The sequence below is a fragment of the Kitasatospora sp. NPDC001547 genome (genome assembly GCF_042894165.1).
Lineage (GTDB): Bacteria > Actinomycetota > Actinomycetes > Streptomycetales > Streptomycetaceae > Kitasatospora.
The window spans coordinates 409,402-524,424 of record NZ_JBIAVL010000001.1 but is presented as its reverse complement, the minus strand read 5'-3'; the positions used below and the strand labels follow the sequence as shown (position 1 = coordinate 524,424).

89 protein-coding genes and 3 pseudogenes (2 of these 92 cut by a window edge) are annotated in these 115,023 nt (G+C 72.7%); 38 read left to right on the top strand and 54 right to left on the bottom strand.

The annotated features are described in order from the left end of the window. Positions 1-285 carry the start of an MFS transporter gene (locus ACFY0X_RS02065; protein ID WP_387747779.1) on the bottom strand. 1,014 nt of this gene lie to the left of the window's left edge, so only the first 285 of its 1,299 coding nucleotides appear in the window; its start codon is at positions 283-285; its stop codon lies beyond the left edge, outside the window. A gap of 250 nt (positions 286-535) precedes the next feature. Between ACFY0X_RS02065 and ACFY0X_RS02060 the strand changes: the two genes are divergently transcribed. From ACFY0X_RS02060 to ACFY0X_RS02035, 6 genes are all read left to right on the top strand, one after another. Further along, positions 536-1,072: a CGNR zinc finger domain-containing protein gene (locus ACFY0X_RS02060; protein ID WP_387747777.1), complete on the top strand. Its 537-nt coding sequence runs from the start codon at positions 536-538 to the stop codon at positions 1,070-1,072. A gap of 139 nt (positions 1,073-1,211) precedes the next feature. Next, positions 1,212-1,952: a TVP38/TMEM64 family protein gene (locus ACFY0X_RS02055; RefSeq protein ID WP_387747775.1), complete on the top strand. Its 741-nt coding sequence runs from the start codon at positions 1,212-1,214 to the stop codon at positions 1,950-1,952. Positions 1,953-2,112: 160 nt separating this feature from the next. Continuing rightward, the gene (locus tag ACFY0X_RS02050) at positions 2,113-2,628 is read left to right on the top strand and encodes a DinB family protein (RefSeq protein WP_387747773.1); all 516 of its coding nucleotides are present in this window, start codon (positions 2,113-2,115) and stop codon (positions 2,626-2,628) included. Between the two features lie 282 nt (positions 2,629-2,910). Beyond that, on the top strand, positions 2,911-3,303 hold the full coding sequence (locus tag ACFY0X_RS02045) for a cell division protein SepF (RefSeq protein ID WP_387747771.1): 393 nt from the start codon (positions 2,911-2,913) through the stop codon (positions 3,301-3,303). Positions 3,304-3,452: 149 nt separating this feature from the next. Next, positions 3,453-4,157, top strand: coding sequence for a TetR/AcrR family transcriptional regulator (locus tag ACFY0X_RS02040; protein WP_387747769.1), 705 nt, complete (start codon positions 3,453-3,455; stop codon positions 4,155-4,157). Next, entirely contained in the window at positions 4,154-5,737 is a 1,584-nt protein-coding gene (locus ACFY0X_RS02035) for an MFS transporter (protein ID WP_387747767.1), read from the top strand. Before ACFY0X_RS02040 ends, ACFY0X_RS02035 begins: the two co-directional genes overlap by 4 nt. Positions 5,738-5,884: 147 nt before the next feature. Here ACFY0X_RS02035 and ACFY0X_RS02030 read toward each other — a convergent pair whose 3' ends face one another. The 8 genes from ACFY0X_RS02030 to ACFY0X_RS01995 form a co-directional block, all read right to left on the bottom strand. After that, the gene (locus ACFY0X_RS02030) at positions 5,885-8,380 is read right to left on the bottom strand and encodes a SpoIIE family protein phosphatase (protein ID WP_387747765.1); all 2,496 of its coding nucleotides are present in this window, start codon (positions 8,378-8,380) and stop codon (positions 5,885-5,887) included. Between the two features lie 148 nt (positions 8,381-8,528). Then, a complete protein-coding gene (locus tag ACFY0X_RS02025; protein WP_387747763.1) occupies positions 8,529-9,149 on the bottom strand; it encodes a TetR/AcrR family transcriptional regulator in 621 nt (206 codons plus the stop codon). 113 nt (positions 9,150-9,262) lie between these two features. Next, positions 9,263-10,861: a 4-coumarate--CoA ligase family protein gene (locus tag ACFY0X_RS02020; protein ID WP_387747761.1), complete on the bottom strand. Its 1,599-nt coding sequence runs from the start codon at positions 10,859-10,861 to the stop codon at positions 9,263-9,265. Between the two features lie 313 nt (positions 10,862-11,174). Then, on the bottom strand, positions 11,175-12,347 hold the full coding sequence (locus tag ACFY0X_RS02015) for an acyl-CoA dehydrogenase family protein (protein ID WP_387747759.1): 1,173 nt from the start codon (positions 12,345-12,347) through the stop codon (positions 11,175-11,177). 12 nt (positions 12,348-12,359) lie between these two features. Next, the gene (locus tag ACFY0X_RS02010; RefSeq protein ID WP_387747757.1) at positions 12,360-14,417 is read right to left on the bottom strand and encodes an acetyl/propionyl/methylcrotonyl-CoA carboxylase subunit alpha; all 2,058 of its coding nucleotides are present in this window, start codon (positions 14,415-14,417) and stop codon (positions 12,360-12,362) included. A gap of 14 nt (positions 14,418-14,431) precedes the next feature. Next, on the bottom strand, positions 14,432-16,030 hold the full coding sequence (locus ACFY0X_RS02005) for an acyl-CoA carboxylase subunit beta (protein ID WP_387747755.1): 1,599 nt from the start codon (positions 16,028-16,030) through the stop codon (positions 14,432-14,434). Next, entirely contained in the window at positions 16,027-17,736 is a 1,710-nt protein-coding gene (locus ACFY0X_RS02000) for an acyclic terpene utilization AtuA family protein (RefSeq protein WP_387747753.1), read from the bottom strand. The genes ACFY0X_RS02005 and ACFY0X_RS02000 overlap by 4 nt, the downstream gene beginning before the upstream one ends. 206 nt (positions 17,737-17,942) lie before the next feature. Beyond that, positions 17,943-18,677 carry a hypothetical protein gene (locus ACFY0X_RS01995; protein WP_387747751.1) on the bottom strand — a complete coding sequence of 245 codons (735 nt, stop codon included), beginning with the start codon at positions 18,675-18,677 and terminating at the stop codon, positions 17,943-17,945. A 417-nt stretch (positions 18,678-19,094) separates the two neighbouring features. On the opposite strand from ACFY0X_RS01995, the gene ACFY0X_RS01990 reads away from it, so the two are divergent. Beyond that, a complete protein-coding gene (locus tag ACFY0X_RS01990; RefSeq protein WP_387747749.1) occupies positions 19,095-19,454 on the top strand; it encodes a DoxX family protein in 360 nt (119 codons plus the stop codon). Between the two features lie 95 nt (positions 19,455-19,549). Here ACFY0X_RS01990 and ACFY0X_RS01985 read toward each other — a convergent pair whose 3' ends face one another. Both ACFY0X_RS01985 and ACFY0X_RS01980 read right to left on the bottom strand, forming a co-directional pair. After that, positions 19,550-20,224, bottom strand: coding sequence for a response regulator (locus tag ACFY0X_RS01985; protein ID WP_387747747.1), 675 nt, complete (start codon positions 20,222-20,224; stop codon positions 19,550-19,552). Beyond that, complete coding sequence (locus ACFY0X_RS01980; protein WP_387747745.1) at positions 20,221-21,558, bottom strand: sensor histidine kinase; 1,338 nt, start codon at positions 21,556-21,558, stop codon at positions 20,221-20,223. The genes ACFY0X_RS01985 and ACFY0X_RS01980 overlap by 4 nt, the downstream gene beginning before the upstream one ends. Before the next feature lie 302 nt (positions 21,559-21,860). On the opposite strand from ACFY0X_RS01980, the gene ACFY0X_RS01975 reads away from it, so the two are divergent. From ACFY0X_RS01975 to ACFY0X_RS01965, 3 genes are all read left to right on the top strand, one after another. Then, positions 21,861-23,351: an alpha/beta hydrolase family protein gene (locus tag ACFY0X_RS01975; RefSeq protein ID WP_387747743.1), complete on the top strand. Its 1,491-nt coding sequence runs from the start codon at positions 21,861-21,863 to the stop codon at positions 23,349-23,351. Positions 23,352-23,578: 227 nt separating this feature from the next. Beyond that, a complete protein-coding gene (locus ACFY0X_RS01970) occupies positions 23,579-24,121 on the top strand; it encodes a hypothetical protein (RefSeq protein WP_387747741.1) in 543 nt (180 codons plus the stop codon). Between the two features lie 164 nt (positions 24,122-24,285). Further along, positions 24,286-25,506: a C40 family peptidase gene (locus ACFY0X_RS01965; RefSeq protein ID WP_387747739.1), complete on the top strand. Its 1,221-nt coding sequence runs from the start codon at positions 24,286-24,288 to the stop codon at positions 25,504-25,506. A gap of 109 nt (positions 25,507-25,615) precedes the next feature. Here the strand turns inward: ACFY0X_RS01965 and ACFY0X_RS01960 are convergent, their stop codons facing one another. Next, a complete protein-coding gene (locus ACFY0X_RS01960; RefSeq protein WP_387747737.1) occupies positions 25,616-26,461 on the bottom strand; it encodes an alpha/beta fold hydrolase in 846 nt (281 codons plus the stop codon). Positions 26,462-26,679: 218 nt separating this feature from the next. On the opposite strand from ACFY0X_RS01960, the gene ACFY0X_RS01955 reads away from it, so the two are divergent. Together ACFY0X_RS01955 and ACFY0X_RS01950 are read left to right on the top strand one after the other, a co-directional pair. Beyond that, positions 26,680-27,093 (top strand): VOC family protein, encoded by a 414-nt coding sequence (locus tag ACFY0X_RS01955; protein WP_387747735.1) that lies wholly within the window; start codon positions 26,680-26,682, stop codon positions 27,091-27,093. Between the two features lie 235 nt (positions 27,094-27,328). Then, positions 27,329-29,704, top strand: a complete 2,376-nt coding sequence (locus tag ACFY0X_RS01950; RefSeq protein ID WP_387747733.1) for an ATP-binding cassette domain-containing protein — start codon at positions 27,329-27,331, stop codon at positions 29,702-29,704. A gap of 86 nt (positions 29,705-29,790) precedes the next feature. Here ACFY0X_RS01950 and ACFY0X_RS01945 read toward each other — a convergent pair whose 3' ends face one another. The 5 genes from ACFY0X_RS01945 to ACFY0X_RS01925 all read right to left on the bottom strand — a co-directional run bounded on the left by ACFY0X_RS01945 (position 29,791) and on the right by ACFY0X_RS01925 (position 35,407). Further along, complete coding sequence (locus ACFY0X_RS01945) at positions 29,791-30,312, bottom strand: GNAT family N-acetyltransferase (RefSeq protein ID WP_387747731.1); 522 nt, start codon at positions 30,310-30,312, stop codon at positions 29,791-29,793. Between the two features lie 80 nt (positions 30,313-30,392). Then, positions 30,393-32,261: an endonuclease/exonuclease/phosphatase family protein gene (locus ACFY0X_RS01940; protein ID WP_387747729.1), complete on the bottom strand. Its 1,869-nt coding sequence runs from the start codon at positions 32,259-32,261 to the stop codon at positions 30,393-30,395. A 224-nt stretch (positions 32,262-32,485) separates the two neighbouring features. Next, positions 32,486-33,439, bottom strand: a complete 954-nt coding sequence (locus ACFY0X_RS01935) for a Gfo/Idh/MocA family protein (protein ID WP_387747727.1) — start codon at positions 33,437-33,439, stop codon at positions 32,486-32,488. A 39-nt stretch (positions 33,440-33,478) separates the two neighbouring features. Further along, a complete protein-coding gene (locus ACFY0X_RS01930; RefSeq protein WP_387747725.1) occupies positions 33,479-34,054 on the bottom strand; it encodes a TetR/AcrR family transcriptional regulator in 576 nt (191 codons plus the stop codon). Between the two features lie 444 nt (positions 34,055-34,498). After that, positions 34,499-35,407, bottom strand: coding sequence for a LysR family transcriptional regulator (locus ACFY0X_RS01925; RefSeq protein ID WP_387747723.1), 909 nt, complete (start codon positions 35,405-35,407; stop codon positions 34,499-34,501). A 217-nt stretch (positions 35,408-35,624) separates the two neighbouring features. Here ACFY0X_RS01925 and ACFY0X_RS01920 point away from each other — a divergent pair, with 217 nt between their 5' ends. From ACFY0X_RS01920 to ACFY0X_RS01910, 3 genes are all read left to right on the top strand, one after another. Beyond that, positions 35,625-37,016, top strand: coding sequence for a hypothetical protein (locus ACFY0X_RS01920; RefSeq protein ID WP_387747721.1), 1,392 nt, complete (start codon positions 35,625-35,627; stop codon positions 37,014-37,016). 153 nt (positions 37,017-37,169) lie between these two features. Next, a complete protein-coding gene (locus ACFY0X_RS01915; protein WP_387747719.1) occupies positions 37,170-38,573 on the top strand; it encodes a TolB family protein in 1,404 nt (467 codons plus the stop codon). Between the two features lie 184 nt (positions 38,574-38,757). Next, positions 38,758-40,320 (top strand): TolB family protein, encoded by a 1,563-nt coding sequence (locus tag ACFY0X_RS01910; protein ID WP_387747717.1) that lies wholly within the window; start codon positions 38,758-38,760, stop codon positions 40,318-40,320. A gap of 201 nt (positions 40,321-40,521) precedes the next feature. Here ACFY0X_RS01910 and ACFY0X_RS01905 read toward each other — a convergent pair whose 3' ends face one another. Then, entirely contained in the window at positions 40,522-41,715 is a 1,194-nt protein-coding gene (locus ACFY0X_RS01905) for a glycine C-acetyltransferase (protein WP_387747715.1), read from the bottom strand. Between the two features lie 54 nt (positions 41,716-41,769). Beyond that, entirely contained in the window at positions 41,770-42,798 is a 1,029-nt protein-coding gene (gene tdh, locus ACFY0X_RS01900; RefSeq protein WP_387747713.1) for an L-threonine 3-dehydrogenase, read from the bottom strand. A 492-nt stretch (positions 42,799-43,290) separates the two neighbouring features. Here tdh and ACFY0X_RS01895 point away from each other — a divergent pair, with 492 nt between their 5' ends. Continuing rightward, positions 43,291-44,718 carry a serine hydrolase gene (locus tag ACFY0X_RS01895; protein ID WP_387747711.1) on the top strand — a complete coding sequence of 476 codons (1,428 nt, stop codon included), beginning with the start codon at positions 43,291-43,293 and terminating at the stop codon, positions 44,716-44,718. A 64-nt stretch (positions 44,719-44,782) separates the two neighbouring features. Here ACFY0X_RS01895 and ACFY0X_RS01890 read toward each other — a convergent pair whose 3' ends face one another. Then, positions 44,783-45,844 carry an ATP-dependent DNA ligase gene (locus tag ACFY0X_RS01890; protein WP_387747709.1) on the bottom strand — a complete coding sequence of 354 codons (1,062 nt, stop codon included), beginning with the start codon at positions 45,842-45,844 and terminating at the stop codon, positions 44,783-44,785. Positions 45,845-45,910: 66 nt separating this feature from the next. Between ACFY0X_RS01890 and ligD the strand changes: the two genes are divergently transcribed. Then, on the top strand, positions 45,911-46,918 hold the full coding sequence (ligD, locus tag ACFY0X_RS01885) for a non-homologous end-joining DNA ligase (protein WP_387747707.1): 1,008 nt from the start codon (positions 45,911-45,913) through the stop codon (positions 46,916-46,918). Positions 46,919-46,972: 54 nt separating this feature from the next. On the opposite strand, the gene ACFY0X_RS01880 is transcribed toward ligD, so the two are convergent. Beyond that, entirely contained in the window at positions 46,973-48,169 is a 1,197-nt protein-coding gene (locus tag ACFY0X_RS01880) for an 8-amino-7-oxononanoate synthase (protein ID WP_387747705.1), read from the bottom strand. 171 nt (positions 48,170-48,340) lie between these two features. On the opposite strand from ACFY0X_RS01880, the gene ACFY0X_RS01875 reads away from it, so the two are divergent. Next, the gene (locus tag ACFY0X_RS01875) at positions 48,341-50,833 is read left to right on the top strand and encodes a DEAD/DEAH box helicase (protein WP_387748061.1); all 2,493 of its coding nucleotides are present in this window, start codon (positions 48,341-48,343) and stop codon (positions 50,831-50,833) included. Positions 50,834-50,905: 72 nt separating this feature from the next. Here the strand turns inward: ACFY0X_RS01875 and ACFY0X_RS01870 are convergent, their stop codons facing one another. Beyond that, positions 50,906-51,763: a hypothetical protein gene (locus tag ACFY0X_RS01870; RefSeq protein WP_387747703.1), complete on the bottom strand. Its 858-nt coding sequence runs from the start codon at positions 51,761-51,763 to the stop codon at positions 50,906-50,908. A 248-nt stretch (positions 51,764-52,011) separates the two neighbouring features. Here ACFY0X_RS01870 and bioB point away from each other — a divergent pair, with 248 nt between their 5' ends. The 4 genes from bioB to ACFY0X_RS01850 are packed head-to-tail and all read left to right on the top strand — an operon-like array spanning position 52,012 to position 55,820. After that, positions 52,012-53,235 carry a biotin synthase BioB gene (gene bioB, locus ACFY0X_RS01865; protein ID WP_387747701.1) on the top strand — a complete coding sequence of 408 codons (1,224 nt, stop codon included), beginning with the start codon at positions 52,012-52,014 and terminating at the stop codon, positions 53,233-53,235. 26 nt (positions 53,236-53,261) lie between these two features. Continuing rightward, on the top strand, positions 53,262-54,566 hold the full coding sequence (locus ACFY0X_RS01860) for an adenosylmethionine--8-amino-7-oxononanoate transaminase (protein WP_387747699.1): 1,305 nt from the start codon (positions 53,262-53,264) through the stop codon (positions 54,564-54,566). Next, entirely contained in the window at positions 54,563-55,321 is a 759-nt protein-coding gene (gene bioD / locus ACFY0X_RS01855; protein WP_387747697.1) for a dethiobiotin synthase, read from the top strand. Before ACFY0X_RS01860 ends, bioD begins: the two co-directional genes overlap by 4 nt. 52 nt (positions 55,322-55,373) lie before the next feature. Then, complete coding sequence (locus tag ACFY0X_RS01850; RefSeq protein ID WP_387747695.1) at positions 55,374-55,820, top strand: hypothetical protein; 447 nt, start codon at positions 55,374-55,376, stop codon at positions 55,818-55,820. Here the strand turns inward: ACFY0X_RS01850 and ACFY0X_RS01845 are convergent. The 5 genes from ACFY0X_RS01845 to ACFY0X_RS01825 form a co-directional block, all read right to left on the bottom strand. After that, a complete protein-coding gene (locus ACFY0X_RS01845) occupies positions 55,807-56,256 on the bottom strand; it encodes a hypothetical protein (RefSeq protein WP_387747693.1) in 450 nt (149 codons plus the stop codon). The two genes, ACFY0X_RS01850 and ACFY0X_RS01845, sit on opposite strands and share 14 nt — an antisense overlap. 213 nt (positions 56,257-56,469) lie before the next feature. Beyond that, complete coding sequence (locus tag ACFY0X_RS01840; RefSeq protein WP_387747691.1) at positions 56,470-57,108, bottom strand: hypothetical protein; 639 nt, start codon at positions 57,106-57,108, stop codon at positions 56,470-56,472. 53 nt (positions 57,109-57,161) lie between these two features. Further along, positions 57,162-58,238 carry a radical SAM protein gene (locus tag ACFY0X_RS01835; protein WP_387747689.1) on the bottom strand — a complete coding sequence of 359 codons (1,077 nt, stop codon included), beginning with the start codon at positions 58,236-58,238 and terminating at the stop codon, positions 57,162-57,164. Positions 58,239-58,293: 55 nt separating this feature from the next. Next, positions 58,294-58,494: a hypothetical protein gene (locus tag ACFY0X_RS01830; protein WP_387747687.1), complete on the bottom strand. Its 201-nt coding sequence runs from the start codon at positions 58,492-58,494 to the stop codon at positions 58,294-58,296. A 185-nt stretch (positions 58,495-58,679) separates the two neighbouring features. Then, a complete protein-coding gene (locus ACFY0X_RS01825) occupies positions 58,680-59,324 on the bottom strand; it encodes a helix-turn-helix domain-containing protein (protein WP_387747685.1) in 645 nt (214 codons plus the stop codon). Between the two features lie 112 nt (positions 59,325-59,436). Between ACFY0X_RS01825 and ACFY0X_RS01820 the strand changes: the two genes are divergently transcribed. Then, positions 59,437-60,891: an aminopeptidase P family protein gene (locus tag ACFY0X_RS01820; RefSeq protein ID WP_387747683.1), complete on the top strand. Its 1,455-nt coding sequence runs from the start codon at positions 59,437-59,439 to the stop codon at positions 60,889-60,891. A 102-nt stretch (positions 60,892-60,993) separates the two neighbouring features. On the opposite strand, the gene ACFY0X_RS01815 is transcribed toward ACFY0X_RS01820, so the two are convergent. The 4 genes from ACFY0X_RS01815 to paaK all read right to left on the bottom strand — a co-directional run bounded on the left by ACFY0X_RS01815 (position 60,994) and on the right by paaK (position 64,112). Then, positions 60,994-61,278, bottom strand: a complete 285-nt coding sequence (locus ACFY0X_RS01815) for a hypothetical protein (protein WP_387747681.1) — start codon at positions 61,276-61,278, stop codon at positions 60,994-60,996. 166 nt (positions 61,279-61,444) lie between these two features. Further along, complete coding sequence (locus tag ACFY0X_RS01810; RefSeq protein WP_387747679.1) at positions 61,445-61,882, bottom strand: GNAT family N-acetyltransferase; 438 nt, start codon at positions 61,880-61,882, stop codon at positions 61,445-61,447. A gap of 83 nt (positions 61,883-61,965) precedes the next feature. Continuing rightward, the gene (locus ACFY0X_RS01805; protein WP_387747677.1) at positions 61,966-62,637 is read right to left on the bottom strand and encodes a class I SAM-dependent methyltransferase; all 672 of its coding nucleotides are present in this window, start codon (positions 62,635-62,637) and stop codon (positions 61,966-61,968) included. Positions 62,638-62,777: 140 nt separating this feature from the next. Then, positions 62,778-64,112 (bottom strand): phenylacetate--CoA ligase PaaK, encoded by a 1,335-nt coding sequence (gene paaK / locus ACFY0X_RS01800; RefSeq protein ID WP_387747675.1) that lies wholly within the window; start codon positions 64,110-64,112, stop codon positions 62,778-62,780. 276 nt (positions 64,113-64,388) lie between these two features. Here paaK and ACFY0X_RS01795 point away from each other — a divergent pair, with 276 nt between their 5' ends. The 3 genes from ACFY0X_RS01795 (at position 64,389) to ACFY0X_RS01785 (ending at position 67,972) form a co-directional block, all read left to right on the top strand. After that, positions 64,389-66,053 carry a hypothetical protein gene (locus ACFY0X_RS01795; protein WP_387747673.1) on the top strand — a complete coding sequence of 555 codons (1,665 nt, stop codon included), beginning with the start codon at positions 64,389-64,391 and terminating at the stop codon, positions 66,051-66,053. 113 nt (positions 66,054-66,166) lie between these two features. Further along, positions 66,167-66,502 carry a hypothetical protein gene (locus tag ACFY0X_RS01790; RefSeq protein ID WP_387747671.1) on the top strand — a complete coding sequence of 112 codons (336 nt, stop codon included), beginning with the start codon at positions 66,167-66,169 and terminating at the stop codon, positions 66,500-66,502. 306 nt (positions 66,503-66,808) lie between these two features. Further along, a complete protein-coding gene (locus ACFY0X_RS01785) occupies positions 66,809-67,972 on the top strand; it encodes an ROK family protein (protein ID WP_387747669.1) in 1,164 nt (387 codons plus the stop codon). Between the two features lie 131 nt (positions 67,973-68,103). On the opposite strand, the gene ACFY0X_RS01780 is transcribed toward ACFY0X_RS01785, so the two are convergent. Further along, positions 68,104-68,877, bottom strand: a complete 774-nt coding sequence (locus ACFY0X_RS01780) for a GntR family transcriptional regulator (protein WP_387748059.1) — start codon at positions 68,875-68,877, stop codon at positions 68,104-68,106. 310 nt (positions 68,878-69,187) lie between these two features. Between ACFY0X_RS01780 and ACFY0X_RS01775 the strand changes: the two genes are divergently transcribed. After that, complete coding sequence (locus ACFY0X_RS01775) at positions 69,188-69,997, top strand: exodeoxyribonuclease III (protein ID WP_387747667.1); 810 nt, start codon at positions 69,188-69,190, stop codon at positions 69,995-69,997. Between the two features lie 360 nt (positions 69,998-70,357). Beyond that, positions 70,358-71,243 (top strand): annotated as a pseudogene (locus ACFY0X_RS01770) (IS5 family transposase). Positions 71,244-71,646: 403 nt separating this feature from the next. Here the strand turns inward: ACFY0X_RS01770 and ACFY0X_RS01765 are convergent. From ACFY0X_RS01765 to ACFY0X_RS01755, 3 genes and pseudogenes are all read right to left on the bottom strand, one after another. Continuing rightward, positions 71,647-72,702: pseudogene (locus tag ACFY0X_RS01765) on the bottom strand (IS701 family transposase); the annotation flags it as partial. A gap of 396 nt (positions 72,703-73,098) precedes the next feature. Continuing rightward, positions 73,099-73,671, bottom strand: a complete 573-nt coding sequence (locus ACFY0X_RS01760) for an Imm1 family immunity protein (protein WP_387747665.1) — start codon at positions 73,669-73,671, stop codon at positions 73,099-73,101. Position 73,672: 1 nt separating this feature from the next. Beyond that, on the bottom strand, positions 73,673-77,719 hold the full coding sequence (locus ACFY0X_RS01755; RefSeq protein ID WP_387747663.1) for a polymorphic toxin-type HINT domain-containing protein: 4,047 nt from the start codon (positions 77,717-77,719) through the stop codon (positions 73,673-73,675). 371 nt (positions 77,720-78,090) lie between these two features. Between ACFY0X_RS01755 and ACFY0X_RS01750 the strand changes: the two genes are divergently transcribed. After that, the gene (locus ACFY0X_RS01750; protein WP_387747661.1) at positions 78,091-80,187 is read left to right on the top strand and encodes a trypsin-like serine protease; all 2,097 of its coding nucleotides are present in this window, start codon (positions 78,091-78,093) and stop codon (positions 80,185-80,187) included. A 96-nt stretch (positions 80,188-80,283) separates the two neighbouring features. Here ACFY0X_RS01750 and ACFY0X_RS01745 read toward each other — a convergent pair whose 3' ends face one another. After that, positions 80,284-80,727: an HNH endonuclease family protein gene (locus ACFY0X_RS01745; protein ID WP_387747659.1), complete on the bottom strand. Its 444-nt coding sequence runs from the start codon at positions 80,725-80,727 to the stop codon at positions 80,284-80,286. A 72-nt stretch (positions 80,728-80,799) separates the two neighbouring features. After that, positions 80,800-82,365 (bottom strand): recombinase family protein, encoded by a 1,566-nt coding sequence (locus tag ACFY0X_RS01740; RefSeq protein ID WP_387747657.1) that lies wholly within the window; start codon positions 82,363-82,365, stop codon positions 80,800-80,802. Positions 82,366-82,453: 88 nt separating this feature from the next. On the opposite strand from ACFY0X_RS01740, the pseudogene ACFY0X_RS01735 reads away from it, so the two are divergent. Continuing rightward, positions 82,454-82,591, top strand: a pseudogene (locus ACFY0X_RS01735) (exodeoxyribonuclease III); the annotation flags it as partial. A 361-nt stretch (positions 82,592-82,952) separates the two neighbouring features. Here ACFY0X_RS01735 and ACFY0X_RS01730 read toward each other — a convergent pair. The 11 genes from ACFY0X_RS01730 to ACFY0X_RS01680 form a co-directional block, all read right to left on the bottom strand. After that, a complete protein-coding gene (locus ACFY0X_RS01730) occupies positions 82,953-84,521 on the bottom strand; it encodes a trypsin-like serine protease (RefSeq protein WP_387747655.1) in 1,569 nt (522 codons plus the stop codon). A gap of 522 nt (positions 84,522-85,043) precedes the next feature. Then, a complete protein-coding gene (locus ACFY0X_RS01725) occupies positions 85,044-86,306 on the bottom strand; it encodes a sensor histidine kinase (protein WP_387747653.1) in 1,263 nt (420 codons plus the stop codon). Between the two features lie 4 nt (positions 86,307-86,310). Next, positions 86,311-87,078: a response regulator transcription factor gene (locus ACFY0X_RS01720; RefSeq protein ID WP_387747651.1), complete on the bottom strand. Its 768-nt coding sequence runs from the start codon at positions 87,076-87,078 to the stop codon at positions 86,311-86,313. Between the two features lie 124 nt (positions 87,079-87,202). Continuing rightward, the gene (locus ACFY0X_RS01715; RefSeq protein WP_387747649.1) at positions 87,203-88,063 is read right to left on the bottom strand and encodes an endonuclease/exonuclease/phosphatase family protein; all 861 of its coding nucleotides are present in this window, start codon (positions 88,061-88,063) and stop codon (positions 87,203-87,205) included. A gap of 179 nt (positions 88,064-88,242) precedes the next feature. After that, positions 88,243-89,142, bottom strand: coding sequence for a D-alanyl-D-alanine carboxypeptidase family protein (locus tag ACFY0X_RS01710; protein WP_387747647.1), 900 nt, complete (start codon positions 89,140-89,142; stop codon positions 88,243-88,245). Between the two features lie 551 nt (positions 89,143-89,693). Continuing rightward, positions 89,694-91,136 (bottom strand): flavin monoamine oxidase family protein, encoded by a 1,443-nt coding sequence (locus ACFY0X_RS01705; RefSeq protein WP_387747645.1) that lies wholly within the window; start codon positions 91,134-91,136, stop codon positions 89,694-89,696. Positions 91,137-91,271: 135 nt separating this feature from the next. Further along, positions 91,272-91,691, bottom strand: coding sequence for a RidA family protein (locus ACFY0X_RS01700; RefSeq protein ID WP_387747643.1), 420 nt, complete (start codon positions 91,689-91,691; stop codon positions 91,272-91,274). A gap of 13 nt (positions 91,692-91,704) precedes the next feature. After that, positions 91,705-92,538 carry a phytanoyl-CoA dioxygenase family protein gene (locus tag ACFY0X_RS01695; protein WP_387747641.1) on the bottom strand — a complete coding sequence of 278 codons (834 nt, stop codon included), beginning with the start codon at positions 92,536-92,538 and terminating at the stop codon, positions 91,705-91,707. A gap of 80 nt (positions 92,539-92,618) precedes the next feature. Beyond that, positions 92,619-94,175 carry a GMC family oxidoreductase gene (locus ACFY0X_RS01690; RefSeq protein WP_387747639.1) on the bottom strand — a complete coding sequence of 519 codons (1,557 nt, stop codon included), beginning with the start codon at positions 94,173-94,175 and terminating at the stop codon, positions 92,619-92,621. A 79-nt stretch (positions 94,176-94,254) separates the two neighbouring features. Beyond that, positions 94,255-95,214: an alpha/beta hydrolase gene (locus ACFY0X_RS01685; protein WP_387747637.1), complete on the bottom strand. Its 960-nt coding sequence runs from the start codon at positions 95,212-95,214 to the stop codon at positions 94,255-94,257. Continuing rightward, positions 95,211-96,728 carry a flavin-containing monooxygenase gene (locus ACFY0X_RS01680; protein WP_387748058.1) on the bottom strand — a complete coding sequence of 506 codons (1,518 nt, stop codon included), beginning with the start codon at positions 96,726-96,728 and terminating at the stop codon, positions 95,211-95,213. The genes ACFY0X_RS01685 and ACFY0X_RS01680 overlap by 4 nt, the downstream gene beginning before the upstream one ends. A 195-nt stretch (positions 96,729-96,923) precedes the next feature. Between ACFY0X_RS01680 and ACFY0X_RS01675 the strand changes: the two genes are divergently transcribed. Then, positions 96,924-97,496 (top strand): TetR/AcrR family transcriptional regulator, encoded by a 573-nt coding sequence (locus tag ACFY0X_RS01675; RefSeq protein ID WP_387747635.1) that lies wholly within the window; start codon positions 96,924-96,926, stop codon positions 97,494-97,496. 3 nt (positions 97,497-97,499) lie between these two features. On the opposite strand, the gene ACFY0X_RS01670 is transcribed toward ACFY0X_RS01675, so the two are convergent. The 3 genes from ACFY0X_RS01670 to ACFY0X_RS01660 all read right to left on the bottom strand — a co-directional run bounded on the left by ACFY0X_RS01670 (position 97,500) and on the right by ACFY0X_RS01660 (position 102,312). After that, on the bottom strand, positions 97,500-99,047 hold the full coding sequence (locus ACFY0X_RS01670) for a long-chain fatty acid--CoA ligase (protein WP_387747633.1): 1,548 nt from the start codon (positions 99,045-99,047) through the stop codon (positions 97,500-97,502). Positions 99,048-99,095: 48 nt separating this feature from the next. Continuing rightward, positions 99,096-100,547 carry an aldehyde dehydrogenase gene (locus ACFY0X_RS01665; RefSeq protein WP_387748056.1) on the bottom strand — a complete coding sequence of 484 codons (1,452 nt, stop codon included), beginning with the start codon at positions 100,545-100,547 and terminating at the stop codon, positions 99,096-99,098. A 433-nt stretch (positions 100,548-100,980) separates the two neighbouring features. Next, positions 100,981-102,312: an NAD(P)/FAD-dependent oxidoreductase gene (locus ACFY0X_RS01660; protein WP_387747631.1), complete on the bottom strand. Its 1,332-nt coding sequence runs from the start codon at positions 102,310-102,312 to the stop codon at positions 100,981-100,983. Positions 102,313-102,492: 180 nt separating this feature from the next. On the opposite strand from ACFY0X_RS01660, the gene ACFY0X_RS01655 reads away from it, so the two are divergent. The 3 genes from ACFY0X_RS01655 (at position 102,493) to ACFY0X_RS01645 (ending at position 108,383) form a co-directional block, all read left to right on the top strand. Next, the gene (locus ACFY0X_RS01655; protein WP_387747629.1) at positions 102,493-103,182 is read left to right on the top strand and encodes a TetR/AcrR family transcriptional regulator; all 690 of its coding nucleotides are present in this window, start codon (positions 102,493-102,495) and stop codon (positions 103,180-103,182) included. Positions 103,183-103,805: 623 nt separating this feature from the next. Beyond that, positions 103,806-107,030 carry a fibronectin type III domain-containing protein gene (locus ACFY0X_RS01650; RefSeq protein ID WP_387747627.1) on the top strand — a complete coding sequence of 1,075 codons (3,225 nt, stop codon included), beginning with the start codon at positions 103,806-103,808 and terminating at the stop codon, positions 107,028-107,030. A gap of 378 nt (positions 107,031-107,408) precedes the next feature. Next, a complete protein-coding gene (locus ACFY0X_RS01645; protein WP_387747625.1) occupies positions 107,409-108,383 on the top strand; it encodes an alpha/beta hydrolase in 975 nt (324 codons plus the stop codon). A 136-nt stretch (positions 108,384-108,519) separates the two neighbouring features. On the opposite strand, the gene ACFY0X_RS01640 is transcribed toward ACFY0X_RS01645, so the two are convergent. Both ACFY0X_RS01640 and ACFY0X_RS01635 read right to left on the bottom strand, forming a co-directional pair. Further along, positions 108,520-109,440 carry an NAD-dependent epimerase/dehydratase family protein gene (locus tag ACFY0X_RS01640; RefSeq protein WP_387747623.1) on the bottom strand — a complete coding sequence of 307 codons (921 nt, stop codon included), beginning with the start codon at positions 109,438-109,440 and terminating at the stop codon, positions 108,520-108,522. 82 nt (positions 109,441-109,522) lie between these two features. Beyond that, positions 109,523-110,731, bottom strand: coding sequence for a saccharopine dehydrogenase family protein (locus ACFY0X_RS01635; RefSeq protein WP_387747621.1), 1,209 nt, complete (start codon positions 110,729-110,731; stop codon positions 109,523-109,525). Between the two features lie 70 nt (positions 110,732-110,801). On the opposite strand from ACFY0X_RS01635, the gene ACFY0X_RS01630 reads away from it, so the two are divergent. The 4 genes from ACFY0X_RS01630 (at position 110,802) to ACFY0X_RS01615 (ending at position 114,096) form a co-directional block, all read left to right on the top strand. Then, on the top strand, positions 110,802-111,377 hold the full coding sequence (locus tag ACFY0X_RS01630) for a TetR/AcrR family transcriptional regulator (protein WP_387747619.1): 576 nt from the start codon (positions 110,802-110,804) through the stop codon (positions 111,375-111,377). 229 nt (positions 111,378-111,606) lie between these two features. Beyond that, positions 111,607-112,317, top strand: a complete 711-nt coding sequence (locus tag ACFY0X_RS01625) for a type 1 glutamine amidotransferase domain-containing protein (protein ID WP_387747617.1) — start codon at positions 111,607-111,609, stop codon at positions 112,315-112,317. Positions 112,318-112,589: 272 nt separating this feature from the next. Next, positions 112,590-113,333 carry a YqjF family protein gene (locus tag ACFY0X_RS01620; RefSeq protein ID WP_387747615.1) on the top strand — a complete coding sequence of 248 codons (744 nt, stop codon included), beginning with the start codon at positions 112,590-112,592 and terminating at the stop codon, positions 113,331-113,333. A gap of 124 nt (positions 113,334-113,457) precedes the next feature. Then, a complete protein-coding gene (locus tag ACFY0X_RS01615) occupies positions 113,458-114,096 on the top strand; it encodes a hypothetical protein (protein ID WP_387747613.1) in 639 nt (212 codons plus the stop codon). Positions 114,097-114,433: 337 nt separating this feature from the next. Here the strand turns inward: ACFY0X_RS01615 and ACFY0X_RS01610 are convergent, their stop codons facing one another. Next, a protein-coding gene (locus ACFY0X_RS01610; protein WP_387747611.1) for a response regulator crosses the window boundary here: on the bottom strand, positions 114,434-115,023 show its 3' portion. The gene runs 106 nt beyond the window's last position; only the last 590 of its 696 coding nucleotides appear in the window; its start codon lies off the right edge, out of view; it ends in the stop codon at positions 114,434-114,436.

The following is a 115,023-nucleotide window of genomic DNA, read 5'->3' as shown; positions in this document are numbered from 1 at the left end:
GATGCCGACGACCCAGCGCTCGTTGTGCCGGTCCAGCAGCTCGCCGGCCACCAACAGGCCTACCAGGGGGACGAGTTGGGAGGAGGACAGGAGCAGTCCGAGCTGGCCGGTGCCGATGTCCAGTGAGCGTTGCAGGTCGACGGCCATCGCTCCGATGCCCTGCACGAAGAAGCAGGAGGTCGCCTGGGCGAAGGTGGCGATGCCGAGGATCGTCCAGCGGTACCGCCCGGCGGGAGCGGCGCGCCCGCGGTCGTTCCGGACCCTGGTCGCGGTGCGGCCGCTCACCGGCACCGGTCCGGGGCCGGGGACGCCGGGGACGCCGGGGACGAGACCGGGACTGGGACCGGGGCCGCGCCGTCGAGGGCGGGAACCCGCGTCCCGAGTTCCGGGTGATCGTCAACTTCTTTGGCGGGCACGGCGGTCGATCGATCGGTTCGGGGATGTGCCCGGGCGGTGACCGGCCGGCAGGCCGGGCCGGACCTCCGGCGGTGACGGGGGTGGTGACTCATGCCGCCCAGCCTGGTGTCATGGTCTTATGCATCTCAACCCTTACGGCGGGGACGCCGTGAAGCTCGCCGCCGAGCTGGCCAACCGACGTCCGCAGACCGTCGAAGACCTGACGGACCGCTGCCGAGCCGCTGGGCTGGTGATCGACGGGCCGGTGCCGCAGGCCGACCTGGCGCACACCCTCGCCCTCCTGGACACCTGGGAGGGAGTCGTCGACGCGGCCACCGAAGGCGAGCGGGCCGAGCGGCTCAACCGGATGCTGGCCGCCGGCGCGTCCCACCCCCGGCTGACCGACCACTCCGGCGGCTGGCACCTCCACTACCGCGACGACCGCCTGCCGTTCGCCGCCGTGCTGTCCTCGCTGATCGCCGTGGGCACGGCGTTCCACCTGGTGGGGCGCGGCATGCACCGGCTCGGCCGGTGCGCCGTCGCCGGGTGCACCACCATCTACGCCGACACCACGCGCACCGGCCGCCAGCGCTACTGCTCCCAACGGTGCGCCAACCGGGACGCGGTCCGCCGCCACCGCGCGACGCGGTCGGCGGCGGACCCGGCTCGCGCCTGATCCCCGGGGGGCGTCACCCGGGGACCGGCCGGCGCGCCCGACCGGCACCCGGCGCGACGACCCGTGGTGGGACTCATGCCCCCGCCGGCGGTCGGGGCCGGGAAGCGGGGCGCGGCCGGGTACCGGTTAGGCTCGGGCGGTGTTCGAGCCCGATGCCGCCGTCCCCGCGCCGCCCGCCGTGCCGCCGCAGGCCCCCGCCGCGGCGCCGCAGCCCGTCGCCTCGCCGCGCTCTCCGTGGTGGCGGTTCGCGCTGCTGGTGGCGGTGCTCGCGGCGGCGGCCGGGTCGCTGTTGCTCTGGAGCCCGACGGACCTGCTCTCCGGCGGCCTGGCGGACCGGATGCCCGGGTACTGGTTCGGCCCGCTGTTCGCCCTGGTCTACGCGGTGGGCACGCTCGCCTTCGTGCCCCGCCCCGCGCTGAACGCGGCGGCCGGGCTGCTGCTCGGCATCCAGCAGGGCGTGCTGCTGTCGGTGCTCGGCACCACGGTGGGCGCCGCCCTGGCCTTCGGGCTCGGCCGGGGCCTCGGCCGCGAGGCGCTGCGCCCGTACCTGCGCGGGAAGGTGCTCGGGGCGCTGGACCGGCGGTTCACCGAGCAGGGTTTCCGCAGCGTGCTGGTGCTGCGGCTGCTGCCCGGCATGCCGTTCCAGGCGGCCAACTACGGCGCGGCCTTCTCCGGGGTCCGCTTCCTGCCGTTCGTCCTGGCCACCGCGATCGGCGTGGTGCCGACCACCGCGGTGTACGTCACGGCGGCGGCGAGTGCGGGCCGGCCGGGCTCGGCGGCCTTCCTGCTGTCGGCGGGGGTGATCGCGCTGCTGGTCCTGGGCAGCGTGGTGGGGCTCTGGCGGACGGCCCGGACCCGCCGCCGGGCGACGGCCGGCTGAGCCGCCCTAACCGGCCGAACCGCCCGCCGGGCCGAGACGGGCGGGGCGAAGCCGGACGAGGCGGAGACGGGCAGGGGGACGGAGCCGGACAGGGCGGAAACGGGCAGGTCCGGGCTAAATCATTCGCGCCCGTGCACCACCAGACGCCAGGATGGCGGGCATGACCGAACTCGACCCGCGGGTGGACCCGCCGACGACGGCCGACGAGGCCGCCACCCTGATCGCCTTCCTCGACTACCACCGCGACACCCTCGCGCGGAAGTGCGAGGGCCTGACCGACGACCAGCTGCGGCTGCGCTCCGCCCCGCCGTCCAAGCTCTCGCTGCTCGGCCTGGTCCGGCACATGGCCGACGTGGAGCAGCACTGGTTCCGGTCCATGCTGCCCGGCCGGGAGATCACCGCCTGGCACTTCTGGACCGACGAGAGCGAGGACGGCGACTTCGACGGCGTCGACACCGCCGACGTGGCGGCCGACTTCGCCACCTGGCGCGCCGAGGTCGAGGCGGCCCGCCGGGCCACCGCCGGCCTGCCGCTGGACACCGTCGCCAAGAAGCTGCGCCACGGCGAGCCGGTGACGCTCCGCTGGATCCTCACCCACATGATCGAGGAGTACGCGCGACACAACGGCCACGCGGATCTTCTGCGCGAATTGATCGACGGTTCGACCGGGGAGTGACGCGACGGGTGAAATCGTTCCCGCATTGTTGACAGAAGGTCAATTGCGCAGTGACCGCGACCGATAAGGTCAACGCGCGCAACCGTACGGCGCTGTGCCGCGTCCATGGGAGTGCCCGGGTTCGCCCGGGTTTCCGGCGCGGCACGACTCGTACGGGGGTTGCGAGCGGGCACGGGACCGGTGAACAGTGCGATACTCGGACAGTTCCGACGAGTGGATGACGTGTCAAGAACGGCACGCGACCCCGGGGGACCAGGACGGGACGAGGCAGGGAGGCGCGGCATGGGAGCACTTCGCGACGAGCACCACAACGGGTGGCTGATGCCCTCGGGGAACTACCCGGCCGCGGTGTACGACGACGAGTGGGTCGACCAGGAGACGGTTCCGACCGCCCCCGCGCCCACGAAGATCGTCTCCCTGCGGCCGACGGGCTTCGAGGCGGCCCGGACGGTCGGTGAGCACATCCGGGCGAGCATCCCGGTGGTCATGGACCTCACCGAGATGGAGGAGGCCGAGGCCAAGCGCATGGTCGACTTCGCCTCCGGGCTGATCTTCGGCACCCGGGGCGGCATCGAGCGGATCGCCCGGAGGGTCTTCCTGCTCACCCCGGCCGACGTCGAGGTCATGGTGATCGACCGCCCGATGGACGACACCGGCTTCTACAACCAGAGCTGAGCCGACAGGCCCGGAGCCCGGCCGAGACCGGGGACGGTACCCACCGTCCCCGGTTTTTTGCGTGCCCGGCGGCCGGGGCGCCGCGTCTCGCATGAGAGACGGAACAAAAGAATGAGACATCCATGTCTCACATGACCTAGACTCGACTCATGGCCACCGATCGCGACACCGTCCTGGAAGCCGCCGTCGGCGTGCTCTCCCGCCGCCCCACCGCCCACCTGGACGAGATCGCGCGCGCCGCCGGCATCAGCCGCGCCACGCTGCACCGGCTCTTCCCGGGCCGCGAGGCGCTGATCCGCGAGGTCGGCCTGCTCGGGCTGCGCCGGTTCGCCGCCGCACTGGACACCGCCGAGGTCGAGCGGGGCGACGCCGAGGCCGCGCTGCGCCGCCTGGTGGACGCCTCCGTCCCGGACGCCATGCTCTGCGCCTTCCTGGCCGGCGAGAACCAGCTCTACGAGAACGACGACATCAACGACCTCTGGGAGGTCCAGATCGCCCGGCTGCACGCGCTCTTCCTGCGCGGCCAGCAGCAGGGCGCGTTCCGGATCGAGCTGAGCGCCGCCTGGCTGAGCGAGGCCTTCTTCGACCTGGTGGCCGGCGTCGGCTGGGCCATCCAGGACGGCCGGCTCGCCCCGCGCGACGCCGCGTTCTCGCTCGCCGAGCTGTTCCTCGGCGGCGCGCTGCGCAGACCGGACGCCCGCACCGCCGCTGCCGCCTCCGCCGGGAGCACGACCGCCCCCGGCGCCGCGCCGCACGTCACCACCACCCACGGCACCACCACCCACGGCTCCACCCCGCACGGCACCACCTCCCCCAGTACCGCCGACCACAGGCCGGACACCGATAAACCATGAGCACCCTGACCGCCCGCCAGCGCTGGACCGGCCTCGCCGTCCTCGTCCTGGCCGTGACCGTGGTCGCCCTGGACGCGACCGTCCTCTCCCTCGCCATCCCGTCGATCAGCGAGACGCTGCGCCCCAGCGGCACCCAGCTGCTCTGGATCGGCGACTCCTACTCCTTCGTGCTGGCCGGCCTGCTGGTCAGCATGGGCGCCCTGAGCGACCGGATCGGCCGCAAGAAGCTGCTGCTGGTGGGGTCCGCCGCCTTCGGCGCCGCCTCGCTGCTGGCCGCCTACGCGCCCAGCGCCGGCTGGCTGATCCTGGCCCGCGCGCTGCTCGGCGTGGCGGGGGCGACCATCATGCCCTCCACGCTCTCGCTGATCCGCGGCCTCTTCCCGGACGACCGGGAGCGGGCCACGGCGATCGGCATCTGGGGTGCGGCCGCCACCGCCGGCGCCGCCCTCGGGCCGGTGGTCGGCGGGGTGCTGCTGGAGCACTTCTGGTGGGGTTCGGTGTTCCTGCTGAACATCCCGGTGCTGGTCCTGCTGCTGGTGTCCGGCGCCTGGCTGCTGCCGGAGTCCAAGGACCCGGCGCCGGGCCGCTGGGACGTACTCAGCGTGCTGCTGTCGATGGCCGGGGTGATCGGCGTGGTGTACGCCGTCAAGGAGGCCGCCGCGCACGGCGTGGACCGCTGGGACGTACCGGCCGCCTTCCTGCTGGGCGCCGCCGCGCTGTTCGTCTTCGTCCGCCGCCAGCTGCGGCTGGAGTCCCCGCTGCTCGACGTCCGGCTGTTCCGCGACCGGCGGTTCACGGCGGCCGTCTCGGCGTCGCTGATCTCCCTGGTCGGGCTCTCCGGCGTGATCTTCGTGGTCTCGCAGTACCTCCAGCTGGTCCGCGGCTACCAGCCGCTCCAGGCGGGCCTGGCCGAGCTGCCGGCCTTCGCGGGCTCCGTGGTCGGCGGTCTGCTGACCGCCCGGATCGCCCGGCGCTTCGGCGCCCGCAGGGCGCTGACGGCCTGCCTGCTGGCGATGGGGCTGGGCGTGGGCGCGCTCGGCTGGCTGGCGCAGGACACCACCTACCTGCTGCTGGCCGCCTCCTTCCTGTTGGTCGGGACGGCCGAGGGCGTGGTCTACACGCTCGGCGCCGACCTGGTGCTGGGCGCCGCGCCCGCCGACCGGGCCGGCGCCGCCTCGGCGGTCTCGGAGACGGCGTACGAGCTGGGCACCGCGCTCGGCATCGCGCTGGTGGGCTCGGTGGTCGGCTCGGTCTACGCGAACGGGCTGGCGGTCCCGGCCGGGACGGACCCGGCGGCCGCCGCCCGGGCCGGCGAATCGCTGGGATCGGCCGTCGAGACGGCGCAGGGGCTGGCGCCGGAGCTCGCCCAGCCGCTGCTGGCGAGCGCCCGCGACTCCTTCGTCCACGGCATGAACAGCGCCGGGCTGCTGGCCGCCGCGCTGCTGGTCGGTGCGGCCGTGATGGCCTGGCGGCTGCTGCGCGGGCTGTCCGACCCGAAGGCCGGGACGGGGACCGGCGCGGGAACGGACGCGGCGGACGTGGTCGCCGTGCCGGCCGCCCAGCCGAAGGTCGACGCGTAGCGGCTCGGACGCGTCGGCGAGAACAACGAGAACGGCCGTTTCCCCCAGGGGAACGGCCGTTCTCGTGCTTGCGAGGGCCGTTCTCGTGCCTGCGAGGGCCGTTCTCGTGCCTGCGAGGGCCGTTGTCGTCCGTGCGGCGAGCGTTCCCTACAGGGTCCCGAAGGGCAGTTCCAGCTCCGCCCAGACCACCTTGCCGTCCCGGGTCAGCCGGCTGCCCCAGCGCTGCGCCAGCTCGCTGACCAGGAACATCCCGCGGCCGCCCTCGTCCTGCTCGGCGAACGGGCGCAGCTGCGGGGTCTGCCCGCCCGCGTCGGAGACCTCCACGGTGAGCACCCGGTCGCGGAACAGCCGCAGCCGGCGCGGGGCGTCGGCGTGCAGCAGGGCGTTCGTGACCAGTTCGCTGACCAGCAGCTCCGCGTAGTCGGTGAGCGTCGACAGGCCCCAGGCCTCCAGGGTGGCGCGGGTGAAGCGGCGGGCCTTGCCGGGCACCCGGCCGCCGCCGGACAGCGGCAGGGTGGCTATCCGGTCGGCGGGCAGCGGCAGCACCCGGGCCATGATCATCGCGATGTCGTCCTCGGTGCCGTCGGTGACCAGCGCCCCGAGGACGGCGTCGCAGCTCTCCTCCAGGGTCCGGCCGGGGCCGGCCAGGGTACGGGCGAGCAGGTCGATCCCGGCGTCCAGGTCCTGGCCGCGCCGCTCGACCAGGCCGTCGGTGTAGAGCGCGACCATGCCGCCCTCGGGGATGCCGAACTCGATCGACTCGAAGGCCACCCCGCCGACGCCCAGCGGCACCCCGGGCGGCACCTCCACGACGGACGCGGTGCCGTCGGGGGCGACCCGGACCGGCGGCAGGTGCCCGGCCGAGGCGACCTGGACGGTGCGCTCCAGCGGGTCGTACACCGCGCAGATGCAGGTGGCGAACTGGCCCTCGCCGATCCCGGAGGCGGTCTCGTCCAGCCGGGTGAGGACCTGCTCGGGCGGCATGTCGAGGGTGGCGAGGGTCCGGGCGACGGTGCGCAGCTGGCCCATCGTGGCGGCGGCCCGGATGCCGTGGCCCATGACGTCGCCGACCACCAGGGCGACCCGCCCGCAGGACAGCGGCACCACGTCGAACCAGTCGCCGCCGACCTCGCTGACCACGCTGCTGGGCAGGTAGCGGTAGGCGATCTCCAGGCCGAGGGTGCGGTGCACCTCCTGCGGCAGCAGGCTGCGCTGGAGGGTGAGCGCGGTCTCCCGCTCGCGGCGGTAGAGCCGGGCGTTGTCGAGGGCCAGCGCGGTGCGGGCGACGAGTTCCTCGGCGAGGGCGACGTCGGCGGCGGTGAACGGCTCGGGGTTGCGCATCCGGATGAACTCGGAGCCGCCGAGCACCATGCCCCGGGCGGTGATCGGCACCATCAGGTACGAGTGGATGCCCGCCGCCATCCCGGGGGCCACCCGGTCCTCGCTGGCCACCAGTCCGCGCAGCGCCTCCTCGTCCACGTGGGCGCGCAGCAGCGGCTTCCCGCTGCGCAGGCACTGGACGTAGCTGCGGTCGGGGGCGTACTCGGAGGTCTCGCCGACCACGTCCACGGCGTGCGCGAGGCCGCTCTCGTAGGACTCCCCGACGGCGACGGCGCGCAGCTTGATGTTGCGGTCGGAGGGGATCGCGGCGGGTTCGGCGCCGCGCAGCACCGGCTCCAGCAGGTCGACGGTGGCGAAGTCGGCGAACCGGGGGACGACGGCCTCGATCAGCTCCTCGGCGGTGCGCTGGAGGTCGAGGGTGGTGCCGATCCGGGCGGTCGCCTCGGCGATGGTGGCGAGCCGCTCCTGGGCGCGGGCGGCGCGGGCCTCGGCCTGGAAGCGCTCGGTCACGTCGATGATCGAGGAGCAGACCCCGAAGATCCGGCCGGTGGAGTCCTCCAGCCGGAAGTAGGAGGCGGACCAGGCGCGGTCCCGCTTGGGGTCGCCGGGGACCCTGCCGTGCGAGCGGGCGTCCACCACCGGCTTGCCGGTCTTCAGCACCTGGCGCATGATCTGCTCGATCTCGACGCTGTTGATGCCGGGCAGTACGGCGGATATCCGGCGGCCGAGGTGGGCGGCGACGGGCACCCCGTTCATCCGGGCCAGCGCCTCGTTGATCCGGATGTAGCGCAGCTCGGTGTCGTAGACGGCCATGCCGATCGGCGAGCGGCCGAAGATGCCGTCCAGCACCGCGAGGTCGGCCTCGACGGCGTGCAGGGCGCGGGTGTCGGAGGCGGTGGCGAGCAGCAGCAGGGTGCCGGCCGGGCCGGCGATCGGGTAGGTGCGGAACTCCAGGTCGACCGTGTGGCCGTCGCGGTGGCGCACCGGGAAGACGCCGGACCACCCGGTGCCGCTCATGATCCGCTGGAAGAGGCCGAGCACCTCGGCGCGGTCGGACTCGTCGGTGAGCAGCTGGGCGGCGTAGCTGCCGACGGCCTCCTCGGCGGGGTACCCGAGCAGGGCCTCGGCGTCCTCGCTCCAGTGCAGGATCAGTCCGTCGCCCTGGAGCAGCGCCGTCGCGAGCGGGACGAGCCGGTGGCCGGTGGGCCGTTCGCCCTCGGAGCGGGCGTCCTCGGGGCGCACCTGGGTGCCGCCCGGTGCCGGGTCGGCGGCGTCGGTCGCGTCCCACTCGTGTCCGTGCATGATCAGGCAGCACCCCGGTTCGGCTCGTGCCCGGCCGGATGGGCCTCGCGGTCCGCGCCGGCCGGGGTTCTTCTCCAGACTGCACGGACATCGGCCGCCCGGCGACCCCTTGGTCAGGGGGCGTCCGGCCGCTCCGGGTGTACGGGCGTCATGGGCGTACCGGCCGCAGCGTACTCTCCAGAACGCCCGCCCACTGCCGGATCACTCCGGAACGTCGGTGGCTGTCGTCGGTGAGCAGGTTGGCGAGGCCCAGTCCGCGGGCGAGGTCCAGCGTGGCCTGCACCGATTCGCGCACTCCGGGGCGGCTCTCGTCGGCGTCCAGGAACTCCACGGCGGCCCGGTGGGCCTCCCGGCCGACGTGGCCCTCCAGGGCGATGATCCGCTCACGCAGCGCCTCCTCGGTGGCGGCGGCGGTCCACAGGTGCAGGGCGGCGCGGAACAGCGGGCCGGTGTAGAGCCGCACGATCATGTCGACCACGGCCCCGGTGCGGTCCGGCCCGGCGGCCGGCAGCTCGTCCGCGTGGGCGCGGACGGCGGCCAGCCGCTCGGCGGTGACGTGCTCGACGGCCGCGGTGAAGAGGTCCTCGCGGGTCGGGAAGTGGTGCTGGGCCGCGCCCCGGGAGACCCCGGCCCGCTCGGCGACGACGGCGACGGTGGAGCCGTGCCAGCCGAGCTCGGCCAGGCAGTCCACGGCCGCCGCGAGCAGCCGGGCCCTGGTCGCTCGGCTGCGGTCCTGCTGCGGGGTGCGGACGGCGGGGTGGCTGGTCATGGCGGCGGGCGGTTCCTGTTCCGGTCGGGGCGCGGCGGGTCCCGGTCGGGGCGCGGCAGGAAGATCCTCACAGACGGGCGCCGGTCTTCGGCCGCCGGGGCGGCCCGGGCCGGTCAGCGGGCGGCGGCGCGGCCGGCCTCGCGGGCGCGCAGTTCGCGGCGGAGGATCTTCCCGGCGGCGGACTTGGGGACGGCGTCCACGAACTCCACCACGCGGACCTTCTTGTACGGGGCGACCTGCCGGGCGACGTAGCCGGTGACCTCCTCCTCGGTGAGGGCGCTGCCCGGGGCGCGGACCACGAAGGCCTTGGGGCACTCGGTGCCCTCGGCGTCCGGGACCCCGATCACGGCGGCGTCGGTGATCTGCGGGTGGCCGAGCAGGACGGCCTCCAGCTCGGCGGGGGCGACCTGGTAGCCCTTGTACTTGATCAGCTCCTTGACCCGGTCGACGATGTGCAGGTAGCCGCGCTCGTCCACGAAGCCGACGTCGCCGGTGTGCAGCCAGCCCTCGGCGTCGACCACCGCGGCGGTCTCGGACGGGCGGCCGAAGTAGCCCTTCATCACCTGGGGGCCGCGGATCAGCAGCTCGCCGCGCTCACCGGGCCCGAGGTCGCCGTCGGAGCCGTCCAGGGCGGCGATCCGCAGCTCGGTGGAGGGGACCATCCGGCCGACCGAGCCGGGCGGGGGGTCGCCCTCGCGCGGGGAGACGACGTGGGTGACCGGGGAGAGCTCGGTCATGCCGTAGCCCTGGAGCAGGTGCGGCAGGCCGAGCCGCTTGGCGCAGGCGTCGGCGAGCTCGTGGTCCAGCGGGGCGGCGGCGCACAGCAGGTACTCGACCGAGGAGAGGTCGTACTGCTCCACGACCGGGTGGCGGGCCAGCGCGAGGGCGATCGGCGGGGCGACCACCAGGGCCTGCACCCGGTGCTCCTGGATCGTGCGGCAGAACTGCTCCAGGTCGAAGCGGGGCAGGACGACCACGGTGGCGCCGCAGCGCAGCGGCTGGTTGAGCAGCGCGGCCAGTCCGTAGATGTGGAAGAACGGCAGGACGGCGAGCACCCGTTCGCCCTCGGCGGGCCGGTAGAGGGCGTCGCACTGGGCGAGGTTGGTGGCGATCGAGCGGTGGGTGAGCATCACGCCCTTGGGCAGGCCGGTGGTGCCGCTGGAGTACGGCAGCACGGCGATGTCCTCGCCCGGGTCGATGGCGACCTCGGGGGCGGGGCCGGCGGAGGCCAGCAGGTCGGTGAGCGAGCGGTGGTCCTCGGCGCCGTCCAGGACGATGATCTCGGCCAGCGGGTGGCCCTGTTCGACGAGCAGTTCGGCGGCCGCACGGGCGGTTGGCAGGAAGCGGGAGACGGTGACCAGCCAGCGGGTGCCGCTGTCGCGCAGCTGGCCGGCCAGCTCGGGGGGCGTGGCGAAGGAGGAGACCGTGGTGACGGTGGCGCCGGCCCTGGTCGCGCCGAAGTAGGCCATCGGGTAGGCGGTCGAATTGGGGCTGAAGAGGGCGACGACGTCACCGCGGCGCACGCCTGTCTCGGCCAGCCCGGCGGCCACCCGCTCGACGGCGGCGGCGAGTTGGGCGTAGCTGGTGCTCTCGCCGGTGATGCCGTCGATCAGGGCCGGACGGTCGCCGTACCTCCGTGCGGCGCCGAGCACCGCCTCGTGGATCGGCAGGTCGACCACGGGGACGTCGGGGAACTCGCTTCGGAACACCAAGGTGAGCCTCCAGTAAGGAAGTTGACGTAGCAACAAAACCGGTGAGCGTTTCGGTGCGGTGCGCGTTCAGGAGCATACGGACAGTCAGGGGTCCGGCTCGGCCATTGTGGGGAACCGGGGACGGGGGATGCGGGGCGCGGTTGCTCCCGGGGGGCGCCCGACCGGGCGGTGCGCACCTCGTCCACCCGCCCCCTGGCGCTCCCCCGCCGGGTGACCCCCTCCCCCGCCGCCGGCCCGGGCCCCGACCGTGGACGCCGCACCGGCCGCGAGGACGGCACCGTGGTGTTCGCGCATCCGTGCGACGGCCGGTGGCTCAGTACGACTTGGGCAGCCCGAGGGTGTGCTGGGCCACGTAGTTGAGCACCATCTCCCGGCTGACCGGGGCGACCCGGCCCACCCGGGTGGCGGCCAGCAGCGCGCCCAGCCCGTACTCCTGGGTCAGGCCGTTGCCTCCGAGGGTCTGCACCGCCTGGTCGACCGTGCGGGCGGCGGCCTCCCCGGCGGCGTACTTGGCCATGTTGGCGGCCTCCCCGGCGGCGACGTCCTCGCCCGCGTCGTAGAGCAGCCCGGCCTTCTGGGTCATCAGCCGGGCCAGCTCGATCTCCACCGCGCACTGGGCGAGCGGGTGGGCCAGGCCCTGGTGGGCGCCGATCGGGGTGGACCAGACGGTGCGGGTCCTGGCGTACTCGACGGCCTTGCCGAGCGCCTGGCGGGCGAGGCCGAGCGAGAAGGCGGCGGTCAGGACGCGCTCGGGGTTGAGGCCGGCGAACAGCTGGAGCAGGCCCGCGTCCTCGTCGCCGACCAGGGCGTCGGCGGGCAGCCGGACGTCGTCCAGGAAGACCTGGAACTGCTTCTCCGGGGCGACCAGCTCCATCGGGATCGCCCGGTACTCGAAGCCGGGGGTCTCGCGCGGGACGACGAACAGGCAGGGCTTGAGCCGACCGGTGCGGGCGTCCTCCGTACGGGCGACGAACAGCACCGCGTCGCAGTGGTCGATGCCGGAGACGAAGACCTTGCGGCCGGTCAGCAGCCAGTCCTCGCCGTCCCGGCGGGCGACGGTGGATATCCGGTGGGTGTTGGAGCCGGCGTCCGGTTCGGTGATGCCGAAGGCCATTTTGCGGCTGCCGTCGGCCAGGCCGGGCAGCCAGCGGCGCTTCTGCTCCTCGGTGCCGTAGCGGGCGATCACGGTGCCGCAGATCGCCGGGGAGACGATCAGCAGCAGCAGCGGGCAGCCGGCGGTGCCGAGTTCCTCCAGGACGATGGCGAGGTCGGTGACGCCGCCGCCCCCGCCGCCGTACTCGGCGGGCAGGTTGACGCCGAGGTAGCCGGCCTTGCCGGCCTCCGCCCACAGTTCGTCGGCGGGCTCGCCGGCCCGGGCCTTGGCGAGGTAGTAGGCGGAGCCGTAGCGGCGGCCGAGGTCGCCGACGGCCCGGCGCAGGGTCCGGCGTTCGGGGGTCTCCAGGAGCTGGCTGCCGATGGTGGACATGCGGGTCCTTCCTCAGGCTTCGGTGGGCCGGACGACGGCCGGGGCGGGCTGGGCGGCGGTCGGGGCGGGCTGGGCGGCGGTCGGGGCGGGCTGCACGGCTGGCACGGGCTGCACAGCCGGGGCGGGCTGGACGACGGCCAGCAGGGTGCCGGTCTCGACCTGCCGGCCGGGGGCGGCGAGCAGTTCGACGAGGGTGCCGTCGGCCGGGGCGGCGACGCGGTGCTCCATCTTCATCGCCTCCAGGACCAGCAGCGGCTGCCCCGCGGCGACGGTCTCCCCGACGGCGGCGACGACCCGGACGACGGTGCCGGGCATCGGGGCGAGCAGCGCCCCGGGGTCGGTGCGAACGGCGGGGTCGGGGAAGCGCGGCAGGGCGGTGAGCGCGGTGCCGCCGGCCGGGGTGTCGACGTGCACCCGGTCGCCGTACCGGGCGATCCGGTAGGTGCGCCGGAGCCCGCCCTCGGACAGCACCACCCGGTCCGGCGCGGCCTCCACGAGTTCGACCTCCGGGTGGCCTTCGGCCAGCAGGCCGGCACGGGTGAGCCGGTAGCGCACGGTCACCTCGGCGCCGTCCTCGGTGTCCGCTTCGGCGCCGCTCTTCGTGCCGCCCTCGGCCCGGTAGCGCCTGAGCTGCGGCTGGGAGGGCAGGTTGCGCCAGCCGGAGGGCAGCGCGCCCCGGCGGCCGGCCGCGTCGGCCAGGGCGGCGGCCAGCGCGGCGCGTTCGGCGCCCCCGGTGTCCGGGGCGGTGAGGTCGTCCGAGTGCTCGGCCAGGAAGCCGGTGTGCAACTCGGCGGCCAGGAAGGCCGGGTGGCGCAGCGCGCGGACCAGCAGCTCCCGGTTGGTGGCCGGGCCGTGGATCCGGGCGCGGGCGAGCGCGTCGGCGAGCCGGCGGGCGGCGGCGGCGCGGGTGGGCGCCCAGGCGATCACCTTGGCGAGCATCGCGTCGTAGTGCGGGGTGATCTCGCTGCCGGCCTCCACGCCGGCGTCCAGCCGGAGCCCGGCACCGGTGAACTCCTGGTACGGGACGGTGAGTTCGAGCCGGTGCAGGGTGCCGGTGGCGGGCCGCCAGTCCTGGGCCGGGTCCTCGGCGTAGAGCCGGGCCTCGATCGCGTGGCCGCTGGGGGCGGGGGGCTCGGGCAGCAGCCGCTCGCCCTCGGCGACGGCGAGTTGCAGGGCCACCAGGTCCAGGCCGGTGACCGCCTCGGTGACCGGGTGTTCGACCTGGAGGCGGGTGTTCATCTCCAGGAAGTAGAACCGGCCGTCCTCGGCGAGCAGGAACTCGGCGGTGCCGGCGCCCGTGTAGCCGATCGCCCCGGCCGCGTCGCGGGCCGCCGCGTGCAGTGCGGTGCGGACCTCCGCCGGCAGGCCGGGGGCCGGGGCCTCCTCGATCACCTTCTGGTGCCGCCGCTGCAGCGAGCAGTCGCGGTCGCCGACCGCCCAGACGGTGCCGTGGGTGTCGGCCAGCAGTTGGACCTCGACGTGGCGGCCGGCGGGCAGGTAGCGCTCGCAGAACACCTCGTCCGAGCCGAAGGCCTTGGCCGCCTCGGCGCGGGCGGCCGCCAGTTCGCCGGGGAGGTCGGCCAGGCTCCGGACGACCCGCATGCCGCGTCCGCCGCCGCCCGCGGCGGCCTTGACCAGCAGCGGCAGGTCGGCCTCGGTGGGCTCGGTGAGGGCTCCCAGCACCGGCACCCCGACCCCGGCCATCAGCCGCTTGGCGGCGGTCTTGGAGCCCATCGCGGCGATCGCGGCCGGCGGCGGGCCGACCCAGACCAGGCCGGCGTCCAGCACGGCCCGGGCGAACCCGGCGTTCTCGGACAGGAATCCGTACCCGGGGTGGACGGCGTCGGCCCCGGCGGCCAGCGCGGCCCGGACGATCAGGTCGGCGCGCAGGTAGGTGTCGGCGGGCGCGGCGCCGGGCAGCCGGACGGCGGCGTCGGCCTCGCGCACGTGCGGGGCGCCCGCGTCCGGGTCGGAGTGGACGGCGGTGGTCGCGATGCCGAGCTCCCGGCAGGTGCGGAAGACCCGGCGGGCGATCTCACCCCGGTTGGCGACCAGCAGGTTGGTGATCATGTCTCGGGAGTCCCTTACAGTCGGAAGACGCCGTAGCCGCGCGCGCCCTCGACCGGCGCGTTGTGGATCGCGGACAGGCACAGGCCGAGCACCGTCCGGGTGTCGCGCGGGTCGATGACGCCGTCGTCGTAGAGCCGGCCGGAGAGGAACGCCGGCAGGGACTCGGCCTCGATCTGCTGCTCGACCATCGCCCGGATCGCCGCGTCCGCGTCCTCGTCGTACGGCCGCCCCTTGGCCGCGGCGGACTGCCGGGCGACGATCGACAGCACCCCGGCGAGCTGCTGGGGGCCCATCACCGCGGACTTGGCGCTCGGCCAGGCGAACAGGAAGCGCGGCTCGAAGGCGCGGCCGCACATGCCGTAGTGGCCGGCGCCGTAGGAGGCGCCCATCAGCACGGACAGGTGCGGCACGGTGGAGTTGGCGACGGCGTTGATCATCATCGCGCCGTGCTTGATGATGCCGCCCTGCTCGTAGTCCTTGCCGACCATGTAGCCGGTGGTGTTGTGCAGGAACAGCAGCGGGGTGTTCCGCTGGTTGGCCAGCTGGATGAACTGGGCGGCCTTCTGGGACTCCTGGCTGAACAGCACGCCCTGGGCGTTGGCCAGCACACCCACCGGGTAGCCGTGCAGGCGGGCCCAGCCGGTGGCCAGGCTGGTGCCGTAGAGCGGTTTGAACTCGTCGAAGTCGGAGCCGTCGACGATCCGGGCGATCACCTCGCGCGGGTCGAAGGGCACCTTGAGGTCCCCCGGGACGATGCCGAGCAGCTCCTCCTCGTCGTACCTGGGCGGCTCGGCCAGCGGGTCCGGGTCGGGGCCGGGCTTGCGGTGGTCGAGCCGGGCGACGATCCGGCGGGCGGTCCGCAGCGCGTCCGCCTCGTCCACGGCGAAGTGGTCGGCCAGGCCGGAGACCCGGGCGTGCATCTCGGCGCCGCCCAGCGACTCGTCGTCGGCCTCCTCACCGGTGGCCATCCGCACCAGCGGCGGGCCGCCGAGGAACACCTTGGCGCGCTCCTTGACCAGCACGGTGTGGTCGGACATGCCCGGCACGTAGGCGCCGCCGGCCGTCGAGTTGCCGAACACCACGGCCACGGTGGGGACTCCGGCGGCGGAGAGCCGGGTGAGGTCGCGGAAGAGGGCGCCGCCGGGGATGAAGATCTCCTTCTGGCTGGGCAGGTCGGCGCCGCCGGACTCGACCAGGTTGACCAGCGGGAGGCGGTTGACCAGCGCGATCTCGTTGGCCCGCAGGGCCTTGCGGAGGGTCCAGGGGTTGCTGGCGCCGCCGCGCACCGTCGGGTCGTTGGCGGTGATCACGCACTCCACCCCCTCGATCACGCCGATGCCGGTGACCAGGGCCGCGCCCACCGGGTGGTCGCTCCCCCAGGCGGCCAGCGGGGACAGCTCCAGGAACGGGGAGTCCGGGTCGACCAGCAGCTCGATCCGCTCGCGGGCCAGCAGCTTGCCGCGCCCGCGGTGGCGCTCCACGTACGCGGGGCCGCCGCCGGCCAGTGCCTTGGCGTGCTCGGCGTCGAGCTCGGCGAGCCTGGCGAGCATCGCGGCGCGGTGCTCGGCGTACTCGGGACCGGCCGGGTCGACGCGGGTGGTCAGGGCGGTCACAGCAGGGCCTCCGGGATGTCGAGGTGGCGGGAGCGCAGCCACTCCCCGAGGGCCTTGGCCTGCGGGTCGAAGCGGTGCCGGGCGGCGACGCCCTCGCCGAGCAGGCCGGTGAGGGTGAAGTTGACCGCGCGCAGGTTCGGCAGCAGATACCGGGTGACGGGCAGGTCGGCCGTCTCGGGGAGGAGTTCGCGGAGCCTCTCAACGGTGAGGGTGTGCGCCAGCCAGCGCCAGCCGTCCGCCGAACGGGCCCAGACGCCGAGGTTGGCGTCGCCGCCCTTGTCGCCGCTGCGTGCGCCGGCCACCAGGCCGAGCGGGGCCCGCCGGGTGGGCCCGGCCGCCGGCGGCTCCGGCAACTCGGCTTCCACCGGCTCCGGTTGGGCGGTGGTGACGGGCGCCGGCGGTACGGCGATCCGGCGGCCGTCCGGCAGGACGGCGGTGTGCTCGACGGCCTCGGCGTCGACGTACGCGGCGCTGAACACCCCGTACGGCGCACCCGGCCCGGGCGGGGCGGCGAGGTGGAAGCCGGGGTACCCGGACAGCCCCGACTCCACGGCGGCCCTGCCGAGTTCGCGCCCGACCCGGGCCGGGTCCGGGTCGCGGGCGGCCAGCCGGAGCAGGGCGGAGGCGGCCTCCTCGGTCGGCGCGTCCGGGTGGTCGGTGCGGGCCAGCGTCCAGCGCAGTTCGGCGGGGCGGGCGCCGGGCGGCAGCGCCTGGGCGAACTGCCGCCGCACCAGGGCGGCCTTCGCCTCGATGTCCAGGCCGGTCAGCAGGAACACCACTTCGTTGAGGTGGCCGCCGAGCCGGTTGAGGCCCGCCTTCAGGGTGGGCGGCGGGGCCTCGCCGCGCACGCCGTCGATCCGGACCCGGTCCGGGCCCTCCTCGGTGAGCCGCACGGTGTCCAGCCTGGCCGTGACGTCCGGGCCGAGGTAGTGCGGTCCGCCGGTCTCGTACAGGAGTTGGGCGGTGACGGTGCCGGTGGTGACGGCGCCGCCGGTGCCCGGGTGCTTGGTGATCACACTGGAGCCGTCGGCGTGGAGTTCGGCGAGCGGGAAGCCGGGGCGGGTGACGTCGTGCTCCTGGAAGAAGGCGTAGTTGCCGCCGGTCGCCTGGGCGCCGCACTCCAGGACGTGCCCGGCCACCACCGCGCCGGCCAGGGCGTCCAGGTCCTCGTGGGTCCAGCCGAAGTGGGCGATCCCGGGGCCGACGACCAGCGCCGCGTCCGTCACCCGGCCGGTCACCACCACGTCGGCGCCCGCGGCCAGGCAGGCGGCGACGCCGAACCCGCCGAGGTAGGCATTGGCGGCCAACAAGCCGTCGGGCAGTCCGAGTTCGGCCCGGCGTGGCAGCAGGTCGTCACCCTCGACATGGGCGACGGAGGCCTCCACGCCCAGCCGCCGGGCCAGCGCGCGCAGCTCCTCGGCGAGCCGGGCCGGGTTGAGGCCGCCGGCGTTGACCACGATCTTCACGTCCCGCTCGCGGGCCAGGCCGAGGCACTCCTCCATCTGCCGCAGGAAGGTCCGGGCGTAGCCGAGCGACGGGTCCTTCAAGCGGTCCCGGGCGAGGATCAGCATGGTCAGCTCGGCCAGGTAGTCCCCGGTGAGCACGTCCAGCGGCCCGCCGGTGAGCATCTCCCGCACCGCGGCGAAGCGGTCCCCGTAGAACCCCGAGGCGTTGCCGATCCGCAGTACCGTGCCGTCGCGCGCCAATGCGCCTCCCCTGCCGGTGAGTTGACGGCATCCTCGGACGGGCGCCGCCGGGCAGCAGCGTGGCACCGCCCGAAGAAAAAAGCAATCATGCTTGCTTGTTTTCGGGCATCCGTTTCCCGCCCTCCGGAACGGGAACGGGCGGGACGGCGACCGCCCGGGTGTCCGTGCCCTGACCGCCGACGGCGGCCTGTCGAGTCGCCGTCCCGCTACTCCGCGGCGGGGGTCAGCCCCTGCTCCGCCGCCCAGGTGCGCAGTGCGGCTTCGGCTTCCGCGCGGGACTGGGGGCCTCGGTCGAGGTGGAGTTGCTGGAGGTGGCGGATGGCCGCTCCGATCGTCCGGCCCGGCGGAAGGCCGAGCAGGGCGATGATCTCCCCGCCGTCCAGCGGCACCGGGACGCCGGGCAGCCGCCGGTGGACGGCGCGCTCGGCTGCGGCGCGCTCCCCGCGCTCGCGCTCGGCCCGCTTCCCGGCGTGCCACTCGTCGTAGTCGGCCACGTCGCGGGCCTTCAGCGCGGCCCGACGCCAGTCCTCCTCGTCCCGTCCCCGGCCGAGCCCCACCTCCAGGAACAGGTCGCGGTGGTCCGGCGCGCCGGGGCCAGCCGGCGCCACCCCGAGCCGGGCGAGCGCCGCGTTGATCGGCCACTCCTCCCGCGGACCACTGAACTCCGCGGTGTGCACGGGCCCCCACTCCCGCGCACCGGCCCGCCAGACGGCGGCGGTCTGGTCCCCGTCGCCGCCCCAGAAGTCCGCTTCGACCCGGGCCACCGGCCCGCTCCGCGAGAGCTCACGAAGGATCCGCGGCAGCTCACCGCGGAGCGCGGTGGACAGCGGCAGCAGCCCCAGGCGCTGCCCGAGCGGGGCGACCACCGCCCCCGGCACGCCTTGGGCCCAGCTCCGCAAGCGGTCGAAGTCGCCGATGACGGCGTCGAGTCGGTACGACATCCGCGCACAGTAGCCGCGCTCCCCCGGCGTCGGCCACCCGCCTCCGGCGCCGACGGACGACGGTGGCACCGGGTGGGTCCGCGGATTGCGCCAGGGCGCACACCGGTGCCGCGCCGGACCGGCCGACGCACGTGCTCAGCGGCGGTACGCGGCCGTGGCGGTCTCGACGAAGGAGCGGACCAACGGGTTGGTGTCCCCCGCGTTCCACACCGCCACCACTCGGCTCGGCGCCATGTCGGCCAGCGGCACCAGGGCCACTCGTGCTCGCCACCGGCCGGCCGCAGACGCCCCGGACCACCCTCGACGCGATGAGCCGCTACGCGACCGAGCCCGCCACCGGCCTAGGGTGAAGGGCCCCTCCCGGCGAACCACACCATCGACGGGCCGCCGTGGACCGGCGGCCCATGAACGGGAACCATGAACGCCGTCTACTGGATCGTCGCGGGACCGCTCGCGCTCTTCTACTGCTACGCGGGCACGCTGAAGGCGGTCCGCAGCCGCGATGAACTCCGCCCGATGATGGCCTGGGTCGACCGCCTGCCCCTGCCCGCCCTCAGAGCCCTGGGGACGGTCGAGATACTCGGCGCGACCGGCCTGCTCCTGCCACCGCTGACCGGCGTCGTCCCCTCCCTGGCACCGGCCGCGGCCATCGGCTTCGTCCTCCTGCAGATCGGCGCGATCACCGTCCACCTCACGGGCGGAGACCGCCGGATCGCACTCAACGCCGGGCTCACCGTCACGGCGGCCGCGGCCGTCTGGCCGGCCACCGGGCCGTGACCGGGCACGGCCCTCGGCCGGTTGGCGCGGCGGCGGGGTCGGCCCCTGACCTGCGGCGAGATCCGATGCCTCTCCCCACCCAGCGGGCGGCCGGGTCAGGCCGGGTGGACGAGGCGGGACTCGTAGGCGAAGACCACGGCCTGGATGCGGTCGCGGAGTTCGAGCTTCTGCAGGACGCGGCCGAGGTGGGACTTGACGGTGGCCTCCGCGAGGTGGAGGGTGGCCGCGATCTCGGTGTTGGACAGGCCGCGGCCGACCTGGACGAGCACCTCGCGTTCGCGGGGGGTGAGCCGTCGCAGGCGCTCGTCGCGGGCGGTGTCGCGGGCGGTGTCCCGGCTGCCGGGGAGGTGAGGGCGGAAGTTCTCCAGGAGGAGGCGGGTGATCCGCGGGGAGACCACCGCGTCGCCGGCGGCCACGCTGCGGATCGCGGTGAGCAGTTCCTCAGGCCTGGTGTTCTTCAGCAGGAAGCCCGAGGCTCCGGCGTCGAGTCCGGCGAAGGCGTACTCGTCGAGGTCGAAGGTGGTGAGGATCAGCACCCTGCTCTGCGGGGAGGCCCGCACCAGCCGTCGGGTCGCCTCGATCCCGTCGGTGCCGGGCATCCGAACATCCATGAGGACGACGTCGGGCCGCAGTTCCCGGGCGAGGCGGACGGCCTCGGCGCCGTCCGCGGCCTCGCCGACCGGGGCCATGTCGGGCTGGGCCTCCAGGACGGTGCCGAAGGCCATCCGGAGCAGCGCCTCGTCGTCGGCGATCAGGATGCGGATCGTCATGCGGGCGCCTCCGTACCGCCGCCGAGGTCGAGGCGGGTCCGGACGCCCCAGCCGCCGTCCGGGAGCGGTCCGGCCCGCAACGTCCCCCCGTAGGCGGCGGCGCGCTCGCGCATGCCGGGGATGCCGTGGCCGGAGGGAGTGGCGCCGGAGGGGGTGGAGCCGGAGGACGGCGGGCACGGGCCGCTGTCGGTGACGTCGACGGTGACGTCCACGGCCGAGCACCGCACCCGGACGTTCGCCCGGGTGCCGGGGGGTGTGTGCTTGAGGGCGTTGGTCAAGGCTTCCTGTACCAGGCGGTAGACGGTCAGTTGGGCGGTGGCGGGGACGTGGGTGTGGCTGCCGTGGACCTCCAGCCGGGTCGGCAGCCCGGCGGCGCACATCTGGTCGGCCAGGGCCCGCAGTTGGGCGATGCCGGGCAGCGGGTGGCGCTCCACGTCCGGTTCGGCGTCCGGTTCGTCGGTGCGCAGCAGGCCCAGGGAGCGCCGCATGTCGGTCAGGGCCTGTCGGCCGGTCTCGGAGATCTGGAGCATCGCGGCGGTCGCCTTCTCGGGCGACCGGTGCTGCGCGTAGACGGCGGCGTCGGTGAGCGCGACCATGACGGACAGGTTGTGGGTGACGATGTCGTGCATCTCGCGGGTGATGCGGGCCCGCTCCTCGGCGACGGCCAGCCGCGCCTGCTGTTCCTGCTGCTGCTCCAGGCGGGCGGCCCGTTCCTCCACGGCCGCGAGGTAGGCACGCGTGGTCCGCACGTTCACGCCGAGGACGGCGGCGGCGACGGCCATCGCGCTCGCCGCGACGAAGGGGGTGAGGAACGCGCCGTCCGCCGTCCAGCGCAGGCAGGCCAGCAGGGCGCCCGCCTCCACGACGGCACCGGCGACCAGGGTGGCGCGCCGCCCCGCGTTCGCGGCCACCGTGTAGAGCGCCACCAACAGGGCGATGTCCGCGGGCAGTTGGACGTCCATCAGCCACTGGACGAAGGCCACGGCCGCAACGGTGCCGAACACGGTGAGCGGCGCCCGGCGCCGCCACACCAGGGGCAGCGCGAGCGCGGCCGTGAAGCCGGCGGCCTCCGGCAGGTCCTGCGGCCCGCGCGTGGTCGCGATGTTGAGGACGAGCAGCGCGGGCAGCAGCGAGTCCCACACGGTGGGCGGCAGCCGGGAGCCCCGGCGCCGGGCGGCGCTCAGCGCTCGCGCCGCCCAAGCGGAGGACGCGGCGCCCGGGTCGGCGTACTCCGCCGGCCGTACGGCCGCCCACGCCCGGAGCACCCGGCCCGGCACCCTGTCCCGCCGCCGCACCGGACTGGCACCGCCGGTGCCCGCTGCCGCCTCGGTCATCGCACGTCCCTGTCGATCCGGCGTCATGGCGGCCCGGTCGGGCCCGCCTCCGCGTACCGCGGCCCTGCCACCGTAGGGCCGCGCGCAGGCGGAGCGCATGAGTCCACCGTCGGAGGGCGGCGGTCCGGAGTACGACCGCAGGAGGAGTCCCACCACCTCCCGGGGTCGCAGAAGGACCGCTGATCAGGCGTGCCGGACTGCGACTCCGGTCGCACGGGCGACGCTTCCGGGTGCGGCCGCGGTCGGCGGGGGACGTGCCGCCGGTTGCGGCTCCGGTCGCACGCGGTGGCGACCCGGGATCGATGTGGCGGCGCGCACCGCGCGCCGACGATGGCCGGGTGACCGACATCATCACGGGACCGCAGATGTCCCCCCTGGAAATCCTCGCCCTGCTGGCAGCCCTCGCACTGGTCGTGGCGCGCTGGCTTCCGCCCGCCGCCCGGCCGCCCGTCACCGTCGCGGCGGGACCGGTCTTCGCGCTGTCCGCGGCAGCACTGGGTGTGTCGGGGCTCCGCTGGCAGCTGCTGCCGGTCCTGGCGGGTGGCGCCCTGGCGCTGCCGTTCGCCGTCTCCCCGCTGCTGCGCCGGCGTGCCGGCCGACCGGTCAGGCGGGCCCGCTGGTGGGTGGCGCTGCCGGGTTCGCTCGTCTGCGCCGCCCTGACCGCCACGGGCCCGGCGGCCGCCTGGGCCTTCCCCGTCCCCGTCCTCCCCGAGCCGACCGGCCGCTTCGCGGTCGGCACCCGGGTGGTGCAGTGGACCGACCCGGAGCGCCCCGAGACCGCCACGCCCGAACCCGGTGACCGGCGCACGGTCGTGGTCCAGCTCTGGTACCCCGCGCAACGCAGCCCCGCGGGTGCGCAGCGGGCCCGGTACCTCGGCCGTACGGAGCAGGAGGCGCGGACCGTCGCCGGCGCCCTCGCCCGCTACTCCGGCCTCCCCGGCTTCCTGGTCGACGGGGTTCCGCGCGCCCACGGCCACGCGGTGGTCGACGCCCCGGTGGCCGGCGACGGCGGACGGTTCCCGGTCGTGCTGTTCTCCCCCGGACTGGGCGGCGTGCGCACCCAGAACACCGCCTGGGCGGAGGAGCTGGCCAGTCACGGCTACGTGGTCGCCGCGCTCGACCACCCGTACGACTCCGCCGCCGTCGTGCTCGCCGACGGCCGGACGGTCGGCACCGCGCTCGCCGCCACCGGCGACGACGCCGAGGACGACCGGCGGGCCGCCGAGACGACCGGGATCCGGGCCGCGGACCTCGGCTTCGTCCTCACCCAGCTGGGACGGCTGGACCGGGGCGAGATCGACGGCCCGCTGGCCGGACGGCTGGACACCGGCCGGGCCGCGGCGACCGGCCACTCGCTGGGCGGCGCCGCCGCCCTGCAGGCAGCCCGCCAGGACCGCCGGTTCGCCGCCGTCATCGACCTGGACGGCTACCCCCGCGACCCCGAGCCGCTCCCCTTCCACCAGCCGGCACTGGCGCTCACCCAGGCCCTCGGCCCGACGACCGACCCGCGGTACCTCCCCCGCCTCAACGAGGTCCTCGGGCGCAGCACCGCGACGGGCTACCGGCTCACCGTCCCCGGTGCCGCCCACCTCACCTTCACGGACGCGCCCCTGTACCTGCCGCCGGTGCCCTCGCTGGTCGGCTCCCTGGGCCGCACCCGGGGTCCGCGCGTCGTCGCCGCGACCACGCTCGCCTTCCTGGACGCCACCCTGCGGCAGGAACCCGGCGACCTGGCCGGCGCGCTGTCGGCCTACGGCGACCTCACCGTCCACCGCCCGGGCACCGGCGGCTGACCGGCCGAACCACCAGGGCCGACCCACCAAGGGCCGACCGCCCCCGACGCCGCCCGCCCGGGCACCGACGCCGCCCGCCCGGGCCCTGACGCCACCTGCCCGAACCGCGACAGCCGCCCGCCCGAACCACGTGAGCCGACGCCCGGTCAGGGCCGTCGGCTCACGCCTGCCCCAGCGGGACCCGTACGGAGTCCCACGCCATCCCCGCGACGGTCCGCGGCGACCGGGTGGTCGTCAACCCGACCCACCCCGGCGACCCCTCCTTCCTCCTCGGCCACAACGTGCCGGGCCTGTTCCAGCAGCGCGTCCTGATCGGCGCCTCGGCCGTCCGCGGCGGCCTGGTCTCCCACCTGCCCGAGGACCTCCCCGCCGCCCGCGCCACCCTGGTCGAGCCGTACGCCGTCGTCCGCTACGCCCTCTCCTGCCTGGCCGCCTCGGCCCCCGACACCCTCGTCGTGCACGGGGACGGCCTGACCGGCAACCTCGCCGCCCTGCTCGCGCCCCGCTTCCTCCTCCCGACGGTCCGGGTCGTGGTGGTCCACCGCGGCGAGGCCGGTCTGCGCTGGACCCGGGCCCACCTGCCGCACGCGGTGGGCGTCCTGGACACCGAGCCGCTCGACCGGCACGCCGGCGGCGCCGTCGCGCTCCTGGTCACCATCCATCGCGGCGGCACCGTCCCCGCCGTCGAGGCCGCCCTCGGCTCGCTCGTCGTCCGCCTGGTCATCGACCTGGGCGGCGACCCGGCCCGTCCGGGCGCCGGGCTGCGGTAGCCGGGCCCCCGCCGCCTCCGGTCGGGCCGGACGCCGGCCGGATGCCGCGCAGTTGCCGGTCGGCGTGCCCGGAACACCCGGACCGGCAACTGCGCGTAACCACGGGACGTAGGTGGGGCACGGCCATTGACCCGGAGTCAGCGGTTCGGAAAGGATGCGCGACCATGACTACGCGCGTAAACCTCCTGTCAGGACGGCTGATCGCCTCCCTGCGGTGGGCGGCCCTGCTGTCGGTCCTGGTGTCGGTCGGAGTGTTCTTCGTCGCCGCCGGAGCGGCCCAGGCCGCGCCCGCCTGCGGGGTGCTCTCCACCGGCGGGGCGGCGCAGGCGGACGCCGCCGTCCGCTCGGCCTGCGGGCTGATCGGCACCCCGTACTCGTGGGGCGGCGGCCACGGCTCGCAGCCCGGCCCGACCTACGGCCTCTGCGACCCCGCCAACGGCGCGCCGAACGACTGCCACGTCCGCGGCCTGGACTGCTCCGGCATGGTCCGCTACGCCTACGACCTGGCGGTCGGCGAGGACGTCGTCAACGGCACCACCCGGACCCAGTGGCCGACCTCCCGCGCGGTCGCCCGCTACTACCGGGCGGACGGCACCGCACCGCTGCTCCCCGGCGACCTGGTGTTCTTCGGCAACACCGCCTCCACCATCCACCACGTCGCGATGTACCTCGGGCAGGGCTGGATCGTCGAGGCCCCCTACTCCGGCGGCCACGTCCAGGTGGCGGCGCTCTCCTCGCACGGCGACTACTACGGCGCCATCCGGCTGTACGGGCCCGGCAGCACGACCCCGCCCACCACGCCCCCGTCGAACAGCGGCCAGTACTGGGTGGACACCCTCGCCGACGCGCCGGTGTACGGCTCCCCGACCTCCACCACCAGCACCGGGACGCTGTACCAGGGCACGAACTACGTCTTCTGCAAGGCCTGGGGCCGCGAGGTCTCCAACGGCGGCGCCTACAACCACTGGTGGCTGAAGACGGACCCGGACGTGGGCCCCGGCGGCCAGTGGGTGTCGGCCTTCTACCTGTCCCGCTGGGGCAACGACGTGGCCAAGGACAACAACGGCACCACCATCCCCACCTGCGCGGGCGGCGGCACCCCGCCCGCCACCGGCAAGTACTGGGTGGACACCTTCGCGAGCGCGAGCGTCTACGCCTCGCCGACCTCCACCAACGCCACCGGCACGCTGAACCAGGGCACGAACTACGTGTACTGCAAGGCCTGGGGCCGCGAGGTCTCCAACGGCGACGCCTACAACCACTGGTGGCTGAGGACGGACCCGGACGCCGGCCCGGCCGGCCAGTGGGTGTCGGCCTTCTACCTGTCCCACTGGGGCAACGACACGGCCAGGGACAACAACGGCACCACCATCCCCGACTGCTAGGTCGTGTCCGCCGGGACGAGGCCCGGCTCCCGGGCCGTGGCCTCGTCGCCGGTGGGGGTCGCCGGGCGAGTCGGGGCCGCGCGGGACCGGTGGCCGACGCGGGACCGGGTCAGCCCCAGAACTCCCGCAGGGCGGCGTTGACGGCGGCGGGCTCCTGGGTGTGCGGGTAGTACCCGGGCACCCGGAGGAGCCGGCCCGCGAGGGACTCCGTGAGGGACTCGGCCACGGCCATCAGGGGGAGCCCCACGTGCTCGCGGTACGCGGCGGGCGCGCCCTCCCAGGTCCCGCAGATCACCAGGACCGGCAGGGCGGCCCCCCGGATCGCCTCCAGCGGGATCTCCGCCTCCCAAACAGGCCGCTCGCCCATGGACGTGGCCACGGCGCGGAGCCGGCGCTCCGTGGGCTCGGGCATCTCCATCCCCAGCCCCTCGGTGGACGCACGCAGGTACTGCTCCGGCGTGACGTCGTCCGGGATGCCCGGGGCGCCGTCGCGCACCCGGTCGAGGAGGGCGGCGACGACCGGATGGTGCGCGGCGGCGGTGAAGGCGGAGGGCTGGACGAGGGCGAGCGAGCGGACGAGGTCGGGCCGGCGCGCGGCGGCGAGGAGCACGGCGACGGCGCCGTTCCCGTGCCCCACCAGGTGGGCGCCGCCGGGCCCCGCGGCCCGGGCCCCGCCTTCGAGGACCTCCACGACGTCCTCGGCGTCGACCTCGAAGTCGCTGCGCGCGGTGTCCGGGCTGTCGCCGTAGCCCCGGCGGTCCACCAGGAGGAGCCGCCGGCCGTCCGCGAGGGGCCGCTGCCCGGCGAACCCGTACGCGGGGTCGCTGCCCCAGCTGAAGATGTTGTGGACGAAGAGGGCGGGGGCGTCCGGGTCCACCGAGGTCGCCGGGCCCGCCGGGGCCCGGTCCGCTCCGGCCCGATCGCGGTCGTCCCACACGGTCACGTGCACGGCCACAGGTCATCCTCCCCGGCTCCGAGGGACGTCAACTCCCCTGAGAATAACGGATCGTCGCGGATCGACCCGGTCCAGCCGCCCGGCCGACGACCCCGGCCGACGGCCCCGACCAGCACGGTCGCGTCCATGCCGTGACGATCACCGCCCCCAGGGCGGCCGGGCGGACCGATCAGGATTCGAGAAGCGCCCCGCCGGGGTGCGCGCCTAGCGTTGCAGTCATGAACGAGATCACCATTCACTGGACCTTCCTCCCGCACACCGACCCCGAGGCCTCCCTCGCCTTCTACCGCGACCTGCTCGGCTTCGAGGTGCGCAGCGACGTCGGCGGCGGCGCGATGCGCTGGATCACCGTCGGCCCCGTCGGCCAGCCCGACGTCTCCCTGGTGCTGGAACCGGCCTCCGCCGCCCCGGGCCGCACCGAGGAGGAGCAGCGGACCGTCACCGAGATGATGGCCAAGGGCACCTACGCCCGGCTCGTCCTGGGCACCACCGACCTGGACGGCGTCTTCGACCGGCTGAAGTCCGGCGGCGCCGAGCTGGTCCAGGAGCCGACGAAGCAGCCGTACGGCGTCCGCGACTGCGCGTTCCGCGACCCGGCGGGCAACATGGTCCGCTTCAACGAGCTGGGCTGAGCCGGGCCCGGCCCGGGCCGCACCGCGCCGAGCCGCCGGGCACCGCGCCCGCCCCGCCCCGCCGTCGCCCCCACCCTCGCCCTCCCTCCCGCCGTCGGCCGTACTCGAATCCTGTTCGATCCCGGCCGGATCGATGGTTGGATCGGGGGGTCCGAGCACACCGACGGCGGCCGCGGGGCGGGCCCGCCCGGCCCCCTCCACCCAGACCGCCGAGAGCCAGGGAGCGAAGAGAACGATGCCCAAGCGGACGGACGCGCAGCCGCACGTCGCCGACAGCCACGACCTGATCCGCGTGCACGGCGCCCGCGAGAACAACCTCAAGGACGTCAGCGTCGACATCCCCAAGCGCCGGCTGACGGTGTTCACCGGGGTGTCCGGCTCGGGCAAGAGCTCGCTGGTCTTCGACACCGTCGCCGCCGAGTCCCAGCGGCTGATCAACGAGACCTACAGCGCCTTCGTCCAGGGCTTCATGCCCACCCTGGCCCGTCCCGAGGTGGACGTCCTGGAGGGCCTGACCACGGCGATCATCGTCGACCAGCAGCGGATGGGCGCCGACCCGCGCTCCACCGTCGGCACCGCCACCGACGCCAACGCGATGCTGCGCATCCTGTTCAGCCGCCTGGGCACCCCGCACATCGGCTCCCCCAAGGCCTTCTCCTTCAACGTCCCCTCGATCAGCGGCGCCGGCGCCGTCACCGTCGAGCGCGCCGGCCGGACGGTCAAGGAACGGCGCAGCTTCAGCATCACCGGCGGCATGTGCCCGCGCTGCGAGGGCCGCGGCACCGTCTCGGACATCGACCTCACCCAGCTGTTCGACGACGGCAAGTCGATCTCCGAGGGCGCGATCACCATCCCGGGCTGGAAGACGGACAGCTGGTGGACGGTCGGCGTCTACGCCAACTCGGGCTTCCTCGACCCGGACAAGCCGATCCGCGAGTACACCGAGCAGGAGCTGCGGGACTTCCTGTACCGGGAGCCGACCAAGGTCAAGGTCAACGGCGTCAACCTCACCTACGAGGGCCTCGTCCCCAAGATCCAGAAGTCCATGCTCGCCAAGGACAAGGAGGCGCTGCAGCCGCACATCCGGGCCTTCGTGGAGCGGGCCGTGACCTTCACCGCCTGCCCCGACTGCGGGGGCACCCGGCTCAGCGAGGCCGCCCGCTCCTCCAGGATCGCCGGGATCAGCATCGCCGACGCCTGCGCGATGCAGATCAGCGACCTCGCCGACTGGGTCCGCGGCCTGGACGAGCCCTCGGTGGCGCCGCTGCTCGGCACGCTCCGGCAGGCCCTCGACTCCTTCGTGGAGATCGGCCTCGGCTACCTCTCCCTCGACCGCCCCTCCGGCACCCTCTCCGGCGGCGAGGCGCAGCGGGTCAAGATGATCCGCCACCTCGGCTCCTCGCTCACCGACACCACCTACGTCTTCGACGAGCCCACCACCGGCCTGCACCCGCACGACATCGACCGGATGAACCGGCTGCTGCTGCGCCTGCGGGACAAGGGCAACACGGTGCTGGTGGTGGAGCACAAGCCGCAGACCATCGCGATCGCCGACCACGTGGTCGACCTCGGCCCCGGGGCCGGTACGGCGGGCGGCACGGTCTGCTACGAGGGCGACGTGGCGGGGCTGCGCACCAGCGGCACGGTGACCGGCCGCCACCTGTCCGACCGGACGCCGCTGCGGGCGACCGTGCGCAAGCCCACCGGCGCGCTGGAGATCCGCGGCGCGAGCACCCACAACCTGCGGGACGTGGACGTGGACGTCCCGCTCGGGGTGCTCACCGTGGTGACCGGCGTGGCGGGCTCCGGCAAGAGCTCGCTGATCCACGGCTCGATCCGCGCCGAGGAGGGCGTGGTCTCCGTCGACCAGGGCGCGATCAAGGGCTCCCGGCGCAGCAACCCGGCCACCTACACCGGGCTGCTGGAGCCGATCCGCAAGGCCTTCGCCAAGGCCAACGGCGTGAAGCCGGCCCTGTTCAGCGCGAACTCCGAGGGCGCCTGCCCGACCTGCAACGGCGCGGGGGTGGTCTACACCGACCTGGCGATGATGGCCGGGGTGGCCACCACCTGCGAGGACTGCGAGGGCAAGCGCTACCAGCCGGCGGTGCTGGATTACCACCTGGGCGGGCGGGACATCGCCGAGGTGCTGGCGATGCCGGTGACGGAGGCGGAGGAGTTCTTCGGCTCGGGCGAGGCGAAGCTCCCGGCCGCGCACCGCATCCTGGAGCGGCTCGCCGACGTCGGGCTCGGCTACGTGAGCCTCGGCCAGCCGCTCACCACGCTCTCCGGCGGCGAGCGGCAGCGGCTCAAGCTGGCCACCCACATGGCGGACAAGGGCGGGGTGTACGTGCTGGACGAGCCGACCACCGGCCTGCACCTGGCGGACGTCGAGCAGCTGCTCGGGCTGCTGGACCGGCTGGTGGAGTCCGGCAAGTCGGTGATCGTGATCGAGCACCACCCGGCGGTGATGGCGCACGCCGACTGGATCATCGACCTCGGACCGGGCGCCGGCCACGACGGCGGGCGGGTGGTCTTCGAGGGCACCCCGGCCGAGCTGGTCGCCGCCCGGTCCACGCTGACCGGCGAGGCGCTGGCCCAGTACCTGGGCTGAGCCACACCCCGGCCGATCCGCGCCCGGGCCGGGCCGCCGTGCCCGGACGCGGCGGCCCGGCCCGGGCCCGGGCCGCCGCGCGCTGGTCAGCCCAGCGGCAGGGCCATCTCCAGGATCCGCGCCGAGGCGTCCAGCACGTACGGCGTCGACTCCCCCGTGTAGGCGAACCCGCGCCGCCGGTAGAACGCGGCGGCGCGGGGGTTCGCCTCGTGCACCCCGAGCAGCATCCGCCCGGCGCCCCGGACCCGCGCCCAGGCGAGCACCGCGTCCAGCAGGCCGTCGGCGACGCCTCGCCCGCGGCCGCGGTGCGACGGGTCCACCCAGACGCCGATCAGGTCGAGCGCGCGGGCCTGCGTCCGGTTCGGGGCGGACAGCATGGTGCCGACCCACTCCCCCGCGGCGTCCACCGCGACCAGCCCGAGCCGGTCGGGCTCGTTGAGCCAGTCGCAGCGGGCCCGCCACTCGCCCTCGCCGTGCCGGCCGGCGGCCTCGTGGGTCTCGCCGAACGCCAGGGGCGTGTCGAGGAGTTGGGCCAGCCGCACGGCCCGCAGGCGCTGCCAGTCGGCCCGCCCGATCCGCTCGACCCGGTACTCCGTCGGCATCGACATCGGCTCCGCTCCCCGTCACACGGCACTGCCTCCGCCGCCGGCGGTCACCGGTGGCGGAGGCAGGATAGCCGTGGCCGGTACTACGGCTTGATGCGGACCACCTGCGGGTCGTGGTCGCTGGCCTGCTGGGCGAACTCGGCGTTGATGTGCACCACGTCGTACTTGGCGTAGCCGACCTCGGGGCTGACCAGGATGTGGTCCAGCACCTGCGAGTTGCCCTGGAAGACGTACGAGTACTGCTCGGTCTCCGGCAGCTCGTTCACCAGGTCGCGCAGCACGCCGTCCTTGGTGAGCGCGGCGAGCGCGGGCGAGAACTGGTAGTCGTTGAAGTCACCGAGGGAGACGACCTTGGCCTCCTTGTCGGCGGCCAGCAGCCCGGCGACGAAGGCCTGTTCGACGGTGGCCTGCCTGGTCCGCTGCACCTCGGAGCCGCGGGTCGGCTGCTGGAACCGGCTGTCGATGCCCTGGTCGCCGCCCTTGCTGTTGAAGTGGTTGGCGATCACGAAGACCTTCTTGCCGCGGAAGGAGAACTGGCCGACCAGCGGCTTGCGGCTGTTGGTCCAGGCCTCGTCGTTCGGCTCGATCCGGCCGGGCGAGGCGGTCAGCGCGGTGTCCGCGCCGGTGCCGGTCACGCCGACGGCGGTGGTGGCGGTGCCGCCGGGGATGTCGGTGAAGGACACCCGCTGCGGGTTGAACAGGAAGACCTGGCGGATGTTGCCGCCGGGCTCGCCGCCGTCCTTGCCGTCCTGCGGGTCGATCGAGCGCCAGTCGTAGGACGGGCCGCCGGCCGCCCTGATCGCGGCGGTGAACTTGGCGACGGTCTGGCTCGCGCCCACCGTGCCGTCGTTCTTGGCGCCGTTGTCGTCCTGGATCTCCTCCAGGGCGATGATGTCGGGCGAGCGCAGGTTGGTGACGACGCCCTGGGCCAGCTCGGCGAACTTGGCGTCCGGGTTGCCCGGGGCCAGGTTCTCCACGTTGTAGGTGGCGAGGGTGAGTTCGCGGTCGCCGGGCTGGGCGGTGACCTCGCGCTGGAGGTGGTTGTCCTTCAGCGTGCCCATGGTGCCGGCGACCAGGGTGTAGCCGCCGAAGTTGTTGTAGTCCAGCGGGCCGCTGGTGGTACCGGTCAGCTCGTCGCCGACGTTGGCCACCGGGAAGGGCTGCTGGGAGACCGCGGCCTGCTGCTGGACCATCAGGCGGCCGACGTTGGGCTCGCGGTAGGACTCGTACAGCACGCCGCCGCGCTTGCTGCGCTGGTCCTGGCGGTCGGCGGCGACCCACAGCTCGTTGTACTTGTCGGTGGCCTGGATCACCCGGACGTCCTTGACCTGGACGAGCATGCCCTCCAGGGACTCGTAGAAGTCCAGGGTGTACTTCTCCGGGCGGAGCCCGACGCCGTCGATGGAGCCGTCCGCGCCGGCCGCCGGGCTGTAGGTGCCGGGGATGTTGCGGGTGTCCACGACCACCGGGGCGGGCAGCGGGTTGCCGGCCGACAGGACGGTGACGCCCGGGGCGGAGATCTCGGTGAGGGACTGCGAGCCGCCGTTGAAGTTCGGGTAGTACTCGGTGACCTTGCCGCTCACCAGCACCGAGTCGCCGACCTTCACGGTCGGGTTGCCGCCGGTGAAGACGAAGACGCCCTCGCTGGTGGCCGGGTCGGCGTCCGGGTTCGGGTCCTGGATCCAGAAGCCCTTGGAACTGCCGTACGCGCGCACGCCGGTGACGATGCCGGGCACGCCGGTGACGGGCTTGCCGGCCTGCGGGGATATCCGGGTGCCGCCCTGGACGTCGTGGATCCGCAGCGGGCCGGCCTCGGTCGGGGCGGGGGTCGCGGGGGCGGCGGCGTTCGCCACCGGCAGTGGGACGAGCACCAGCGAGGCGGCCAGCGAGGCCGGGATCAGGGCGGCGCGCAGCAGGGCTCTGCGGGGGCGGGGAGCGGGGGCGGTGGTCACCGGGCAGGACTCCTAGCTCCGCCGTGCGGCACGGTCGTGGCACGGCGGTCCGGGCGGAGGCGCGCTTCGGGCGCGGCTACTCGCGTGGGGAAGAAGCGGGGGAACGGACACCCGCCCCCCGCGGCGCCCCTCAAGATACGCGCGTAGAAAACGCCCCGACAAGACCTCTCCGGTGAACTGTCGGTTCCACCGGGGTGACGTGACTCACGGTCAGTCCGGGCTGCTCACAGCCCGCCCCCGGCGGACTCCCAGGAGGCCTCGATCCGCTCCACGACCAGCTCGCACAGCTCGTGGGTGCGCAGCGCGTCGTGGGCGTCCAGGGTCTGCCCGGCCCGGACGGCCGCCAGGAAGGCCAGCACGCACTGCTCGATGCCGCGCTGCCGGGCCACCGGCACCCAGTCGCCGCGGCGCCGGACGGTCGGCTGGCCGCGGTGGTCGATCACCTCGGCCAGGTTGCGCACCTCGCGCTTGGAGTCGCCGCCGGAGACCTCCAGCACCTCCTCGGTGGAGCCGGACAGCCGGTTCATGATGCCCAGCGCGGTGAACCCGGCCCCGCCGAGGGTGAGCACCACGTGCTCGACCAGCCCGTCCCGGGTGCGGGCCCGGACGTCCACGTGCTCGATCTCGCCGGGGGCCAGGAAGCGCAGCAGGTCCACGACGTGGATGAAGTCGTCGTACACCAGGGTGCGGGCGGTCTCGGGCAGGCCCTCGCGGTTCTTCTGGAGCACGATCAGGTCGCGCGGGCGCTCCTTGGCCTGGGCGTAGCCGGGCGCGTGGCGGCGGTTGAAGCCGACCATCAGGGAGCGGCCGGTGCGGTCGGCGAGGTCGACCAGTCGGCGGGCGCCGTCCAGGGTGTAGTCGAGCGGCTTGTCGACGTAGACGTCCACCCCGGCGGTGAGCAGCTGCTCGACGATCGGGACGTGCTGGTCGGTGGCGGCGTGCACGAAGGCGGCGCGGATGCCGCCGGCGATCAGCGCGCCGAGGTCGGTGAAGCGGTGCTCGGGGGCGATCCGGTGGGCCTCGCCGAGCCGGTCCAGCTTGGCCGCGTCGCGGGTCATCAGCCGCAGGTCGAGCCCGGGCAGTGCGGTGAGCACCGGCAGGTAGGCCTTCTGCGCGATGTCGCCGAGGCCGATCACCCCGACCGGGAGCCGGGTGTCGGGTGCGGCTGTCGAACTCATGGGGACTCCTGTGGTGCGCGGTCGTCGGCCGCCCCTACCCTATGCGTCGCCGATCCCGCCCGATGCGTCCGGGCGGGCGGCCAGCAGGGTCTCGGCGATGCCGCGGGCCCGCAGGGCGGCGTCCGGGGTGCCCTCGCGCAGGGCGGTGACGATGGCGCCGTCCATCAGGAGGGCGAACTGCCGTGCCCGCTCGGCGGGTTCGGGGATGTCGGCGTCCCGCATGAGCTGCTCGACCAGCTCGATGACGCGCCGTTTGTGGAGCGCCGCCATCTCGCGGGCCGGGCTGGCGCGGTCGGAGATCTCGGTCATCGTGTTGATGGCCACGCAGCCGCGGTAGTCCTGGGCCGCGAAGCGTTCGGCCAGCGCGTCGAAGACGGTCAGCGGGTGGCCGCCGTGGGCCGCGACCCGCTCGGAGAGCCAGGCGCGCCACCGCTGGTCGCGGCCTTCCAGGACGGCCGTCACCAGCGCCTCCTTGCCGGCGAAGTGCCGGTAGAAGGAGGCGCGGCCCACGCCGGACTCGGAGAGGATGCGCTCCACGCCGACCGCGTGGATCCCGTGGGCGTAGAAGAGGGACTCCGCCGTGCTCAGCAGGCGCGCCCGTGCGTTGACTGCCATGCCACCGATCCTAACCGCCCTTGACGCCAAACGGCACCGATCGGTACCGTTTTCGAGTCGGAACCGATCGGTACCGCCGGACCACCCCTCGACACCGGGTGCCGGCGGCCGGGCACCGGACCGACCCCGAGGACCTGCGGCTGCCCGGCCGCCCGGGCCGGGACGCCACGCCAGCTGCACACGGCGCGGCCGCCCGACCCGGGACGCCGAGCAGCCGCACAGCCTTTTCCGAACCTCTTCCGGGCAGCGCCGCTCCCGCTCCGGGCCCGCTAGGGTCTGTCTTCAAGCTCCCGTCGTTCGCCCGGAGGGCGGGCGGGGCGGCGTTGGGGTGCGTGCATCGCAAGGCGGAGGAGGGAGCCACTGCGGAGCATTGGCGACCGACGACAACGCGGCGAGGTGCGTGCCCCGGCGTCGCCCCGCAGACGCGAGTTTGAAGACAGACCCTTAAGAGCCTGCGGCCGCCTCGGCGAGGGAGTCCAGGACCGGCCGGATCAGCGGATGCCCGTCGGCGCCCGCCCGGACGGCGGCGAAGACCCGGCGGGTGGCCAGCTCGCTGTCCACCGGGCGCACCGCAACCTCGCCGAGGTCGACGCCGCGCAGCGCCGAGCGCGGCACCAGCGCCACCCCCAGGCCCGCCGAGGCGAGCGCCACCACGGCGCGGAAGTCGTCCGAGGAGTGCAGCAGCCGGGGCTGGAACCCGGCGTGCTCGCAGGCCAGCAGCACCACGTCGTGGCAGGGGTTGCCCGGGTACGGCCCGATCCACGGCTCGTCGGCCAGCGCGGCGACGGCCAGCGGGCCGGCCTCCCCGGCCAGCCGGTGGCCGAGCGGCAGCACGGCCTCGAAGGGCTCGGCGTACAGCGGCACCCGGGTCAGCCGGGCGTCGTCGGCGCGCGGGGCGCCCCGGTACTCGACGGCCACCGCGAGGTCGGCGCGGCCGTCCAGCACCATCGGCAGGCTGGCGTCGCCCTCGGCGTCCAGCACCTTGAGCCGCACCCCGGGCGCGCGCCCGGCGAGCAGGCCGACGGCGGGGGCGAGCACGGAGGCGATGGCGGTCGCGAAGGAGGCGACGGTGACCTCCCCGGAGACGCCCGCGCTGTACGCGGCGAGGTCGGCCTCGGCGCGCTCCAGCTGGGCGAGCACCACGTCGGCGTGGCCGAGCAGGATCTCCCCGGCGGCGGTCAGCCGTACGCCCCGGCCCTCCCGGGCGAGCAGGTGGTGGCCGGTCTCCTGCTCCAGAGCGGCCAGCTGCTGGGAGACCGCGGAGGGGGTCAGGTAGAGGGCGGCCGCCGCGGCGGTCACGGTGCGGTGGTCCGCCACGGCCCGCAGGGTCCGCAGCCGTCGTGCGTCGATCACGGATCAATTCTGCCAGCGCGGCGCGGTGCGGCGGACCGGCCGCAGCGCGGGCCCGGCCCCACCGGAGCGGCGGTTTCGGCCGCGGGCACCGCCGGTGGCGCATTTCCGGACGAGATCGCCTCCGCTCGTTGACCGCCCGCCCGGCCCGGCGCTTGGCTCGTACCGACCGGGCCGCGGGGGCCGTGGGCCCGGCACCGTCACCAGGGGAGGACGATCCATGACGCACCCACCCACCCGACGCCGGCTGGCCCGCACCGCCGCCGTGCTGGCGGCCACCGCCGTGGCGACCGTCGCCGCCGTCGCCGCGCCGCCCGCCGCCGAGGCCCGGCCGCCCAAGGGCGACACCGCCCGGGTCAGCGAGGGCTCCAAGGGCGAGGCGCCGGACGGCCCGTCGACCGCGCTCGGGCTGAGCGAGGACGGCCGCGCCGCGCTGTTCACCTCGACCGCGACCAACCTGCTGCCCGGGCCCGCCACGCCCGGCGCACCGGACTCCGGCGAGGTCTACGTCCGGGACCTGCGCAACGGCCACCTCGAACGGATCAGCGTCGCCGACGACGGTTCCCGGCTCGACGCCCCCACCACCGACGCCGCGATCAGCGGCGACGGCCGGTTCGTGGCGTTCAGCACCGCCGCCACCAACGTGCTGCCCGGCCAGCCGAAGCACGCCGGCGACGTCTTCGTCCGCGACCGCCGGACCGGCCGCACCGAGCTGGTCTCCGCCGGAACCCTGCCGAGCACCGACGACCAGAGCATCCGCGACGCGACCAGCCCCAGCCTCAGCCGGGACGGCCGCTACGTCGCCTACGCCTCAACCCGCACCGACCTCGCCCCCGGCGTGAAGCGCGGCAAGTCCAACATCTACGTCACCGACCGCTGGACCGGCACCACCCGGCTGGTCACCGCCGGCACCGAGGGCGAGGGCGCCGACAACCACTCCTTCACCCCGACGATCAGCGCGGACGGCGCCACCGTCGGCTTCGCCTCCCGCGCCGGGAACCTGCTCCCGGGCACCCCGGCCGCCGACGCCGACGCGCCCGCGCTGACCGGGCCCCGCTACCGCCCGTACTACGTCTGGAAGGCCGGCACCGGCACGATCACCGGCGCCAGCCTGGACGCCGCCGGCGAGCTGGTCGGCGTCGCCCACGACGGCCGGATCAGCCCGGACGGCCGCTACGCGGTCTACGGCGTTCCGGTGGCGGTCGGCGGCCTCCCCGGCCCGAGCCACGGCGACCGGCTGGACGTGTACGTCCACGAGCTGGCCACCGGCACGCTCACCAAGGCCAACACCGACCTCCCGGGCACCACCGCGAAGTGGTCCGCCACCAGCGGGGTCATGACGGCCGACGACCGCTGGGTCTACTTCGACTCCGCCGCCGACAGCCTGGTCCCCGGCGACACCAACGACACCAGCGACGTCTTCCGCCGCGACCTGTGGACCGGGCGGGTCGAACGGGTCAGCCTCACCCGGGACGGCGGGCAGAGCACCGCGTCCTCCTACGGCCCGGTCGTGGACGCCACCGGCGACACGGTGCTCTTCACCGCCGACGACGGCAACCTGGTGCCGGGAGACGCCGACACCTTCCTCGACGTCTTCCGGCGCCGCCTGTGACGCGCTGAACTCCCCTGGGGGATACGACCGGTGGCGTATTTCCCGACGAGATCGCCGCCGGTCGTTGACCAGCCCCGCGCAGGAGGCTTGGCTCTCTCCCGACCGGGCCGCGGGGGCCGTGGGCCCGGCACCGTCACCAGGGGAGGACGATCCATGACGCACCCACCCACCCGACGCCGACTCGCCCGCACCGCCGCCGTGCTGGCGGCCACCGCCGTGGCGGCCGTCGCCGCCGTCGCCGCGCCGCCCGCCGCCGAGGCCCGGCCGCCCAAGGGCGACACCGCCCGGGTCAGCGAAGGCTTCAAGGGCGAGCAGCCGAACGGCTACTCGTCGGCGCTCGGGCTGAGCGAGGACGGCCGCGCCGCGCTGTTCACCTCGACCGCGACCAACCTGCTGCCCGGGCCCGGCACCCCGAACTCGGACGAGGTCTACGTCCGGGACCTGCGCAACGGGCACCTCGAACGGATCAGCGTCGCCGACGACGGCTCCCGACTCGACGCCCCCACCACCGACGCCGCGATCAGCGGCGACGGCCGGTTCGTGGCGTTCAGCACCGCCGCCACCAACGTGCTGCCCGGCCAGCCGAAGCACGCCGGCGACGTCTTCGTCCGCGACCGCTGGACCGGCCGCACCGAGCTGGTCTCTGCCGGAACCCTGCCGAGCACCGACGACCAGAGCATCCGCGACGCGACCAGCCCCAGCCTCAGCCGGGACGGCCGCTACGTCGCCTACGTCTCCAACCGCACCGACCTCGCGCCCGGGGTGGAGCACGGCCGGTTCAACGTCTACGTCACCGACCGCTGGACTCGCACCACCCGGCTGGTCACCGTCGGCGCGAACGGCGAGGAGGCCGGAAACAACTCCTACCGCCCGACCATCAGCGCGGACGGTTCGACCATCGGCTTCACCTCCCGCGCCGGGAACCTGCTGCCGCCCGACCCCGCCGGAGCCGCCGACCAGGGCGCCGACGACACCGACGGGCCCGCGCTCACCGGCCCCCGCTACTACCCGTACTACGTCTGGACGGCCGACACCGGCCGGATCACCGTCGGCAGCGTGGACGGCACCGGCGCCCGGCGCGGCGTCGGCCTGGCCGCCCGGATCAGCCCGGACGGCCGCCACGCGGTCTACACCCTCCCGGTCTTCGGCGCCGGGATCCCCACTTCCAACCACGGCATCCGGCTGGACGTGTATGTCCACGAGCTGGCCACCGGCAGGCTCACCAAGGTCAACACCGACCTGCCCGGCACCACCACGAAGCGGTCCTCGGGTTCCGCCGTCATGACGGCCGACAGCCGCTGGGTCTACTTCGAGTCCTACGCCGAGACCCTCGTTGCCGGCGACACCAATGACAGCAGCGACATCTTCCGCCGCGATCTGTGGACCGGCCGGATCGAACGGGTCAGCCTCACCCGGGCCGGCGGGCAGGGCACAGCCGACGCCCGCACCCCGTACGTGGACGCCACCGGCGGCACGGTGCTCTTCGACGCCGAGGACGGCGACCTGGTGCCCGGCGACACCAACGCCGCCACCGACGTCTTCCGGCGCCGCCTGTGACGGCCGGCCCCCGTTCCACGTCGCCGCCCCTGACGCCCGACCCCCGTTCCGCATACGTCCGTTGACGTATTTTCCGCCGAGATCACCCACGGACGTTGACCACCGGCCCTCCCGACGATTGGCTCTCCCGAAAAGCCCGTCGCCGGGAGGGAGCCCGGCCGGGCGATCGGAGGGGGACCACCTCATGACCCGTACCATCCGCAACCGGTGGCTGGCGGGCGGCGGCAGCGCCCTGGCCGCGGCCGCCCTGCTCGCCGTCACCGCCGCACCCGCCCAGGCCGCACCGCCGCCGCGCGGCACCACGCAGGTCAGCACCGGGCTGAACGGCGCCGTGCCCGACGACCAGTCCTTCGGCCAGGGCGTCAGCGCGGACGGCCGCTACGCCCTGTTCACCTCCTGGGCCTCGAACCTGGTGCCCGGGACCACGCCGGGCTCGCGCGACGCCTACGTGAGGGACCTGCGCACCGGCCGCACCGAGCAGGTGAACCTGTCCGACTCGGGCGAGCGGCTGAACGGCTGGACCGAACAGGCCGCGATCAGCGCCAACGGCCGCTACGTCGCCTTCGAGAGCGACGCCGACAACGCGGTGCCCGGCATGCAGGTCAAGGGGCGCACCGAGGTGTACGTCCGGGACCTCAGGACCGGCCGCACCGAGCTGGTCAGCGGCGGGCTCACCGCCACCGACACCGACCGGTTCCACGGCTCGTACGCGCCCTCGATCAGCGCCGACGGCCGCTACGTGGCGTACGTGTCCTCCCGGACGGACCTGGACCCGACCGTCGTGGACCCCGGGCCCGAGCCCGAGCCCGGGGTGTCGCTCGCCAGGCCCTACACCTGGAAGATCAACGTCTACCTCACCGACCGCCGGACCCACACCACCCGGCTGGTCTCCCACGACGTGCAGGGCAGGCCGGGCGAGCTCACCTCCTTCCGCCCCACGGTCAGCGCGGACGGCCGCACCGTCGGCTTCGGCTCCATCTCCGACCTGCTGCCGCCCGAGCAGACCCCCGCCCTGGCCGCCGCGGCGGCCGCGGCCGCCGACACCGAACTCACCCCGGGCGCCGCCGAGGCCGCGCGCCGCAGCGTCCCGCAGTCCGTGGCGAAGTCCCTGCCGCAGCCGCTGCTGGCCCGCCCGACCTCCGCCGTCTACTACGCCTACGACGTGCCCTCCAGGACGCTCACCCCGGTGAGCGTGGGCCTCGACGGCGCCGTCGGCAACTCCAGCTTCGAGGCGACGATCAGCCCCGACGGGCGGCGCGCGATCTACACCCTGCCCGAGCCCGGCGGCTCGACCGGCGGCCACCGGTACCACACCGTGCTCCACGTCCGGGACCTGCGCACGGGGGCCGTGACGAAGGTCAGCGGCGGCCTGCCCGGCACCACCTCGACCGGTTCCTCCGACCACGGCTCGATCACCGCCGACAACCGGTGGCTCTACTTCGAGTCCGCCGCCGACAACCTGGTGGCCGGGCCGCAGCACCCGGGCTGGGACGTCTACCGCCAGGACCTGCGCACCGGACGCACCGAGCGGGTCGCCACCGCGCCGGACGGCTCGTCCGGCAACGGCTCGTCCACGCAGCCGTTCGTGTCCGCCGCCGGCACCACCGTGGTGTTCGACTCGACCAGCGGCAACCTGGTCGCCGGCACCGGCACCCCGGCGGCCGAGGGCTACCAGGTCTTCGCCAAGCCCACCGGGTTCCACCGGGGCGACGGCGACGACCAGGGCGAGGACGGCGACGAGCGGTAGCCCGGAGCCACGACGGAACCACGACGGGGGCGGGACGTCGGCGGGGCCGGCGTCCCGCCCCCGCAGCGGGAGGGTGGGGCGGATGGTCTCTGGTCCGTGCGGCGGGGGCGGATCGGTTCGCCCCCGCCGCACGGGAGTCGTGGGCCCGTGGGCCGGTCCGGTTCCGAGCGGTCCGGCCCACGGGCGGCTGGTGGCCGGGGGTTACTCCCCCAGCGCGGCGCGCGCGTCCACGAAGGCCGCGACGGCGCGCTCGACGTCCTCGGTGGAGTGCGCCGCGGACAGCTGGACCCGGATCCGGGCCTGGCCGTGCGGGACGACCGGGTAGGAGAAGCCGATCACGTACACGCCGCGCTCCAGCAGCAGTTCGGCGAGCTTGCCGGCCCGGGCCGCGTCGCCGATCATCACCGGGGCGATCGGGTGGTCGCCGGGCAGGATCTCGAAGCCGGCCTCGGTCATCCTCGTGCGGAACAGCGCGGTGTTGGCCGCCAGCCGCTCGCGCAGCTCGTTGGACTGCTCGACCAGGTCGAGCACCTTGAGCGAGGCGGCCGCGATCACCGGGGCCAGCGAGTTGGAGAACAGGTACGGGCGGGAGCGCTGGCGCAGCAGGGCGACGATCTCGCGGCGGGCGGCGACGTAGCCGCCGGAGGCGCCGCCGAGGGCCTTGCCGAGGGTGCCGGTGATGATGTCCACGCGGTCCATCACGCCGTGCAGCTCGGGGGTGCCGCGGCCGCCCGCGCCGACGAAGCCGACGGCGTGCGAGTCGTCGACCATGACCATGGCGTCGTAGCGGTCGGCCAGGTCGCAGATCTCCCGCAGCGGGGCGACGTAGCCGTCCATCGAGAACACGCCGTCGGTGACGATCAGGCGGCGGCGGGCATCCTGGGTGTCCTGGAGCTGCTTCTCCAGGTCGGCCATGTCGCGGTTGGCGTAGCGGTGGCGGCGGGCCTTGCTGAGCCGGATGCCGTCGATGATGCTGGCGTGGTTCAGCGCGTCGGAGATGACGGCGTCCTCGGCGCCGAGCAGGGTCTCGAAGACACCGCCGTTGGCGTCGAAGCAGGAGGAGTAGAGGATCGTGTCCTCCTGCCCGAGGAAGGCCGAGAGGCGGTCCTCCAGCTCCTTGTGGACGTCCTGGGTGCCGCAGATGAACCGGACCGAGGCCATGCCGTAGCCCCAGCGGTCCAGGGCGTCCTTGGCCGCGGCGAGCACCGCGGGGTGGTCGGCCAGGCCGAGGTAGTTGTTGGCGCAGAAGTTCAGCACCTCGCCCGGGCGGCCGCCGCCGGTCACGGTGACCGCGGCGCTCTGCGGGGTGCCGATCACCCGCTCGGGCTTGAACAGGCCCGCCTCGCGGATCTCGTCCAGGGTGGCGGCGACGTCGGCACGCACGTTGTCGAACACTGCGGTCTCCTTCAGCAGTTCGGCGGGAGCAGTTCGGCGGGGCCCGGGCCGGGCTCAGGCCGTCCAGTCGAGGATGATCTTGCCGCAGTTGCCGCTCGCGGCGTCGTCGAAGGCGGCCTCGAAGTCGGCGGCGGCGTAGCGGCCGGTGATCACCGGGCTGAGGTCCAGGCCGCCCTCCAGCAGCACGGACATCGCGTACCAGGTCTCGAACATCTCGCGGCCGTAGATGCCCTTGACGGTGATCATCGAGGTGACGATCGAGGCCCAGTCCACCGGGAACTGCTCGGCGGGCAGGCCGAGCATGGCGATCTTCCCGCCGTGGGTCATGTTGGCGATCATCGACTGCATCGCCTCGGGGCGGCCGGACATCTCCAGGCCGACGTCGAAGCCCTCGCGCAGGCCCAGCTTCTGCTGGCCCTCCTCGATGGTGTGCTGGGAGACGTCGAGCGCCAGCGTCACGCCGACCTTGCGGGCCAGGTCGAGGCGGTACGGGGAGACGTCGGTGATCATCACGTTGCGGGCGCCGGCGTGCTTGGCGACGGCGGCGGCCATGATGCCGATCGGGCCGGCGCCGGTGACCAGCACGTCCTCGCCGACCAGCGGGAAGGACAGCGCGGTGTGCACGGCGTTGCCGAACGGGTCGAAGATCGCGGCCACGTCCAGGTCGACCGGCACCCGGTGCACCCAGACGTTGGAGGCGGGCAGGGCCACGTACTCGGCGAAGGCGCCGTCGCGGTTGACGCCCAGGCCGACGGTGTTGCGGCACAGGTGGCGGCGGCCGGCCAGGCAGTTGCGGCACTTGCCGCAGACCAGGTGGCCCTCGCCGCTGACCAGGTCGCCGACCGCGATGTCCGCGACGCCGGCGCCGGTCTCGGCGACCTCGCCGACGAACTCGTGGCCGAGCACCAGCGGGGTCCGGATGGTCTGCTGGGCCCAGCCGTCCCACTTGCGGATGTGCAGGTCGGTGCCGCAGATGCCGGTCCGCAGCACCTTGATCAGCACCTCGCCGGGGCCGATCTCGGGCTTCGGGACATCGATCATCCAGAGGCCGGGCTCGGCCTGCTGCTTGACGAGTGCCTTCACGGCGACGGCTCCTGACGTGCGCGGGGGACGGCCTTCGGGGGTCGGGCAGGCCGAGGTGGCCCGGTTCGGCCGCTCCTGGCGGGCGCGCTCCGGGCAGGCAGCAATCTGCCTGGTCGGAGGGGGTGCGGTCCATCGAGGAATTCTTAAGGGCGGCCACAGCTGGGCTGAACGATCGTGCCCGAGCAGCGGCCGGCGGCGGGTGCGGCGTGCCGGTGCTCACCCGTCCGGCCGAGCGCGGGACGGCCGCCACGACACCAACCGGCGGTCCGGCCGGGGTACTTGACAGCACGACACCAGCCGGTTGCGGCACTCGGCTGACCCGCTCTCCCGTTCGGTCCAGTCGGGCCGCGACCCGCGCGCGGCCGTCCGGCGGCGGTGCTTACGGTGGCGGCGATCCCCCGCGCCCCGTGGAGCGGCGCTCCGGCCCGGCCGAGCCGCACTCCGGGGCCCTTCGCCACGGGGCCGTCCGCCCCAGAGAGGCCGCCTGCGCCGATGACCGACACCCGACGGCCCCGACCGGCCGTTCCCCGCTGCCCGCGCCCGGCCGTCCCCCGGTCCGTACGGGTGGCCTCCGCCGCCCTCGCGCTGACCGGACTGCTCGCCGTCTCCGGCTGCTCCGGTGACGCGAAGCCCGCCCGACAGGCCGGCCCGGCGGTCACCGCCGAACCGGCCGCGCTCAGCCCGACCGCCAAGCCGACCGGCAGCCCCTCCGGCGCAGTGGTGGCGCTCACCCCCGACGTCGAAGCCCGCCTGGACAGCGCGATCAAGCAGGTGATGAGCGAGGTCGACATCCCGGGGGTGATCGTCGGCTACACCACCCCCGACGGCAGCTACCAGCGCACCTTCGGCGTCGCCGACCGGAGCACCGGTACGGCGATGTCCCCCGACCTGTACATGCGGATCGGCAGCGTGACCAAGACCTTCACCACCACCGCCGTCCTGCGGCTCGTGGACCAGGGCAAGCTGCACCTGGACGACCCGGTCTCCAAGTACGTCCCGAACGTGCCCGGCGGCGACGGGATCACCCTGCGCCAGCTCGGCGAGATGCGCAGCGGACTGTTCAACTACACCCTGGACGACGACTTCCAACAGGCGTTCTTCAAGGACCCGAGCCGCCCGTTCACCCCGGACCAGCTGCTCGGCTACGCGTTCAAGCACCCGGCGAACTTCGCGCCGGGCGCCAGGTTCGAGTACTCCAACACCAACCTGATCCTGCTCGGCCTGGTCGTCGAGAAGGTCGGCGGCCGGCCGCTCCAGGACTTCCTCAAGCAGCAGGTGTTCACCCCGGCCGGGCTCTCCCGGACGAGCCTGCCGACCGACGCGGCCTTCCCGGACCCGCACGCCCACGGCTACACCGACCAGACCCTCAGCGGCAAGGTCGAGGACTCCACCACCTGGAACCCGTCCTGGGGCTGGGCGGCCGGCGCCGCCATCTCCAACCTGGCCGACCTGCAGACCTGGTCGAAGGCGCTGGCCACCGGCGAGCCGCTGCTCAAGCCCGCCACCCAGGCGGAGCGGCTGAAGTTCAAGTCCGTCGGGGACTCCCCCGACCTCGGCTACGGCTTCGGCATCTTCACCACCCACGGGTGGATGGGCCACAACGGCTCGCTGCCCGGCTACGAGAGCGTGGTGCTCTACCTGCCGCAGGCCAAGGCCAGCCTGGCCATCCTGCTCAACACCGACATCACGCACGACGAGTCGGAACCCTCGACGTTCCTGGCCCGGGCGATCACCCGGATCGTCTCGCCGGACAACGTCTACACGCTGCCCACCCCGCCCGGCACGGGCTCCCCGACGGCCTCGCCCACGGCTTCCCCGTCACCGACCGCCTCGCCCACCGGGTCCGCCTCGCCGAAGGCCTCGCCGACGGCGACCGCGCCCGGCACGCCCACCGGCACCGCCACGCTGCACGTCTCCTGAGCCCCACCCGGACCACACGCGAGAGGCCCGACCCGGCCCCCCGGATCGGGCCTCCCGTGCGCCGTCAGCCCCCCAGCACCTTGCCGAGGTCGTACGAGACCGGCTCCTCCAGCTGCGCGTAGGTGCAGCTCTCCGGCGTGCGGTCCGGCCGCCAGCGGCGGAACTGCGCGGTGTGCCGGAACCGGGTGCCCTCCATGTGGTCGTACGCCACCTCGACCACCCGCTCGGGGCGCAGCGCGATCCACGAGAGGTCCTTGCCGCCGGTCCAGCGGCTGACCGCGCCGGGCAGCCGGCCCTCGGCGTGCGCGGCCTCGTCCGCCCAGCCGCCCCAGGGGTGCCGGGAGAGGTCGTCCATGCGCAACGGCGCCAGCTCCTCGGCGAGTTCGCGGCGGCGGGCCATCGGGAAGGCGGCGCAGACGCCGACGTGCTGGAGCCTGCCGTCGTCGTCGAAGATGCCCAGCAGCAGCGAGCCGACCACCGGGCCGCTCTTGTGCTCTCGGTAGCCGGCCACCACGCAGTCGGCGGTGCGCTCGTGCTTGACCTTGAACATGGTCCGCTCGCCCGGCCGGTACGGCTGGTCCAGCGGCTTGGCGACCACCCCGTCCAGCCCGGCGCCCTCGAACTCGTCGAACCAGCTCCGGGCCAGGTCGAGGTCGGTGGCGGCGGGGGCGGTGAACACCGGGTCGGCGGCGCCCGCGAGCGCGGCCTCCAGCGCCGGGCGGCGCGCCGACAGCGGCTCGTCCAGCAGGGAGTCGTCGCCGAGGGCGAGCAGGTCGAAGGCGACGAAGGAGGCCGGGGTCCGCTCGGCGAGCAGCCTCACCCGGCTCGCGGCGGGGTGGATGCGCTCCAGCAGTTCCTCGAAGCGCAGCCGGCCGTCCCGGGCGATCACCACCTCGCCGTCCAGCACGCAGCGCGGCGGCAGCTCCCGCCGGAACGCCTCGACCAGCTCGGGGAAGTACCTGGTCAGCGGCTTGCCGGTGCGGCTGCCGAGCTCCACCTCGTCGCCGTCGCGGAACACGATGGAGCGGAAGCCGTCCCACTTGGCCTCGTACTGCATCCCGGGCGGGATCTTGGCCACCGACTTGGCGAGCATCGGCGCCACCGGCGGCATCACGGGCAGGTCCATGCGTCCGATCCTCGCCCGGTTCGCCCCGGGGCGCGCGCCGGGCGTACGGCGCTTAGCGTGTGGGGCATGGGCTCAGCCGTGGAACTGGATGTCGCCGGGCGCACCGTCCGGCTGTCGAACCCGGACAAGGTGTACTACCCCGAGCGGGGCTTCACCAAGCTGGACGTCGCGCAGTACTACCTGGCCGTCGCCGACGGGGTGCTGCGCGGGCTGCGCGAGCGGCCGACCACCCTGCAGCGCTTCCCGGACGGGGTGGAGGGCGAGTTCTTCTACCAGAAGCGCGCGCCCAAGGGCCTGCCGGAGTGGCTGCCCACCGCCCGGATCGAGTTCCCGTCCGGCCGCTCCGCCGACGAGATCTGCCCCACCGAGCCGGCCGCCGTGCTGTGGGCGGCCAACCTGGGCTGCCTCACCTTCCACCCCTGGCCGGTGCGGCGCTCCGACACCGGCCACGTGGACGAGCTGCGCATCGACCTCGACCCGCAGCCCGGCACCGACTTCCACGACGCCGTCCGGGCCGCCCACGAGCTGCGCGCCCTGCTGGAGGAGTACGGGCTGCGCGGCTGGCCCAAGTCCTCCGGCGGGCGCGGGCTGCACGTCTACGTGCCGCTGGCACCCGAGTGGACGTTCACCGACGGACGGCACGCGGTGATCGCGCTCGGCCGGGTGCTGGAGCAGCGGATGCCCGGGAAGGTCACCACCGCGTGGTGGAAGGAGGAGCGCGGCGAGCGGATCTTCGTCGACTACAACCAGATGGCCCGCGACCGCACCATCGCCTCGGCCTACTCCCTGCGCGCCCGTCCCCGCGCCACCGCCTCCACCCCGCTGCGCTGGGAGGAACTGGACGACGCCGTCCCGGAGGACTTCGACCTGCGCACCGTCCCCGCCCGTTTCGCCGAACTCGGCGACCTGAACGCCGGGATGGAGCAGCACGCGTTCCGCCTGGAGCCCCTGCTGGAGCTCTACGACAAGCAGTTGCACGACGAGGGCCTCGGCGAACTCCCCTACCCGCCCGACCACCCCAAGGCGGCCGGCGAGCCCACCCGGGTCCAGCCCAGCCGGGCGAGGAAGAAGTAGCGCGCCTGCGCCCCGGCTCACCCGCCCCGGGCCACGGCGTCGCCCGCTGGGGCCTCAGCCCCGCGCGCCGGCCGGGGCCAGTTCGGCGACGATGCGCACGGCCTCGGCGATCTGCCCGTCCGTCAGGTCGCCGCGGGCGGTCAGCCGCAGCCGGGAGACGCCGTCCGGGACGGAGGGCGGGCGGAAGCAGCCGACGGCGAGGCCGGCCCGGCGGCAGTCGGCGGCCCAGGCGACGGCCGCCTCGGGGCCGGGGGCCCGGACGGAGACCACGGCGGCCTCGGGCTCGCAGCTGCGCAGCCCTTCCGCGGTGAGCTGCCGGGCCAGGGTGCGGGCGACCTCGCGGGCGCGCTCGGCGCGGGCGGGCTCGGCGCGCAGCAGCCGCAGGGCGGCGAGGGCGGCGCCGGCGGCGGCCGGGGCGAGGCCGGTGTCGAAGATGAAGGTGCGGGCGGTCTCGGTGAGGTGGCGGATCACCCGGCGCGGGCCGAGGACGGCGCCGCCCTGCGAGCCGAGCGACTTGGAGAGGGTGGCGGTGGCCACCGTGTCCGGCTGCCCGGCGAGCCCGGCCGCGGCGAGCGCCCCGGTGCCGCCGGGGCCGAGCACGCCCAGCCCGTGCGCGTCGTCCACCAGCAGCGCGGCGCCGTGCGCGCGGGCGGCGGCGGACAGCGCGGGCAGCGGGGCCGCGTCGCCGTCCACCGAGAACACCGAGTCGGTCACCACCAGCGCCCGCTGCCGGGCCCGCCCGGCGAGCGCCTCGGCGACGGCCGCCGGGTCGGCGTGCGGGGCGCGGTGGACGTCGGCGCGGGAGAGCCGGCAGCCGTCGATCAGCGAGGCGTGGTTGTAGGCGTCGGAGACGATCAGGGTGTCCGGGTCGGTGAGCGCGGTCAGCGCCGCGAGGTTGGCCGTGTAGCCGGAGGAGAACACCAGCGCGGCCTCCACCCCGCAGAACTCGGCCAGCTCCTCCTCCAGTTCGGTGTGCAGCGCGGTCGTCCCGGTGACCAGCCGCGAGCCCGTCGACCCGCCGCCCCAGCGCAGCGCCGCGTCGGCGGCCGCCCGGGCGACCACCGGATGCCTGGTCAGCCCCAGGTAGTCGTTGCCCGCGAGGTCCAGCACCCCGTCGTCCGCCGCCCGGCTGCGCAGCGTGCGCGTCAGCCCCGCCTCCGCCCGCATCGCGGCCGTCTCGTCGAGCCAGTCGAACACGTGCGCGGGGGCGGGGGCGGCGGTGCGCGGCTCGGCCGCGAGCGGATGGTTCATGCCCGGCACTCTGGCACGCGCCGTGAACGGGGATCAATGTGCCTCTCGGCACATGATCGGCGCGACCGGCCGGCCGGTCGCCACAAGCCGGTCCCCGGCGTCCGCCCGCCCGGGGCTTTGCCCGGGGTGGCGGCGAGCAGGCAAGATAGCCGGGTGACCCTCCTTGATCTGATGCCGAAGCCCGCCACCCCCGACGCGCTGTACGAGACGTTCGCAGCCTGGGCGGAGGAACGCGGGATCACGCTGTACCCGGCGCAGGAGGAGGCGCTGATCGAGCTGGTGTCCGGGAACAACGTGATCCTGGCGACGCCGACCGGCTCGGGCAAGAGCCTGGTGGCGGCGGGCGCGCACTTCGCGGCGCTGGCCGAGGGGCAGCGGACGTTCTACACCGCCCCGATCAAGGCGCTGGTGTCGGAGAAGTTCTTCGACCTGGTGAAGATGTTCGGCACCGAGCAGGTCGGCATGATGACCGGCGACGCGAGCGTGAACCCGACCGCGCCGATCATCTGCTGCACCGCCGAGGTGCTCGCCCAGATCGCGCTGCGCGACGGCGCCCGGGCGGACATCGGCCAGGTGGTCATGGACGAGTTCCACTTCTACGCCGAGCCGGACCGCGGCTGGGCCTGGCAGATCCCGCTGCTGGAGCTGCCGCAGGCGCAGTTCCTGCTGATGTCCGCGACGCTCGGCGACGTCCGCCGCTTCGAGGAGGACCTGACCCGCCGCACGGGCCGGCCGACCACGGTGGTGCGCAACGCGACCCGCCCGGTGCCGCTCTTCTACGAGTACCGCCGCACCACCATGCACGACACCCTGGAGGAGCTGCTGCAGACCGGCCAGGCGCCGGTCTACGTCGTGCACTTCACCCAGAAGGAGGCGGTGGAGCGGGCCCAGTCGCTGATGAGCATCAACATGTGCTCGAAGGCGGAGAAGGAGGCCATCGCCGACCTGATCGGCAACTTCCGCTTCACCACCAAGTTCGGCCGCAACCTGTCCCGTTACGTGCGCCACGGCATCGGCGTGCACCACGCGGGCATGCTGCCGAAGTACCGCCGACTGGTCGAACGCCTCGCCCAGGCGGGCCTGTTGAAGGTCATCTGCGGCACCGACACGCTCGGCGTCGGCGTCAATGTGCCGATCCGCACGGTGCTGTTCACCGCGCTGTCCAAGTACGACGGCAACCGGGTGCGCATCCTGCGCGCCCGCGAGTTCCACCAGATCGCCGGCCGGGCCGGCCGGGCCGGCTTCGACACCGTCGGCCAGGTCGTGGCGCAGGCGCCGGAGCACGTGATCGAGAACGACAAGGCGATCGCCAAGGCCGGGGACGACCCCAAGAAGAAGCGCAAGGTCGTCCGGAAGAAGGCCCCGGAGGGCTTCGTCGGCTGGACCGAGGAGACCTTCGACAAGCTGATCGGCGCCGACCCGGAGCCGCTGGTCTCCCGGTTCAAGGTCAGCCACGCGATGCTGCTGTCGGTGATCGGCCGCCCGGGCAACGCCTTCGAGGCGATGCGCAAGCTGCTGACCGACAACCACGAGGACCGGGCCGCGCAGCGCCGCCACATCCGCACCGCGATCGCCATCTACCGCTCGCTGCTGGAGGGCGGCGTGGTGGAGCGGCTGCCGGAGCCGGACGCCGAGGGCCGGATCGTCCGGCTCACCCTGGACCTCCAGGAGAACTTCGCGCTCAACCAGCCGCTGTCCACCTTCGCGCTGGCCTCCTTCGAGCTGCTCGACCCGACCTCGCCCTCGTACGCGATGGACGTCGTCTCCGTCGTCGAGGCGACCCTCGACGACCCGCGCCAGATCCTCGCCGCCCAGCAGAACAAGGCGCGCGGCGAGGCCGTCGGCGAGATGAAGCGGGACGGCATCGAGTACGAGGAGCGGATGGAGCGACTCCAGGAGATCACCTACCCGAAGCCGCTGGAGGAGCTGCTCACCCACGCCTACGAGGTGTACCGCCGGGCGCACCCGTGGATCGGCGACCACCGGCTGCAGCCGAAGTCGGTGGTCCGCGACCTGTACGAGCGGGCGATGACCTTCTCGGACTACGTCGGCTTCTACGAGCTGGCCCGCACCGAGGGCATCGTGCTGCGCTACCTGGCCGGCGCGTTCAAGGCGCTGGAGCAGACCGTCCCCGAGGACGTGAAGACCGACGACCTCAAGGACGTCATCGCCTGGCTCGGCGAGCTGGTCCGCCAGGTCGACTCCAGCCTGCTGGACGAGTGGGAGCAGCTGGCCAACCCGACCGAGCCGCAGGCCGCCGAGGTGCGCCTGGACGACAAGCCGGCGCCGGTCACCGCCAACGCCCGCGCCTTCCGGGTCCTGGTGCGCAACGAGATGTTCCGCCGGGTCGAGCTGTGCGCGCTGGAGAACTGGGACGCGCTCGGCGAGCTGGACGGCGAGTACGGCTGGGACGCGGACCGCTGGGCGGACGCCATGGACGGGTACTGGGAGGAGTACGACGACCTCGGCACCGGCCCGGACGCACGCGGCCCGAAGATGCTGATCATCGAGGAGGAGGACTCCTCCTGGCGCGTCCGGCAGATCTTCGACGACCCGGAGGGCGACCACGACTGGGGCATCAGCGCCGAGGTCGACCTCTACGGCTCGGACGAGGAGGGCCGGGCGGTGCTGCGGGTGACCTCGGTGGACCGGCTCGGCGGCTGAGCCGGCGCCCGAACGCGCGGATCCCCCCCGGAGGCCGAGGCTTCCGGGGGGATCCGCGCGTTCGGCGGGCCGTCACATCCAGACGAACGGCGAGCCCGCGGCGTAGGAGAGCGCGCGGGTGGCCTCGTCCAGGCCCTGCTCGGCGCCGGGCGTCGCGCCGGCGGTCGGCGGGACCGGCGCGGTCGGCGCCCCGGTGCCGACCGTGGGGGAGCCCGCCGGTCGCTCGTCGCCCGGCCGGGAGCTGGTGACGGTCACGTAGTGCCCGACCGCCTCTATCCGCGGCTCGCCGCCCGGCTTGGCGCCGCCGGGAGGCAGGCCGGGGGCGGTGCCGGCGTTGGCGAGGGTGAAGGCGACCGCGCCGGGCTTGGCCCGCAGGGCCTCGGCGGCCCGGGCGGCGGAGGCCTGGTCGGGGAAGCGCAGCAGGGTGACGCTGCTGAGCACCGGGCGGTCCTGGCCGCTGAAGCTGACGGCCAGGTAACCCTGGCAGCCGGTCTCCTTCAGCGGGTCCTGGGTCCGGTCCTGGAGCGCCTCGGCGCAGTTCTCGCCCTGCCGGACGCCGTTGCGCCGCGCCTTGTAGGCGCCGACCTCGACCGGCCGCTGGGCGGGGAAGATGTTGTCGACGTTGAGGGCCTCGGGGTCGGTGAGCGGCGGCGGGGTGCCCACCACGCGCGGCGTCGCGGAGGAGTCCTTGCTGGACGGGCCGAGCCCGGGTATGTAGTCGCCGGGCATCGGGCGGGTGATGATCCATCCCCCGCCCGCCACCACGCCGACCACGACGATCCAGCCCGCCGCCCGACGGGCCGTCAGCCGTCGGCCGCGCCGCCCGCGGTCCGTTCCCCCGTCGGCGTCGGCGCCCCCGCCGACCCGCTGTCCTGCCCGGCCTTCCCGGCCCTCTCCCGGAGTCGGGGTGCGCTCCCCCTGCGTGGTCATGGCGCAGATTCTAAGCACCCCCGGGGTGGCGTGGATCACTGGGTCGGGAGTTGTGGATCATCGCCCGCCGGAGCCGTCCGCCGTCCGTCCCACCACCCGCCGGTAGGCGGCGCCCGGGCGCGACGTCAAGCGCGTGACCTGCGGCGGAGCCGTGAGCTTCGACACTGTGGCAATCGGCACATCCTCACACGGATCTTCTGGCGGGTTTGCTCTGGCGCCGCCCGATCACCACCAGGCAGGATCGCCCCATGGATCTGCTCGATACCCTCACCGCCAAGGGCCTGCGCGGCGAAGTCCCGACCCGCGAGGAGGCCCTGGCCGTCCTCGCCACCACCGACGACGAGCTGCTCGACGTGGTCGCCGCGGCCGGCAAGGTGCGCCGCCGCTGGTTCGGCCGCCGGGTCAAGCTCAACTACCTGGTGAACCTGAAGAGCGGACTCTGTCCGGAGGACTGCTCGTACTGCTCGCAGCGGCTCGGGTCGAAGGCCGAGATCCTCAAGTACACCTGGCTCAAGCCCGACCAGGCCGCCGACGCGGCCCGCGCCGGGGTGGCCGGCGGCGCCAAGCGGGTCTGCCTGGTCGCCAGCGGCCGCGGCCCGACGGACCGCGACATCGACCGGGTCACCGACACCATGGCCGCCATCAAGGACGCCGACCCCGAGGTCGAGATCTGCGTCTGCCTCGGCCTGCTCTCCGACAACCAGGCGGAGCGGCTCAAGGCGGCCGGCGCCGACGCCTACAACCACAACCTCAACACCTCCGAGGGCACCTACGGCGACATCGCCACCACCCACACCTACGCGGACCGGGTGGACACCGTGCAGAAGGCGCACGGCGCGGGCCTGTCCGCCTGCTCCGGCCTGATCGCCGGCATGGGCGAGAGCGACGAGGACCTGGTCGACGTCGTCTTCGCGCTGCGCGAGCTGGGCTCGGACTCCGTCCCGGTCAACTTCCTGATCCCGTTCGAGGGCACCCCGCTCGCCAAGGAGTGGAACCTCAGCCCGCAGCGCTGCCTGCGCATCCTGGCGATGGTCCGCTTCGTCAACCCGGACACCGAGGTGCGGATCGCGGGCGGACGCGAGGTGCACCTGCGCTCGATGCAGCCGCTCGGCCTGCACATCGCCAACTCCATCTTCCTCGGCGACTACCTCACCAGCGAGGGCCAGGCCGGACAGGCCGACCTCGACATGATCAAGGACGCCGGCTTCGAGGTCGAGGGCGCCGGCGAGGCCACCCTGCCGCGCCACCGCGCGGACGTCGCCGAGGCGGCGGCCGGTGGCGGCTGCGGCACCGCGGCCCCGGCCTGCGGCAGCGGCGGTGGCTGCGGGCCGTGCGGCGGGCACGCGCACGGCTCCGAGGCCGCCTCCCCGGAGGCCGTCGCCCCGCAGACCCCGGACGGCGACGAGCTGCGCAGCGACCTCGTGAAGGTCCGCCGCCGCGGCGCCGGCACCGAACTCGCGCCCAACGCCTGACAGTTCCGACCCTCCGGAGAACCGCCATGCTCCAGCCGTCCGCAGCCGCCCTGCTCGACCTCGACCGCGCCCATGTGTGGCACCCGTACGGGCCGATGCCCGGGACCGTCACCCCGTACGTGGTCGAGTCCGCCTCGGGGGTGCGGCTGCGCCTCGCCGAGCCGGTCGCGGGCGGGCGGCGCGAGCTGGTCGACGGGATGTCGTCCTGGTGGGCGGCGATCCACGGCTACCGGCACCCGGTGCTGGACGAGGCGGTGCGCGACCAGCTGGGGCGGATGAGCCATGTGATGTTCGGCGGGCTCACCCACGAGCCCGCCGTCCGGCTGGCCGCCACCCTGGTGGAGATCACCCCGGAGCCGCTGCGGCACGTCTTCCTCGCCGACTCGGGCTCGGTGGCCGTCGAGGTCGCGATGAAGATGTGCCTGCAGTACTGGCAGTCCGTCGGGCGGCCGGCCAAGCGCCGGCTGCTCACCTGGCGCGGCGGCTACCACGGGGACACCTTCCACCCGATGTCGGTCTGCGACCCGGACGGCGGGATGCACCACCTGTGGGGCGGGGTGCTGCCCGGCCAGCTGTTCGCCCCCGAGCCTCCGGCCGGCTTCGACGCCCCGCTCGACCCCGGATACGCCGCGCGCTTCGAGGAGTTGATGGCCCGGTACGCGGACGAGCTGGCCGCCGTCATCGTCGAGCCGGTGGTCCAGGGCGCGGGCGGGATGCGCTTCCACTCCCCCGCCTACCTGCGGATGCTGCGCGAACTGTGCGACCGCTACGGGGTGTTGCTGGTCTTCGACGAGATCGCCACCGGGTTCGGGCGCAGCGGCGCGCTGTTCGCCGCCGACCACGCGGGCGTCTCGCCGGACGTGATGTGCCTGGGCAAGGCGCTGACCGGCGGGTACCTGACGCTGGCCGCCACGCTGTGCACCAGCGGGATCGCCGACGGCATCAGCCGCGGCGAGGTGCCGGTGCTCGCCCACGGGCCGACGTTCATGGGCAACCCGCTCGCCTGCGCGGTCGCCAACGCCTCGCTGGAGCTGCTGCTCGGGCAGGACTGGTCGACCGAGGTGAAGCGGATCGGGGCCGGCCTGGCCGAGGGCCTCGCGGCGGCCGCGGACGTCCCCGGCGTGCTCGACGTGCGCACCCGGGGGGCCATCGGCGTCGTCCAGTTGGACCACCCGGTGGACGTCCGCGCGGCGACGGAGGCGGCGGCGCGGGAGGGCGTCTGGCTGCGGCCGTTCCGGGACCTGATCTACACCATGCCCCCCTATGTGACGGAGGACGAGGACGTGGCACGGATCGCTGCCGCCGTGACCGCCGCGGCGGTGGCGGGATGAGCGCGCGCATCCTGTTCGTGACGGGGACCAACACGGACGTCGGCAAGACGGTCGCCACCGCGGCGGTCGCCTCGGCGGCGCTGCGGGCGGGCCTGAAGGTCGCGGTGCTCAAGCCCGGGCAGACGGGCGTGTCGCCGGACGAACCGGGCGACGCCGCCGAAGTGCGCAGGCTGGCGGGCGATCTGACGGTCCGTGAGCTGGTGCGCTATCCCGAGCCGCTGGCTCCCGACACCGCCGCCCGGCGGGCCGGGATGCCGTACCTCTCCCCCGCCGCGGTGGTGTCCGAGGTGGCCGACCTGGCCGCCGGCCACGACCTCGTCCTGGTGGAGGGCGCGGGCGGGCTGCTGGTCCGCTACGACGACGAGGGCCGCACGCTCGCCGACCAGGCCCGGGCCGTGCGCGAGGCCGGGCTGCCGGCCGAGGTCCTGCTGATCGCCTCGGCCGGGCTCGGCACGCTCAACATCGTCGCCCTCACGGCGGAGGCGCTGGCGGCCCGCGGCCTGCCGCTCGCGGGTGTGCTCGTCGGGTCCTGGCCCGCCGAACCGGGCCTCGCCGAACGCTGCAACCTCGCCGACCTGCCCCGCTCGGCCGGCGCCCCACTGCTCGGCGCCCTGCCGGAACGGGCGGGCGGCGCCGAGGACTTTGCCGCCCTCGCGTACGCCTCGCTGGCCCCCGAGCTGGGCGGCGGCTGGGACGTGGAGCACTTCGCGCGCCTCCATCGGCCCGAATCGGCCCCGCTTCGCTCGAAGGGGTGATCCGGGCGCCCGGGCCTGTCGGAAGCCCAGGCGGCTCAATACCGTTCCTTCCATGACAGACGGGCTGACCGTGGACGAGGCCCTGCGGGCCCTGGCCGCCCTGGAGGCGGCGTGGAAGGACGACGACGAGGCGCTGTCCGCCCTGGCGGCGGGCGGCGCCGGCGAACGGCCGCTGCCGGCGCTGGTCGCCGCGTACGGCGAGCACGCGATGGACACCCTGATGGCGCTGGCCTTCGGGCTGCGCGCGACCATGAGCGACGAGGAGCTCGCCGAGATCTCCGACGCCGTCAGCTCCAACATCGGCGCCCGGATGAGCGCGCTGCTGACGCAGACGCTGAGGGCCTGGGGCACCCTCGCGCCCTCGGACGACCTCTCGGTGACGAAGATCATCGCCCACACGGTGATCGACGCGATGCGGGCCGTCACCGAGGACCCCGACAAGACCGAGGTGCTGCCCCTGCTGGCCACCTTCCGCAGCTACGCCCTCAACGAGGCCTGAGGCCCGGGGAGTTCGGCGTCTTCTGATCCCTCTCCCATCCGCGGCCTTCCGGGACCAGGAAGCGGCCGGAGCGCCACCGCAGGCTCGCCGGGCCGCCGGTGGGCCAGTCGTGGTCCAGGTGGCGGCGGTCGCGGCCGAGTCCTCCGAGCTGCTGCGGGCGCAGCGTGCCCTGCCTCAGGCCGGCGGCCTCGTCGGCGGTCACCGGCATGATCGTCACGTACTGGGCGTCGTCCCCGCCCATCCAGTCGACGACCTCGCTGAAGATCCACACGAACCGCTGCGCGCACTCCCGGCAGCGCCGCAGACCGACGGAGAAGTGCGAGCCGTCCACCACCTCCGCCTCGTGCTCGAAGCCCTCCCGCTGCCGCCCCCACACGGCCTTCTCGTCCTCCCCGTAGCACTTCGCGCAGCCGAACTCCGCCCTCGGCCTTCCCATCGGTCGACTCCCTGTTCCGCGACGTCCCGGTCGCGGCCCATGATGCCCGCAGGGCCCGGCGGCCGGCCGGGGAGTCCACCCGGCCCGGGAACAATTCACGGTCCGTTCCCGCACCGTTCGCGCCCCGAGGCGTAATCCCCGGATGCCGGTTGACGAAGCCCCCGCCCCGGCCTCGGACCGCACGACGCGACTGAGCGCCCGCCGGGCGGGCGCTCAGTCGGCCTCCAGCAGCACCGCCGGCAGCGCGGCCTCCCGCACCAGGGTGCGCGGGAGGGTGAGCCCGAAGTGGCGGCCGAGCACCTCCAGGCCGGCCCGGTGGAGGTCGTCGCCCGCGCGGTCGTGGTCGGGCAGGCCGGCCGCCGCCAGCTCGGCCGTCAGGGCGGCGACGGTGGCCGGCTCGCCCGCGACGCCGTCGGGGCCCCAGCTGCCGTCCAGGTGGAGGTTGAGGAAGCAGATCTCCCGGCCGTCCCGGTAGCCGTGGAAGAACGGCGGCACCGGCTTGCCGTTCTCCTCCTCGAACTCCAGGTGGAAGACCTCGGCGCCGCCGCGCGAGGCGGCCGGCGGGACGCTCAGCTCGCCCTGCCAGTAGCCGTACACCACCGCGAAGGCGAGGTCGCCGGTGCGCCCGTGGTGCAGCGCGATGTCCTCGATGTCGCCGGGGAACTCGAGTTCGTACTCCTCGACCAGCTCCCGAGCGGTGAGTTCGCCGAGCGGCCGCGCGGTGCACCTCGGGAAGCCCTCGGCGATCCGGGCCACCAGCTCCTCCGGCGCCAGGCCGCGGGCCAGCACGACGCTGTAGCCGCCGAAGGCGATCGACTGGGGTTCGGCGAGCCAGGTGAGCGTGTCCGTCATGCCGGCCATCCTGCCGCACGGCACCGACAACCCGGCCGATGCGGCCCCGCCGGTCAGCTCGGGACAGCCGCTGCCGGCCGCCTGCCGATCTGCAGCAGCGCCGGGGCCGGGGCCGGGCGGTCCATCGCCGCGTACGGGCAGTGCACCGCGCTCTCGTCGCCGGTCGCCCAGCCGCGCACCCACGGGGCGAGCCGCTCGTTGTCGATCCGCAGGGTGCCGTCCGGCAGCAGCCGGCCGACCGCGTTGGCGGGGTCGGTGAGCGCCACCGTGCACTTGCCGACGGTGCCGTCGGCCCGGATCACCAGGGAGTTCGGCCGGGCCGCGTAGCAGACGGGCAGCTCGTCGGGTTCCGGCGCGGCCGGGAGCCCGTCGTACGCCACGGCGGTCAGCTCGTCCAGGACCTTCGGGCGCAGCCCCTGTTCGAGGATCTCCATCGTCCGGTCGTTCGGCCCGCCCATCCGCTCGACCGGCTTGAGGTGGAGCGTGAACCGCTCGTCCCGCAGGAAGGTGTCGCGCAGCCGGGCGAGGAACCCGGGCATGAGCGGCAGGTTGGCGGGGGTGAGGTGGACCCGCAGCAGCACGCGGACGGGCAGCGCGCTGTCCCGGATCGCCAGCAGGTTCCGCCAGATCCGGTCGAACGAGCCGCGGCCGTCCGCGCGCAGCCTGGTGGTGTCGTGGGCCTCGGCCGGGCCGTCCAGGGAGATCTGGTACCGGTCGACGCCGAGGGCCGCGAGCCTGCGGGCGGTCCCGGTGTCGAGCAGGTAGCCGTTGGTGGTCATGTCAGCCTGGTATTGCAGACCGGGCCGGGCGGCGGCCAAGTCGGCCAGGTGGGCGGAGAGTTCCTCGACGATCGGGCGTGCGAGCAGTGGCTCCCCGCCGAACCAGGAGACGTCCAGGCGCCGCAGGTCCGCGGCGCGCCGGTCGATCAGCCGCTTGATGCCGCCGACCACGGCTTCGTCCATCCGTCCGACGGTGAAGTCCTCGTAGCAGTAGGTGCAGCGGAAGTTGCACTGCTCGGTGGGGAGGACGATCAGGTGCAGGGCGCGGTCGGTCAGTGACTCCGCGAGCTGCACCCGGAACGCCGGGGAGGTGCTCCCGCCGGTACCGGGCGCGGTGAGGGTCTGCGTCATGGGTGCGGTTCTCCGTCGGACGGGTCGGTCGGACTACTCGGGCGACTCGGTTCGACTACACCGGCGGAGAGCCGCAGCCGGCCACCATGTTGGGACAGACGTTGGTGACGTGGCCGTGTCGCCTCTGGATGTCGGGTGTCTCGCCGGTGCTCGCCAAGCTCGCCAGCTGGGGCGACACGACGATGCGGCCCTGCTCGTCCAGCTTGACGTCGACGCCGCTGGGGCTGTTCTGCGGATCGTTCTGCGGAGCGCTCATGGCGACTCTCCTCGGGGGTGGGCGCGAGGGTCGGGTCCCCTCGCCGTGCCGAGGACTCTTCCGTACACCACCGGCCGCTGCCACTGCTGACGGCCACCCGGAGGACGTGCCGGGCCGGGGGCGTGCGGGCGACGGACCGTTCGGCAAACCGAACGTGCGAGTCCAGCCCCGGCGAACCGCCGGGCTCAGTGCCCGTGCCCCTGCGGTAGACCGGGCTGCGGCCGTTCGCCCGCCGGGTCGCCCGTCGCAGCGGCGAGGTGCAGGCGCTGCTCCGAGCGGTGCTGCAGCAGGAGCACCGAGCGCACCGGCTCGCCGCTCACGGCGGTGTAGCTGTGCGGCAGGGCGGCGTCGAAGCCGACGTAGTCGCCCGGGCCGAGTTCCACCTCGCGGCGGCCCGCCCGGACCCGCAGCCGGCCGGCCTGGACGACGGTGTGCTCGGTGCCGCCGTGGCCGGCGGAGATCTGGGTGCCGTCGATCCGCACCACCTGGTCGTAGACCTCGAACACCGCGTCGCCGCACTCGATCCGGCGCAGCGGGCGCAGGTCGACGCCCCGTCCGCTGAGCACCTCGGTGTCGGCCGCGCGCACCACCGTGACCTCGTCGGCGGGCCGGGCCTCGACCAGGTCGGAGATCGGCACGCCGAGCACCCGGGACAGCCCGAGCACCGTCTCCAGGGTGGGGTTGCCGGCCCCCGACTCCAGCTGGGAGAGCGTCGCCTTGCCGACCCCCGCCTGCCGGGACAGCTCGGACAGCGACAGTCCGCGCTGGGCCCGCACCCGCTTCAGGTTGGCGGCGAGGACGCCCCGGACGGATTCCTCGGCATCGTTCATGCTGGACCTCTTCTCTCCCGAGACCGTTCGGTATACCGTACGGGACGCACACCGATGGACGGGGCAGCGTAGCGAAGCACCGCGCCTCCCTCACCCTCACCTGGAGACCGCAGTGACCGAGCCCGCCGAGACCGCCGAGCCCACCGAGACCATCAAGTACCGGAAGAACGGCCTGACCCGCGGCGTCACGGACGAACTCGCCGAGAGCATGACGCGGGGCTGGGCCGACACCGAGCGCACCACCCTGGAGCCGGTCCCGCAGGCCGCGCACACCGCCCGCCGCCGCGCGGAGCTCTCCGCCGCCTTCCCCGGCGAGCTGCTGGTGGTCCCGGCCGGCAACCCCAAGGTGCGGGCCAACGACACCGACTACCCGTTCCGCCCCTCCTCCGACTACGCCTACCTGACCGGCGACCAGTCCCAGGACGGTGTCCTGGTGCTCACGCCGACCGGGGAGAGCGGCCACGAGGCCGTGCTCTACCTGCGCGGCCGCTCCCGCACCGACAACGGCGAGTTCTGGCTGGACGGCCACGGCGAGCTGTGGGACGGCCGCCGCAACAGCCTGACCGAGAGCGAGCGGCTGTTCGGCCTGCCCTGCCGGGACGTGCGCGCCGTCGGCGCCGACCTGCGCGCCGCCACCGGCCCGGTGCGGGTGCTGCGCCGCCACGACGCGGGCGTGGAGGCGGCGCTCGCGGACCGGGCGGACGCCGAGCGGGACGAGGAGTTCGAGGTCTTCCTGTCCGGGCTGCGCCTGGTCAAGGACGAGTGGGAGATCGCCGAGCTGCGCTTCGCCTGCGAGGCGACGGCCCGCGGCTTCGAGGACGTGGTGCGCGTCCTCGGCACCGACACCGAGACCGCCGAGCGGCTGATCGAGGGCACCTTCTTCGTCCGCGCCCGGATCGAGGGCAACGACGTGGGCTACAGCACCATCGCCGCCGCCGGCCCGCACGCGACCACCCTGCACTGGGTGCGCAACAACGGCCACGCCCGGCCCGGGGACCTGCTGCTGCTCGACGCGGGCGTGGAGACCAACCACCTCTACACCGCCGACGTCACCCGCACCCTGCCGGTCAGCGGCCGCTTCACCGGGATCCAGCGCAAGGTCTACGACGCCGTGTACGCGGCCCAGGAGGCCGGCATCGCCGCGGTGAAGCCGGGCGGCCGGTTCCGCGACTTCCACCACGCCGCCCAGCGCGAGCTGGCCGAACACCTCACCTCCTGGGGGCTGTTCGGCGACCTTGGCGCGGACAAGGTGTACGAGCTGGGCCTGCACCGCCGCTTCACCCTGGCCGGCACCGGCCACATGCTGGGCATCGACGTCCACGACTGCGCCCACTCCCGCACCGAGGAGCACGTCGACGGCCCGCTCCGGCCGGGCATGGTGCTCACCGTCGAGCCGGGCATCTACTTCCAGGAGAACGACCTGACGGTGCCGGAGGAGTACCGGGGCATCGGGGTGCGGATCGAGGACGACATCCTGGTCACCGAGGACGGCAACGAGAACCTCTCCGCCGACCTCCCTCGCCGCTCCGACGAGGTCGAGGCCTGGCTGGCCCGGCTGCGCGGCTGAGGGCTCCACCGGCAAGGCCCCTGCTCCCGTCCTGGCGAGGACGGGAGCAGGGGCCTTTGGATCAGTCGGGCAGCCGGAACGGCGCCGACCGCGGAGCGGCCGTCAGAAGTGGCGGCTGGCGTCGCGGTCCGCCTTCTCCAGCGCGTCGATCCGGCGCTGCAGCGCGTCGGCCTGGGCGCGGGCCCTGCGGGCCGCTTCCTTCTCGCCCTCGTGGTCCATCCGCTTCGCCTTCTGGCGCAGCTCGTAGACCTGCTGGCGCATCTGCTTGAGATCGGCGGTGACCGAGGCGGCCGCCGCGGGCTGGGCGGTGGCGACCTGCGCGACCGTCGCCAGGGCTCCGCCGGCCAGGGCGGCGGTCAGGACCAGGGCGGGAATGCGTCGACGCACTTGGGTGACTCCTTGCTGGGGTGCGTGGCTCGATGACCGGACGTCATCTGATTACCAGTCGGTAACCATGATCGCACGAACCTGCGCCACCCGCGGCACCCCGCCCGCCCCGACGTCCCGCCACGGCGCCGCCGGAGGAAGTCCTCGCAGGTCAGGCGCCCCCGCATCAGGCCGGCAGGGGCTTGACCCAGCGGCTCCACTGCGGCTCGGGCGCGTAGCCGGCCGCCTGCCAGGTCCGGTGGCCCAGGGCGTTGTCGTCCAGCACCATCGCGTCGGCCCGCCGCCCGCCGAGCGCGGCGAAGCGCTCCTCGGCGGCGGCCAGCAGCGCGGCGCCGATGCCCCGGCGGCGGTGCCCGGGGTCGACGGCGAGGCGGTACAGGTGGCAGCGCCAGCCGTCCCAGCCGGCGATCACCGTGCCGAGGACGGTCGCCGGGTCCTCGGCCGGGGTGGCGACGATCAGGCACTCCGGGTCCCGGGCGAGCAGGGCGGCCACCCCCGCCTCGTCGTCCGTGATGCTGGTGCCCTTGGCGGCCCGGGCCCAGAGGGCGAGCAGGGCGGGGATCTCGTCGGGGACGGCGGCGCGCAGGGCGATCTGGTCGGTCATGCGCGCCTGTCTACCAGCCGTCGCCGCCGCGCCGCCGGGAATTCCACGGCCCGGACGGCCACGGCGCGCCACCCGGCGGCCCGTCAGCCGAGCCGCCACACGGTGGTGGTCTTGACCGCGGTGTCCTCCAGGTCCGCGACCACCGGCACCTGGTACGCCGCCACCGCGGTGAACCGCTCCCGGGGCAGGTAGGCCCGGCCCGGGTCGCCGACGACGACGGTCGCGCCGCGCGCCGCGGCCCGCTCCAGGAACGGCAGGAACCGGGCCGCCATGGCCCGTTCGTAGAAGACGTCGCCCGCGAGCACCACCTCGGCGGGCCCGCCGTCGCCGTCCACCAGGTCCACCAGGGCGCCGTCCACCCGCACCCCGTTGGCCTCGGCGTTCAGCCCGATCGCGGCCACCGCGTAGGCGTCGATCTCGGCCGCGCGCACCTGCGTCGCCCCGCGCAGCGCGGCGGCCACCCCGACCAGCCCCGAGCCGGACGCGACGTCCAACACCGTGCGGCCCGCGACGAGTTCGGGGTGGTCCAGGACGTAGCGGGCGACCGCCACGCCGCCCGCCCAGGCGAAGGCCCAGAACGGCGGCGGCAACCCGGCCTCCCCGCGCGCCCGCTCGGTGGTCTCCCACAGGGCGATGGCGTCCTCGGCCATGTGCAGGCTGATCTCGGGCACGAAGGGGACGGGCTTCAGCTCGGTCTCCCGCCGGATGAAGGCGAGGTCGTCGGCCGGCTGAAGCGTGCGCAGCTCACTCGGCATGCCCCGCAGCATAGAGCCGTACGGGGGTGCTCCCGGACACCGGAGTCGCTCGGCGGCTCGGGCGCAGCGGTCGGCCCGGGCAGCTCGCCCGGTCGGCCCGGAGCGGTCGGCCGGCCCGGACCGGTCGGCCGAAGGCCCCGTCACCCCCGTTCGTCCACCACCCGCCTGATCTTCCCGACCGAGCGCTCCAGCGTGTACGGGTCCACCACCTCGGCCGCGACGGTGATCCCGACCCCGTCCTTCACCGCGCGGACGATCTCCGCCCGCGCCGCCTCCCGCTGCTCGGCGGAGGCGTCCGGCCGGGCCTCCACCCGGACGGTCATGTGGTCCAGCCGCCCCTGCCGGCCGAGCCGCAGCTGGAAGTGCGGCGCGACGGCCGGGGTGCGCAGCAGGATCTCCTCGATCTGGGTCGGGAAGACGTTCACCCCGCGCAGGATGATCATGTCGTCGCTGCGCCCGGTGACCTTCTCCATCCGCCGGAAGGCCGGCCGCGCGGTGCCGGGCAGCAGCCGGCTGAGGTCGCGGGTGCGGTAGCGGATGATCGGCAGCGCCTCCTTGGTGAGCGAGGTGAAGACCAGTTCGCCGCCCTCGCCCTCGGGCAGTACCTCGTCGGTGAACGGGTCGACGACCTCCGGGTAGAAGTGGTCCTCCCAGATGTGCAGCCCGTCCTTGGTCTCCACGCACTCCTGCGCGATGCCGGGGCCGACCACCTCGGAGAGGCCGTAGATGTCGACGGCGTGCAGGTCGAGCCGTTCCTCGATCTCGCGCCGCATCTCCTCCGTCCACGGCTCGGCGCCGAAGATGCCGATCCGCAGCGAGGTGCCGCGCGGGTCGACGCCCTGCTTCTCGAACTCGTCCAGCAGCGTCAGCAGGTAGGACGGGGTGACCATGATGATCTCGGGTTCGAAGTCCAGGATCAGCCGCACCTGGCGGGCCGTCATGCCGCCGGAGGCCGGGATGACGGTGCAGCCGGCCCGCTCGGCGCCGTAGTGCGCGCCCAGGCCGCCGGTGAACAGCCCGTAGCCGTAGGCGATGTGCACCTTGTGGCCGGGGCGGCCGCCGGCCGCGCGGATCGAGCGGGCGACCACGTCGGCCCACATGGAGAGGTCGCCGTCGGTGTAGCCGACCACGGTCGGCAGCCCGGTGGTGCCGCTGGAGGCGTGGATCCGGCGGACCTGCTCCATCGGGACGGCGAACATGCCGAAGGGGTACCCCTCGCGCAGGTCGGCCTTGGTGGTGAAGGGGAAGCGGGCGAGGTCGTCCAGGGTGCGGCAGTCCTCGGGGCGGATCCCGGCGGCGTCGAACTTGCGGCGGTAGAGCTCGACGTTGTCGTACGCGTGCCGCAGGGTGGCCCGCAGCCGGGTGAGCTGGTGGGCGCGCAGTTCGTCCGGACCCATCCGCTCGCCGGCGTCCAGGAGCTCCGGTGGGAGCGGCTCCCCGAGGTGTCGGCGCGGGACGGGTGCGGTGCCGGTCATCATCGCTCCTTCGCTGCTCTGCCCGTACGGATCACCGACCGATCGTTCGGTCAGGTCCGCCTCCGCTCCATTGATCCAGTACCCGAACCACCTGTCAAGGGATCGCACAGACCCTCCGGAATGCACCGTTCCGACCGCTTCGAGGCGACTTCGCCCCGGCAGCTTGGTTGTCCGATATGAAAATCATTACAGAAACTTGACTTGCTACCGACCTTCCCCGCCCCACCCCCGTGGTTCAGTAGTGCGGTTTCCGCCCCGCACCCCGGAGTGATCACCGTGCCCACGACTTCCGCCCTGGTCAGCGCGCTGCGTGAACTCGGCGACCGGCCCGCCGTCGTCGCCGACGGGCGCGCGATCAGCGGCATCGGCCTGCTGCTCGGCGTCTCCCCGCCGGGCGGCCTGCCTCGGGCCCTGGCCCAGCGGGTCGCCGAGCACGCGGCGCTGCCGCCCTCCGCCGCCCGCGCCGCCGAACAGCGGCTGCGCCACTGGGCCGGCGTCCTCGGCACGCCCCCGATCCGGCACACCGTGCTGCACCCCGTCACCGACCTCGCCGTCGACCTCGCCCTCGCCACCCTGCTGGCCGGCGGCACCGTCCACTGCGGGGACCCCGAGCAGCACCCCGAGCAGCTGCTCGCCGCCGTCGCCGCCGCCCGGACCACCCACCTCAGCCTGCCGTCCGCCCTGCTCTGGCGGCTCAGCCGGCAGCCCGGCCTCGGCGTCCGGGAGACCGCCGCCGGCGATCCCGCCGGCGGGGATGACGGTGCCGGCGGTCCCGGCGGCGGGGCTGACGGTGCCGGCGATCCCGGTGGCAGCGATCCGGGTGCCCCTGCTCCGGGCACCCACGACCTCGGCTCGCTGCGCCTGGTCCTGCACGTCGGCCCCGAACCCCGGCAGGAGGACGTGTACGCGGCCGTCGACGCGCTCGGCGCCGTCCTCGCCCACGTCCGCGCCCCGGACAGCAGCGCCGAGGCCGCCGACCGCCGGCTGCGCGCCGACGCCGAGAGCGCCTCGGCCGCCGCCTGGAAGCACGGCATCGGCGTCACCGCCGAGCAGGTCCGCGACTTCGGCACCCGGCTCGACCGGGCCGTGCTCACCGCTCTGCTGCACACCCTCCAGCAGAGCGGTGTGCTCACCGACCCCGCGCGCGGCCACCCCGAGGCCGAGGTGCTGGCCGCGGCCATGGTCACCCCCGCCCAGCGACCCCGGGTCTCCCGCTGGCTGGACGCACTCGCCCGGCACGGCCTGATCACCCGCCAGGACGGCGGCGCCGGGGGCCCGGTCTACCGCGGCGGGCCCGGGCCGGACGCCGCCGAGGTCCGGGAGGTCTGGCGCCCGGCCGTCGAGGCCTGGGCCGACGGCCTCGGCCCGGCGGCCGCCCTGGACCGGGTCCGGCACGACGCCCTGCGGCTGCCCCGGCTGATCACCGGCCAGGAGGCTCCCCAGCCGGCCGCCGCCCCGGTCCGCTCGGCCGCCGCCCGCGACTTCCTCGACGCCGCCCTCGACGCGCTGGTGCGCGGCGCCGCCGGGGCCCACGACGGGCCCGGGCCGCTGCGCGTCCTCGAACTCGGCCCCGAGAACGGCGAGCCCGCCGTCGCCCGCGCCCTCGCCGCCCGCTCCCGGCAAGCCACCGAGCACCACCCCGCCCCCGACGGCGGCCGCTACCACCTCGTCGTCGCCACCGTGACCGGACGGCCGGAGCCCGAACTCCCGGCGCTGGTCCGGCTGCTCTCGCCCGGTGGCCGGCTGCTGCTGCTCGCGCCCACCGCCGAACAGCTCGACCTGCTGATCACCGGCGACGCCCACGGCCCCACCGCCCGACCGGCGGAGCACTGGCGGTCGGCACTGGCCGCCGCGGGCTGCCCGACGGTGCTGACCCTCCCCGAGGACGGGCACCCGCTGGGCCTGCTGGGACAACGGCTGTTCGCGGCCCGGGTGGACTGACCCGCGGATGGCCCGGGCACGACAGGCCGGGCGGCCGGCACGTACCGCGCAGCACGGACCGAGCAGCACGGACCGAGCAGCGGCCGGTGGCGCCGCTGGCTACGATCGGGGTCATGCCTCGGATTCTCCGCACAGTGGACGCGCTCGCGTCGATCGGCTCGAACCTCTCGATCGGGTCCGTCGGCTCCTTCCTCTCGATCGGTTCGGTGGGCTCGTTCCTGTCCATCGGCTCGATCGGGTCGTTCACCTCCATCGGCTCGATCGGGTCGGCCGCTTCCATCGGTTCGATCGGCTCGTTCGCGTCCATCGGCTCGATCGGCTCCGCGATGTCCGCCCTCTCCGTGGGCTCCTGGCGCCGTGTGGGCTCGTTCAGCTCGCTGGGCTCGTTCGGTTCGCTCGGCTCGCTCGGCCCGGCCCGCTCCCGCCGGTGCGCCCCGTCCGGTCGGTGACCCGACCCGTCACACCGGCCCCGTCCGCCGCCGGGCGCGGGCCGTCCGTGGGCGAGCGGTGAAGTCCGGGTCACGCACCGCCACCCGATCCGTACCATTTCGATACCGAAGCCTGGGTGAGCTGCGAGGATCCTCGCCGCCCGGGCCGGTCCCCGGGTAGGCTCCGGTTGTCCTCCGGCCCTCGCGCAGGCGGCCCCCGCCGCCGTGCCGCGTTCTCCGGAGGCGCTCCCCCGCGGGCCATTCGGTGGGCACCGCGCACTCGACACGCGCGCCAGGGCAGTCGCGCGAACGGCGAAGGGCATCGCATTGGCGGATCGGCTCACCGGAGGAGACTCCTCGCTGCTGCGGCGGATCAACGCGGCGGTCACGCTCCGGGCGCTGCGCAACGGCCACTCCGTGACCCTCACTCAGCTCGTCGGAGAGACCGGGCTCTCCCGGCCGACGGTCGAGGGCGTGATCGAGGGCCTGGTCGAGACCGGACTGGTCGCCGAGGTCGAGCAGCCGCGGGAGGAGGGCCAGCCGGGCCCCGGCCGCCGCGGCCGCCCGGCCCGCTGGTTCCGCTTCCGCGCCGAGGCCGGGCACATCCTCGGCATCGAGATCGGCGTGCACGACATCCGGGTCATCCTGGCCGACCTCACCGGCGAGGTGGTGGGCAGTCACTTCAAGCCGGTGGACGAGACCCTCGACGCCGAGGACCGGCTCGCCGCCGTCCGCACCGCCGTCGCCGAGGTGCTGCGCAAGGCCGGCATCTCCCGCGACAACCTGTGGGCGGTCGGCATCGGCACCCCCGGCATCGTGGACCGCGAGGGCACCGTCCAGCTGGGCACCGCGATGCCCGGCTGGACCGGGCTCGACCTCGGCGCCAAGCTGCGGCGCTCCTTCCGCTGCCCGGTCATGATCGAGAACGACGCCAACCTGGCCGCCATCGCCGAGCACTGGCAGGGGTCGGCGGTCGGCGCCGACGACGTCGTCTTCGTGATGGCCGGCCTCAGCCCGGGCGCCGGCTCCCTCATCGGCGGTCGGCTGCACCGCGGCTTCGGCGGCGCGGCCGGCGAGATCGGCGCCCTGCACCTGCTCGGCCAGGAGGTCACCCCCGAGCGCCTGCTGTCCACCACCGGAAAGCCCCTCAACCCGCTGGACGAGGCGGCGGTGGCCCGGGTGCTGAGGCTGGCCCGGGAGGGCGACGAGGTCGCCAAGGTCGCCATGGACCGCTTCCTCACCCGTCTCGTCCAGGGGGTGGCCGCGCTCGTGCTGGCCATCGACCCGCAGCTGGTGGTGATCGGCGGCTGGGCGGCCGGCCTCGACGGTGTCCTGGACCCGCTGCGCGAACGCCTGGCCCAGTTCACCCTGCGCGCGCCCGAGGTCGCCCTGGCGGCCCTCGGCTCGGAGGTGGTGGCGATGGGCGCCCTGCGCGTCGCCCTCGACCACGTCGAGGAGCAGCTCTTCGCGGTGGACCCGCCCCGGGCCTGACGCCCGACGCCCGACGCCCGGGCGGCCGCCGGCCCGCGGCCGCCCCATGGCCCATGCATCCCACTCAACGGCGAAGGCCCGGACGCCAGTTGGCGCCCGGGCCTCGGCCTGAGGGTTTTCCGGAGAATGGTTCAGGAGGCGGTACGGACCTCGGCCGTCGCGCCGACCGGGGTGACCTCGACGAGTCCGGCCTCACCGAAGGTCAGCTTGCAGGTGTCCGCGCGGTAGGTGGAGACCGCCAGCGCCACCAGCCGGCCGGCCGAGGCGTACTGGGTGGTCATCACCAGGACCGGCGAGCCGGGCGGGCGCTCCAGCAGGGCGGCCTGCTCGGCCTCGGCGACGCCCAGCTCGACCGAGCGGGACTCGCCGTCCACCTCCAGGCGCTCCAGCTGACGCAGCACCGAACGGGCGCGGTCGCTCTCGGCGCGGAAGCCCGGCAGGTGCGGCAGGGCGGCGGCCGGGACGTGCAGCGACTCGGTGGCCATCGCGCGGCCCTCCACCATGCGGACCCGGCGCACGGTGTGCACCGTGGCGCCCTCGGCGATGCCGAGGTCCTTCGCCAGCTGCGCGGAGGCGGGGGCGGTGGCGCAGTCGACCGTCCGCCAGGCCTGGCTGCGCGCGGTGCCGGGCCAGCCCTCCTCCTGCCGGTTGACCGGGACGCCGACCCGCGGGGCGGCGATCAGGGTGCCGATCCCCCGGCGGCGCACCAGTCGGCCCTCCAACTCCAGCTGGTCCAGCGCCTGGCGCAGCGTGGCCCGGGCGACGCCGAAGCGGGCCGAGAGCTCGCGCTCGTTGGGCAGCACCTGCCCGGTGGAGAACTCCGAGTCGATGGCCCGCAGCAGCACCGTGCGCAGGTGCCAGTACTTCGGCTCCGGCACCGCAGAAAGCTGTCCTGTCGTTCCCACCGCGTCCTCCACCCTGCTGTCTGTCCGCCCTGCGACGAAAAGGGCGGACCCCGGGCCCGCTGTCCGCTGTTGCGGCAGGTGGGAGAGCGGGCCTTTATCCGTCCTTCTTTATTAAAGGTCCTTGCAGTAAGTGACCCTAGGTGCTCCGTCCGGAGATGGTCAAGACCAATGGCGGGGCTTGATGGGGCCGTCACCCATATTCATGCCGCGTTCACGACAGCTCCTGTCAGCCACTGTCACCATCCGCCGCGGACGGCGGGTCCGCGCGTCGCCGTTCGGCCCGGCAACGGCCAGTCGGTAGGCTGCCCGAGTGATCGTGGTGACGAGTGTGAACGTGAACGGAATCCGGGCAGCGGCCAAGAAGGGCTTCGTCGAATGGCTGGCCGGGACCGAGGCCGACGTGGTCTGCCTGCAGGAAGTGCGCTCCGAGCCCGGACAACTACCCGTCGAGCTGCGCGACCTGGACGGCTGGCACGCGGTCTGGGCCCCCTCCGCCGCCAAGGGCCGGGCGGGCGTCGCCGTCCTCTCCCGCCAGGAGCCGCAGCGCACGGTGGTCGGATTCGGCTCCGCTGAATTCGACAATTCGGGCAGGTATGTCGAAATCGACCTGCCCGGGCTGACCGTCGCCAGCCTCTACCTCCCCTCCGGCGAGGTCGGCACCGACCGCCAGGACGAGAAGGAACGCTTCATGGCGGAATTCCTCGTCCACCTCACCGCCCTGCGCGCCCGCGCCGCCGCCGACGGCCGCGAGGTCGTCGTCTGCGGCGACTGGAACATCGCCCACCGCCCCGAGGACCTCAAGAACTGGCGGGCCAACCAGAAGTCCGCCGGCTTCCTCCCCGAGGAACGCGCCTGGCTCTCCCGCGTCTACGACGAGGCCGGCTACGTCGACGTCGTCCGCGCCCTCCACCCCGACCGCACCGGCCCCTACACCTGGTGGTCCTACCGCGGCCGCGCCTTCGACAACGACACCGGCTGGAGGATCGACCTTCTGACGGCCAGTCAGAAGCTCGCGGACGCCTGCGTCAAGGCCTACGTCGAGCGACCGGCCTCCCATGCCGAGCGATGGAGCGACCACGCACCGGTAACCGCCGTCTTCGATCTCGACCAACTCCTCTAGCGCTTCGCGAGGTTCGAGACATCGACTTGGCCGCTGCGGTCGTCGCGCGACCTGCACAGAGTGACGATCGCAGCTGCCGCCGCCCTGCGCACGGACCACACGGGCGATCACCGCGTTCTGATTGGAAGTCAGTTGATCTTCTGGAAACGACTCATTTTGTAGAATCCGAAGCCGTCTGGCGGCGGCGCGGGCGACGAATGGTATCGAGACCTATGCGTTGAACCTGGCACTGTCCTGTCGTTTCCTCCCCGAGCCCCGGACGGGGAAGTCGATCTGGGTGCGCGGGTGAAGGGTCCTTACTGGTCGTGCCGGAGCTGCCACCAAGGAAGCGCTAGGCCGTGTCTCATAATTGATCTTGTGGTGGGTCGTGGAGAGATAACGGATGCGGCGTGGGCTCGGATAGAGCCGTTGTTGCCGCAGCGGGACGGGGCCGGGCGTCCATGGCGGGATCATCGCCAGGTGGTCAACGGGGTGCTGTGGCGGCTGCGGACGGGAGCCCCCTGGCGTGATCTGCCCGAGCGGTACGGTCCGTGGCAGACCGTCTACCGGCGCTTCGCCCAGTGGGAGAAGGACGGAACCTGGGCCACACTCCTGCGTGAGATCCAGGTCCGCAACGACGCGGTGGGCACCGTGGAGTGGACGGTCTCGATCGACTCCACGGTCGCCAGAGCCCACCAGCACGCGGCCGGCGCCCGCAAAAAGGGGGCCAGTCCGAGGACGAATCGGATGATCCGGCAACAGTTGCGCACCGCGAGGCGCTCGGCCGGTCCCGGGGCGGACTGACGACCAAGATCCACCTGGCGTCGACGGCCGGGGCCTGCCGCTGTCGATCGTCCTGAGCACGGGCAACACGGCCGACTGCACGATGCTGCCCGCCGTCCTCGACGCCATCCGCGTCCCACGTCTCGGGAGTGGGCGGCCAAGGACCAGACCCGACCGGGTCGTGGCCGACAAGGCGTACTCCTCCCGGACGATCCGCCGGCTGCTGCGGCGCCGGCGGATCAAGGCGGCCATCCCCGAACGCCGGGACCAGATCGCCGGCCGCGCCCGCCGCGCAAGCCGCGGCGGGCGCCCGCCGGCCTTTGACAAGACCGCCTACAAGGGTCGCAACGTCGTCGAGCGGTGCTTCGCCAGGCTGAAGCAATTTCGGGCCGTGGCCACCAGGTTCGACAAGCTGGCGAACCGCTACCGGGCCGGCGTCGTCCTCGCCTCGCTGATCCTGTGGCTGCGAGCCGAGGAGCAATGACCCCCGCCAAGATCAATTACGAGACACGCCCTAGTACTCCAGCAGGACTTCGACGTTTTGCCTGATCAGAAGGCTGCGCGGTGAGTGTAGTGGGTTGATGCCCGTCAGGGGCGGTCTTCCTGGGACCGCCCCTCGATCGTGTGCAGCCGTCGTTGGTAATGGCAGCGACGGGCGATGGCCTGGTGTCGTCGGCGCCAAGTGGACCAGTTCAAGGCGTGAACGCGGGGCGAGCACCGTGGCGGACACGAGCCGCGGGAACGGCCGCCTGCCAGGAGCCGCCGGATCTCTGCCACGGTGAGGTCGACCATGGTGCGTGAACCGTTTCTGCAGCCCCCTTTTATGCCGCGGCTGCGGCCATCGAGGCCAAGAACGCGTGGGCGAGCATGGCCAGCGTGATGTGTCACATCCAGCCGGTGTAGCGGCGGACCTCGTACTGGTCCAGGCCGCACTCGTTCTTCGCGGCCTGGAAACACTCTTCGATCGCCCAGCGCATCCCGGCGATCCGCACCAACTGCTCCACAGTGGACTCAAGTTGTGCGTAGGCGAGGAAGTAGGCGATCTCGTCGGGCTTGGTCGGACTGCGGCGGGCCAGCGCCCATCGGCGGCGGACGAGAGTCTCGTCCTGGTAGTCGTACTCGGCCACGGCCGGCAGCCGGATGGCCGCCCAGTCGTAGATGCGTGGTCCCTTGGCGCCGTCCCCGCACGAGATCCGTTCCCAGGCCTCCGCCGGAGCCTGGGCGAACAGCCAGTCGATGCGTGGACATCCCACGCTGAACTGGGACTTGGGCACCGCCAGGACGTAGCCGACGCCGGACTGTTCGAGCAGGCGCCGGAAGCGACCCTCCTGTCCGTAGGCCGAATCCGCGGTGACCCAGGCGATCGGCAGCTCGGAGGCGAGCGCACGCAGCACGATGGCCTTGCCCAGGTCGCCCTTGGTATGGAAGTCCCGCTCGTCGGGGATCTTCGCCGCGCGGCAGCGGTCCCGGTCCTCGGTCCAGGACTTGGGCAGGTACAGCTCCCGGTCGACCAGGGCCCGGCCCTTAGCGGAGGCGTAGGCCGCGAAGACCCCGATCTGGCAGTTCTCGGTACGGCCGGCGGTGCCGGAGTACTGGCGCTGCACGCCCGCGGAGGTGATGCCCTTCTTGATGAAGCCGGTGTCGTCGAGGATCAGGACACCGTTGATCTCGCCGAGGCGTTCGGCGACGTAGTGCTGGAGCTCGTCGCGGATCTCGTCCGCGTCCCAGCGGGAACCTGCAAGCAGGTGCTGCAGCCCGTCAGGGGTGGCATGACCTGCGTATTCGGCCAGCTGCCAGCCGTTCTTGCGACCGACCGGGCCGAGTAGGCCGCGAACGTAGTCGCGCATTCGGCGACGTGGCTCCACGCGGCCGAAACGGTGGCCGACACGGAGGAAGAGGTCGTCGAGTTCGCGGTCCCAGCTCTCGGCTGCAGGCTCGTTGATCACAACGGGACGCTGCCCCCGTCGCTGCCATTACCAACGCCGGCTGCACACCATCGAGGGGCGGTCCCAGGAAGACCGCCCCTGACGGGCATCAACCCACTACACTCACCGCGCAGCCTTCTGATCAGGCAAAACGTCGAAGTCCTGCTGGAGTACTAGAAGGGTTTTGATTGGTTGTGACTGACATTGACCGTCCGCCGCCCCCGACTTCGAAGTCCGCACGGTTCAGGCGCTGGGGTTCCCTGCCAACTCGGGAGGCGACCGCCAGAGAGCAGATGTCCGCTTTCAAGGGGAAATCCCCCTTGTGCTGGGCGATGCGGACGCCGGGAAAAAGGAGGGCGGGACCGGGCCAATGTCAGCCCTGCCCCGCCCACCCACATTCTGGCTGTCCGGGATTCATCCCGAGCGGTTTTCTCCCTCGTCAGACGAAAGGTTCATGAGTTCGCCCGCTAGGGAGTCCCAGTCGGTGGTAGAAAGCGGTGCCGGTTCTACTCCGGGTCCCAGGACCTCACGTTCGCCGTTCATATGTCCCCTGACCCATTTGATGCAGGTGGGCCTGTCGCCGGTCCCTGTCCGGTAGAACTCTTCGAGAACCTTTCTAAGCTCGGAGAGGGGGAGCGCGCTTGCCGGCTCCATGAACACGGGATGGTGGGGATCGGACAGGATCCTCGGATCGACTTCGGGAGGATTTGGGTTGTCAGAGATCCAGGTGTAGGAGTATATTCCGCCCTGCTTTGGATAGTTCGTGCCGGCCTGCCAGATCACCCCTCCGTATCCAGTGGACGGATTCATTGAAATCTTGAGGGCGTTGCTTGCGTAGCTGCCCTCTTCGCGGCGCTGGTCATCGATTGAGAGCCATGCACTGTCGCCGAATTCCAGGCCCTCCAGCACCCTGGTGATCAACTGTTCCGCATCACCTTCACTTTCCCCGTAGAATTGCTCATCGCCAATTAGGACGGTAAGAATCATTTTAGTCCTCCAGGGAACCCTTTCCTTCGATCAGTCGGGAGGTCATCCTACCGGTTGCCGTATCCTTCATCCAAACCCTGAGAGTACTTCCGTCAGGAAGGATGTGCTGCACGGATTCGACACAGTTGGTCGTACCCTTGCAGATTCCTTCTGTGTTATTTATGACGACGTTCAGGTTCAGTTTTTGCGCGCCGTTCTTCATGGCATTCCGCATCATCCATGCGAGCCCAGTCTCAACGTGCGCAGAGGTGTCGAACGACGTACCCGCAGGTTTTCCGAACTTCTTGGCCAAATAGGCGCTGATTTCCGGCGACCATTTGGTGTAGCCGCTTTCCAGGCTGGTCGAAAGCTTCTCGATGCCGTTCTTGCCGATGTAGAACGCCTGCCCCATGGTTTTGTCACCCTTGACCCATGCGGGCAGTTCGTCGAAGAGGGTCTTGGGGTCGAGGCAGTTGTGGTTGAGCAGTGGTGTGTCGCCGGCGAGCACGTGGAAGGTGTGCAGGTCGGCGACGGCCAGGTTGTAGGCAGGGGCAAGCGCGGTCCAGTGCCGCAGGGAGGCGACCTGTGCAGAGGCGCCGGTGTCGGTGCGCAGGGTGTCGCCGGGCTTGATGTCGGCGGCGTCGGTCCACTGGCCGGTGTTCTGCAGCCAGAAGGGGTGGTGGTCGGTGGCGGTAACGGATGCCTTGGTGCCGTCGGCCGCGGTGACGGTCAGTTCGGTGTAGCTGCTGTCGTCTGGGGTGTAGATCGTGTCCGCTACCGTGCGCGGTCCGGATTCACCGGTGGTTGGGTCGGCTGATGAGACCTGGTCACCTGGCCGGATGGCCTCAATGGGGCGGGCGGTGCCGTCTGCCATGAGGACTCGGGTGCCGGCGGGGAAGCTGTTGAGGCACGAGGGCAGGCCCGGCTTCGTCTTGGGCTTCTTGGCCCAGGGCCACTTGCTCTGGGCCCAGTCCGCGAGGTCCCCGGCGACTCCGTCGAGCTTCTTACCCCATTTGATGCCAAGGCTGATGTAGCCGACGCCGGGGATCATGTTGACGCAGGTCAGGACGGTGTTGAAGCCGTCCGCGTTTTTGTAGCCGCCGAAGTACTCGGCGGCGGTCCAGACACAGTTGGTGCCGTCGGCGAGGACGTCACCAACGATGGGGAACATGCCCGCCACGTCGAGGGCATTGTGGCCGACGGAGGAGAAGGTGTCGTACCAGCTGCCGCCGTCCGCGGTTCCGCCGTCCTGGGGCATGTTGATGAGGAAGTTCAGCATCGCCTGCTGCTGGTTGTCCCGCTGCGCCTGCTCCTGCTGTGCTGCGTAGGCGGCCTCCTTGAGGGCGTTCTCGGCGGTGGCGCGGGCTGCGTCGCGGCTCTGTCCGGCGTTCTCGGCGGACTTACGGGCTTCGGCCACGGCGGCGTAGGCGGTGTTCGCGGAGGTGCGGGCCGCATTGGCGCTGGCCTGCGCCGAAATCGAGGACAACTGGGCGGAGCGGGCGCTCTGCTCCGCGCGGGCTTGGGCGGCCCGTGCGGTCTTGGCCGATTGGGCAGCCTGGTTGGCCGAGGTCTGCGCGCGGTCTGCGGAGGACTTGGCCTGTTGTGCATACGAGGCGGCCTGCTGGGCGGAGGCGGCGGCCTGCTGCGCGTAGCTTTGGGCCTGGTCGTTGGCTCCGGCGGCGGTGGCGGCGGCCGCCTCCGCGGTGGAGGCGTTCTGCTGGGCAAGGGCGGCGACCTGGTTGGCGCCGGCGATGGCATTCTCGATGGACGTGACGTGGGTGCGGGTGAGTTCGTCCTTGGCCCGCGCCCGGTACTGACCGGTCTGGAGGAAGTCGGTGATGGCGGGCAGCGGGCTCGCGTCGGCCATGCGGGCGGCGATCTTGAGTTCCTCGCCGTCGGCCTCTATCAGCTGTGAGACGGTGAGCCTGTCGTCGCTCTCTCTGGCCGTGTACTGGCCCTGGTTGAGGAAGTCTGTGAGGGATTCGACGGTATTAGTTTCCATGGCGGCGAAGGCGGCCTGTTTGACCTTGGTTCCGCCGCTCTCAGCGAGCTGGGAGACCCTTAGCCGGTACTGGCTGAACGCTGCCTGGTGCTGCCCAATGGCCAGGAACGCGGCGACCTGGGCACCGTCGCCGGCCAGAGCGGCGGTGGCGGCGGTGCGCACGCTCTCGTAGGGGCTGTCCTGCGCGATGTAGCGGGCCTGGGTGCGGTCGTCCTGCTCAGTGGCGGTCTTCCAGCCAGTCGTGACGTAGTCAACAACGGCCTCGTCGTTGCCGGTGAGCGCGTACTCGGCGGCGGCTTTACTCCAGGGGCCGCGCACCTTCAATGCGGTGAGAGCCATCTTGCGCCCGGCGGAGACGACCGTGAGCGGGTCGGTGCCGGGCTGTGAAACCTGTTGCGCCAGGCGCACGGACTCCTGGTCCAGACGAAGGGCCTCGGCTTTGGCGTTGTCGGCGGCGCGCTGGCTCTGCTTGTAGGCGACGTCGAGGTCCTGAGCGCGGGCGAGGCCTGCGTTCAGTCGGGCGGTGCGCTCCTCGGCCTCGCTGGCGAGGGCGGCCTGGTGGATCTGGCCAGCCGTGGCGACGGCGTTTGTGGCCGCGTCAGCGGCCTGGCGGGCGCTCTTGGCGTGGGCGTCGGCCTGCTGGGCGGCGTTGGCGGCCTCGCCAGCGTTGGCCGCGGAGTTGCGGGCCGATTCGGCGGCGCGCGCGGCGCGGGTGGAGGCTGACTCGGCGGCCTGGCGGGCCTGGTCGGCGTAGGCAGCCGACTGGCGGGCGAGCGCGGCGGCGGCGGTGGCGGAGCGAGCGGCCTCGGTGGCGTCGCGGCGAGCCGAGGCGGCGGCCTGCTTGGCCCTGCCGGAGGATGCCCCGGCCTGGTCGGCGTATGCTCCGGCCTGGTCGGCCGCAGCGGCGGTGGCATCGACGTTGGCCTTCGCGGAGGCGGCTGCCTCGGCGGCGAACGCGGCCTGGATGGCGGCCTTGCTGGCCCGGTCGGCAGCCTTGGCCGCGTAGCCGGCGAGCATGGCCGCGTTCTCGGCGCCCTTGGCGGCGTCCTCGTCGACCTTCGCCGCCGCGGCGGAGTTCAGCGCGCGGGTGGTCGCCTGGGCGGCGCCGATCGCGGCGGCCGCGGCCTGAGAGGCGGCGGCGGAGGCGACCTTGGCCGAGTTGTTGGCCCTCACCGCGGCGGCGGTGGCGGCCATGGCGGCCTCGCCGGCGCGTTTGCCGGCCTCGGCGGCGCGGTCTGCCGCGGCCGCGGCTCGCGCGGCGTCGCCCTGCGCGAGTCGCGTCTCCTCGGCGGCCTTGTCGGCGGCTTCCTTAGCCAGCGCGGCGGCGGCCACGGCCCGCTGGGAGGCGTCGACGGCGGCGTCCTTCTCGCGCACCGCCTGGTCGCCTGCGGCCTCGGCCTGCTTGACCAGTTCCTCGACGGAGGCGTGCTCCTGGTCGCGGGCACGGGTGATGTGCTGACCGACCTGCAGGAAGTCGCGGACGTCGTCCAGGTTGCCTTCGTAGGCAAGCAGCGCAGCCTGGCGGGTGGCGGGGCCGCCGCTCTCGGCGATCTGGGAGACCCGCAGACGGTCGTCGCTCTCGCCGAGGACGTACTGCTCCTCGTTGAGGAAGGCCCGGATCTCGGCGACCGGCCTGCCGGTCAGAGCGATGGCTGCGGCTTTCGTGCGGGGGCCGGCGGTCTCGGCGATCTGGGAAACCAGAAGTCGCTGGTCCTGCTCGAGCGGGACCTTCCAGCCCTCCTTGACGAACGTCTCGACGCTCTGGTCGTTGCCAGCGAGAGCGCTCTGGGCCGCGGCGCGAAGCTGCGGACCCGCCTCGGTGAGGATCTGCAGTGCGGCCTGGCGGCTGTCCTTGAATCCGGCACGGGCGAGCTCACCGCCCGGGTCGGTGGCCGTGCCGAGGAACAGCCGTACCTGGTCGTCTCCGCCGATCAGGGCGATCTCGGCGGCCGCTTTGACGGACGGTCCGCCGTCCTTCCATTCCTGCAGGACCCGTCCCCGGTCGGTCAGCTGAGGCCCGGTCGGCGGCTGTGTCGCATCCGCCGCCACCGGCGTCGCGGTGACCATAGACGCCAGCAGGGCAACGGGCAGCACGGAGCGGCCGAACAACCGAATGCCGGACCCCCTCCCCCCGGCCCTGGATTTACCTATTCGAAAAAGCACGACAACCCCTTCCGGTTATCGGAAAAGTGAACAACAAAGGGCGGCCTCCCTGATCCAGGGAACCGCTGATCAGTACCGCCAAAGCGGACAGAACGTCATAAAAGCTATGGTCAAAGGACTGGTATTTCTACGTAAATACCTGTTCGACGACGCAGAGATCGTACATTATTATGCGTCAGCTGCCAGTCATTCAAGAGTGCTTATGAGCGGCTTCCCGCACCCTCTGGTGAGAGGGACAGCACCCGACCGATCCGGACCAAACCGAAGGAAACCCCATGACGTCCCGTGCACACGCGCGCGGCCTATTCGCGGCCGCGGCTGCCCTCGTTCTCGCCGGCGTGACCGGCTGGACCGTGGCACCGACCGCCTCCGCCGACACCACGCCAGCCCCCGCGGCGGCCCCCGCCACGGTAGAGACCTTCTCCTACCCCGACGCCCAGCGGATCCTCGCCGAGCGCGGTATCACCCTCACCCGCGGCGACGGCGGCATCACCCTGACCGACTGCGCCGACGGCAACTATCAGATCAAGCTCGGCGCCATCACCCCGGACAAGACCGATGGCGACGTCGTCTGCTTCAAGGCCCCCGGCGCCAGCGGCTACCTGGCCCTGTCCATCCCGGACGCCTACCGCATACACACCTACGACCGCTCGATCAGGGCCAGCCTGTCCACCAACCAGCAGCCCGTCGAGACCGTCGACGTCGCCGCCAACACCTCCAAGGGCATCGGCCAGTCGATCGACCCCAACGCCCCCGCAGTCGTCCTCGAACTGCGCGTCACCGGCAGCAGCACTGCCCTGCCCACCCCACAACCCACCGACCCCAAACTCGCCTTCGCCGCCAAGCTGAACATCGGCAACGGCAAGCGCGCCTGCACCGCCACCCTCGTCGACCGCAGCTGGCTGCTGACCGCAGCCAGCTGCTTCACCGACACCCCCGACAACCTGTCCACCGTCACCGCCGGCGCCCCCAAGGACAAGACCACTGCCACCATCGGGCGCACTGATCTCACCAACACCACCGCCGGCGCCGTCATCGACGTCGTTGAACTCGTCCCCCACCAGGACCGCGACCTGGTGATGGCCCGCCTCGCCACCCCCGTCGACGGCATTAATCCCGCTGTTCTCTCCACTGCTGCGCCCACTGCTGGCGAGAGCCTGCGCGCTCTCGGCTTCGGCCGCACCGTCACGGACTGGGTGCCCACCAAGCTCCACACCAACACTCACATCGCTGGCGTCATCACCACCACCGGCGTCGACACCACCCCCGCCGCTGGCCAGGCACCAATCTGCCAAGGCGACGCCGGCGCTCCCGTGATCCGTGAGGTCAACGGCAAGTCCGAGCTCGTCGCCGTCTCCTCCCGTTCCTGGCAGGGCGGCTGCCTGGGAGCCCCGGTGGCCGAGACCCGCACCGACGCCTTCAACTCCCGCGTCGACAACATCGCGAGCTGGGTCCAGCAAACCCGAGCGAAGTCCCTGGGTTGGAAGACCCAGGCCCTGGTCCGCAGCGACGACAACCTGTACTTCGCGACCCGCCTGTACGACGGTTCCTGGACGCCGTACGAGGACGTCCAGGCCGCGGCCGGCAACATCGGCGGCGTGCGTGCCGTCGCCACCGCCGGGATCAACACGTCCACCCACATCATCGCGCTTGGCGGCGACGGGCACCTGCACTACGCGATCCGCAACCTGGACGGCATCTGGGCGCAGCGCTTCGTCGATCTCAACATCGCGCTCAACGACCTCGGTAACATCACGCAGGTCTCCATCTCCCCGATCGGTGACAATCTGCACGTGGTCGTGGTCGCCGACGACTTCCTCTTCCACACCGTCCGTAACGGTGCCGGGCAGTGGAGTGGGTTCGGTGTGGTGACCGATGCTGCCGGCCCGCTGAAGGGCATCACGTCCATCTCGGCCGCCGGGGCCGCCGGCGGTGACCTGCACATCGCCGCCGTGTCGGGTGGGAAGATCTACCACACTCTGCGCAACGCTGCGGGGAGCTGGGGTGCGTGGGGCTCGGTCGCCGACGCCGCCGGGGCCACCGCGCCCGTGACCGCCGTGGCCATCTCCCGCCAGAGTCTCGATCTCAATCTCGCCTTCATCGCCAGTGACGGCCAGTACCACACCCTGCGCTGGGCCAATGGAAGCTGGCAGCCCGTCGCCTCTCTTGGCGGCGTCATCGGGAACGTCATCGGCACCAGCATCAGCGCCGCTCCCTTCGACACCGACGCCCAGTTCGCCATTGCCACCACCGACAACAAGGTCCTGCTCACCGCCCGCCACGCCGACGGCACCTGGGCCGCCCCCGAGACCCTCAACCTCACCTCCATCCCCGGAAACCACACCGGAACCATGATCACCAGCAGCCTCTGATCACCACACGGTCAAGTAAGGCTCCGGTGGGCAGGGCCCTGGTTCTGCCCACCGGAGCCCTGACGTCCCGCATTGACGGGGTGACTCCATACTGGCTCATCGGGCAAGTACGACCTGAAGCTTGGTGTCCTCGCAGCCGGCAGCGATCCGGTGCAGCGCGTCAGCTTCCCGTTGATCAATGCTCAAACCCCAGCGGGTCTTCACGACAACCCAGTCGCTGACATATGTGCACGCAAAGTCCCCTACCGGGGGCATCCAGTCCGCAGGGTCCTTGTCGGATTTCGAGCGGTTCGTCTTGGCGGAGACGGCGAGCAGCGCCCGGGGGTCGCGAAGGTCGTTGCCGTACCGCTCACGTTCCTTCGGACTCCAGCCTTGGCGGTCAGCCATCCAGTGTGGAGCGCGGCGGTGCTCCGGGCGCCCCTTGTTCACTACGGTCGGCGGGCGGTGCTGTCGGTTCCGACTGCCATAGAGGTGACGCACCGCCATCTCGCGATCACTGAAACTCGGTGTGGAGGGCAGCAGGATGTCGTTGGAGGCCAAGGCCGCGTTCCCGGGCGGACGGTCCCGCGTACGCGGAGGTCTCGGGTCCACAACGATCCCGAATCACCCGACCTACGCCGAGCTTCCAGCGCGTTCGAGCTGCCGTACTCGGGATTCGAGTTCGGTGGGTAGGTACCAGCCTTCGATGGCGGGTGTCATGTAGAGACGGGCCTTGAGGCCAAGGAGGAGCTGGCGGCGGTACTCCTGGTCGGCTTGGGTCCAGGCGTCGGCGAAGGTCTGGCCGGTCTCGACCTCGACCCAGGCGGAGGGGCGTTGTGGAAGGGCTGCGAGGCGGCGTCGTTCGTCGACCAGGGTCTCGAGGGCTTCGGAGTACTCGTCGTCGCCGCCGGGGTAGTCGAACAGATTGCGGCGCTTCTCCTCGCGCAAGTCCTTCATGGCCGCCGTGACGTGGTTGAGCTGCTCGGTGTGGTCCTCGCCGGGGATGAACCTGCGCACGGTCATCGCCAGCCCGGCCAAGCGCTCCACCAGGGCGGTGATCGCGTTGGTGACGCGCTCGCCCTTGATGGACTGGCCCTTGCAGGCGGGTTTGCCGGCCGTCTTCGCGCAGCGGTAGTACTCGTAGATCTTGCCGTTCTTCGCGAGGTTCACCTGCCGGTAGAACCGGTCGCCGCAGCGGTCGCAGTGCGGCACGCCCAGCCAGGGTGAAGCGCCGTTCGAGCGCTCCTTCGTGACCGAGCGCTCGTCCATCGCCGCCTGGACCGCGGCCCACTCCTCCTCCGTGAACAGAGGCTTGGCCATCCGGATCGGCAGGCCCTTCGCGTCCCGGGCGATCTTGCGCGCCTTCACGGACCGGCCGGTCAGCTTCAAACCCATCGTCGCCGGCGAGCGCAAGATCTTCCCCACGCTGCTGGGGTTCCAGTGGTTCGACGGAGCAGTCTTGCGCTTGCTCGTGTAGGTGTCGCCCTGGTTCTTGTACGCGTGGGTGGCCGGAGTGTCGAAGCCAGCTGCCTCCAGGGCCGTGGCGATCATCCACTGACTCTGCCCCTCCAACAGCAGCTTGCCCATGTACCGCACGGCCTCCGAGGTCACCGGGTCCGGCTCGAGTGTGCGGCCGCCGCCGGGCCGGTCCACGATCCGGTAGCCGTACGGCGGCTGCCCGCCGGCCCACCGGTCGGTCTTTCGCAGGTGCTTGTGCGCGGCGGTGACGCGGGCCTTGATCCGCTTGAGTTCCATCTCCGCGAAGATCGAGGCGAGCATCAGGAAGGTGTTGGCCAGCTCGTTCCCGAACGACGACTCCCGACCCTGCCGGTAGTCCAGGGTGATCCCGTCGTCGGTGAAGACCAGGACTTTGTGGTTCTCCTCCGCCCAGTGGGCGACGTCCGCGCAGTCCTTCGCGGACCTGAACGCCCGGTAGACCTTCGCCCATACCATCGCGTCCCAGTCGCCCTGGCGCTCGGTGAGCCACGGACCAAGGTCGGGACGCTTCCACGGCGTGATCTGGGCCGAGACGTCCAGGTCCTCGAAGGACCCGACGATCTCCCACTCCTTCGAGACCGCGTGCCGCGTCGCCGACTCCGCCTGCACCAGATGCGAGACCTTGCCCTCATCCCCGTGCGTGTCCGAGACACGCGAACCAACGACCGCCCGAACCGGCGCCAAAGCCGTCACAATGCCCATGGGCCTCCCCCTACCGCCAAGGCCAGCAGGCACCCTCGAACAGGGCACTCTCGAACGGGTGGACCTTTTACAAAAGGCGTCGTTCCGCTGGCGCATCGACCTCCAGGTCGCCACCCCCGCCCTCGCCGCCAAGGCCGTCGAGGCCTACGTCGAACGCGCCGCCACCCACGCCGAACGCTGGTCCGACCACGCCCCCGTCACCGTGGTGTTCGACGTGGACAACTGACGTGTGCTCCAACTCCCGATGCACGCGGGTTCGAGCTCTACTACGACCTGTAGGAGTGCCCCTGACCTGCGGAATCGCAGGTTGATCTCTCACCGTTTCCGCAGGTCAGGCAAGGCTCTGACCTGCGGAAACGGGTGGGCCGTGACTCGAAAGACGCCAGTTCTCGGCGGTGACGTGCGCGACCGGTCGGCCGGAGCGGACACGCTCGGCCAGGAGCCGCCCGCGTGCACGGCCGGCCGGGCGTTGCGGTCGGACACGAAGACCTCCGTGTGCGGTGTGGAGCCTGGGCACCTCGACCGCACCGGAGGTCTTCGTCATGGTCGCGCGCGACCACCGTCGGCAACGCTCGTGATCAACACGCCTAGCGAGGTCCTGCTGTGGCACCAGTCAGCACACAGCCCGGGCGGGTCAGCTTCAATCGCGAGCCCTCGATGAGGCAGGCGGCGATCTGATGGACCTGCTGGCCGTAGCTGCGGCCCTGCACCGCGGTCACGGATCCGTCCCGGCCGACCTCGCAGGGGTTGTTCTTGGTGCACTGCTCGCCGTCGCGGTTGTGGGTGTTGTTGACGCCCACGACGGTCTCCCCGTCGGGCGCCAGCAGTGCACTGCCGGAGTAGCCGGGCCTGCTCACGCAGTTGTCGTTGGTTGCGTAGCGCACCGCGTGGTCCTGTTGATAGCCGTCCTCCCGCAGGTGTGGCACCACGGCCTCCACCGTGCACGACGGACGGCTGGACTTGTAGGCCATGGACAGCTGGTCACCGCTGCGCATCGGGGTGGTGGACAACCGGAAGACCTTCGCGCCCTCCGCGGCCAACTGTGCGTAGGTCTTGTCCAGCCGGTACAGCGCGATGTCGGTGCCCGACATCGTCGCGTATACCAGCCGGGTCGCGCGGGCGGTGGTCCGGGTGTAGCCGGCGGAGTCGTTGATGGTGACCGGGCCGTTCAGATCGGCGGGCCGGTCCACCAGCGCCGTCCCCGGCGCGGGCCGACCGCTCGGCACGCAGTGGCCGTTGGTCAGCACCAACGCTGGGTCCTTGGGGCGCGCGGTGGGCGGACGCACCACGGACCCCACGCAGTCACCCACCGTGGCCACGCCCTCCACGTTCGGGATCGGGTCGAACGGCGGCACATCGGTTCCGGTCACGATGCCGTTGATCCAGGCGAGGTTCTTCGCGACATCGGTGTACAGGGTGGGAAAGTTGGCGTTCCTGATGCCGCCGCCGATGACCGTTCCCGCGAGCGCCCACTCGTTGCCCGCGCGAACCAGGGCAGGCCCTCCGGAGTCGGTCGTCCCCGGCCCGACAGGAGGATCGACGCGGCCGACACACAACGGCGCGGTGGCGTCGATGTCGTCCCAGCAGTCCTGGAGCGGCACGATCTCGGTGTCGGCCTCGCGCAGTCTGCTGGGAAAGCACGTGGGGTCGTCGAAGCTGTCGCAGGTGTCCGAAGCCTGGCCCCAGCCGAGGATGCGGACGGGCGTCCCCACGGCGGGCGTGGTCTCCAAGAGCCGTACGGGCTTGGCCCGCACCGGCTTGCGCAGGTGCAGCAACGCGATGTCCTGGCCCGGGGGGTCGAACTTCAGTAGACGCCGGTAGAACGTGTCGACCTCGGCGACTTCGCCGCCGTTGGTGACGTCCAGTGACCCGACGCGGACCTTCCAGCCGCGGGGAACGCCCGCCTTCAAGCCCGTCGGGGTGTTGGCGCAGTGCCCCGCGGTCACCGCCCACTGCGGGGCGATGAGCACGGCCCCGCACCGGTGTCCGTCCGGGCGGGGAGAGTCGTACTGGAGCGAGACCATGAACGAATACGGCTGGGTGGACTCGGTACCTCCCATGATGGCCTGCGCCGGTAAGGCGGTGACCAGGCTCATGATCGCCACAGCCCCGGTCGTCAGGACGGCGGCCGTCCTTCGGCTCATCCACTTGCGCATGTGTGACTCCCGTTCGAGCGCCGCCTGACATGAGGCCGGGCGGCATGTACGGAGGAACAGCACCGGGCCGTTCCGCATGGCCACGATCTTGACCGCAGGGAGTATCCGGAGGACTTCACCCGTGCTTCAGGCACACCACCGCAACCGCTCAAACGTGTTTCAGCGAGGGTCGGCCAAGCAGGGCATCTGATCAACTTCTCGGCAGAGATGCCTGTTTCGAGCGACTCCGCCGCCCGCGCGGTGCCCCGGTGGACGGGCATGCGGCCCTCCCGGCGCAGGGCCGGCCCGAGTACGGGGATCCGCCACAGAAACCGGCGGGGCCAGGGCGACCGATTCGATGGCCGAGCCGGTGCGGCGCGGCCATCGAATCGGTCGCCTGAGAAGGCTTGTGGAGAGTTCCGGTTCGGCAGGCGGGGGCGGATGGTCCGCCGCGCGATCGACTGATCCACCACGAGACGTGGCTCCTCAGGGCCACCGCATCTGTTCCCACCGTTCACCCGGCGAAGCTATGCGGTCACAGCACTAGGTGGGGAGGTCGAGGGTGGCGACGGCTCCGCCGCCGGGGGCATTCGCGAAGGTCAGACGGGCGTTGAGGACCGCGGCCTGGCCGGTGGCGATGGTGAGGCCCAGGCCGTGTCCTTGGCCGCGTTCGGCGACCCCGGTGCGGAAGCGCTGCGGCCCGTCGGCGAGGAGGGCGTCGGGGAAGCCCGCTCCGTGATCGCGTACGGTGATCCGGCTGCCGGTGACGGTGACCTCGACGGGGGCGGTGCCGTGCCGGTGGGCGTTGGCGACGAGATTGGTGATGATCCGCTCCACGCGGCGCGGGTCGGTGCGGACGGTGGCGGGTGTCGTCAGCCGGAGCCGGACACTGCCGTCGGCCTTCCTGCTCACCTCCTCGATGAGATCGCCGAGAGGTACCTCGTCGAGGCGGGCGCTCTCGGCGCCGGCGTCGAGACGGGAGACCTCCAGCAGGTCCTCCACCAGGCCGCGCAGGGCGCGGACCTGCGTGCGCACAAGGTCGGTGGCCTCATCGTCCTCGGGCAGCAGTCCGGCGGCGGTGACCAGGCCCATCAGCGGGGTGCGGAGTTCGTGCGCGACGTCGGCGGTGAAGCGCTTCTCCGCCGCGAGCCGCTCTTGCAGCGTCGCGGCCATCTCGTCCACGGCCGCGGACATCTCGGTGATCTCGTCGCGGGCGCGGCCCCGGCGGCCGATGCGGGCGTCGAGATCACCGTCCGCGATCCGGCGGGCGGTCCGGGATGTGTGGCGCAGGCGCCGGTTCATCCGCTCGGCGGCCAGCGCGGTGACGGGAACGACGACGGCGAGGGCCGCGAGGGCGGCCTTGACGATGCTGCGGTCCAGCAGTTGGAGGCTGCGCACGGTGGCGCTCAGGTCGGTGCGGACGGTGAGCACCTGGTTGTCGCCGACGGCGACGGCCGCCCACATCCAGTACCAGTTCGGCGCTTTGACGTCGTACCACAGGGCGTACTCCCCCGGGACCGTCGAGTCCTGGACTGCTTGGGCCAATGGTGCGGGCAAGGTGGTCCTGGGCTGGAGGGAGGCGTAGTCGGGGCGGCGGCCGGTTCGGGAGAACTCCTGCTCGGCGGAGCCCAGCCGGGCGATCGCCAGGTCGCGCCCCATCCGGTCGCCCCGCTCCGCGGTCGCCTGGTGAACGAGCACGCCGATCACCACGGCGATAGCACCACAGGCGAGCGCGACCAGGGCGGTGATCTTCCAGCGAAGGGAGCGCGGGTCCAACAGGCGCGGGCCGACGCGTCGTGCGGCCATCGCGTCAGCTCCGCACGAACTTGTAGCCGAAGCCCCGGATGGTTTCGATGCGCTCGGCGCCGATCTTCTTGCGCAACCGCACCACGCACAGGTCGACGACCCGGGTGTCGCCCTCCCAGCCGTAGTCCCACACGTCGCGCAGCAGACGGCGGCGGTCCAGGACCGTGCCGGGGTTCTCCGCGAAGACCAGCAACAGGCGTAGCTCGGTGGGCGTGAGGGGGACGGTCCGGCTGTCCAGGCACACGTCCAGACCACGCAGGTCGATGGTGAGGCCGCCGAAGGAGAGCAGGTCCGGCTCTTGTCCGGCGGAGTGCGAGGGCCGGCTGTGGGATTCGCCGGGCGCGGTTCGTTCCTCCGGCGCGAGCCGCGCGGCCGGTTGCTCGTGGAAGGCGGCGCGGCGTAGCAGGGAGCGGATGCGGGCGACGAGGACGGGGATGTCGACGGGTTTGATCACGTAGTCGTCGGCGCCGGCCTCGAGGCCGGCCACGACGTCGAGGGCGTCGCCCCGGGCGGACATCATCAGGATGGGGGTGAGGGTGTGTTCGCGGACGCGCCGGCACAGGCTGATGCCGTCGAGGCCGGGCAGCATCACGTCCAGGATCAGGACGTCATGGGCGCCGGTCCGGATGGCGTCCAGGCCGTCGAGCCCGTCCCCGGTGACGTCGACCTGGTAGCCGTAGCGTTCGAGGGCCAGTTGGACGGAGCGGCGGATGACCGCGTCGTCCTCGACGAGCAGCACGTTGACCGTGTCGGGTACTCGGGTGGCGGACAAGAGCTCTCCGATGTCGTCGCCTGGGGGGTGGGGTACTCATTCCAGCACGTCGGCGGCCGGTCGCGGCTTCCGGGGGCGTGGTGTGCGGGTCACCGCGTTGGGTGGGTGCGGACGTGCGGGGCGGTCACAGTCGCAGGGACGCCGCGACCGGGAGGTGGTCGCTGCCGGTGTCGGGCAGGGTCCACGCGGAGCGCGCGGTGATGCCCTTCAGCAGGATCTGGTCGATGCGCACCACCGGGAACGACGCGGGCCAGGTGAAGCCGAAGCCGTCGCCGGCTTCCTGCTGGGCCGAGCGCAGCGGCCCGGTGAGCGTCCGCAGTGCGGAGTCGTCGAAGGAGCCGTTGAGGTCACCCACGACGACGATCCTCGCGAGCGGCTCGCTTCGGACAGCGGCAGCGAGCTTGGCGGCCGCGTCGTTGCGGTCGATGGTGGTGAATCCCGCATCCAGGCGTACCCGCACCGAGGCCAGGTGTGCTGTGTAGAGGGCGATGGGGCCCTTGGGTGTTTGGACGGTGGCTCGGATGGCCCGGGTCCAGGGCATGATCTCCACCGGCTCCACCGACTGCAACGGGTACTTGCTCCACAACCCGATGCCGCCGCGTACCTGGGAGTAGGGGTAGCTGGCGGCCAGCTCGCGCCGGAAGGTCTCCTGAGCGCGGCTCGCCAGTTCCTCCACCGCCACGACGTCGGCTCCCGAGCCGGCCAGGGCGCGCGCCGTCCGGGCGGGGTCGGGGTTGTCCTCGTTGACGTTGTGGCTGACGATCGTGAAGTCGCCGCCGTCCGCGCGCTTGTCGAGTACGGCCGGGGCGAACAGGACGCTCCAGACGAGGGCGGGCAGCAGTACGGCCGCCGCGGCCAGGGCGGAGCGCCGCAGTGCCGCCAGGAGGAACAGCACGACGATGCCCAGGACCGACCAGGGCAGGACGGTCTGCCAGAGGCTGGCGAGGTTGACCGAGCCGTTCGGCAGCCAGGGGTTCAGCGTCATCAGGGCGGCGAGCACAGCGGCGGACCCCGCGATCAGCCGCCCGCGCCGCCCGGCGTCCCGGAGGGTTGGACGACGGGGAAGACGGTGGCGAACCGTCCGGCGGTGCGGGCCGTCGCCGTCGCCCGACTCGTGGGCCTGTGCTGCGACGACCGTTGCCGGGGCCGTGCCGGTGCGCCCGCTCACGCCCACTCCCGCTGGCCGCCGTCGAGCGCCGGGAGGACACCGGGCAGTTTCTGCCGCAGGGCGGCCACGAGCCGGCCGCTGCTCTCCAGAGCCGCCCGCATGCCGTCCGCGGGAGCGGCGCCGGCCCGCTGACCGAGCACGACACCGTAGACGAGCCGGCGCCCCGAGCCGCTCTCGGCGTCGGCGACTTCCAGGGCCCACATCAGGTTTCCGCCCGCCGAGGTGGTCGAACCGGTCTTCAGACCCACTACCCCGGGCAGGTCGAGCAGCCTGTTGGTGTTGCGTAGTGGCACGGCCCGGCCCGGCAGCGTGGTGTCGCGCAGGGCCACGGTCGCCCGCAGCGCCGGCTCCTTCATCGCCTCGCGGGCCAGCTTGAGCTGGTCTGCGGCGGTGGACACGGTCGTGGCCTCCAAGCCGCTGGCCCCGGTGTAGGTGGTGCCGGTCATCCCCAGCCGGGCGGCCTCCGCGTTCATTCGGGACACGAACGCCTCCTCGCTGCCCGCGTCCCACCGGGCGAGCAGCCGGGCCACGTTGTTGGCGGAGGGCAGCAGCATCACCTCCAGCAGTTTGCGCTGGGTCAGGCGCTGCCCGGCCGTGACGGGAGCGGTCGACTCGTCCGCCGAACCCGCCTCGGCGGCGGCCTGCGAGTCGACGGTGATCGTCGGCCCGTCCTCGCCGTCCTTGAGCGGATGGTCCCGCAGAACCACGTACGCCGTCATCACCTTGGTCACGCTCGCGATCGGCACCGGCTGCCGGCCGCCTTGGACGCCGAGCACCCCGACCTTCGCCGCCGCGACGGCCGACTGCCCCTCCTGCGGCCAGGGGAGACCCAGCGCCGCGATCGCCTCCGGAACCGGCAGCACCAGCGCCCCGCCGGCCCGGATGCCGCTGCCCACGGCCGCGTCGCCGCCCTGCCGGGCAGCCAGCGCGCCACCACCGGCCCCGGCCCCGGCGAGCAGGACAACGGCCAGGGCCCACAGCGTCCCCCTACGGACCGGAGCAAGCCGACCGGGGGAGTAACGCCGCTCCCGGTTCCGGTCTCGGTCTCGGTCTCGGGCTCGGTCTCGGTTTCGGTCTTCGGATGGTGTGGGAACTGACACGACAGCGGCCTCCCGGAGTCAGAGGGACAACGTCCCGGGGCGGTGGCCACCGGGCGGACCCACAGACTCCACGCCCGGCCCTTCGGCCCGGTCGTAGCTCGGCTTCCGCCATCACGCAGTCGTGTATCAACCGTGTACCGGCCCACCGGCGCCCCAGACCGGACCACAGCCCTGCAAAGCCGGAAAGCCTGACCCGCCGGACCGGACCGGGATGGACAGGCTGCCCTCAGGCGGTGCCCCGCCGGACCGATCACCTGGCAGGGCGCCTACGCCGCCGCCCGCCGACCTCGACCGACTCCAGTAGCGCTGCGGGTCGAACGGATGACGGCCGCCGCAGCCTTGAAGCGTCAGCGGCCCAGGCTTGCGAGAACCGCCTTCGCCGCGTTCTCGCCCGAGGTGGCCGCGTCGGCGAGCGAGGGCATGTCGAGCTGGTAGTCGCCGGCCAGGTGGATCGGTCCCCATGGGTTGCGCAGCGTTGGCAGCGACTCGCGGCCGCGTGGCGCCCAGAACGGCACCACGCGGCGGTGGCGTCGCACGATGCCGTCCCCGAGCTTCCCGTCGAGCCGGGGGTAGACCGAGAGGAGGTCCCTGGAGAACCGGGCGACGATCTCGTCGTCGGAGAGTTCGAACAGGGCGTCGGCCGAAGCGCCACCGGCGAAGCACGCCAGCGCACCGCCCGGCCTGCGCGGACCCTTCTTTCGCAGGGCGGCGGCGTGGTTGAACACCGCCTGGAAGGAGAGCTGCGGCGTGGACACGGCGAGGAGCCCGTCCCAGGGCTGGGGGCCCTCTTCATCGGTGAAGAAGCCGACGACCACGTACCGGCCGTAGCGGATGTCGTCGAACGCCTCGCGGTGCGCCCGCGGAAGCTCGGGGAGGATTCGCGTGGCGACGTCGCTGGGAACCGAGACGATGGCGCGTGCGGCGCGGAGCCGTGCCGGACGGCCCGCGACGTCGTAGTCCACGACGACGCCGTCGCCGCTCCTCCGTACGGACCGCACGGTCGAGCCGAGCCGGAGACGGTCGCCGAGGTCCGCGGCGAGGATGTCGGTCAAGGTCTGGTTTCCGCCGACCGGCAGAGCGAAGTTCGGCACCTTCGCCGGGTCCGTCAGAGCGACTCCGATCGACGCCACGAGCTGGGTCGCCGCCGTCTCCTCCGGCTCGCACCCCATCCACTGCGCGGACCAGGCCCGGACCATGGCCCGGGCCACCTCGGAGCGGACGCCGCGCAGGAGGTGCGACGCGGGGCGCCTGTCGAGCCTGGCCCGCACCTTCTTCGCCAGGCGGCTCTCCGACTCCAGGAACGGGACCGCGGCGAGGATCCGGGCACCGACCAACGCCATACCGACCCGGTCCATGACGGTCATGCGGGTGCGGAACATGAGGCCGAGCACGTCGGAGGTGTCGACCGATGTGCCGTTGAGGACGAGCTCCACACTCGTGCCGGCCAGCGACCCCATCTCGATGCCGTGCCGGTCGAGGGCGTCGATCAACGGCCCCGTCCCCTCGGTGAACTGGGTGCCGACGTTGATCCAGTAGTCGCCCTTCCGGACCGTCTCGACCCGTCCGCCCGGACGGTCCTCCGACTCGAGGACCCTGACGTCGGTCTTGTCGGCGAGGGTGGTGGCCGCCATGAGGCCCGCCATTCCCGCGCCGATCACGACGACGTCGCAGGTCTCCTCGTCCATGTGTTGCACGGTGTTCATGACGCGCGACTCCTCTTGCTGTTCTCGGCCGGCGGTAACTGGAAGACGAATCGAGGGATGCCCGGCCGGCACCGGGCTGTTACTCACCCCACCGACTCCGCCCCGAAAACTCGGCAACCACCGAGCCGTGGGGGAACCTCACGGCGGCGGGGAGCCCGCGGCCGGTCGGGCGTCGGCCGACCGGGGACTCCCCGCCGCGCAACGATCAGGAAGCCACCGCCGTCAGTCGCCGCCGCTGCCGACCACGGCGACAACCCGTATCTCCACCACCAGCTCGGGGAGCGCGAGTTGGCTCACGCCGACCGCGGTCCACGACGGATACAGCTCGGGCAGGTACTCGTCCTTCACCCGGCTGAACACCTCCATGTCCCCGCGGAGGTCGGTGTGGAAGGTCGACAGCTCGACGATGTCGGCCAAGCTCGCTCCGGCGCCCCGGAGGGCGGATTTCACGCCTTCGAACGCGAGCCGGGTCTGGGCCTCCACTCCGTCGGCGGGTGTCAGGGTGGCGGTGTCGATCCCGACCTGTCCCGACACCCAGACCAGGTCGCCGACGCGGGTCGCCTGCGAGAAGTGCAGCGCCTCGTACATCGCCTGAGTGGGGGGCGGGTTGATCAGCTGACGCTTCATGTCGTGCGTACTCATGGCGGGGTCCGTTTCAGATCAGCTTGCGGAAGAGGGGCGAGCGGAACGGGTCCCCCGGATTGAGCTTCGCCATCTCCTCGACGAAGAGGACGCCGTTGCGGGCGAAGGGGTGCCCCTCCACGTCCGGCAGGGCACGGAACACCGCGTCGTCGCCGAAGAAGCGGAGGACCAGCGTGTAACGGTCCGGGCAGCCGGCGTCGACGGCGGGGCCACTGTGCAGCGAGCGGGGGTGGATCACCACGACGTCGCCGGGCTCGGTCGCCCACGAGGCCACGTCGTAGGCGTCGGGGTCGAGCGCGCGCTCGGCCTCCACGTCCGGCAGGCGGGGCAGGGAACCGTCGCCGAAGAGGGGCTCGGTCGGGTCGTCGGGGTTCGCGAAGGTGGTGCCGTCGTACTGGGCACCGTGGTGGGAGCCGCGCACGACCTCCAGCGAGTACTGCTTGGAGAGCGGCTGGAACGTGATCCACGCGTTTCCCCAGTGCTCGCCGGCCCACGGCAGGTAGGCGGTGTCCTGGTGCCAGGCACTGCGGCCGCCCTTTCCTCCGGCCTTGAGGAACACCTCCTCGGCGAAGTACCAGACGTTCTCCGAGCCCCACAGCTCGGCGAACAGGCGGCCGAAGGGCAGCGAGGACACCAGATCGTCCAGCCGGTCCTTGGCGAGCGGGTTGGCGTTGTCGACGAGCGACTGCTGCTCGGTCCCGTCGAGGAGCTGAGTCGCGAGCGGCGACGGGTTGGCCACGGCCCAGTCGAACGCCTCGCGGCACCTGGCCAGTTGACCGTCGTCGAGACAGCCCTTGATCAGGGCGGCTCCGTCGTTCCGGAACGCTTCCCGCACTGACTCGTCCATGTGTGGTCCTTTCTCGTAACGGGAGTCGTGCGAACGGTGGGGGCTCCGGGGGAGGATCCGAGGCCCCGGAGGATCGCCGGTCACACGACTCCCCTGATGAGGTCGGCCGCCTTCTCGGCGGCCATGATCGTGGGGGCGTTGGTGTTGCCGCGCGGTACCGTCGGGAAGACGGAGGCGTCGACGACCCGCAGGGCTGCCACGCCGTACACGCGCAGTTCGGGGTCGACGACCGAACCGATGGCGCAGGTCGAGGTCGGGTGGAACAGCGTCTGGCCGATCCGCTGCGCCCAGTCGAGGATGTCGGCGTCGGAGGAACCGGGGGCCGGCGCCTCGAAGGGTCCCGTGACGGCGTCGGTCACCGCCTGCTGCTCGGCGATGTCCAGGGCGATCCGGACCCCGGCGACGATGCAGTCCCGGTCCTGCGGCGTCACCAGGTAGTTGTGAACGATCCGGGGCGCGGCGTCCGGGCGGGGCGAGCGCAGGGTCACCGCGCCGCGGCTGGTCGGGGCGAGCACACACGGGCCGAAGGCGAAGCCGTGCTCGGGGGCCGCGCCGAGCCCCTCCTGGTGGAAGAGCACGGGCGCGGCGTGGAACTGCACGTCGGGGGCCTCCAGTTCGGGACGGCTGCGGAAGAATCCGCCGGCCTCGCCGATGTTGGACGTCAGCGGGCCGCGCCCCTCGCTCTGCAGCAGCGCGGCGTTCGAGGCGGTGGCCGCGCTGATCAGCGACTCGGCGTCGGTGCGGAAGTTCAGCATCGCCATGTAGTGGTCCTGCAGGCCCCGGCCGACCGGGAGGTCCCGCACGACGTCGATGCCGAAGGCGGCCAGGTCGTCGGCGGGGCCGATTCCGGACAGCATCAGCAGCTTCGGGGATTCGTAGGCGCCGGCCGACAGGATCACCTCGCGCTCGGCGCGAACCACCTCGACGGCACCGCCGCGGTCCACCTCCACGCCCGCCGCCCGGCCGTTCTCGATGACCACGCGTCGGGCGAGGACCGAAGGCAGCACGGTGAGGTTCGGACGGTCGAGGGCCGGGTGCAGGTAGGCGACAGCCGCGCTGCAGCGCAGGCCGCCCCGCTGCGTCAGCTGGTAGCGCCCGACGCCGAACTGGTCCTCGCCGTTGAAGTCGTCGTTCGCCTTGTACCCGGCCTGCTGGGCGGCCTGCACGAAGAGCGAGGAGAGCGGATGCCCCGACCTTCCGTCGCTGACCGTCAACGGCCCGCCCGCACCGTGGAAGTCGTCCTGGCCGCGCTCGTTGTCCTCGGCGCGCTTGAAGTACGGGAGCACCTCGTCGTACGACCAGCCGGTCGCCCCTGCCGCGGCCCAGCCGTCGTAGTCGGCACGGCTGCCGCGGATGTAGATCATCGCGTTGGTCGAGCTGCAGCCGCCGAACACCTTGCCCCGGGGCAGGTAGGCCCGCCGCCCGCCGAGGCCCGGTTCCGGGTCGGTGTCCAGGTCCCAGTCGAGGCCGGACTTGAACAACTGGGGGAAGGCGGCCGGGATGTGGATCTCCTGAGCCGTGTCGGGGCCGCCGGCCTCGATCAGGGCCACCCGGACCTCGGGGTCCTCCGACAGCCGCGCCGCGAGGACACAGCCCGCGGATCCGGCGCCGACGATGACGTAGTCGTACATGCTCATCCCGTCCGTTGAACGAAGAATGTGTGGGGCGAACGACGTTGCGGTGAAAGAAGGTTGGGTGCCCAGGACCGGACGGTTCCTACGCCCGGGGAGCCCGGGGAGCCCGGTGCCGCACCGGAGGCGGGGGTGCCCCAGCCGGATCCAGGGTGTGGGTGAGGAAGGCGAGCTGGTCGGCCAGCACCCGCCGCTGCCCCGGCCCGGCGTACACGTCCAGATGGTCGACGGGGTACTCGCGCAACTGCGCCCACCGACCGGCCTTGCGGGCGGTCCGGCGTGCCGCGGCGGGCGGTGCGATGCGGTCGTGCGTACCGACCTGGACAAGGATCGGACACGCCAGGCGTCCGACGAAGGTCGTGGGCCGGTTCAACCCGACCTTCAGCGCGGCGCGGGCGCACACCTCGTTGCGGAAGGCCGACCCGGCGAACGAGGCGCAGAGCTCCTCCGCGCGCGGCACGCTCATCATCGCCAGGACACCGGGCTCCCCGACGACGGGCACGCGGTGCGCGGCTCGCGCGGTGAGCGCGCGAGCCGCGTCACGCAATCCGTGACCGGCCAGCCGCAACAACCGGCCGACCCCGGCGTGGCGTACGACCTGCGCCAAGGAGGCGAGGCCGTCGGTCACGGGAGTCAGGGAGACGACCGCGGCGACACGGGCGTCCTGTGCCGCGACCACGAGGGCGTGACCGCCCGCGTACGACACCCCCCACACCGCGATCCGGTCCGGATCGACGCCCGGCAGGCGCCGCGCGGCCGCGAGGGCCGCGTGGTAGTCCTGCCGCTGGCGGCGGACCGAGACGTCCTGGCGGGGTGCGCCCCCGGAGTCCCCGAAGCCGCGGTAGTCGAAGGCGAGCACGTCGATGCCGGCGGCGGCGAAGGGCTCGGCATAGTTCAGCAGGCCGCTGTCGCGGGTGCCGCCGAAGCCGTGCGCCATGACCACACAGGGCCGCCCCGCCTGACCGGCCAGGGCGTCAGTGGTGGCCGGCACGTGCCAGGCGGCGCAGCTGACGCCGTGACTGGTGAACGTGATGTCGTGTTTCATCGCGCTCCCCTCGGTCGGGAGGCCGACGGCACCGGCCCGGCGGCGGTGAACCTCAGGGCCGGATCGTCGACGGGCCCCTCGCGCAGCCGCTTGACGTCCTTCTCGTAAGCCATCTCGACGGTCCAGGGGCCACTGGTCCCCGCGCGCGGGAACGCCCCGATGCCCCGCCGGACGTAGTTCGAGGCCAGGTCCATGTACGGCACCCGCTCCACGGACGGATCGTCCAGCACCGGTTCGACGGTGGCGTAGTCGTGGGAGTCCATGTGGTCGAGCAGTCGGCAGAAGTGTTCGCTGACCAGGTCGACCTTGAGCGTCCAGGAGAGGTTCGTGTAGCCGAGGGCGAACACGAGGTTCGGCACGCCGGAGAGCATCATCGCCTTGTACGACGTCGTCGCGGACGGATCGACGGGCCGGCCGTCGACACTCAACCTGATCTTGCCGAAGGGCGACATGACGAGCCCGGTCGCGGTCACGATGAGATCCGCGGCCAGCTCCTGGCCCGACTTCAGCAGGATGCCCGTCTTCGTGAACCGCTCGATGTGGTCGGTGACCACGGATGCCCGGCCGACGGAGAGCGCCTTGAACAGATCGCCGTCGGGCACCACGCACAGCCGCTGCTCCCACGGGTTGTAACGAGGGGTGAAGTGGGTGTCGACGTCGAAGTGCCGGGGCAACCGGCGGCGCACGTTGGCGATCAGCAGCCTGCGCATCAGTTTCGGGGCACGCAGGGACACCTTGTGGACCCCGCGCGTGAGGAGGATGTTCTTGCGCCGAACGGCCTTGTGTGCGCGCTCGTGGCCGAGGATTCGCCTGAGCGCGTTGGCGATCTTGTCCTCGGCGGGTGAGGAGAGGATGTAGCCCGGCGAGCGCTGGAGCATCGTGACGTGCCCGGCCGTGCGGGCCATCGACGGGACCAGCGTGACTGCCGTGGCACCACTGCCGATCACGATCACCTGCTTGCCCGCGTAGTCCAGGCCCTCCGGCCAGTGTTGGGGATGGACCACCTGCCCCTCGAAGTCCTCGACGCCGGTGAACTCCGGTGTGAAGCCGGCGTCGTGGTCGTACATGCCGGTGCCCAGGAAGAGGAATCGTGCGGTGAACTCGGCTGTCTCACCCGTGGGGGAATGCCGGGCGGTGACGGTCCACCGTCCTTGCTCGGACGAGAACTCCGCGCCGAGCACGCGGTATCCGAAGCGGATGGTCTCGGTCAGCCCCTGCTCGGCGACGGTCTGTTGCAGGTAGTCCAGGATGATGTGCCCGTCGGCGATCGACTTGCGGTGAGTCCACGGCTTGAAACCGAAGCCGAAGGTGGGCATGTCCGAGTCCGAACGGATGCCGGGATACCTGAACAGGTCCCAGGTGCCGCCGATGGATTCGCGTGCCTCGAGGATCGCGAACGACTTCAGGGGGTGGAGGGTTCTGAGGTGCGAGGCCGCCCCGATTCCCGAGATGCCGGCGCCGATGATCAGCACATCGACGTCCGCGGGGGGTGACGTCCTGCCGGTGGTCGTGATCTGCACGTGCGGCTCCCGCCCAGAGTGTCGAACTATGAAAGTCGACTCGACTTCGAGTTTAGAAGGGATTCAAGCACTGTCAATGCCTTCGACAGGGCGGACGGTCGAGTGGCGCTGATACGATCTCGAATCGTGTTCGAGATGGAATCGTCAGCATCGACAACCCGTCGCCCACGCGGGGCGCAGCGCCGTGGGATGGAGCGCAGACGAGCGATCCTCGATGCCGCCGAGGCGCTGCTCGGCGAGCAGGGTTACGAGGCCGCCACGCTCAAGGCGATCGGCGAACGGGCGGGCATTCCGACCGCCTCCGTCTACCACTACTTCTCCGACCGGCACGAGGTCGACATCGAGCTCATGCGGGGCCATGTGCGCGAGATGGACGCGCTCATCGGTACCGAGCTGGCCAGGCCCGGACCCCGCACGCTTCGAGACGCCGTCGAGGGCGTCATCGACCTCATGCGCGACTTCTTCCGCCGGCGCCCGAGCTGCGTCGAGCTGTGGTTCGCGATGGGCCATCGGGCCCTGGAAGAGCTCGTCCGCAGCTTCGACGAGTCGCAGGCGGACAGGTTCTGGCACTTCCTCGTCGGGAGGAAGCTGATCGCCGCCGACACCCCGCGACTCGTGGTGCGGCTCGCCTGGGCCGCCGGCTACCAGCTCTTCGAGGTGGCGTTCCGGAGCACTCCGGGCGGCGACGACGAGGTGATCGAGGAAGCCCGACGCCTCGTCGCCGCCTACCTGTCCTCCTACGCGACTGATGCCGACAGGTGACGCTCAGGTGAGCTCACGCTTGAGGATCTTTCCGGTGGCGGTCATCGGCAGGTTCTGAACGATCTCCACGATGCGCGGGTACTTGTGGCCGGCCATCTGCTCCCTGCCCCAGGCGACGAGCGCGGCGGGCGTGGCCTCGGCGCCCGGCGCGAGGATGACGAACGCCTTGATCTCCTCGCCGTGACTTTCGTGCGGCACGCCGACCACGGCGGCGAGGCTGACGGCCGGATGCGTCATGAGCACTTCCTCGACCTCGCGGGGGTAGACGTTGAAGCCGCCGCGGATGATGAGGTCCTTGGAGCGGTCGACGATGTAGTAGTGGCCGTCCTCGTCCCTGCGGGCCAGGTCCCCGGTGCGGAACCAGCCGTCCCTGATCGCCTCGGCCGTCGCTTCGGGACGGCCGTAGTAGCCCTTCATCACGTTGTGGCCCTTGACGGCGATCTCACCGACGGCACCGGCCTCCGTGACCTCGGTCCAGTCCGGGTGGATCAGCTTCAGTTCCACACCCCAGATCGGAACGCCTATCGAACCGGGACGCGGCTCGCGCTCGCTGTCGCTGAACGTGGCCACCGGGCTCGTCTCGGACAGGCCGTACCCCTCCAGAACCGTGACGTTCAGGCGTTCCTCGATCTGCTTCAGGAGCTCTACCGGCAGCGCGGCGCCGCCGGAGATGCCCACCCGGAGGTTGCGGGCGATGCGCTCCACGTCGATGCCGTCGGTCAGCGCCCCGAGAAGGCCCCACCACATCGTCGGTACACCGGCGAAGAAGGTGATCTCCTCGCGGTCCATGAGCTGGACGACCTGCCGCGCGTCGAAGCGCGGCACGAGGTGGAGCGTGGCGGCCGTGGAGAAGCCCGCGTGCATCTGCACGGTCGCGCCGAAGGTGTGGAACAGCGGCAGACAGAGCAGATGGCTGTCGGTGGCCGGCCTGCTCGTGAAGAGCCGGTTGACGGCCAGGGTGTTCATCATCGTGTTGGCGTGGGAGAGTTCGGCCCCCTTTGCCGTTCCGGTGGTGCCGGAGGTGTAGAGGATGATCGCGGTGTCGGTGGCCTCGGTCGGCACGGTCTCGAAACGGGTCCCGCGGCCGGCGGTCGCCCGGGCGAACGTCTCCGCGCCGGCGATCGGGCTCGCCGCCGCCGGATCGGCGGTGATGAGGAAGAAGTGCTCGACGCCGTCGACGGCGGTGAAGGCGGCGAAGCCCTCGGTTCCCATCGGCAGCTCCGGCGTGCCTTCGAAGCAGAAGTACGCGACGACGTCGGCATCCTCGAGGTGATAGGTGATCTCGCGGCTCTTGAGGAGCACGTTCAGCGGCACCACGACGGCGCCGGCCTTGAGGATCCCGTAGTAGACGACCGGGAACCACGGCAGGTTCGGGCAGCTGAGCGCCACCTTGTCACCGGGCCGGACGCCCCGTTCGACGAGCAGGTTCGCGACCTGGTTGGCTGCCTCGTCAACCTGACGGTAGGTGAGGCGGTTCGGCCCGAGCACGAGCGCGTCCCGCGCCGGGTGCCTGCGGGCGGAGTCCTCCAGGAGGACGGAGAGGTTCAGCATGGTGTTCTTCCGGTGCGGAGGAGACGTGGTCCGCGGCGGCCCGCTCGGTCACACGTAGATGGACTTGATTTCCAGGTGGGCGGCGAGGGCTTCCGGCCCCAGGTCGCGGCCGCTGCCGCTGGCCTTGACCCCGCCGAAGGGGGCCGCGGCGTCGGGCAGGTAGCGGTTCACGCCCACGGTGCCCGTCCGCACGCGCCGTGCGATCGACCGGCCGCGCTCCGGGTCCCCGGTCCAGATCGCTCCCCCGAGCCCGTAGGCCGAATCGTTGGCGATGCGCACCGCGTCGTCCTCGTCCTCGTAGGCGATGACCGACAGCACCGGGCCGAAGATCTCCTCCTGGGCGATGGTCGACGCGTTGTCGACATCGGCGAAGACGGTCGGCTCCACGAACCAGCCCTTCGACCGGTGTGCCGGGCGTCCGCCGCCCACGGTGATCCGGGCACCCGCCGCCTTCCCCTCGGCGATGTAGCCCTCGACCCGGTCACGGTGCTTCGCTGTGGCCATCGGGCCGATCTGCGTCGACGGGTCCAGGGCGTCTCCGACCGTCATGGATCCGGCGAGCGCGGAGATCGCGTCGACGACCTCGTCGTAGCGGGAGCGCGGAGCGAGGATGCGGCTGGTGAGGAAGCAGGTCTGCCCGTTGTTCAGCAGGCACGTGGTGAACAGGGCCTCACCGATCCTGGCCAGGTCGAGGTCGACGTCGTCGAGGAAGATCGCCGCCGACTTGCCGCCGAGTTCCAGGGTCACCGGACGCAGCAGGCGTCCGCAGACCTCGCCGATCGCCCGGCCCACGGCGGTCGATCCGGTGAAGGTCACCTTGTCGATGCCGGGGTGGCTGACCAGGTACGCCCCGACGGCGCCGCCCGCGGGCACGATGTTGACCGTCCCGGGCGGCAGGCCGGCCGCCCGGGCGGCCTCGGCGAAGAGGTAGGAGTCCAGCACGGTCTCCGGAGAGGGCTTGATGACCACGGTGCAGCCGGCCGCCAGGGCCGGTCCGACCTTCCAGGCGGTCAGCGCCTGGGGGAAGTTCCACGGGACGATCGCTGCCAGGACGCCGATCGGACGGCGCTCGATGAGCGTGTCACCGGCTCCGAGGAAGCCGGGACGGTGCTCCTCGTACGCCGTCGTGACGGCGAGGCGCGCATAGTACCGGAAGACCGCCGACGGGTAGTTGGTCTCCAGTAGTCCGGCCACGGCCAAGGGCATGCCGTTCTGACTGGACACGGCCGTGGCGATGGCCTCCTGGCGGGCGTCGAGCTCGTCGGCCAGGCGGTTCAGGGCGTCGGCGCGCTGTTGCGGGGTGTAGCCGCCCCAGCCGCCGGCACTGTCGAACGACCTCCGTGCGGCGGTGACCGCGGCATCGACGTCCGCCTGCGTGCCCTCGGGCACCCGGCCGATGGCCTCCTCGGTGCTGGGGTTGATGACGGTGATCGTGTCGGTCCCCCGGGGGGCGACGAACTCGCCGCCGATGAAGAACGTGCCGTACTCGTGCACCTCGATGTGCTCCTCTACTGCGCCGGAACTGGCCGAGAGTCAAAGTCGATTCGATGTCGAGTATGTGCCCGGGGCCGGGTCGCGTCAACGGCCTGGAACTGCCGATTTACAACCCGACTTGAGTTCGTGTCAGGCCTCTTCGAGCTGGGCGGGCTTCACCGGGCCACCGAGGGTGCCGCGCTGGTCGCCCTCGGCGCCGGCCCCTGCGTCCGCGTGTCGGAGCTGACTGCGTCACAGGGGAGAACGGGCAGCGCGTCCACCCGCTCCCGCGGCGATCGCCGGGTCGCCGCCGTGCCCGCCGGCGGTCCGAGACGCGCAAACGGCCCGCCGGTGAACCGGCGGGCCGTCGCCAACGATCGAGGGCTGCCGCCGAGGGTGTCCAACCCCGGCCGGGCGCACTCTCGGTTCCCCTCGTCAGTGCCCCTCGTCAGTCCCCTTGTCAGTTCCCCTTGGCGTGGCGCCGACTGCCGTTGAACCGGTCGGCGATGCGGTCCACGAGCCAGACGGCACGCAGACCCACCCGGGTCATCGGCGGCGAGGGGAGGAATCTGGGCTTCGTGCGCCACAGGGCGAGCAGGTCCTCGTGCGGAGCATCGCCGGCGATGCGGTCGGCGATGAGCTGCCCGAGGTAGGGGGCTTGCCCCAGGCCGTGCCCGTTGCAGCCGATCGAGTAGTAGACGGTGTCGCCGACCTGGCCGGCCACGGGCAGCCAGCTGGGCGTGACCGCCACCCAGCCGCCCCAGGCGCGCTCGAACTCGACGCCCGCGAGGGAGGGGAAGTGCGTCCTGAACCCGTCCACGAGACCGGCCACCACGGACTCGTCGGCCGTGCGTCCCGGCGGGAGCGGATACCTTCCGCGCTGCAGCCTGCGCACGCCGGTGATGATCGTGTTGCGCGGCGTCAGCCGGTAGTTCTGCATGATGGCGTGCTGGGTGACCACCCCGGACCGGCTGGTCCAGCCCAGCGCGGCGAGGCGGGCGGGATCGATCGGCTCGGTCTCGACCTCCGTGACCCAGATCGGTGAGGCGAGTCGCTTCGGCGTGATCCGCAGCTCTCCGCCGAACGCGTTGGTGGACAGCACCACCCGGTTGGCCCGGACCCGGCCACCGGGGACCGAGACGAGTACGCCGTCCCCGGACGGCTCGACGTCCTCGACACGCGTCTGCTCGAACACGCGCGCGCTCGACGCGAGCAGGGCGCGCCGAACGCCCAGGGTGAACTTCCCCGGGTTCATCATGCCGCCGACGGGCTCGAGGAACCCGCCGACGAAACTGCGCGGTATCCCGAGCTCCGCACTGGTTCCGACCTCGACGGTCGCGCCGCACCTCGCGAGGATCTCGGCGACCCTGCGGACCCTGCCCATCTGGCCCTTCGACACCGCGACACCGACGTTCCCCGTCGGCTCGTAGTCGCACTCGATGTCGAGGCGCTTCATCAGGCTCTCGACGAAGTGGGCGGCGTTCTCGGCGAACCTCACGATGGAGGGCAGGCGCTTGGGATAGAGGATGTCGAGCATCTGGATGTCGCCGCCGGGACCGCCGGCCAGCTGTCCGGCGTTGCGCGAACTCGATCCGTGACCGCAGAACTCCGCCTCCAGCAGAACGACGTCGATGCCGCGTTCGGCCAGGCGCAGGGCGGTCGACATGCCACCGAGGCCGCCGCCGACGACCGCCACATCGCAGGTGATCTCCGCCTTGAGCGCCGGGAGGACGTCGGACGGAGGATCGATCCAGCCGGTGAACGCCGTGTAGTCGATGTCTTCGGTCCTCATCTCACCGTTCCTCGTGCGTCTGCTGCACCGGCGGCGGTGCGGGCTTCGGATTGATACTCGAACTCGTATCGAGTTTTATTTCTTCTCGGATGCGATGTCAAGGAGTGCGGTCGAGGTCCGGCCGTCCGCTGCTAAAATCCCCATCCGTGATCGACTTGGCTCTTCCGTTCGGGACGTGGCATGGCTAGACGGAGCGACGGCGGATCGACCCGCGCCTCGTCGACGGACTCCGGTTCGGAGATTCGCCAGGCGCCCGCCCGCCCGGAGGCCGTGCTGCAGCGCCGTGGTGCGGCCCGGGTCAAGGCGATCCTGGACGCCGCGGAGGAGATCCTGGTCGAGGGCGGCTACGAAGCCGCCACTCTCAAGGCGATCGGTGAACGGACCGGCATCCCGACGGCTTCCGTGTACCACTACTTCGCCGACCGCTATCAGGTGGACACGGCCATCATCAAGCGTCACGCCGACGCACTGATCGTCAGGCTCGACCGCATCGACGGTGAAGACTTCCAGTCGATCTCGGATGTCCTGATCCTCGTGCTCGATGAGATCGTCGAGTACTTCCGGATGCATCCGAGCTGTGTCGAGCTCTGGTTCGCCGGTCGCAATGAGGCACTGACCGCCCTCATCCAGGAGTTCGACGACCAGGTCTCCGAGCGCGTGTGGCGGCTCGGAATCGGTCGCGGACTACTGCGCGCCGATGCGTCGCCGCTCGTGATGAGGCTGGCGTTCGAAGCCGGCGGGCACCTCTTCGACATCGCCTTCAAGCGGGACCCGAACGGGGACGAGGCCGTGATGGCGGAGGCGAAGCGGTTGGTGAGCGCCTACCTGGAGACGTACGCGGCGAAGAACGCGGCTGCTCGAACGGACTGACCGGTGGACTGATCCGGCGCCGGACGGGGGCGAGCTCCGGTCAACGACGCCCCCGGCGGAGCGGGATGCGTCCGTTCCGGCCCCGCCATGCCATCGCCGTGTACGTCCCGAGCCCACGCGTACGCCATGTACGGCGCGATCCCGCTGTCCGACATCAAGCGCACACTGCCGACCTACCGTCGCGAGGGCAGGCTCGACCAGGCCACCCTGCCGAGATCAGGGACAGCCCCGAGAACGCCGCCGCGATGAGGATGCCGTTCGCGCAGGCGATCCCGACATCTGTGCCGCCGGCCGTGCGCCGGCCGCTGGTCGTCGCGGCACGGGCGGTGAGCTGCGACACACGGGCCTACCCCTCCCGTCACATGAGTCCTCCCCGGTCACCCGCGCGTCGATTCGACGGCCTCCCCTACGCCTTCCACCGGATCGGCGGTAGACGCCAAGTCCATTGCCTTGAAGCAGCTTTGGACATCGTTCTGCCGCTGCCGCTATCCGGAGCGATACGATCCGCTGGGCCCAATCGGGGCCCCCGCCCATGGACCTTGCGTGCGTGGGCAGAAAGGTGGGGAAACATGTGGCATGGACATGCCCGGAAACGGCGGGCCGGGAGCTTACGCGGACGCGCGGTGCTCGCCGTCGCGGTCGTGCTCGGCCTGGGCGCGGGAACGGTCGGCGCGGCCGCGGCACCCTCGGCCGGACCGGCCGGCGACTCGGCCCGGGCCACGCAGACGGTGCAGGCGCCGCTGATCGACTCGGTGCAGCCGTTCGCCTCCGGCACGGTGCGGGTGACCGTCACCCCGGGTGACACCGCCCAGGAGGCCGTGGCCGCCGTCGACGTGGCCGCCTACGCGCTGGACGATGCCGGCAACGCGACCGGCGCGCCGGTCGCCACCGGCCGGGCACAGCGCCCGGACCCGGCCAACCCGCCGGTGGTCGAGGTCAGCGGACTGGCCAACGACGTCAACTACGCGTTCACGGCCACCGAGACCACCGCGGGCGGTGTCGTCTCCGGCACGTCCCCCGCCTTCATCGGCGGCCCGCAGACGCCCAAGGCCCCGCTCGCCCCCACCCTGGCCGGCCTCCTGGGACGCGAGACCGGGGTGATCGTCAGCTGGAACCCGGCCCACCCCAACGGCTCGCCGGTGACCGCCTACACCGTCACCGCGACCCCGAACGGCCCGGGCGCCGGCGTGACCACCACCGTGGCCGGTGACGTGCTGAGCACCACCGTCACCGGGCTGGTCAGCAACCGGTACTACTTCGTCACGGTCAGCGCGACCAACGCCGCCGGGACCGGGCCGACCGCCGTCTCGGACAGCCAGACCACCGGCGCCGACTCCAACGGCACCGTCCTCACCAAGCCCGCCTACGCGGCCAGTGCCCCGCAGGACGTGTCCGCCGGACCGCCGCCGGTCGGCCCGGACGGCAGCCAGCCCGACCCGAGCGCGCTCAAGGTGACCTGGGACTCGCCGCAGGACGACGGCGGCAACACCGTCACCGGCTACACCGTCGACGCGACCGCGGCCGGACAGCCGACCGTCTCGGCCACCGTGGCGGGCACCGCCAAGGAGGCCACGCTGCTCTCGCTCGCCCCGGGCGTCGAGTACGCGGTCACCGTCACCGCCCTCCAGCAGGACGGCAACCGCGGCGCCACCAGCGCCCCGGCCAAGGCCGCGCCCGCACCGACGCTGAAGGCCGGCACGGTGTTCCTGTCCAGGGAATCGGTGGCGTCCGTCACCAAGCTCACCGGCAGCACCGTGGTGTTCACCAACCCGCCCGCGCAGGTGACCGGTCTGAAGGTCAGGAACATCATCGTGGTCGGCGAGAGCGCCAACCCGCTGATCCGCACCGGCCTGCTGCGCATCGTGGACAAGATCAGCACCGAGGGCGGCGTGGTGACCCTCACCACCAGCCAGGCCGCGCTGCAACAGGCCTTCCAGAACCTCGACTTCAGCGCCACCGGCAGCCGGCTCACCTCCGGGTCCGGGGGCTACCGGGTCAAGTCGCTCAACCCGAAGTTCCAGGCCGCGATGGCACCTCAGGGCTCCGGCCCGGGCGCGGAGAAGACCTTCACCCTCGACCTGGCCGAGAAGATCAACGACGACCCGAAGATGAAGGAGAAGCTGGGCGGCGCCACGGTCACCGCCAAGCTGACCGCGGCCCTGAGCCTGAGCACCAACTGGGCGGCCGCCGTCGACTTCAAGCAGGACCCCAACGGCTCCTGGTACACCCTGCCGACCTTCACCTACGACTTCTCCGCGACGGCCACCGCGAAGGCGTCGATCAACGGTGAGTTCGGCATCGCCTACAAGCACGAGACGCAGCGCGAGCCCCTGGTCACCATCACGCCGCAGAGCTGCCTGTTCGTGTACGGGATCGCGTTCTGCCCCTCGCTCACGGTCTACACCCAGACCTCGATCGACGGCTCGATCAGGTTCTCCTTCTCGGCCTCCTACGAGCGGACCATGGGCGGCCGGGTCTTCCGCGACTACAGCGGGAACAGCCAGACGGAGGACCTGACCAAGGACGCGGTCACCAAGTTCGACTACACGCTGAACGCGGCCGCCAAGGTCAGCTTCGCCTTCCCGGTGTCGTTCAAGGTCCTGATCTACGGGGTGGCCGGCCCGGAGGTGGAGATCACGCCCGCCATCGAGGTGACCGCGGACACCTCGGCCAATCCATGGCTGACGGTGAAGGCGCCGTTGAAGGTGTCCGCCTTCTTCCTCCTGGACGTCAAACTGACGAAGTTCGCCTTCGGCGGCGTCGTGTTCAACAAGACCTTCGACGTGTACCAGGCGCCCGGGCCGTTCCCCGGACCGTCCCTGTCCGGCGGGTCGGCGGCGGCCGCCTCGGCGCCGTCGGACGGAGCGGCGGCGAAGGGCGAGCTCGCGCCGGCGGACGACCAGGCACCGGCCTCCGGCACCGCGCTGACGGCCACCCACCAGTACCACGTGACCTGGCCGGCGGGCTGCGACAGCACCCAGGCGGTCACCTGGTCCATGGCGCCCGGCTCGCTCGGCAGCGTCGACCAGACCGGCCTCTACAGCCCGCCGCACCCGCGCCCCACGTACAACTACGTCGACGTGATCACCGCCACCACGGCCGGCTCCGCCGGCTGCGCGCCCACCACCCTCCAGGCGGCGGTCCACCACGGCGCCAGCCTCCCGGCCGCGCCCAAGCAGCCGGTGGTCAGCGCGGACGGCACGACCGTCAGCTGGACCGCGGCCGGCGACGGCGGCAGCCCGATCCTGGAGTACGTCGTGACCGTGGTGAACGACCCGGGCAACCCGGCCGGCGCCGAGACGGTGCTCGGCACCGTGCCCGGCACGGCGACCTCGCTGGCCGTCCCGGCCGACCGGATCGCGCAGATCGAGGCGGACGGCGCCCAGGTGCAGGTCACCGCGGTGAACGCGCGCGGCCAGGGCCCCGCCTCTCCGCTGTCGCACCCCGCGCCGGCCACCAACCCGATCCTCGACCTGCGGACCTCGCAGGCCACCGTCGGCGGCACCATCCAGGTGCACCCGACGGTGGTGAACGGGGGCCGCAGCGACGCCACCGGCGTCCGCTACCAGCTCAGCTACCCGGAGGCCTTCGGCAACCCGACCTCCCCGTCCGCCTGCACGATCGACGCGGTGAACCGGGTGCTGACCTGTGACACCGGGGCCCTCGCCTCCGGTCATCACCGGACCACCCCGCTGATCTCCTTCAGCGTCGGCGCGCTGACCCCGGGCACCAGCTACCCGCTGACCATGACCCGCGTGTCGGCCAGCCCGGTCGCGAGCGACCCGAACAACGGCACCTTGACGCTCTCCTGCACCGCCGACCCCGCGGGCAAGGTGACCTGCGCGTAGCCCTGACGCACCGCACGACCCGGCCCGGCCCCCTCGCCGAGGGGGCCGGGCTCCGTGCCCTGCCAGTCCCCGCTCAGTGCGCATGCGGCACACCACTCCCACCAGCATCATCGAATGCGAATGCGATCAACGCCGACGAGCCGGACCCTGTAGGGAGGACGAGCCGTCCGCCGAAGGCCCGCCATGTCCATTCACGAGCGGCCCCCCTGCCGGGCCGCCGCACTTCGGGGCCTCCCGTTCTCGACTCGCCCGCTTCTCCGCACCTCGGATCGGGTGTCGCGATCACCTCGAAGGGAGTCGTTCGCGGCACTCGGCCTGGATGCGGACCGTGCGTAGCGTCGATGAGGCAGGCCACCGGCGTCGAGGAGAGGACCAGCGATGACCGACCTTCCAGCCCCGACCACTCCGTACCTGGAGCCCGAGGCCAAGAAGCTCGCCGACGACACCGACCCGCACCCGCGGATCTACGAGCTTCCGCCCGAGGAGGGGCGCAAGATCCTCAGCGACCTGCAGAGCGGCGAGGGCGTCGAGCGCCCGGACGTCGACGAGGAGTGGGTCGACGTCGACGCCGGCGAGTGGGGCACCGTCCGCACCCGCATCATCAAGCCCAAGGGCGCCACGGACCCGCTGCCCGTGGTCTTCTACATCCACGGCGCCGGGTGGGTCTTCGGCGACGACAAGACCCACGACCGCCTCTTCCGCGAGCTCACCGTCGGGGCCGGTGCCGCCGGCGTCTTCCCGGTCTACGACCGGGCGCCCGAGAAGGGGTACCCCAGCCAGGTCGAGCAGAACTACGCCGTCGGCCAGTGGCTGCAGGAGAACGGCGCCGACCACGGCCTCGACACCTCCCGCGTCGCAGTCGCCGGCGAGTCGGTCGGCGGATGCATGTCCGCAGTCTTCGCCCAGATGAACAAGGACCGCGGCGGGCTCGCGCTCAAGGCGCAGATCCTGCTCTACCCCGTGACCGGGCCGGACTTCGACACACAGTCCTACCACCAGTTCGCGGAGCACTACTACCTCACCCGCGACGGTATGAAGTGGTTCTGGGACGCGTACACGACCGACGAGACCAAGCGCGAGGAGAAGTACGCCTCGCCGCTGCGGGCGACCCTCGAGGACCTCAACGGGCTGCCGCCCGCCCTCGTCATCACGGCAGAGGCCGACGTCCTCCGGGACGGCGGCGAGCTCTACGCCAACAAGCTCCGTGAGGCCGGCGTCGAGGTGACGGCCGTCCGCGTCAGCGGGACCGTCCACGACTTCATGCTGTTGGACAGCCTGCGGGACACCCCGGCCACCAACGTCGCACGGAAGCTGTCCGTCGACGCGCTGCGAGAGGCTCTCCACCAGGAGTGACCGCAGCCGGGAACATGGGCGGCTGACTCGACAGGGCCTGCCGCCCAGCGCTGCGCCGACCGCGTCCGCGCGGTGCAGGCCCGGCTGCACGCCCGCGCGCACGAGCCCCACCCATGGAGCACCTCCTGTTGACGGGTCAGTCAGCGAGGATCCGCTCTGCGCCGTCCCGATAGGTCGTGACCGGGAAGTCGGGAAAGCGGGCCGCGAACTTCGCGCTGTCGAAGACGTTGTCGTCGCGGTAGCGGGCGAGCAGCTCGAACATCTCATCGAGCGGCTTGACGAAGCGGCGCCCGAGGCGGAAGGCGAGCATCGGCAGCACCGTGTAGCCGATCTTGCGGCCGGTGACCTCGCCGGCGATCCCGACGAGCTGAGCGTAGGACTGGCGGTCCGGGTCGATGGGCAGGTGCCACGTCTGGCCGTAGGCATCCGGCGTGTTGCCGAGCAGGGCGAGAGCGCGGCTCGCGTCGGGGGTCCAGATCAGGGAACGCTTGGCATGGGCATCGACCGGGACGAACGGTCGCTTGCCCGCCTTGATCCGGTCGAACACGAGCGAGTTCGTGTAGCTCTTCGTCCGGCCGGGACCGTAGAACTCGGGCGCTCGGCCGATCAGGGCTTCGACCTGTCCGGCCCGCATGGCCTCGAGCAGCATGGTGGCGATCTGTGCGCGGACCCGTCCTTTGCGTCCGCCCGGTGCGAATGCTGTCGACTCGGTCTGGGGCGTCGCTGTTCCGGGATACATGTAGGTGTTGTCGAAGAAGACGAGCCTCGTGCCGTGTTCGGCGCAGGCGTCGATGACGTTGCGCATGATGACGGGGAACTGTCGCTCCCACAGCTCCGAGTCCAGGGGCAGACCGACGGTGAGGTAGGCGATGTCGCTGCCCGCGACGGCACGGCTGGTGGCGTCGGCGTCGGTGAGGTCTGCGGCCACGAGCTCGTCGGTGTCGTTCACCCTCACCGGCTTGCGGCTGACGAGGCGGATGTCCTTGGTGTGGTTGCGGTGGAGCTCGTTCACGAGCTCGTCGGCGATGGGTCCGCCGGCGCCAAGGACGGTCTGCATGGGTGCGGTCTCCTTGAGGTGGATGGTGCGGGTGGCGACGACGGCCCGACTGCGAACGATCGGCGCGCTGGTGCCACCCTGCTCAACGTCCGGTACGGGTCGCCGTCTGCGAGGTGACCACGGTGAAGGACATGCCGGCGTCGCCGAGCCGGCGCAGCAGGTTCTCTCCCATCGCGGTGGCGGTGGTGACCTGGCCGGCGGTGGGCGGGTTGTCGTCGAAGGCGAGGCACAACGCCGACTCGGCCAGCATCTTGGCCGTCTCGGTGTAGCCGGGGTCCCCGCCGCTGACCCGGGTGTGCACGGTCCGACCGCCGCCCTCGCCGATGATGTCGACGGTGAACCAGGTGCGGTCGCGCCGCTGCACCGACGGCCCCTCTCCTCGGGGGATGCGTCGGCCGATGGCGCGGCGCAGGGGCGGGACCTGCACGGCTGCCAGGGCTGCGGCGAAGCCGGCAACCGCGCCGGCGACGGTGGCGACGCGTCGGGCCCCGGCGTAGTGGGAGTAGGCGAAGTCGGGCCCGTAGTCCGGGCGGGCGAGCGCGGAGCGCCGTACGACGTCGGCGTCGATCGTGGGCAGCGGGATCAGCCAGGTCCCGAGCGTGCGGTCGCGACGGGGGCGGCCGATGCGGGTGCGGACCTGTCGGCCGCGCGGTCGAGGCTCGAGGCGGCGGCGTCCGGCCGCGGCCCGCAGCATCGCGCGCGGTCGCGACAGCTGGCCGAGACCGGAGTGCAGCGTGCCGCCGGAGATGGTGGCGTTCGTGCGGACCACTCCCCGAAGGGTCACCGGTACCCCGGCCGGCAGCTGCTGGACGGTGAAGAGCGCACCGAGGTCGTGCGGGACCGAGTCGAAGCCGCAGGCGTGAACGATGCGAGCACCGGTCCGCTCGGCCGTCGCATGGTGCTCGACGTACATCCGGTCGACGAACTCGGGCTCGCCGGCGAGGTCGACGTAGTCCGTGCCGGCCGCGGCACAGGCCGCGACCAGCGCTTCGCCGTGCTCCAGGTAGGGGCCGACCGTGGTGATCACGACCCGCGCGGACTCGGCGACGCGGGCCAGGGACTGCCGGTCCGAGGAGTCGGCGTGGAACAGCGCGATGTCCTCCGGCCGCTGGTCGATCCGGACGAGACGATCGCGAACGGCCTCCAGCTTGGCCTGGTTGCGTCCGGCCAGGGCGAGCCTCGCTCCGGGAGGGAGATGGGCAGCCAGGTACTCGGCGGTCAGCGCGCCGGTGAAGCCGGTGGCGCCGAGGAGCACGACGTCGAAGCGGCGCGGGTTCGTGCGTGGGGACATCGGGTCTCGGCTCCTTCGGACGTACGCTATGTTTACAGTGCTCACACAGCATAGGAGGGCAAAGTAAGCAATGTCAACATCAGAGAAGAGCGGCTACCACCACGGCGACCTGCGGGCGGCGCTGCTGTCGACCGCGATGGAGATGCTGGAGGGCGGCGAGCCCTTCTCGCTGCGTGCCGTCGCACGCCGGGCCGGCGTGTCGCCGACCGCGCCGTACCGCCACTTCAAGGACCGCGACGCCCTGGAGTCCGCACTGGCCGTGGAGGGCTTCCGGGACCTGCTGGGCGACCTGGGCGGCGGGCGCGACCTGCCCGCCTCGCTCCCGGACCTGGCCGAGTTCGCCGTCGCCTACGTCGCCTTCGCGCTGCGGCGCCCGGCCCTGTTCCGCGTGATGTTCGGCAAGCCGTGCGACGACGCCGACGACGAGCGGGTCAAGGCCGCCGACGCCCTGCACGAGCTCCTGGCCGACGCACTCGATCGCGTCTTCCCCGATGCGGACGCCTCGGCCCTGGCCACGGCCGGCTGGGGGCTCGCCCACGGGCTGGCCTGCCTGTACCTCGACGGCAAGCTGCAGGCCGCGTCGGGCGAGGAGGTCGCCGACCGGGTACGCGGCACCTTCCTCGCCCTCACATCGGTGGGCGCCTGACCCGCACCGCCACCCCGCACATGCTCTACGCCCTCCATTGTTGACGGTGCTCACGTCCCGTGCGACCTCCAGGGCTTCACCCCACTCCGCGGACTCGGGCACGAACAGTGGGCGCGGATCCTGACCCGGGCATTCGGGACGCTGCGCGCCCTGGGCGCCCGCTGACCGACCACCCCGTGGCGTCGGAGCGCCACCTCGCTGTCCCGGTCCGCATGAAGGAAGATCAGCCATGACCAAGCGCGTCCTCAACGTCGTCACCAACGTCGGTCACTACGACGACCCGTCCCACACCACGGGCCTGTGGCTCTCCGAGCTCACGCACGCCTGGCACGTCTTCCAGGAACACGGCTACGAGCAGACACTCGTCAGCCCGGCCGGCGGCGCGGTGCCCCTCGAACCCCGTGCGCTGAAGTTCCCGAACTACGACAGGACAGCCAAAGCCTGGCGCGCCGATCCCGGGAAGATGGCGCTGCTCCACAACACGGCCAGCCCGGACCAGATCGACCCGGCCGAGTACGACGCGATCTACTTCACCGGCGGACACGCGGTGATGTACGACTTCCCCGACAGCGAGGGCCTGCAGCGCATCACCCGCGAGATCCACGAGCGCGGCGGCATCGTCTCCTCGGTCTGCCACGGCTACTGCGGCCTGCTCAACACCCGGCTCTCCGACGGCTCCTACCTCATCGCCGGCCGCAAGATGACGGGATTCGCCTGGACCGAGGAGGTCCTCGCCCGGGTCGACAAACTGGTCCCCTACAACGCCGAGGAGAAGGCCAAGCAACGCGGCGCGCTCTACCGGAAGGCGGCACTGCCGTTCGTCCCCTACGTCGTCACCGACGGCAACCTCGTCACCGGCCAGAACCCGAGCTCGGCCAAGGCCACGGCGAAGAAGGTCGTCCAGGCCATCGAGGGCAACGCGTCGAAGGAGCGCGGCTGAGTCGAGACGCACTCCGTCCGTGACAGAAGGCCACTGGGCGGGGGCAGGGCGGTGCCGACGCCGCCCGGTGCGGTGATCGACAGGATGCTCGCCTCGGTCTTCAGGGCGAAGGAGACGTTGAAGGCGGCGTTGACGCTGCGGATCTTGCTGGAGGACGGGCTGCGCACCACCTGGCCGGCCTCGGTGAACTCCACGACGGGGGATCCGGGTGTTTGGCACCAGGGCCGGACGGACAGGCGCTCGGCGTGGTCTCGTTGATGCCGGAGCAACCCGTGAAGCTCGCCGCGTTGCGCGCCGGGTGGCTCACCCAGACGTTCGTGCACTGGGCGTTCGAGCCCGAGCACGTCATGGCCCTGTTGCCGAGCGGGTTGACCGTGGACACCTACGACGGGATGGCCTGGGTGAGCCTGACGCCGTTCGTGATGGCTCGGGTTCGGCCGGCGGGACTGCCCGGTGCCGGGTTCACCTGCTTGGAGACGAACCTGCGGACCTACGTGCTGGGGCCGGACGGCTCCCGGGGGCTGTGGTTCCTGTCCATCGAGGTCAACCGTGCCGTCATGCTCGGCGCTCGGGCGGTGGGCGCTCCTTACCACCGCGCACGGCTCGACCTGTCCCGAGCGGGCGGCGCGCTCACCTACACCGGCCACCGCCGTGGAGCGGGCGCCGCGTACCGACTGCGGGTGCGACCCGGCAGGGCGATCGAACCCGTCGGACTCGACGTGTGGCTGACCTCCCTCTGGCGGGCCTACACCAGCAGGCTGGGGAGGCTCTGGCGCACGCCCGTCGAACACGGGCCCTGGCCGCTGCGCGAGGCAGCGGTCGACGTGCTCGAGGAGAGCCTCACCCGCGCGGCAGGGCTGCCCGCTCCCGGCGGCGAGCCGCTGGTGCACTTCTCGGACGGAGTCGAACCGGTACGCCTGGGTCTGACCCGTCCCACGCATCTCGGCCACGCGCCCGGGCGAGGCCGCCACGGCACGGACACGGCGACTCCCCGTACGGAGGAGGCGCAATCGTGAACCCGAGGGCCGTCGCCCGCTTCCAGGGCCTCTTCGACCTGGTCGGCGGAGCCTGGCCGGTCCTGCACGTGCGCGGCTTCGAGGAGGTGGTGCGCAGTGTGGATGACGGAGCGGTGGTGGGAACGTGGAACGGGTGCGGCTGCGGTTCGACGGTTGGATCGCGGGTGTCGGGACCGAATCCGGTACCCGGATCGTCGTAGGGCACTGGACGGCGTCCCCGTTCGGGGCGTTCAGCGATGTCATGGTCGAGCAAGCGGACGGGTTCCGGCTTCTGCTGGTCCCCACCGGACAGATCGGCGAGTTCGTCGCGGGCACCTACAGCTTCGACCAGGTTGACGTCGTGCCGGTCGCGGTGGCTCGTACGGGCACGGGGTGGTCGGTGACGGCGGGACCGCTGACCCTGCGGTTCACGTTGGGCCGACGCGGCCCGCTGGGCTGGTTGCTGCGCGCCGTGCCCGCGCCGCTCTCCTGCCGGCCTGCGTGGGCGGCCCTGACCGACGTTCCGAGCAGCCTGCTGCCGGGGGTACGGACACGCGGCAGCGCCGGCCAGGGGCGCCGCGAGTGGTACGCCGCCCGCGATCTGTGGCCGATCACCGCCGCCACCGCCGTACACCGGGGACGGGACCTCGGTTCACTGCGCCCGGTCGAACCACCCGTCCGCTTCGGGTTCGGTTCCACCCCTCGCACGCCGTGTCAGGTCCGGATCACCACCACCGTGGAGCAGGACGGCGTCCCTCGCCGACCGCCCAGCGGCGGACGGTGACTGTTCGGCGGCAGGGCGGCGGATACCACCGCGTCCATGGAGCCCGACTCCGGGGGCGGGCGCCGCACGGAGGAGCGCAAGTCCTCCGACGAGCGGGCCGGTGGCCGCGGTGCCCCGCGGCGGTTTGTGCGGGGCACGGGACGGCCAGAGGCTCGTCGAGCGCACCCGCGACCGCTTCGCGGACGCCCACCGCCTGCTGGAGCAGAAGTGGACGATCAGCCGCCATCGCCCATTCCGCTCGACGATCGGGTACCGGCCCGGGCCAGGTCGTCCTCCGTGACGGCCTGGACCGGGAGCACGGTGAACCGGCGCTCCTGCGGCCCGTGCCCGTGCCGGGTCAGCGCCGTGGCCGGCCGGGTGGGACGAAGGCTCCGTCAGCGACCAGGCCGTGGCGGTAGGCGTACACGACGGCCTGGACGCGGTCGCGGAGCTGGAGTTTGGCGAGGATGCGGGAGACGAAGGTCTTGACGGTCTCGTGGCTGATGACGAGGGTTGCGGCGATCTCGTTGTTCGAGAGGCCCTCGGCGATGAGGCGCAGGACTTCCAGTTCGCGAGGTGTGAGCGGGACGTCGTGGGAACTGCTCTTGGCGGGGCGGGTACTGGCGGCGTAGTGCCCGACGAGCCGGCGTGTCACGTCCGGGTCGAGGAGGGCCGCGCCGGTGGCCACGGTCCGGATGCCGTGGAGCAGCCGGTCCGGCGGGGCATCCTTGAGGAGGAAGCCGCTTGCACCGGCGCGCAGCGCCTCGTAGACGTATTCGTCCAGGTTGAACGTGGTCACGACGAGGACTTTGGCGGGGTTGGAGATGTCGATGCCGGCCAGCAGTCGGGTGGCTTCGAGGCCGTCGAGGACCGGCATGCGGATGTCCATCACGACGACGTCGGGACGTAGCTCGCGGGCGAGGTCGACCCCGCTCCGTCCGTCCCCGC

What these genes read in the sequence shown, in the direction of transcription:
- ACFY0X_RS01715 (WP_387747649.1), bottom strand. Translation starts at nt 88,063, where the DNA reads ATGACGCTGAACCCCTGGCTGCCGAACGGCTCGGTCAACCTCGCCAGC.
- ACFY0X_RS01755 (WP_387747663.1), bottom strand. Translation starts at nt 77,719, where the DNA reads ATGGTCACCGCGACGCCGGTGGCGGCGGATGCGACACAGCCGCCGACC.
- ACFY0X_RS01930 (WP_387747725.1), bottom strand. Translation starts at nt 34,054, where the DNA reads ATGGCAGTCAACGCACGGGCGCGCCTGCTGAGCACGGCGGAGTCCCTC.
- ACFY0X_RS01945 (WP_387747731.1), bottom strand. Translation starts at nt 30,312, where the DNA reads ATGTCGATGCCGACGGAGTACCGGGTCGAGCGGATCGGGCGGGCCGAC.
- ACFY0X_RS01660 (WP_387747631.1), bottom strand. Translation starts at nt 102,312, where the DNA reads ATGAGGACCGAAGACATCGACTACACGGCGTTCACCGGCTGGATCGAT.
- ACFY0X_RS01950 (WP_387747733.1), top strand. Translation starts at nt 27,329, where the DNA reads ATGCCCAAGCGGACGGACGCGCAGCCGCACGTCGCCGACAGCCACGAC.
- ACFY0X_RS02035 (WP_387747767.1), top strand. Translation starts at nt 4,154, where the DNA reads ATGAGCACCCTGACCGCCCGCCAGCGCTGGACCGGCCTCGCCGTCCTC.
- ACFY0X_RS01695 (WP_387747641.1), bottom strand. Translation starts at nt 92,538, where the DNA reads ATGGACGAGTCAGTGCGGGAAGCGTTCCGGAACGACGGAGCCGCCCTG.
- ACFY0X_RS01835 (WP_387747689.1), bottom strand. Translation starts at nt 58,238, where the DNA reads ATGACGCAGACCCTCACCGCGCCCGGTACCGGCGGGAGCACCTCCCCG.
- bioB (WP_387747701.1), top strand. Translation starts at nt 52,012, where the DNA reads ATGGATCTGCTCGATACCCTCACCGCCAAGGGCCTGCGCGGCGAAGTC.
- ACFY0X_RS01985 (WP_387747747.1), bottom strand. Translation starts at nt 20,224, where the DNA reads ATGACGATCCGCATCCTGATCGCCGACGACGAGGCGCTGCTCCGGATG.
- ACFY0X_RS01880 (WP_387747705.1), bottom strand. Translation starts at nt 48,169, where the DNA reads ATGAACCATCCGCTCGCGGCCGAGCCGCGCACCGCCGCCCCCGCCCCC.
- ACFY0X_RS01955 (WP_387747735.1), top strand. Translation starts at nt 26,680, where the DNA reads ATGAACGAGATCACCATTCACTGGACCTTCCTCCCGCACACCGACCCC.
- ACFY0X_RS01920 (WP_387747721.1), top strand. Translation starts at nt 35,625, where the DNA reads ATGACGCACCCACCCACCCGACGCCGGCTGGCCCGCACCGCCGCCGTG.
- ACFY0X_RS02025 (WP_387747763.1), bottom strand. Translation starts at nt 9,149, where the DNA reads ATGACCAGCCACCCCGCCGTCCGCACCCCGCAGCAGGACCGCAGCCGA.
- ACFY0X_RS01730 (WP_387747655.1), bottom strand. Translation starts at nt 84,521, where the DNA reads ATGCGCAAGTGGATGAGCCGAAGGACGGCCGCCGTCCTGACGACCGGG.
- ACFY0X_RS01740 (WP_387747657.1), bottom strand. Translation starts at nt 82,365, where the DNA reads ATGGGCATTGTGACGGCTTTGGCGCCGGTTCGGGCGGTCGTTGGTTCG.
- ACFY0X_RS01890 (WP_387747709.1), bottom strand. Translation starts at nt 45,844, where the DNA reads ATGGACCTGCCCGTGATGCCGCCGGTGGCGCCGATGCTCGCCAAGTCG.
- ACFY0X_RS01655 (WP_387747629.1), top strand. Translation starts at nt 102,493, where the DNA reads ATGGCTAGACGGAGCGACGGCGGATCGACCCGCGCCTCGTCGACGGAC.
- ACFY0X_RS01875 (WP_387748061.1), top strand. Translation starts at nt 48,341, where the DNA reads ATGCCGAAGCCCGCCACCCCCGACGCGCTGTACGAGACGTTCGCAGCC.
- ACFY0X_RS01830 (WP_387747687.1), bottom strand. Translation starts at nt 58,494, where the DNA reads ATGAGCGCTCCGCAGAACGATCCGCAGAACAGCCCCAGCGGCGTCGAC.
- ACFY0X_RS02050 (WP_387747773.1), top strand. Translation starts at nt 2,113, where the DNA reads ATGACCGAACTCGACCCGCGGGTGGACCCGCCGACGACGGCCGACGAG.
- ACFY0X_RS01845 (WP_387747693.1), bottom strand. Translation starts at nt 56,256, where the DNA reads ATGGGAAGGCCGAGGGCGGAGTTCGGCTGCGCGAAGTGCTACGGGGAG.
- ACFY0X_RS01690 (WP_387747639.1), bottom strand. Translation starts at nt 94,175, where the DNA reads ATGAGCATGTACGACTACGTCATCGTCGGCGCCGGATCCGCGGGCTGT.
- ACFY0X_RS02010 (WP_387747757.1), bottom strand. Translation starts at nt 14,417, where the DNA reads ATGATCACCAACCTGCTGGTCGCCAACCGGGGTGAGATCGCCCGCCGG.
- ACFY0X_RS01750 (WP_387747661.1), top strand. Translation starts at nt 78,091, where the DNA reads ATGACGTCCCGTGCACACGCGCGCGGCCTATTCGCGGCCGCGGCTGCC.
- ACFY0X_RS01990 (WP_387747749.1), top strand. Translation starts at nt 19,095, where the DNA reads ATGAACGCCGTCTACTGGATCGTCGCGGGACCGCTCGCGCTCTTCTAC.
- ACFY0X_RS01675 (WP_387747635.1), top strand. Translation starts at nt 96,924, where the DNA reads ATGGAGCGCAGACGAGCGATCCTCGATGCCGCCGAGGCGCTGCTCGGC.
- ACFY0X_RS01915 (WP_387747719.1), top strand. Translation starts at nt 37,170, where the DNA reads ATGACGCACCCACCCACCCGACGCCGACTCGCCCGCACCGCCGCCGTG.
- ACFY0X_RS01625 (WP_387747617.1), top strand. Translation starts at nt 111,607, where the DNA reads ATGACCAAGCGCGTCCTCAACGTCGTCACCAACGTCGGTCACTACGAC.
- ligD (WP_387747707.1), top strand. Translation starts at nt 45,911, where the DNA reads ATGGGCTCAGCCGTGGAACTGGATGTCGCCGGGCGCACCGTCCGGCTG.
- ACFY0X_RS01975 (WP_387747743.1), top strand. Translation starts at nt 21,861, where the DNA reads ATGTGGCGGCGCGCACCGCGCGCCGACGATGGCCGGGTGACCGACATC.
- ACFY0X_RS01635 (WP_387747621.1), bottom strand. Translation starts at nt 110,731, where the DNA reads ATGTCCCCACGCACGAACCCGCGCCGCTTCGACGTCGTGCTCCTCGGC.
- ACFY0X_RS01685 (WP_387747637.1), bottom strand. Translation starts at nt 95,214, where the DNA reads ATGAAACACGACATCACGTTCACCAGTCACGGCGTCAGCTGCGCCGCC.
- ACFY0X_RS01870 (WP_387747703.1), bottom strand. Translation starts at nt 51,763, where the DNA reads ATGACCACGCAGGGGGAGCGCACCCCGACTCCGGGAGAGGGCCGGGAA.
- ACFY0X_RS01995 (WP_387747751.1), bottom strand. Translation starts at nt 18,677, where the DNA reads ATGTCGTACCGACTCGACGCCGTCATCGGCGACTTCGACCGCTTGCGG.
- ACFY0X_RS01980 (WP_387747745.1), bottom strand. Translation starts at nt 21,558, where the DNA reads ATGACCGAGGCGGCAGCGGGCACCGGCGGTGCCAGTCCGGTGCGGCGG.
- ACFY0X_RS01825 (WP_387747685.1), bottom strand. Translation starts at nt 59,324, where the DNA reads ATGAACGATGCCGAGGAATCCGTCCGGGGCGTCCTCGCCGCCAACCTG.
- ACFY0X_RS01840 (WP_387747691.1), bottom strand. Translation starts at nt 57,108, where the DNA reads ATGACGGACACGCTCACCTGGCTCGCCGAACCCCAGTCGATCGCCTTC.
- ACFY0X_RS02015 (WP_387747759.1), bottom strand. Translation starts at nt 12,347, where the DNA reads ATGTCCACCATCGGCAGCCAGCTCCTGGAGACCCCCGAACGCCGGACC.
- ACFY0X_RS02045 (WP_387747771.1), top strand. Translation starts at nt 2,911, where the DNA reads ATGGGAGCACTTCGCGACGAGCACCACAACGGGTGGCTGATGCCCTCG.
- ACFY0X_RS01805 (WP_387747677.1), bottom strand. Translation starts at nt 62,637, where the DNA reads ATGCCGAGTGAGCTGCGCACGCTTCAGCCGGCCGACGACCTCGCCTTC.
- ACFY0X_RS01670 (WP_387747633.1), bottom strand. Translation starts at nt 99,047, where the DNA reads ATGCTGAACCTCTCCGTCCTCCTGGAGGACTCCGCCCGCAGGCACCCG.
- bioD (WP_387747697.1), top strand. Translation starts at nt 54,563, where the DNA reads ATGAGCGCGCGCATCCTGTTCGTGACGGGGACCAACACGGACGTCGGC.
- ACFY0X_RS02060 (WP_387747777.1), top strand. Translation starts at nt 536, where the DNA reads ATGCATCTCAACCCTTACGGCGGGGACGCCGTGAAGCTCGCCGCCGAG.
- ACFY0X_RS01790 (WP_387747671.1), top strand. Translation starts at nt 66,167, where the DNA reads ATGCCTCGGATTCTCCGCACAGTGGACGCGCTCGCGTCGATCGGCTCG.
- ACFY0X_RS01700 (WP_387747643.1), bottom strand. Translation starts at nt 91,691, where the DNA reads ATGAGTACGCACGACATGAAGCGTCAGCTGATCAACCCGCCCCCCACT.
- ACFY0X_RS01860 (WP_387747699.1), top strand. Translation starts at nt 53,262, where the DNA reads ATGCTCCAGCCGTCCGCAGCCGCCCTGCTCGACCTCGACCGCGCCCAT.
- ACFY0X_RS01760 (WP_387747665.1), bottom strand. Translation starts at nt 73,671, where the DNA reads ATGATTCTTACCGTCCTAATTGGCGATGAGCAATTCTACGGGGAAAGT.
- ACFY0X_RS01630 (WP_387747619.1), top strand. Translation starts at nt 110,802, where the DNA reads ATGTCAACATCAGAGAAGAGCGGCTACCACCACGGCGACCTGCGGGCG.
- ACFY0X_RS01850 (WP_387747695.1), top strand. Translation starts at nt 55,374, where the DNA reads ATGACAGACGGGCTGACCGTGGACGAGGCCCTGCGGGCCCTGGCCGCC.
- paaK (WP_387747675.1), bottom strand. Translation starts at nt 64,112, where the DNA reads ATGACCGGCACCGCACCCGTCCCGCGCCGACACCTCGGGGAGCCGCTC.
- ACFY0X_RS01935 (WP_387747727.1), bottom strand. Translation starts at nt 33,439, where the DNA reads ATGAGTTCGACAGCCGCACCCGACACCCGGCTCCCGGTCGGGGTGATC.
- ACFY0X_RS02030 (WP_387747765.1), bottom strand. Translation starts at nt 8,380, where the DNA reads ATGCACGGACACGAGTGGGACGCGACCGACGCCGCCGACCCGGCACCG.
- ACFY0X_RS02040 (WP_387747769.1), top strand. Translation starts at nt 3,453, where the DNA reads ATGGCCACCGATCGCGACACCGTCCTGGAAGCCGCCGTCGGCGTGCTC.
- ACFY0X_RS01725 (WP_387747653.1), bottom strand. Translation starts at nt 86,306, where the DNA reads ATGGCCGCACGACGCGTCGGCCCGCGCCTGTTGGACCCGCGCTCCCTT.
- ACFY0X_RS01810 (WP_387747679.1), bottom strand. Translation starts at nt 61,882, where the DNA reads ATGACCGACCAGATCGCCCTGCGCGCCGCCGTCCCCGACGAGATCCCC.
- ACFY0X_RS01895 (WP_387747711.1), top strand. Translation starts at nt 43,291, where the DNA reads ATGACCGACACCCGACGGCCCCGACCGGCCGTTCCCCGCTGCCCGCGC.
- ACFY0X_RS01640 (WP_387747623.1), bottom strand. Translation starts at nt 109,440, where the DNA reads ATGCAGACCGTCCTTGGCGCCGGCGGACCCATCGCCGACGAGCTCGTG.
- ACFY0X_RS01645 (WP_387747625.1), top strand. Translation starts at nt 107,409, where the DNA reads ATGACCGACCTTCCAGCCCCGACCACTCCGTACCTGGAGCCCGAGGCC.
- ACFY0X_RS01910 (WP_387747717.1), top strand. Translation starts at nt 38,758, where the DNA reads ATGACCCGTACCATCCGCAACCGGTGGCTGGCGGGCGGCGGCAGCGCC.
- ACFY0X_RS01965 (WP_387747739.1), top strand. Translation starts at nt 24,286, where the DNA reads ATGACTACGCGCGTAAACCTCCTGTCAGGACGGCTGATCGCCTCCCTG.